Annotated in this window: 87 protein-coding genes and 1 tRNA gene (2 of these 88 only partly in view); 43 read left to right on the top strand and 45 right to left on the bottom strand. The window is 53.9% G+C overall.

What is annotated here, in order from left to right; all coding sequences use genetic code 11:
* From QTO31_RS05440 to QTO31_RS05430, 3 genes are all read left to right on the top strand, one after another.
* Positions 1–244 carry the final stretch of a 2-keto-4-pentenoate hydratase gene (locus tag QTO31_RS05440; RefSeq protein ID WP_031461450.1) on the top strand. It extends 578 nt beyond the left edge of the window, so 244 of the gene's 822 nt are visible here — the last part of the coding sequence; its start codon lies off the left edge, out of view; its stop codon occupies positions 242–244.
* 13 nt (positions 245–257) lie between these two features.
* Positions 258–476 carry a hypothetical protein gene (locus QTO31_RS05435; protein ID WP_035420244.1) on the top strand — a complete coding sequence of 73 codons (219 nt, stop codon included), beginning with the start codon at positions 258–260 and terminating at the stop codon, positions 474–476.
* A 653-nt stretch (positions 477–1,129) separates the two neighbouring features.
* Entirely contained in the window at positions 1,130–3,367 is a 2,238-nt protein-coding gene (locus QTO31_RS05430) for an ATP-dependent helicase (protein WP_031460118.1), read from the top strand.
* Here the strand turns inward: QTO31_RS05430 and QTO31_RS05425 are convergent.
* A complete protein-coding gene (locus tag QTO31_RS05425; protein ID WP_031460117.1) occupies positions 3,354–4,259 on the bottom strand; it encodes a LysR family transcriptional regulator in 906 nt (301 codons plus the stop codon). The genes QTO31_RS05430 and QTO31_RS05425 overlap by 14 nt on opposite strands.
* Before the next feature lie 318 nt (positions 4,260–4,577).
* Here QTO31_RS05425 and QTO31_RS05420 point away from each other — a divergent pair, with 318 nt between their 5' ends.
* From QTO31_RS05420 to QTO31_RS05405, 4 genes are all read left to right on the top strand, one after another.
* Positions 4,578–5,639 carry a sensor histidine kinase gene (locus tag QTO31_RS05420; RefSeq protein WP_031460116.1) on the top strand — a complete coding sequence of 354 codons (1,062 nt, stop codon included), beginning with the start codon at positions 4,578–4,580 and terminating at the stop codon, positions 5,637–5,639.
* 27 nt (positions 5,640–5,666) lie between these two features.
* Complete coding sequence (locus tag QTO31_RS05415) at positions 5,667–6,848, top strand: glycosyltransferase 87 family protein (RefSeq protein ID WP_031460115.1); 1,182 nt, start codon at positions 5,667–5,669, stop codon at positions 6,846–6,848.
* 21 nt (positions 6,849–6,869) lie between these two features.
* Positions 6,870–8,381, top strand: a complete 1,512-nt coding sequence (locus QTO31_RS05410) for a hypothetical protein (protein ID WP_031460114.1) — start codon at positions 6,870–6,872, stop codon at positions 8,379–8,381.
* A 416-nt stretch (positions 8,382–8,797) separates the two neighbouring features.
* Positions 8,798–8,953, top strand: a complete 156-nt coding sequence (locus QTO31_RS05405; protein ID WP_031460113.1) for a Flp family type IVb pilin — start codon at positions 8,798–8,800, stop codon at positions 8,951–8,953.
* Between the two features lie 165 nt (positions 8,954–9,118).
* Here QTO31_RS05405 and QTO31_RS05400 read toward each other — a convergent pair whose 3' ends face one another.
* The 8 genes from QTO31_RS05400 to lspA (QTO31_RS05365) all read right to left on the bottom strand — a co-directional run bounded on the left by QTO31_RS05400 (position 9,119) and on the right by lspA (QTO31_RS05365) (position 17,167).
* A complete protein-coding gene (locus QTO31_RS05400; RefSeq protein WP_031460112.1) occupies positions 9,119–10,090 on the bottom strand; it encodes a hypothetical protein in 972 nt (323 codons plus the stop codon).
* A gap of 383 nt (positions 10,091–10,473) precedes the next feature.
* On the bottom strand, positions 10,474–10,878 hold the full coding sequence (locus tag QTO31_RS05395) for a PPOX class F420-dependent oxidoreductase (RefSeq protein WP_031460111.1): 405 nt from the start codon (positions 10,876–10,878) through the stop codon (positions 10,474–10,476).
* 503 nt (positions 10,879–11,381) lie between these two features.
* Complete coding sequence (rsmA, locus tag QTO31_RS05390; protein ID WP_031460109.1) at positions 11,382–12,260, bottom strand: 16S rRNA (adenine(1518)-N(6)/adenine(1519)-N(6))-dimethyltransferase RsmA; 879 nt, start codon at positions 12,258–12,260, stop codon at positions 11,382–11,384.
* The gene (locus QTO31_RS05385; protein WP_031460108.1) at positions 12,257–14,047 is read right to left on the bottom strand and encodes a GAF domain-containing sensor histidine kinase; all 1,791 of its coding nucleotides are present in this window, start codon (positions 14,045–14,047) and stop codon (positions 12,257–12,259) included. Before QTO31_RS05385 ends, rsmA begins: the two co-directional genes overlap by 4 nt.
* 66 nt (positions 14,048–14,113) lie before the next feature.
* Entirely contained in the window at positions 14,114–15,043 is a 930-nt protein-coding gene (gene mdh / locus QTO31_RS05380) for a malate dehydrogenase (RefSeq protein ID WP_031460107.1), read from the bottom strand.
* 89 nt (positions 15,044–15,132) lie between these two features.
* Positions 15,133–16,083 carry an RluA family pseudouridine synthase gene (locus tag QTO31_RS05375; protein WP_031460106.1) on the bottom strand — a complete coding sequence of 317 codons (951 nt, stop codon included), beginning with the start codon at positions 16,081–16,083 and terminating at the stop codon, positions 15,133–15,135.
* Entirely contained in the window at positions 16,080–16,655 is a 576-nt protein-coding gene (gene lspA, locus QTO31_RS05370) for a signal peptidase II (protein ID WP_031460105.1), read from the bottom strand. The genes QTO31_RS05375 and lspA (QTO31_RS05370) overlap by 4 nt, the downstream gene beginning before the upstream one ends.
* Positions 16,656–16,657: 2 nt before the next feature.
* The gene (gene lspA, locus QTO31_RS05365) at positions 16,658–17,167 is read right to left on the bottom strand and encodes a signal peptidase II (RefSeq protein ID WP_031460104.1); all 510 of its coding nucleotides are present in this window, start codon (positions 17,165–17,167) and stop codon (positions 16,658–16,660) included.
* A gap of 128 nt (positions 17,168–17,295) precedes the next feature.
* Here lspA (QTO31_RS05365) and QTO31_RS05360 point away from each other — a divergent pair, with 128 nt between their 5' ends.
* Entirely contained in the window at positions 17,296–18,402 is a 1,107-nt protein-coding gene (locus QTO31_RS05360; protein ID WP_051871151.1) for a DUF2034 domain-containing protein, read from the top strand.
* A gap of 585 nt (positions 18,403–18,987) precedes the next feature.
* On the opposite strand, the gene QTO31_RS05355 is transcribed toward QTO31_RS05360, so the two are convergent.
* The 13 genes from QTO31_RS05355 to QTO31_RS05295 form a co-directional block, all read right to left on the bottom strand.
* Positions 18,988–19,737: a hypothetical protein gene (locus QTO31_RS05355; protein ID WP_301428375.1), complete on the bottom strand. Its 750-nt coding sequence runs from the start codon at positions 19,735–19,737 to the stop codon at positions 18,988–18,990.
* Between the two features lie 80 nt (positions 19,738–19,817).
* Positions 19,818–20,744 carry a hypothetical protein gene (locus QTO31_RS05350; RefSeq protein ID WP_301428374.1) on the bottom strand — a complete coding sequence of 309 codons (927 nt, stop codon included), beginning with the start codon at positions 20,742–20,744 and terminating at the stop codon, positions 19,818–19,820.
* 212 nt (positions 20,745–20,956) lie between these two features.
* Positions 20,957–22,966, bottom strand: a complete 2,010-nt coding sequence (locus QTO31_RS05345; protein ID WP_236631231.1) for an ATPase, T2SS/T4P/T4SS family — start codon at positions 22,964–22,966, stop codon at positions 20,957–20,959.
* A 13-nt stretch (positions 22,967–22,979) separates the two neighbouring features.
* Positions 22,980–24,239 carry a ParA family protein gene (locus QTO31_RS05340; RefSeq protein ID WP_031460099.1) on the bottom strand — a complete coding sequence of 420 codons (1,260 nt, stop codon included), beginning with the start codon at positions 24,237–24,239 and terminating at the stop codon, positions 22,980–22,982.
* 73 nt (positions 24,240–24,312) lie between these two features.
* Positions 24,313–25,521 carry a CpaF/VirB11 family protein gene (locus QTO31_RS05335; RefSeq protein WP_031460098.1) on the bottom strand — a complete coding sequence of 403 codons (1,209 nt, stop codon included), beginning with the start codon at positions 25,519–25,521 and terminating at the stop codon, positions 24,313–24,315.
* Between the two features lie 115 nt (positions 25,522–25,636).
* The gene (locus tag QTO31_RS05330; protein ID WP_301428373.1) at positions 25,637–26,449 is read right to left on the bottom strand and encodes an SAF domain-containing protein; all 813 of its coding nucleotides are present in this window, start codon (positions 26,447–26,449) and stop codon (positions 25,637–25,639) included.
* A gap of 25 nt (positions 26,450–26,474) precedes the next feature.
* Positions 26,475–26,987 (bottom strand): hypothetical protein, encoded by a 513-nt coding sequence (locus QTO31_RS05325; RefSeq protein WP_301428372.1) that lies wholly within the window; start codon positions 26,985–26,987, stop codon positions 26,475–26,477.
* Between the two features lie 9 nt (positions 26,988–26,996).
* Positions 26,997–27,407, bottom strand: a complete 411-nt coding sequence (locus QTO31_RS05320) for a TadE/TadG family type IV pilus assembly protein (RefSeq protein WP_031460095.1) — start codon at positions 27,405–27,407, stop codon at positions 26,997–26,999.
* 301 nt (positions 27,408–27,708) lie between these two features.
* Complete coding sequence (locus tag QTO31_RS05315) at positions 27,709–32,259, bottom strand: SdrD B-like domain-containing protein (protein ID WP_301428371.1); 4,551 nt, start codon at positions 32,257–32,259, stop codon at positions 27,709–27,711.
* Between the two features lie 97 nt (positions 32,260–32,356).
* Positions 32,357–33,406, bottom strand: a complete 1,050-nt coding sequence (locus QTO31_RS05310; protein WP_301428370.1) for a hypothetical protein — start codon at positions 33,404–33,406, stop codon at positions 32,357–32,359.
* A 13-nt stretch (positions 33,407–33,419) separates the two neighbouring features.
* Positions 33,420–34,703, bottom strand: a complete 1,284-nt coding sequence (locus tag QTO31_RS05305) for a vanadium-dependent haloperoxidase (protein ID WP_031458289.1) — start codon at positions 34,701–34,703, stop codon at positions 33,420–33,422.
* A 752-nt stretch (positions 34,704–35,455) separates the two neighbouring features.
* Positions 35,456–37,297, bottom strand: coding sequence for a DNA mismatch repair endonuclease MutL (gene mutL, locus QTO31_RS05300; RefSeq protein ID WP_301428369.1), 1,842 nt, complete (start codon positions 37,295–37,297; stop codon positions 35,456–35,458).
* A 153-nt stretch (positions 37,298–37,450) separates the two neighbouring features.
* Positions 37,451–38,404, bottom strand: a complete 954-nt coding sequence (locus QTO31_RS05295; RefSeq protein ID WP_301428368.1) for a Stp1/IreP family PP2C-type Ser/Thr phosphatase — start codon at positions 38,402–38,404, stop codon at positions 37,451–37,453.
* A gap of 254 nt (positions 38,405–38,658) precedes the next feature.
* Between QTO31_RS05295 and QTO31_RS05290 the strand changes: the two genes are divergently transcribed.
* From QTO31_RS05290 to sucC, 8 genes are all read left to right on the top strand, one after another.
* Complete coding sequence (locus QTO31_RS05290) at positions 38,659–40,329, top strand: M14 family metallopeptidase (protein ID WP_301428367.1); 1,671 nt, start codon at positions 38,659–38,661, stop codon at positions 40,327–40,329.
* A gap of 264 nt (positions 40,330–40,593) precedes the next feature.
* On the top strand, positions 40,594–42,633 hold the full coding sequence (locus QTO31_RS05285; protein WP_301428366.1) for an alpha-1,4-glucan--maltose-1-phosphate maltosyltransferase: 2,040 nt from the start codon (positions 40,594–40,596) through the stop codon (positions 42,631–42,633).
* A 22-nt stretch (positions 42,634–42,655) separates the two neighbouring features.
* Positions 42,656–46,018 carry a maltose alpha-D-glucosyltransferase gene (gene treS / locus QTO31_RS05280; protein WP_301428365.1) on the top strand — a complete coding sequence of 1,121 codons (3,363 nt, stop codon included), beginning with the start codon at positions 42,656–42,658 and terminating at the stop codon, positions 46,016–46,018.
* Positions 46,019–46,080: 62 nt separating this feature from the next.
* Positions 46,081–48,114 (top strand): 1,4-alpha-glucan branching protein GlgB, encoded by a 2,034-nt coding sequence (gene glgB, locus QTO31_RS05275; protein WP_301428364.1) that lies wholly within the window; start codon positions 46,081–46,083, stop codon positions 48,112–48,114.
* A gap of 152 nt (positions 48,115–48,266) precedes the next feature.
* Positions 48,267–50,042, top strand: a complete 1,776-nt coding sequence (gene treZ / locus QTO31_RS05270) for a malto-oligosyltrehalose trehalohydrolase (protein ID WP_301428363.1) — start codon at positions 48,267–48,269, stop codon at positions 50,040–50,042.
* Positions 50,043–50,076: 34 nt separating this feature from the next.
* Positions 50,077–52,515 carry a DUF3536 domain-containing protein gene (locus QTO31_RS05265; RefSeq protein ID WP_301428362.1) on the top strand — a complete coding sequence of 813 codons (2,439 nt, stop codon included), beginning with the start codon at positions 50,077–50,079 and terminating at the stop codon, positions 52,513–52,515.
* The gene (locus QTO31_RS05260; RefSeq protein ID WP_301428361.1) at positions 52,512–55,469 is read left to right on the top strand and encodes a malto-oligosyltrehalose synthase; all 2,958 of its coding nucleotides are present in this window, start codon (positions 52,512–52,514) and stop codon (positions 55,467–55,469) included. The genes QTO31_RS05265 and QTO31_RS05260 overlap by 4 nt, the downstream gene beginning before the upstream one ends.
* 286 nt (positions 55,470–55,755) lie before the next feature.
* On the top strand, positions 55,756–56,898 hold the full coding sequence (gene sucC, locus QTO31_RS05255; protein WP_031458279.1) for an ADP-forming succinate--CoA ligase subunit beta: 1,143 nt from the start codon (positions 55,756–55,758) through the stop codon (positions 56,896–56,898).
* A gap of 1 nt (position 56,899) precedes the next feature.
* On the opposite strand, the gene QTO31_RS05250 is transcribed toward sucC, so the two are convergent.
* On the bottom strand, positions 56,900–57,220 hold the full coding sequence (locus tag QTO31_RS05250; RefSeq protein WP_301429462.1) for a hypothetical protein: 321 nt from the start codon (positions 57,218–57,220) through the stop codon (positions 56,900–56,902).
* Between the two features lie 252 nt (positions 57,221–57,472).
* On the opposite strand from QTO31_RS05250, the gene gmd reads away from it, so the two are divergent.
* Both gmd and QTO31_RS05240 read left to right on the top strand, forming a co-directional pair.
* Positions 57,473–58,447, top strand: a complete 975-nt coding sequence (gene gmd, locus QTO31_RS05245; protein WP_028458264.1) for a GDP-mannose 4,6-dehydratase — start codon at positions 57,473–57,475, stop codon at positions 58,445–58,447.
* Complete coding sequence (locus QTO31_RS05240) at positions 58,444–58,647, top strand: hypothetical protein (protein WP_028458263.1); 204 nt, start codon at positions 58,444–58,446, stop codon at positions 58,645–58,647. The genes gmd and QTO31_RS05240 overlap by 4 nt, the downstream gene beginning before the upstream one ends.
* A 213-nt stretch (positions 58,648–58,860) precedes the next feature.
* Here QTO31_RS05240 and QTO31_RS05235 read toward each other — a convergent pair whose 3' ends face one another.
* Genes QTO31_RS05235 through cmr1 form a run of 9 tightly spaced genes read right to left on the bottom strand, consistent with a single transcriptional unit; the run spans position 58,861 to position 67,710 of the window.
* Positions 58,861–59,784, bottom strand: coding sequence for a hypothetical protein (locus QTO31_RS05235; protein ID WP_301428360.1), 924 nt, complete (start codon positions 59,782–59,784; stop codon positions 58,861–58,863).
* A 51-nt stretch (positions 59,785–59,835) separates the two neighbouring features.
* The gene (locus QTO31_RS05230; RefSeq protein WP_301428359.1) at positions 59,836–60,702 is read right to left on the bottom strand and encodes an RAMP superfamily CRISPR-associated protein; all 867 of its coding nucleotides are present in this window, start codon (positions 60,700–60,702) and stop codon (positions 59,836–59,838) included.
* 1 nt (position 60,703) lies between these two features.
* A complete protein-coding gene (locus QTO31_RS05225) occupies positions 60,704–61,084 on the bottom strand; it encodes a hypothetical protein (RefSeq protein WP_301428358.1) in 381 nt (126 codons plus the stop codon).
* A complete protein-coding gene (gene cmr4 / locus QTO31_RS05220; protein WP_301428357.1) occupies positions 61,081–61,983 on the bottom strand; it encodes a type III-B CRISPR module RAMP protein Cmr4 in 903 nt (300 codons plus the stop codon). Before cmr4 ends, QTO31_RS05225 begins: the two co-directional genes overlap by 4 nt.
* Before the next feature lies 1 nt (position 61,984).
* Positions 61,985–64,564, bottom strand: coding sequence for a CRISPR-associated protein Csx11 (locus tag QTO31_RS05215; RefSeq protein ID WP_301428356.1), 2,580 nt, complete (start codon positions 64,562–64,564; stop codon positions 61,985–61,987).
* 11 nt (positions 64,565–64,575) lie between these two features.
* Positions 64,576–64,992, bottom strand: coding sequence for a HEPN domain-containing protein (locus QTO31_RS05210; protein ID WP_301428355.1), 417 nt, complete (start codon positions 64,990–64,992; stop codon positions 64,576–64,578).
* Positions 64,989–65,471 carry a nucleotidyltransferase domain-containing protein gene (locus tag QTO31_RS05205; RefSeq protein WP_301428354.1) on the bottom strand — a complete coding sequence of 161 codons (483 nt, stop codon included), beginning with the start codon at positions 65,469–65,471 and terminating at the stop codon, positions 64,989–64,991. Before QTO31_RS05205 ends, QTO31_RS05210 begins: the two co-directional genes overlap by 4 nt.
* The gene (locus QTO31_RS05200; RefSeq protein WP_301428352.1) at positions 65,468–66,772 is read right to left on the bottom strand and encodes an RAMP superfamily CRISPR-associated protein; all 1,305 of its coding nucleotides are present in this window, start codon (positions 66,770–66,772) and stop codon (positions 65,468–65,470) included. Before QTO31_RS05200 ends, QTO31_RS05205 begins: the two co-directional genes overlap by 4 nt.
* Positions 66,773–66,783: 11 nt before the next feature.
* Positions 66,784–67,710 (bottom strand): type III-B CRISPR module RAMP protein Cmr1, encoded by a 927-nt coding sequence (gene cmr1, locus QTO31_RS05195; RefSeq protein WP_301428351.1) that lies wholly within the window; start codon positions 67,708–67,710, stop codon positions 66,784–66,786.
* Positions 67,711–68,308: 598 nt separating this feature from the next.
* Between cmr1 and QTO31_RS05190 the strand changes: the two genes are divergently transcribed.
* Both QTO31_RS05190 and QTO31_RS05185 read left to right on the top strand, forming a co-directional pair.
* The gene (locus tag QTO31_RS05190) at positions 68,309–70,351 is read left to right on the top strand and encodes a histidine kinase (protein WP_301428350.1); all 2,043 of its coding nucleotides are present in this window, start codon (positions 68,309–68,311) and stop codon (positions 70,349–70,351) included.
* Positions 70,348–71,019 carry a response regulator gene (locus tag QTO31_RS05185; RefSeq protein ID WP_031458269.1) on the top strand — a complete coding sequence of 224 codons (672 nt, stop codon included), beginning with the start codon at positions 70,348–70,350 and terminating at the stop codon, positions 71,017–71,019. The genes QTO31_RS05190 and QTO31_RS05185 overlap by 4 nt, the downstream gene beginning before the upstream one ends.
* A 413-nt stretch (positions 71,020–71,432) precedes the next feature.
* Here the strand turns inward: QTO31_RS05185 and QTO31_RS05180 are convergent, their stop codons facing one another.
* Together QTO31_RS05180 and QTO31_RS05175 are read right to left on the bottom strand one after the other, a co-directional pair.
* A complete protein-coding gene (locus tag QTO31_RS05180) occupies positions 71,433–74,957 on the bottom strand; it encodes a peptidase (RefSeq protein ID WP_301428349.1) in 3,525 nt (1,174 codons plus the stop codon).
* A 32-nt stretch (positions 74,958–74,989) separates the two neighbouring features.
* Positions 74,990–79,204: an adenylate/guanylate cyclase domain-containing protein gene (locus QTO31_RS05175; protein WP_301428348.1), complete on the bottom strand. Its 4,215-nt coding sequence runs from the start codon at positions 79,202–79,204 to the stop codon at positions 74,990–74,992.
* Between the two features lie 365 nt (positions 79,205–79,569).
* Here QTO31_RS05175 and nadA point away from each other — a divergent pair, with 365 nt between their 5' ends.
* From nadA to QTO31_RS05150, 5 genes are all read left to right on the top strand, one after another.
* The gene (nadA, locus tag QTO31_RS05170) at positions 79,570–80,541 is read left to right on the top strand and encodes a quinolinate synthase NadA (protein WP_301428347.1); all 972 of its coding nucleotides are present in this window, start codon (positions 79,570–79,572) and stop codon (positions 80,539–80,541) included.
* 74 nt (positions 80,542–80,615) lie between these two features.
* Complete coding sequence (nadB, locus tag QTO31_RS05165) at positions 80,616–82,253, top strand: L-aspartate oxidase (RefSeq protein WP_301428346.1); 1,638 nt, start codon at positions 80,616–80,618, stop codon at positions 82,251–82,253.
* A gap of 327 nt (positions 82,254–82,580) precedes the next feature.
* Positions 82,581–83,804: an alpha/beta hydrolase family protein gene (locus QTO31_RS05160; protein ID WP_301428345.1), complete on the top strand. Its 1,224-nt coding sequence runs from the start codon at positions 82,581–82,583 to the stop codon at positions 83,802–83,804.
* 471 nt (positions 83,805–84,275) lie between these two features.
* On the top strand, positions 84,276–84,473 hold the full coding sequence (locus QTO31_RS05155; protein ID WP_236631111.1) for a hypothetical protein: 198 nt from the start codon (positions 84,276–84,278) through the stop codon (positions 84,471–84,473).
* Between the two features lie 54 nt (positions 84,474–84,527).
* Positions 84,528–85,049 (top strand): CPBP family intramembrane glutamic endopeptidase, encoded by a 522-nt coding sequence (locus QTO31_RS05150; protein WP_301428344.1) that lies wholly within the window; start codon positions 84,528–84,530, stop codon positions 85,047–85,049.
* 271 nt (positions 85,050–85,320) lie between these two features.
* Here QTO31_RS05150 and QTO31_RS05145 read toward each other — a convergent pair whose 3' ends face one another.
* Entirely contained in the window at positions 85,321–86,109 is a 789-nt protein-coding gene (locus QTO31_RS05145) for a DUF4397 domain-containing protein (RefSeq protein WP_301428343.1), read from the bottom strand.
* Positions 86,110–86,775: 666 nt separating this feature from the next.
* Here QTO31_RS05145 and QTO31_RS05140 point away from each other — a divergent pair.
* A tRNA-Arg gene (locus tag QTO31_RS05140) sits at positions 86,776–86,852 on the top strand.
* A gap of 29 nt (positions 86,853–86,881) precedes the next feature.
* Here the strand turns inward: QTO31_RS05140 and QTO31_RS05135 are convergent.
* The 3 genes from QTO31_RS05135 to trpS form a co-directional block, all read right to left on the bottom strand.
* Entirely contained in the window at positions 86,882–87,445 is a 564-nt protein-coding gene (locus tag QTO31_RS05135) for a methylated-DNA--[protein]-cysteine S-methyltransferase (RefSeq protein WP_301428342.1), read from the bottom strand.
* A 160-nt stretch (positions 87,446–87,605) separates the two neighbouring features.
* On the bottom strand, positions 87,606–89,117 hold the full coding sequence (trpE, locus tag QTO31_RS05130) for an anthranilate synthase component I (RefSeq protein WP_301428341.1): 1,512 nt from the start codon (positions 89,115–89,117) through the stop codon (positions 87,606–87,608).
* A gap of 8 nt (positions 89,118–89,125) precedes the next feature.
* The gene (gene trpS, locus QTO31_RS05125) at positions 89,126–90,136 is read right to left on the bottom strand and encodes a tryptophan--tRNA ligase (RefSeq protein ID WP_301428340.1); all 1,011 of its coding nucleotides are present in this window, start codon (positions 90,134–90,136) and stop codon (positions 89,126–89,128) included.
* Positions 90,137–90,215: 79 nt separating this feature from the next.
* Between trpS and QTO31_RS05120 the strand changes: the two genes are divergently transcribed.
* Entirely contained in the window at positions 90,216–92,159 is a 1,944-nt protein-coding gene (locus QTO31_RS05120) for a hypothetical protein (protein ID WP_301428339.1), read from the top strand.
* Between the two features lie 48 nt (positions 92,160–92,207).
* Here QTO31_RS05120 and QTO31_RS05115 read toward each other — a convergent pair whose 3' ends face one another.
* Positions 92,208–93,569 (bottom strand): TrpB-like pyridoxal phosphate-dependent enzyme, encoded by a 1,362-nt coding sequence (locus QTO31_RS05115; protein ID WP_301428338.1) that lies wholly within the window; start codon positions 93,567–93,569, stop codon positions 92,208–92,210.
* A gap of 1,842 nt (positions 93,570–95,411) precedes the next feature.
* Between QTO31_RS05115 and QTO31_RS05110 the strand changes: the two genes are divergently transcribed.
* A complete protein-coding gene (locus QTO31_RS05110; RefSeq protein ID WP_301428337.1) occupies positions 95,412–96,926 on the top strand; it encodes a phytoene desaturase family protein in 1,515 nt (504 codons plus the stop codon).
* Between the two features lie 203 nt (positions 96,927–97,129).
* On the opposite strand, the gene QTO31_RS05105 is transcribed toward QTO31_RS05110, so the two are convergent.
* Complete coding sequence (locus tag QTO31_RS05105; RefSeq protein ID WP_031461257.1) at positions 97,130–97,582, bottom strand: chemotaxis protein CheW; 453 nt, start codon at positions 97,580–97,582, stop codon at positions 97,130–97,132.
* 92 nt (positions 97,583–97,674) lie between these two features.
* Here QTO31_RS05105 and QTO31_RS05100 point away from each other — a divergent pair, with 92 nt between their 5' ends.
* On the top strand, positions 97,675–98,457 hold the full coding sequence (locus QTO31_RS05100) for a DUF429 domain-containing protein (protein ID WP_236631311.1): 783 nt from the start codon (positions 97,675–97,677) through the stop codon (positions 98,455–98,457).
* A 24-nt stretch (positions 98,458–98,481) separates the two neighbouring features.
* On the top strand, positions 98,482–99,753 hold the full coding sequence (locus QTO31_RS05095; protein ID WP_301428336.1) for an MgtC/SapB family protein: 1,272 nt from the start codon (positions 98,482–98,484) through the stop codon (positions 99,751–99,753).
* A gap of 19 nt (positions 99,754–99,772) precedes the next feature.
* On the opposite strand, the gene QTO31_RS05090 is transcribed toward QTO31_RS05095, so the two are convergent.
* The gene (locus tag QTO31_RS05090) at positions 99,773–100,219 is read right to left on the bottom strand and encodes a methyltransferase family protein (RefSeq protein WP_031461255.1); all 447 of its coding nucleotides are present in this window, start codon (positions 100,217–100,219) and stop codon (positions 99,773–99,775) included.
* Positions 100,220–100,265: 46 nt separating this feature from the next.
* Here QTO31_RS05090 and ruvA point away from each other — a divergent pair, with 46 nt between their 5' ends.
* Positions 100,266–100,853: a Holliday junction branch migration protein RuvA gene (gene ruvA, locus QTO31_RS05085; protein WP_301428335.1), complete on the top strand. Its 588-nt coding sequence runs from the start codon at positions 100,266–100,268 to the stop codon at positions 100,851–100,853.
* Between the two features lie 76 nt (positions 100,854–100,929).
* On the opposite strand, the gene QTO31_RS05080 is transcribed toward ruvA, so the two are convergent.
* A complete protein-coding gene (locus tag QTO31_RS05080) occupies positions 100,930–101,547 on the bottom strand; it encodes a phosphoribosyltransferase family protein (RefSeq protein ID WP_301428334.1) in 618 nt (205 codons plus the stop codon).
* Positions 101,548–102,036: 489 nt separating this feature from the next.
* On the bottom strand, positions 102,037–102,612 hold the full coding sequence (locus QTO31_RS05075) for a bifunctional nuclease family protein (protein ID WP_301429442.1): 576 nt from the start codon (positions 102,610–102,612) through the stop codon (positions 102,037–102,039).
* A gap of 166 nt (positions 102,613–102,778) precedes the next feature.
* On the opposite strand from QTO31_RS05075, the gene QTO31_RS05070 reads away from it, so the two are divergent.
* The 7 genes from QTO31_RS05070 (at position 102,779) to QTO31_RS05040 (ending at position 108,569) form a co-directional block, all read left to right on the top strand.
* On the top strand, positions 102,779–104,173 hold the full coding sequence (locus tag QTO31_RS05070) for a LysM peptidoglycan-binding domain-containing M23 family metallopeptidase (protein ID WP_301428333.1): 1,395 nt from the start codon (positions 102,779–102,781) through the stop codon (positions 104,171–104,173).
* 50 nt (positions 104,174–104,223) lie between these two features.
* Positions 104,224–105,030, top strand: a complete 807-nt coding sequence (locus QTO31_RS05065) for a ParA family protein (protein ID WP_301428332.1) — start codon at positions 104,224–104,226, stop codon at positions 105,028–105,030.
* Positions 105,027–106,130, top strand: coding sequence for a ParB/RepB/Spo0J family partition protein (locus QTO31_RS05060; protein WP_301428331.1), 1,104 nt, complete (start codon positions 105,027–105,029; stop codon positions 106,128–106,130). Before QTO31_RS05065 ends, QTO31_RS05060 begins: the two co-directional genes overlap by 4 nt.
* 11 nt (positions 106,131–106,141) lie before the next feature.
* Positions 106,142–107,044, top strand: coding sequence for a PfkB family carbohydrate kinase (locus tag QTO31_RS05055; protein WP_301428330.1), 903 nt, complete (start codon positions 106,142–106,144; stop codon positions 107,042–107,044).
* 57 nt (positions 107,045–107,101) lie between these two features.
* Positions 107,102–107,740 (top strand): CDP-alcohol phosphatidyltransferase family protein, encoded by a 639-nt coding sequence (locus tag QTO31_RS05050; RefSeq protein ID WP_301428329.1) that lies wholly within the window; start codon positions 107,102–107,104, stop codon positions 107,738–107,740.
* Between the two features lie 21 nt (positions 107,741–107,761).
* The gene (gene gatC, locus QTO31_RS05045; RefSeq protein ID WP_028458223.1) at positions 107,762–108,052 is read left to right on the top strand and encodes an Asp-tRNA(Asn)/Glu-tRNA(Gln) amidotransferase subunit GatC; all 291 of its coding nucleotides are present in this window, start codon (positions 107,762–107,764) and stop codon (positions 108,050–108,052) included.
* Between the two features lie 76 nt (positions 108,053–108,128).
* Positions 108,129–108,569: a hypothetical protein gene (locus QTO31_RS05040; protein ID WP_301428328.1), complete on the top strand. Its 441-nt coding sequence runs from the start codon at positions 108,129–108,131 to the stop codon at positions 108,567–108,569.
* A gap of 52 nt (positions 108,570–108,621) precedes the next feature.
* Here QTO31_RS05040 and asnS read toward each other — a convergent pair whose 3' ends face one another.
* The gene (gene asnS, locus QTO31_RS05035; protein WP_031458901.1) at positions 108,622–109,944 is read right to left on the bottom strand and encodes an asparagine--tRNA ligase; all 1,323 of its coding nucleotides are present in this window, start codon (positions 109,942–109,944) and stop codon (positions 108,622–108,624) included.
* 364 nt (positions 109,945–110,308) lie between these two features.
* On the opposite strand from asnS, the gene QTO31_RS05030 reads away from it, so the two are divergent.
* The 5 genes from QTO31_RS05030 to fabZ all read left to right on the top strand — a co-directional run bounded on the left by QTO31_RS05030 (position 110,309) and on the right by fabZ (position 114,768).
* The gene (locus QTO31_RS05030; protein ID WP_301428327.1) at positions 110,309–111,478 is read left to right on the top strand and encodes a M20/M25/M40 family metallo-hydrolase; all 1,170 of its coding nucleotides are present in this window, start codon (positions 110,309–110,311) and stop codon (positions 111,476–111,478) included.
* 324 nt (positions 111,479–111,802) lie between these two features.
* The gene (locus tag QTO31_RS05025; protein WP_301428325.1) at positions 111,803–112,876 is read left to right on the top strand and encodes a sortase; all 1,074 of its coding nucleotides are present in this window, start codon (positions 111,803–111,805) and stop codon (positions 112,874–112,876) included.
* A gap of 13 nt (positions 112,877–112,889) precedes the next feature.
* Complete coding sequence (locus QTO31_RS05020; protein ID WP_031458904.1) at positions 112,890–113,354, top strand: hypothetical protein; 465 nt, start codon at positions 112,890–112,892, stop codon at positions 113,352–113,354.
* Between the two features lie 197 nt (positions 113,355–113,551).
* Positions 113,552–114,313 carry a class I SAM-dependent methyltransferase gene (locus QTO31_RS05015; RefSeq protein WP_301428323.1) on the top strand — a complete coding sequence of 254 codons (762 nt, stop codon included), beginning with the start codon at positions 113,552–113,554 and terminating at the stop codon, positions 114,311–114,313.
* Positions 114,314–114,333: 20 nt separating this feature from the next.
* A complete protein-coding gene (fabZ, locus tag QTO31_RS05010) occupies positions 114,334–114,768 on the top strand; it encodes a 3-hydroxyacyl-ACP dehydratase FabZ (RefSeq protein ID WP_031458906.1) in 435 nt (144 codons plus the stop codon).
* 333 nt (positions 114,769–115,101) lie between these two features.
* Here fabZ and rnhA read toward each other — a convergent pair whose 3' ends face one another.
* Positions 115,102–115,343, bottom strand: partial view of a ribonuclease HI gene (gene rnhA, locus QTO31_RS05005; protein ID WP_301428321.1) — the end only. It continues 499 nt past the right edge of the window; only the last 242 of its 741 coding nucleotides appear in the window; the start codon falls outside the window, past its right edge — the gene reads right to left on this strand; it ends in the stop codon at positions 115,102–115,104.

The raw sequence follows: 115,343 nt of genomic DNA, 5'->3' as shown, positions 1-115,343 counted from the left end.
TGTTGGAATGATAATGAGTCACAATGGTCAGCCAACTGTGTTTGGAACAGGCGCAGCCGCATTGGGCCATCCCGCACTGGCAGTCGCATGGTTAGCGAACAAATTACGCGAGTTTGCGATCCCATTACGGGCTGGTGATATTGTCATCTCTGGAGCATTAGCTGCCACAATCCCAGCTCAACGCGGTGATATCTTTGTGCTTGAAATGCATGGTCAACCACCAATTAGTTTACGGTTTGTGTGAGAGAGGTATTTCTATGCCGATGCTCGAGGTTTTCTACTGCGGCGACCAACCGCCAGATTATGCTCACAAGCGATTATTTGCTGCTGAGGCCAGTGCTATCTTTCAACAGATTATTGGTACACCACCAGGACGGTTGCAATTAATCGTGCGCGTATTAGCGCCTGAAGATACGCTGGCGGTGCTCGACAGTGATCCTTCTGATCTTGCAGAAGCGCACAATCACCAAAAGTAGCTTATGTACAATTCGCAACGGAGGAATGCTCACGTATCAACTCAGTGACCGATACCACTTCCCAGTGCACGCGAACAACCCGCTTACATTTGCAGTAGCAGTGGTGAAAGGTGTACCTCTCTCATAACTCAATCCTGTTAAAAGCCTGTCTGAATGCCTGTCTCACGGTATAACGAATCCAACCCATCGATGGGGCGCAGCGGCGCTGCGCCCCGACTAATTCTGCGACAGGGTATTCCGGATAGGCACTAAGCCGTGGCGAGTGGATTAAGAGCCTGATCAAAAACCCAGCTTTCTCATTGGGCATGTCCCGTACCCGTGCGACCATTTCGTGAGGTGGTCGCCCTCACCCCCGGCCCCTCTCCCGCGCTGCGGGAGAGGGGTGGTGCATGAACGCGGTATGGTTGACAGTCACAGGATCGCCCCTGCTCCGCTCATTCCCCCCCTTCCTCGCCTCGTGTGGAAGAGGAAGGGGGGGCCAGGGGGGAAGGTGAGGGCGGCCAGTTGCTCGCCACCGTCCCCCGAACTATTCTGGAGATGCTAGTGACAACAGTGAAAAGCCTGAAACCGAGCCAGACCTACTCGGGAGCAGAGGGAGAATATGCTATACTGTCATAAGAATTGAACAAAACCTGCACGAGCAACTACTGTCAATGACCGCTGACCTGCTGACGAATCTCAACCCACAACAACAACGCGCCGTTACGACCGTGACGGGACCGGTGTTGGTGTTGGCCGGGCCGGGGAGCGGCAAAACGCGAGTACTGACGCATCGGATCGCCTATCTGATCACTGAGATCGGCATTGATCCGCTCCGGATTCTGGCAGTAACCTTCACCAATAAGGCCGCGCGTGAGATGCGTGAACGGCTGGCTATGCTCGTGGGTGAAGCGGTAAACGATTTGACCGTTGGCACCTTCCACGCCATTTGTGCCCGCTGGCTGCGTCGTGATATTGTGCATTTGGGTCGCGAACGCGATTTTGTGATCTACGATAGTGATGACCAGGAGCGGCTGATGAAGCGGGTACTGCGTGAACTGAATGTGAACGAGAAGCAGTACCCACCGCGTGCGATCTTGAGTGCGATCTCGCACGCGAAGAATGAGTTGATCGATCCTCAGACCTTTGCCCGCTCGATCCGCAGCTATTTCGACGAGATGGTGGCTCGCTGCTATGCTCGTTATCAGGAGCTGCTCGTCGAGAGCAATGCACTCGACTTTGATGATCTGCTCGTTGAAACGGTGCGCTTATTCCTCAAGCACCCCAATGTGCTCGATTACTATCATCAGCGTTTCCACTTCTTGCTGGTGGATGAGTATCAAGATACGAATCGCGCTCAGTACCTACTTGTACGGGCATTGGCAGAACGCCATCGGAACCTCTTCGTCGTCGGTGACGAGGCGCAAAGTATTTATGCCTGGCGTGGCGCCGATATTCGCAACATCTTACAGTTCGAGCAGGATTATCCAGAAGCAACCGTTATCGCACTCGAACAAAACTACCGCAGCACCCAAGCCATTCTCGATGCTGCACAAGCGCTCATTAATGCCAGCCCATTGCAGAAATATCCCAAACGGCTCTGGACGACCAACGGGAAGGGCGAAGCCGTAACGTTGTACGAGGCAAGAGACGATCAAGATGAGGCGCAATTTGTGGTGAATGAGATTCTCCACCTCATCGCCCAGGGTATCGCCCGTCCCGGTGATTGTGCGATTATGTACCGTACTAACGCTCAGTCACGTCTGATCGAAGAGACGTTGGTTGCAGCGCATGTGCCCTATCAGGTCGTTGGCGGGGTTCGCTTCTACGAACGCAAAGAGATCAAGGACGTTCTCGCCTATCTGCGCCTGGTAGCCAATCCGTATGATAGCGTAAGCCTGCAACGCATTATCAACTGGCCAGGACGAGGCATCGGCGAACGGACAGTCAACGAGTTGATTGTCTGGGCACGTCAGATGGGCGTGCCGCTCTATCAAGCATTACGTGAACTGGTGGAAAACGATACCATTGCGCATCCGTTTGGAAGCCGGGCCTGCACTGCGCTGAGAGAGTTCTACACGCTTATTAACGACCTGCACCGGCTCCATACTATGATGTCCCTTGGCGATCTGATCGATCTGCTGCTGAGCCGTCTGGAAGTCCTGGCAACCCTCAGACGCGAATACGAAGATGAAGAGGCCGCCGATCGCTGGCAGAACGTCCAGGAGTTGCGCAATGCAGCACTGGCCTATATGAATATGCCGCTTGAGAATCAATTGAATGCGTTTCTGGAAGACGTTGCGCTGATCGCCGATGTTGATAACTTGAATCGGAACAACGAGGTGGTGACCTGTATTACATTGCACCAGGCAAAAGGGTTAGAGTTTCCCCACGTCTTCCTGGTGGGAATTGAAGAAGGTCTGATCCCCCATAGCCGGGCAACGAATGATCGCAACTCCATCGAAGAAGAACGTCGTCTGCTCTACGTCGGAATGACGCGCGCCCAACAGCGATTATACCTCTGCTACACAACGCAGCGTGCTCTGTACGGGCGTGTCACCACCAGTGTGCGCTCGCGGTTTCTTGCCGACATCCCTGCTCCCCTTGTTAAACAGATTCGCTATCGTGGGTATCGGGCTACACCGGCACCGCAGACCACCATGTTCAGCAATCGTTCATTCACGCAACGCAAGGACACCCAACGGAACTCACGGCAAAATACCCCTCTGCCAACACCGATGAAGGCAGCATTCTTCCCCGGTCAGCACGTGCGTCACCCGACCTTTGGCGAGGGGATCGTGGTGAGCAGCCGTCTGATTGAAGGCGACGAAGAAGTAACTGTTCGTTTCTCAGATCGCGAACGGCGCTTACTGGCCAGTTTTGCCCGTCTGGAAGCACTTACGGACGAATAAACGCTTCTATCGGGCGCTGACTCACTTCATTGACCAAAAACTCACGCAGCGCACGGGCCGCCGGTGAAGCCGTTCGATCGCGGCGCCAGACTAGACCGAGCGAACGGGTCAGGGTTTGATCGCGTACACTCAGGCTGACCACACCACTGAAACCAGATACCGCCAGCGCCGGTACCAGAGCGATGCCCAGACCGGCGGCAACGAAGCGAACCAGCGTCTCGGTCTCGCCACCTTCCAATACCGTCTGTGGCGTAAAGCCAGCCTCACGACAGGCTTTTAACGTTGCCTCACGCAACTCATAATTCGCCGGTGACAAAATCCAACGTTCGTTACGTAGTTCGCTCATCGAGACGTCACTTCGTTTCGCCAGCGGATGTAGGGGACCGACGATTAACACCAACGGTTCGTTCAGTAACGGCGCCACCGCCAGTTGCTCATCTTCGACCGGCAACGCCAACACAGCCAGATCGGTCAAGCCTGACTCCAGCAGATCGAGGAGAGATTGAATACCGGCTTCGTGCAAACGTAACGTAATTCCCGGATACCGCTGGTGAAAAACTGTCAACAACGGTGGAAGCAGATGTGCTCCTACCGTCGGTGGTGCACCGATTGACACGCGCCCGGCTTTCAGACCAACTCGTTCTGCCATTGCCGCTCGCGCCTCTTCAACCTGCGCCAACACCGCACGCGCATAGGGCAACAGCGCCTCACCGGCCTCGGTCAGCCGCAGACTACGCCCCACGCGATCGAATAAAGCAATACCTAGCTCGCGTTCAAGCTGACTGATCTGCTTGCTTAGTGCCGGCTGCGCAATGTGTAATTCAGCAGCAGCACGAGTGACGTGAGAATGACGGGCGACAGCTTCAAAATAGCGTAGATGACGAAGTTCCATACCTGTAACCTTCTATCTGGCGCGATACTCTGCATGGTATGATACCAAATCCTGATCGTTATATGCGTTAGAAGCTGACAATTGACGTAGAGATACGGAATCGCACAAGATATGGATGATAGATCGATAACTGCACGATGCGGGCGAGCGGCTCGTGCGCCATCGCTGCATCCTGATGTACGGGCGCAGCAGCGCTACGCCCCGATTGCTGCACCCTATTTCGGATAGGCTCTCAACCCTGCGTTGCATCCTGCCGCCGAACCGTCTATAATCTGAACAGCAGCGATACAAGGCATACTGGCAACTCAGGAGAAAGCCGTGTCAGGCGAAGCATTACACCAGCGGATCACCGCCACCATTCAATCATACCGCGAAGAGATTGAACGTACCCGCCGCGAAATCAACGAGGTCGAGTCGTTGCTACGCCAGAATATGGCTGAGGTTGATCGGCTGGCAATGCGCGAAACTGCCATTGCCAATCGGGTACGCGACCTCGATGTAAACCTGGAACGCTACGAAAAGACCGACATCAAGACCTTCTACACGACGTTTATCGAACTTCAGATGCGCTTGCAAACGATGCGCGCACAAGTCGAACAATTGCAGAATCGTCGCGAAGCCCTACGCAACCGGCAGAATCTGCTCAGCGATGTCGTTGAACTGCTCGAACAGGCCGCAGGCGAATTAGAGCGTAGCGCAAAAGTAGCCGATTTGCCATTCGATCCACAGACCATGATCGCCAACATCATCCAATCGCAAGAGAGCGAACGACTGCGTATTTCGCTTCAGATGCACGACGGCCCGGCTCAGGCGATGAGCAATCTGGTCTTACGGGCCGAAATCTGCCAGCGACTGCTTGATCGCGACCTGGATCAGGCCCGAGCCGAACTGGTTGCCCTCAAAAACGCTGTAAACAATACCCTTCAGGAGACACGCAAATTCATCTTTGATCTCCGTCCGATGACCCTCGATGATCTTGGATTGGTACCGACTCTGCGCCGGTACGTGGCTCAGGTTTCAGAAAAACACAAAATTGATATTAACTTGATGGTGCAAAACCTCGATCAGCGCCTCCCTAGTCACTACGAAGTCACCATTTTCCGGTTCATTCAAGAAGCGATCAACAACATCGTGCGGCATTCTGGCGCCACGCAGGCGCGGGTTATGCTTGAGCAGAGTGACAACACCCTACAAATTTTGATTGAAGATAACGGCAGCGGCTTTGCGGTCAAAGAAGCGATTGCCAGTTCGGGAACGCGCAAGAACATGGGACTAGCAAATATGCGCCAGCAGATCGAGGTCTTGTTACAGGGCGAATTTGGGATTGAGAGCACCATTGGGCGTGGAACACGGGTCGCGGCGACGATTCCGGTGCCGTGAGAAAGGAATAAGACAAGAATCTTTCCAATGAACAGAAGAATAACATCCTCAGCCAACATCATTCTAGGGATCGTTGTACTCATCCTTGCTATCGCGGCACTGGCGCTTATTCCATTGCCTATTCCAATCGTGACAGATTTCTGGATGTTGTACAACACCGCGTATGGACTTGTACGAGGGGTTTACATCTACGATTACACGGCTCAGTCATCAATAGCATATCAAGTTTTCGGTGATTTACTACAGGATATTACCCTACCGTATTATGTATACCCACCCTGGTTTGTCTACAGTTTCTTCTTCCTAGGACTCTTTCCCCCCGATTATGCTGCCCGATTCTGGTTTTGGTGTAACATAGCTATTATTGGAACAGCACTATATTTTATCACAAATAGTTGGAGCTTTAAATCAAAAGTATACGCTATCCTTTTCACACTATCTTGGTCGAGTATTTGGATGCTTCTCATCGTGGGTCAGTTTATTGCTCCCCTTATGCTAGGAATAGCCCTTATCATGTTTGCGATTACTCACAGTCAAATTTCACTTCTTGTTGTAGGTATGTTCCTTCTCACGTATAAACCACATCTTGGTGGATTTATCTTTTTATTTGTTGTGGGATGGTTACTTTTCAAGCGCTATTATAAACCGCTAAAGGTCATAATATTTACTCATATCAGTATAGGTATAATTTGTCTCATTATAAATCCACTTTGGTTATCAGACTACATACGAACGCTGATTGGATTTCGTGAGCAAACGACATTCACTACCTGTGACGACTGCTCGAGTGGTGCAACATTGCTCGTATCAGCTATGACCGGCAAAGCTGATACCGCAACCGCGCTATATGTTGGGATAGGAATAGCACTTGTTGGCAGCTTCATCTGGTGGCTTATCTTCCAATCGCGTCTTGATACAACAATTGAAGTAACAGTATACTGGTCATCAGTTCTTGCACTGCTGTCAATTCCTTACGTTAATAACTACGATTACGCTATGCTGTTACTTCCCTTTCTCTGGCTCACGAACACGGCGAAACATACCGTAACCAAGATTTTTCTCACGATATCACTTGTCGTGCCTTGGATTGGCGTCGTACTCGGCGACCGACCCATAGTAGCAGTTTTGCTGGCATCAAGTGCATGTTCGATGGCATTCGCCCTACTGTTTGAGGTATATTTGAATCGGCTCAAAGCTCATTCCATGTAACACTGCATAATGGAAACTCGTATGAAGGAATTACCAGATATTCACCAATTCCGCTGGACACGCTGGCACGTTGGGATTGTTGCTTGTGTATTTGCTGTTGTTTTTATCATTAGCTTACGTTCTTACACCGATCCCGACCTCTGGGGGCATTTGCGGTTTGGCCTCGATGCCATTGAGCAGCGCCGTATTGTACAGGTTGATCCATACTCGTACCTCACTGAAGGATACCGATGGATCAATCACGAATGGTTGATGGAAGTCCTGATGGGAATGGCCTGGCTGATCGGGCGCGATACGGGGCTGATCTTGCTGCGGGTTATTGTCACATGGCTTACCCTTGGTCTCGTATTCTGGCGATTGGTTCATTCAGTAAAACTGCCATTCATACCGGCCCTGCTCGTCTGGTTATGTGTTGTCCTGACGACCATCTGGTTTAGTCTTGTTGTTCGTCCACAAGTGTTCACGTTTCTCTTCTTTACCTGTACCCTGATCATCATTGATGAAGCCGAACGGGGCAGGTATCGGCTGCTCTGGCTGATGCCGGTTATCGTCGCGCTCTGGGTGAATCTACACGGCGGATTCCTCGCCGGATGTGGCGTGTTAGGGGTATGGACGATTGTCCATTTGTTCTTTAACCCGCAACAGTGGCGAAGTGTGGCGCCACCAGTTGCAGTAACTGCTCTGGCTACGCTTGTTAATCCGTATGGCTATGAATTGTTACACTTTCTGCTTGAAACTGCGACCGGCGACCGGCCAGAGATTGCCGACTGGCAGCCGCTACCTATTCGCAGTCCATTGGGATTGATATATCTGGCCGTGATGAGCCTTGCCATTTGGGCAGGATACGTATCACCATTACCCCGTAACATCGTTTTGATGGGATTGTTTGGGCTGGTCGGGATGATGCCGTTGGTTGCTATCCGTCATCTCCCGCTGATGGGGATCGCCTTTGCCATCTTCATTGCACCACACGTTGGCGCAGCGTGGCAGGCATCGATCGGCCGGCAAAGCCGTGATGTACCAATCCCACGCTGGCTGCAACCACTGCCATTGGTTGGATCAGGATTAATCCTGCTCTTCGGCATGGGAATGAATCAATGGAGCTTTATCAGTGCGACCAGTGTCCCGTACAATGCAACAACCTTACTTCGGGAGAGTGGATTTCGCGGTCGGCTCATGTGTGATTTTGGTTGGGGTCAGTATCTGATCTGGCACCTTGGCCCACAGGTACAGGTGGGAATGGATGGACGACGAGAAACGGTGTATCCACCGGACATATATGAAGAGTATGTTGACTTTCACTTCGGTGTGGGCAACTGGGATGCCATTCTGCGCCGTCAGCAACCCGATGCTGTGTTAGTAGGCAGAGGATCGGCGCCTGCTAATCTCCTGGCATTACATTCAGCCTGGCGACAGGTATTTGCTGATGATGAAAGCGTCCTGTTCATCAGGATCGACTCGACAGCCGCGATGGTGATTGATCAAACGGCGCGTTCGTTTGTTCCATCAGAAGTTGGATCCGTATTTCCATAGTGTTTCTCGATGTCTATCATTCCGAACATACAACACACAGCGCACGCCGGTGACAATCTGGCATCTCCTTTGCCTCGCATTTCGGAAGGTATCACGATACCGAAGGGGTGAATGGGGAACTCACCTTTCAGATATATATTGTGACATGTTCATTCAGCTTGACAATCTTATTCATTTGTGAAATAATTTCCTTTGACAGAATGTAGTAATCTCTCAGCTAACCGACTAAAACATAAAAAATTTTTCATCCACACATAGTACAAAGGTACGTTTAAGGACCAATATTCCTGTGCGATGGTACTATTCAAAATTAGTACTTTCAGACTATTGGCAATCGTTCATGAACGATCTATACTGTGAAGCGTGGAGATGTTCCACAGTATAGTTTAACAGCACTAGTATTCAGGAGGAACACAATGCTTCGCAGCTTTTTCGCCAAGGAAGAGGGCCAGGGTCTAGTCGAGTACGCACTCATCCTCGTTCTGATCGCAGTGGTTGTTATCGGTGCTTTGACGCTGCTTGGTGGGAATATCGCCAACCTCTTCAACAGACTGGCTAACACTATCAAGTAATTTGCTACGAAACTGTGCTCATCACGCCTGGCCGATATAGCCAGGCGTGATACTTTTTGTTACACTCGCCTATACAGGCATCGTCTGTGTAGAAGAGCACAAGCAGCTTTGGGGTAACTCCCTTAGAGAGCGATGGCATGCACATTGTGGATATAGCGGCCAGATTTAGCGCAGGGTAGTGTACCACTCAGTGTAAAGCTCTTGAAAACTCTTGCCGTAGATGCCACGATAATCAGCCGAACCAGGCGCTCGTCCCCGTCCGTTCACATACAGTTCGTTGAACTTATCCCAACTGTAGGTGCGGGCCAGGTAATCGACAAAGCCGGCCCACATTTCGTAGGCAGCCATAGAATTGGCGCTGTTGGCGAGTGCTGCCAGATTACCCCGATAGCCAGCCTGGTACAACTCACGGGCACGAGCCTGGAACGATGAGGACTCCGAGAGGCTCAGCCAGTATTCACCAGAAATCCAGGTAGCCAACCCTTCGAGCAACACCAGATCAGCTCGCGCCTGTGCTTCACGGCCGTATGCCTCAGCCTGCAAGGCGTGCGCTAATTCATGCGTCAAAATCACTAACGCATGGTAAGGATCTTCGTCAGATCGATAGAAGATACGAATATTTGTCCGGTCGTGGGTATACGCAATGCCGCGAGTATCATGGGTTGGCGCCAACACCGGATTGTAGAAGCCGACCGAGACCCGCTCGGTGAGTTGCACATCAAACCGGCGCTGCAAATATCCCAGCGCATATTCAGCTTTCACGGCGATGTCGAGCACCTGATCGGCGCTGAATGTGCCACGCCCCACGTAAAAATCAAGACGCCGACCAGCGTAGACAAACTCACCCGGCAAGACCGGCCCACGTCCGGGTAAGAAACTGGTGGGCGCAACTTTCACTTCATACGACTCAATAAATTCACGGCGAGCTAAGGTTGGGGTGAGGGTTGGTGACGGCTGGGGTGATGGGGTCGGCGTTGCAGAAGCGGTAGGTACTGCCGTAGCAGTTTCTAATGGCGATAGTGCCACCGCCCTTAATGTTGGTGGCGGAGCAGGCGGTGTGGCTGCCATTAATGCTACCAACAGTAATAGTGCCAGCACGGGCATCAGCGCAAACAAAGCGCGTTGCGGATGTTTCACACTCTTCTCTCCTGGGAAGCGCAACCGGGCGCCAAGTCTGGTTTAGAATAATGCTCACTACGCTTATACCACCCCATGGCGCTGTGTGTCAAGTGAATAGAGGTGCGTATGGCCGCCGACACCTTCACTTGACACATGTTCGCTCCGCATGTAGAAGAGGATTGAGGTAGATTTCCAACAACCCTCGATTGCGTGCTGATGCGCTAAGCGATGGCATCCAGTCATACATCGCGAGTGCTGACCAGACACCCCTGATCCTGCCCGCGCTCTCAGGCAACTGGCGACGCGGGTTTAGAACCCGCCATGATAATGGACTAAGCACGGACCAGACGTCCTCAATCCTGCCCGTGCTCCAAGTTCACAACTACCACTGCCCAGAATTATCAGGACGTGATAGTTTCATCAACTGGCGCGATCTCGATCCAGGCTCGTTCAGTACCGCGAATGTTCATGAAAAAATCGAACATCGCCTTCATCAAGCCATATTTGGCATCGAGAGCCTCGCGGGCAATCTTAGCTTCGTCGGGACCGAGAATACGAGCCCGCGCCGGTACGGTAGGACCTAGGGGCTTACCGGCCCGATCAGATGGCCCGATCTCAACCCGTGGATTGTTACGGATACGCTTGACCTTACCGGCATTAGCGGTCGTCATAACATAAATCTTGCCGTCCCGTTCAGCAAACCAGACCGGTGTTACGACTGGTTGACCATTTTTGCGGAAGGTGATCAAATTTGCAAATTCTTGTCGATAAAGATTCGCAAAATAAGGTGTTGTTTGCTCTGCCACACATTCCTCCAGCGTGATAAAAAAGTTCCTCTTTAGTAATATAACCCAGATCACTCTAAAAAGGGGAAAGATTTTAAGGTGCGGCAGGAAAGACGGAGCTGGCGCCCTCACCTTCCCCCCTGGCCACCTTCCGCTTCCACACCCGGCGAGGCAGGGGGATGAGCGAAGCAGGGACGATCCCGTAACTGTCAACCATACCGCGTTCATACACCACCCCTCTCCCGCAGCGCGGGAGAGGGGCCGGGGGTGAGGGCACCCCCTCACGCAATGGTCACACGGGCACGGGACGTGCCCCATGAGAAAGCTGGGTTTTTGATCAAGCTTTCAGGAGAACACCAGTTGGGCGGAGGACGAACCAGCCGTTACACTTGGAGGCGCGGGCAGGGATACGGGGATAGTACGGCTAAAGACAGATTGGGCATCCGTCTCAACCGATGCAGGAACGGACAGGGGAACAAAATACAATTCTACCGAAGGGCGGAGTGAGAAGCCACCCTTACCGCTCACTGCTGCATTCTCACTTCAGGCAAACTGGCAAGAAGCGTTGCCCACTCGGCCAGTGTCACCGTTTCGGCACGGCGCTGCGGATCGATACCGGCTTTCTGGAGCGCTTGCAGGACTCGTTCGCGGGGTACATGGACACCGAACGCTGCCAGCCCACCGACGAGTGCATTCCCCAGTTGTTTACGAGCATGCAGAAACCCGGCTTTGATCAGCCGAAAAAGATCGTTCACATCGGCTTCGGCAATCGGTAGTTGGGCACGCCGATCCAACCGGAGAACTGCTGAGTCGACAGCCGGTTCAGGAAAGAAACTCGAAGCGGGCACGCGCGTGACGATAGTCGGTTCGGCATACAACTGAACTGCGTGGGCCAGGACACTGTAATCACCGGGGCCAGCACAGATCCGCTGCGCTACTTCCCACTGTACCAGCAGTACACTGCGGTCAGGGGGGATGGTTGCCTCGAGAAAATGGCGCAGTAGCGGCGCCGTGATCGCGTATGGAATATTCGCGACCAGCTTGTAAGGCGGAGCGGCTTCAGCGCGGCGTAACAGATCGGCTGGCGCAAACTTCAGGATATCGCCCTGCACTAAATAGAAATGTGGCCGATCACGAAACTCAGCGGCCAGACGGTCGGCCAGACGGCGATCAAGTTCAACACAGATCACCCTGCCGGCGCGGAGCAGGAGTTCCCAGGTAAGCACACCCAGCCCTGGCCCCACTTCAATGACCGTATCTGATGCGGTCAGGGAAGCCTCAGCTACGATAGTATTCAGAATATCGCCAGCGAGCAAAAAATTCTGGCCCATCCCGCGAGTTGGACGCAGGTGAAGCGCTCGCAAAGCAGCCCGAACTCGTTGTGGATTGAGATAAGGATTCATGACTCAACCGGTACAAAAACAGTAATCCGAGTACCCTGGCCAGGAGCAGAGTCTATTTCTGCCCGACCACCTACCAGCCGGGCACGCTCATCGATATTGAGCAAGCCAAGGCTGCCACGCCGCTCGTAAGACTTCAGGACAGCGGCCTTGTCAAAACCAACGCCATCGTCTTGAACAACTACTTCGAGCATCTGATTCGGTAAGCGGCGCAGCCGTACCCAAATGTGTCTGGCTTTGGCATGCTTAATCGCGTTCGTGACCGATTCCTGGATGATATTGAAGAGCGCCCCTTCAACCTTTGAACCAAGCCGAACCTGTTCAATATCTTTTTCTTCTAGGATAATCGCCGTATCACCAGCCTTCGCCCGTAATCGCTCGAGATACTGCTCAAGGGTAACTTTCAACCCTTGGGTCTCGAGCATCAACGGTCGCAGTTCAAACAGCATCGTGCGTACTTCGTAATTGGTACGCTTGGCAATCGTACTCAACTCGTCGAGTTCAGCCAACGCCTGTGCCGGATCGCGGTCAAGCAGCCGCTTGATAAACTCAGCTTTCATTGTAATAACAGCCATCGCCTGCGCTGGGCCATCGTGCAGATCACGTGCCAGTTGCCGACGAACCTCTTCTTCACGGGAAAGTAATTTCTCACGTTCCTCCTTCAGATCATAAATCAGTTGGGCATTGTGCAGGGCCACGATGGCATAATTGGCAAGTGCCATGAGCATTTCAACCTGATCGGTATTGAGCACCTGATCGGTAGCCACCACAAAGAGACCGTACACACGCATACCGGCTTGCAGCGGGAGCAGCGTGGCCGCTTTGCAATTGCGCAGTGTGTTTATTTCTTGCAAAGAAGGAAATTGGGCCAACGAGGTAATCACCTGAGCAGTATTTGCACGCAGTGCAGCCGCTAATCCGGCATCCATGGTCAATGAACGGTTGAGATCACCCGGCGCCAGATTCGAGCCAAAGGCAACATAGAGTTCGTTAGGCTGACCAGAAGCGAATAACACAATACCAGCCCGGTAAGGCACAATTTTTTGGCTTTCGCGCAGCAGTGTGTCAAGTACTTGACGATAATCAGCAGTACTTCCCAGAGCCAGTGCAACATGATAGAGCGAACGCATCTGATCGCGATAGGTATGTGCTTCAGAGAGTGCCTGCTCTGTCTCTTGTTGAGCAAGTAACACCCGCTGGCGATTGGTCTCACTCTGACGCTCGACCAGATTCCCAGTAACCCATGGCACAATAGCCAGTGTGAAACAACGCACGGCCAACGCAACATAATCAAGCAGAGTCATTAAGGTATCAGGTGCAATCAGGCGTCGCCAACCAATAAACGCTGCACCATAAGTAACGGCAGCTAGTAACCCGGAAAGAATACTAATTGAGAGCGGCTGACGAATGGCAGCGTAGGTCAATGGTACGAGGTAGAGTGGGAAAAAGATTACAATCCGCTCACCGCCGAAAAACGTCATCAGCGAAATAAACCCAATATCGAACAAATACGACAGACTCACCAGATTGGCGGCGAATGGCAGAAACGTGAGAATAGTAACAATAACGGTAAAACCAGCGTACAACCAGAAAATACCTTCAAGTGTTGTTACGTCAGCGGTCACCGGCCAGAGTCCACCATTCGTAAGAAATTGGGTTACAACGCCAAGCAAAACGATCAAAATCCAGCGCGCAATGGCGTAGAAACGCTCACCACCCAAGGGACTCCAGGCCGATAGCGATCGTTGCGATGATGAAGTTGAAGTTGACGATTTCGCCGAACTGGCCATATCTCCTACCTGTGTAGAGCAGATCAGGGCGATGGTACCGGTTGGTACTCATCGCCCACCATACGCTTACAATGCCTTCAGGGTATCTAACGTTGCCCGCACTGCCTTCGCCGAGGCGTTAAGGAGGGCCATCTCTTCTTCGTTGAGGGGTAGCTCGATAATCTTCTCGACCCCACCGGCGCCGAGAATGACCGGCACTCCAAAGTAGATGTCGTTCAAGCCATACTGGCCGGTCAGATACGCTGATACCGGCATCACGCGCTTCTTATCTTTGAGCACTGCTTCGACCATCTGCGCCGTAGCGGCTGCCGGTGCGTAGTAGGCACTACCCGTCTTGAGCAGATTTACAATCTCTCCGCCACCCTTGCGAGTACGCTCAACGATCTGTGCCATACGATCAGGTGCGATAAACTCACTCACCGGAATACCGCTGATCGTCGAGAAACGAGGGAGAGGTACCATCTCGTCGCCATGACCACCCATCAACATGGCCTGAACATCTTCAACGGAAACACCGACCTCCATTGCGATAAAGGTGCGGTAGCGCGCTGCATCAAGCACACCAGCCTGCCCGATCACCCGTTCTTTGGGAAAACCACTGACTTCGGCAGCGAGGTAGGTCATAGCATCAAGCGGATTGTTGACCATAATAATCACGGCGTTCGGTGAGAGTGGCGCTGCCTGGCTGATACAGGCACGGGTAATATCGGCATTCACTTTAATCAAATCTTCCCGACTCATACCGGGCTTGCGCGGTGCACCTGAAGTAACGACAATAACATCAGACTGAGCGGTATCGGCGTAGTTGTTCGTGCCGGTCACCCGCACATCAAAACCTTCAATCGGCGATGCTTCATAGAGATCGAGAGCTTTTCCCTGCGGTATACCTTCAACAATATCGAGCAAAACGATGTCGCCCAGCTCTTTGGCAGCCAGCCAGTGTGCCGTTGTTGACCCGACAAACCCTGCCCCAATAATACTAATTTTCTTACGCATACTGATCTCCTACCTACGTATGACACCGGAACACGGAAAACAACGGAGTACATCGTCGCTGTACTCACGCATTGTAGCATATCGCGGTTTCAACGGCGCGAAGCCTTCTCCGACAGTTGGCGTAATACTGTTGCGAGGTCGGTCGGCAAAGGTGCAGTATATTCCCGCCACTGCCCATCACGGGGATGAAACAAACCTAATTTACTGGCATGCAAAAATTGGCGAGACAAGTGCCCGTGTGAACGCCGAGGACCATAAACCGGATCGCCAACGATTGGATAACCGAGATAGCGCATATGTACCCGAATTTGATGGGTACGACCGGTTTCGAGTTGTACTTCCAGCAAGCTATAATCGCCAAAGGTAGCCAATAGCCGGTAATGAGTACGAGCTGGGCGACCATCAGGCACAACAGCCATCCGCAGCCGATCATGAGGATCACGACCAATCGGTGCATCAATCGTACCAGACTCTGGCGGTCGCCCGACAACCAACGCCAGGTACAGTTTGCGCATACGACGAGCCTGCTGTTGGGCGATCAGGTCGCGCATAGCATTGTCATGGCGAGCGATGACCAATAGCCCAGATGTATCACGATCCAGGCGATGAACGATACCGGGGCGAACCTCACCACCAATCGCCAGATCAGGATAGCGCGCTAGCAACGCATTCACCAGCGTGCCACGTGCATGACCGGGCGCCGGATGCACTACCATTCCTGCCGGCTTGTTGATCACCGCAATATCGGCATCTTCATACACGACATCGAGTGGGATAGGTTCGGGCACAAGTTCGGTAGGAATCGGTGGTGGAATCGTGACTTGAATGGCGATCCCCGGTCGGATCGATTGACTGGCGCGTGTAAGCCGACCATCGTAGAGCACCAATCCTTGCTCGATCAGACGTTGTACCTGTGCCCGTGACAGATCGGGGAACACATTGGCAAGAAAGCGATCAATTCGCTCGCCGGCCGAAGTTGATGGCACCACAATCACTCGCTCATCAGCTTCGAGCCATGTTACATCACCGATTGCATTCATGACGATGACTCCGAGTTGCGATGACGTGATGAAGTCGTCGACGTCGGCTCCGGATCGCGACTCAACAGCTCGCTGAGCAAACCATCATCGACCGGTTCTGGTTCAGGTGGCACCGGTTCATCACCGATAAAGATAATGTGGAATGCCAGTGCCGCTATACCCAGCGTAATCGCGCCGTCGGCCAGATTAAACACCGGCCACCAACCAAATTGAATAAAGTCAACAACGTAGCCCTGCCGAATCCGATCAAGCAGATTTGACAATCCGCCACCAAAGATCATTCCTACCGCTATCGTCACCCAGGTTGATTCGGCAGGGAGCAGGTATTGATACGTAAAAGCAAGCAATAACAACACCAGGCCGGCTCCTACCGACAGCCAACCACCTTGATCGGGAAAGAGGCCGAAGGCGACACCGGTATTCTCGTGATACGCCAGTTGCACCCAATCGAACAGCAAAGGAATTGGTTGATTATTCCGCAACAGAATGTCGGTGATCCAAACCTTACTCAATTGGTCAAGGGCAAAGACTGGCGCGGCAACTAGAGCTATCAGCATCCAGCGTGAGTGCATACCTATTGTGAAATCATTGCCTGCCGGGTTCGCCGCCACGCAATTTCATCGAGCGCGTACTGCAACATTAACAGCGCAGCACCAACGGTAATCGAACTATCGGCCAGGTTGAAAATCGGAAACCAGCCGACCTGGATAAAATCGACCACAAAACCGAGACGAACGCGATCAACGACGTTCCCCAACGCCCCACCGAGGATCAGACCAATTGCAATCTGTACCAGACGACGCCGATGAGGTAGTTGCGTAACGTAGAGATACACAGCACCGGCGATGATGATGAGCGCTACAATCGTTAAGACATCAGATTGGCCCTGGAACAGGCTAAAAGCGATACCGGTATTTTGTGAATATGCCAATCGAATGTTGTCACCGACCAGCGGAATGAAACGGGTCATTGGCTCAGGGCCAAGTTGGACGACAATCCAGTGCTTTGATAGTTGATCAAGCACTAATGCAGCGGTAGCAACCAGTAATGGTGTTATCCAGCGGGCCTGTATCAGCGACTTCACAGTGATTTTCCTCCTGGGCAAGATATGTGTATGCAAACTATTATAACGCAGACGACGTGGAAACGGACGTGTAATACCGATCTGGTACTATGCGCTGTGGTGAAGTGTTCATAACAGGAGACCTCAACATGGCGCGACGTTCCAGGCAACGTTCTTCCTACAACAGCTCAAATCTGCATGCAACGATTGTCATGCCGACATTTTTGGCTATTTTGGGTAGTCTTACCCTTGTACAACCTCTTCTCTGGCAGATTGTATTCATCATCGGGAGCCTTTCCGTCATCTTCTTGATCAACCAGTGGCTTATCGACCTTCGGATTTTACGCTTGCGCCGGCGGCAACTGCTAGAACTCTCGCCGAGCGAATTTGAACAGCGCGTTGCCCTCCTTCTTGAAGATTTAGGCTGGAAAAATGTGGTGATACGTGGCGGAAGCGGTGATCGTGGCGTCGATATTACTGCTGAGCGTGATGGTTTACGCTATCTGGTTCAATGTAAACGGTACAGTAAATCGGTAGGTCCCAATTATGTGCGCGATCTGGTCGGTGCACTCCACATTCAGGGTGCCGACCGGGCCATCCTTGTCGCTACCAGTTCATTTACGCCGCAGTCGCGACTTGAAGCACGCGGACAGGCGGTTGAACTGTGGGATGATAAGATTCTGTTGCAACGGTTAAGCGATGCGGAACGAATCCATAATGCCCAACAGGTACAACGGAATCAGGATCGGATGCTGTTGGCTCTCGGTACATTTGGGTTGAACCTTGTACTGGCCGGTATCGCTCTCCTGTTCGCCGGGATACCGCAGATTACTCTCAATGGGCAAGGTACGCTCGTGCAATCAGGTGGTGCTCCTCTACGCACAGCCAATACCGCTTCGTCAAGTAATCTTCAATCACAAGGTTCATCATCCGCAGGGATCGGTGTTGTTAAACCGACTTCGCAAGCAACGCCAACGCCAGCACCAACATCAACGCCTACTCCGGCACCAACACCAACGCCGATCCGACCAACGGCTATAGTATTTAACGGTGGTAATGTACGGGCCGAACCCTCCCTGAAAGGCGCTGTTCTCGATCAAATTCACGCTAATGAGACGGTGGTGTTGCTCGGACGAACCGCTGACGGGGTCTGGTTGCGGATCATTAACCCACGCCAGCAAGAAGGTTGGGTTCATCGTTCCCTCTTGACGATTGAGCCGACGGTTGAAGCAACATTACCGGTGATAGCGCCATAGAGAGGCCTGGGTGCGCGGGCCTCCGGTATGCCTGTGCACCAGGCCGTTGGCACCTCTTAAACCATTGATTACCGTCATCGAGGCGGTTGATGAAGGCCAGAGGCCTGCCTGGGTGCGCGGGCCTCCGGTATGCCTGGGTTCGCGGGCCTCCGACCCGCCTGTGCAACAGGCCGTTGGCACCTCTTAAACCATTGATTACCGTCATCGAGGTGGTTGATGAAGGCCAGAGGCCTGCCTGGGTGCGCGGGCCTCCGGCCCGCCTGTACACCAGGCCGTTGGCACCTCTTAAACCATTGATTACCGTCATCGAGGCGGTTGATGAAGGCCAGAGGCCTGCCTGGGTGCGCGGGCCTCCGACCCGCCTGTGCAGCAGGCCGTTGGCATAGCAGCACATCATCGTCTTCAAGCCCTCCCGCAAACCTCATCCCCCAGGCCTCGCAGACCTCAACCTCTCCAGGTCCTCGCAAACGGGGAAGGGGCGGGGGGTTAGCCCGCTCTTATCCCTCTTTCCTAATCCTCACCTCACCTCGCCACTGCTGGGCAGGAACATAATCTTACGAAGCCCTATCATTCACAATGCCGTTCTCAAAAGGACAACACATTACTCCCGACAACCATAACGAACAGTAGGTTAAGTAAAATCCCCACCACCAGACTGATAGCTGCCAGCAAGAGCAGATACACGGTGCGCCGACGAATGAGACGGCGAAACTCGCCTTGCAGCAACGCTTCGAGCGTCTGTTGTTGAGCGGCCAACACCATCTCAACCGGTGTCCCTTCGGCTTCGGCCTGAGCCAAAGCCGCAGTAGCGTCGATCAGCTCGCGACAGCGATAGCGACGTGCGATCTCGGCCAGGGCTGCAAAAGGACGCATCCGTTGCTCTTCGCTCAGGGTCAGGGCCGCAGCTACGACTTCACGCATTGACACCTGCCGTGGTGTTGCCTGCGTACAGTAGCGTCGCAAGAGCATACTTGGCGCCTCGAAGCTCCCTAATGCGACCCGAATAAATCCGATTAAACCCGGTGTAAGTTGACGCAGCTCACGCTCGGTGCGTGCACGCCTGCGTTGGGGCTGGCGCGCCCATACCATCCCAAATGCTATATACGCTGCCAGGCCGAGTGCGATCCAGAAGATACCACCACTGAGAGAAGCACCTAAACAGAGCAGTGCAAGAACGATCCCCCCACTCTGCCCGATGAGCAGACGTTGCCGTTCATTAAGAGGTTTGGTTGCGACCGGTTGATGACGAAGCACCACACCAAGGGCGGCTAACAGTGCACCACTCAAAGCGGCCAGGAGTGCCGGAGCGGTAGAAATTGATAGGATATGTGACATACAGCCTCCTCCCAGAAACGATAACGGCTGACGCGCGTCCACAGGTTGCACGCCCGTCATAAGCCAACAACAAGATCACCTCAGTAATCAACATCCTCGACACGCGAGAGCCAGAAACCGCCAATGATTGGTGCCAGCAAAGCCAGAGCGACAATAATCGCAAAGAACATACCCAGCGGTGAACTGTATGCCACCCACACCCGTTCCCATTGAGTTGTAATGAGGTAGAACGCCATTAAGCAGCCTGCTCCACCAACAGCCAAACCGCTGTAGCGCATTTGGGCGAGTTCAGTCAACGCTTCTTCGCGTCGTCGTTCAGATGCCTGCAATGCAGCATAAGCAGCCGCACAACGCCGTGCTTGCAGGTCTTGCGGTTGATCGGCAACGACTACCAGATGGTTAAGCAGTGTCTCGTGGCGTGGATTCGAGGTTTGCGCAGCCAGTGCAGCAATGACCTGACGGAGCGTGGCAATACTGCCATCGGCCAGTGGCGTACCCTGTTGCTGGATGAGCCATATCCATTCGTTACGCAGTGGACCGTTTGGCATATCAGCCAGAATACGTTCTAAGGCAGTACGTAACCCTAGACCGCCGCTCAACAGTGCGCTGAGTCGACCAATGGCTGGCGTTAATTCACGTTCCAGTTGCTGATTGTAACGGTATGTAGCGAAGGTAAAGCCGAGCCGGACTACCAGTGCGGCTACAGCCGGCGCAGCAGCCAGCGCAAGCCAGACGGAACCGATCCATCCAAGCACAACACTGCTAAGGGTTGCCGCACTCCCTGCTAGCAGCAATGCTATTCGCGTTTCCAAGAGCTGCGGTCGCCAGGTCAATGCCGGATCGAAACCAGCCACCAGACGAGACCGGTGGAGACGGTTCAGGAATTGAGCCAACGGTTGACGGAACATAAATGTCGCCGTCATAGTGATCAAGGCAGCCAACAGAGCTGGTGCAGCCCGTAGCAACCAGGCCGTTTCTGGATGGGTGAGGGTATCGAGAGCAGGCATTCTTTACTCCTTCATTGCTTTTCTGTTATTGACCTTAATCACCCAATGGCGTGCACAAACCTGCGGGAAACGTGCAGCTTCATCGGACAAGATAAAGAAAACCCCGCATCACCATGAAATTAGCGAAACGCACCGCAGCGCACATCTGCACAACACGGCTGATGATCCTTACCTTCCCCTTCCTCGTTTAGAAAGGGGAAGGTGGGAAACAACTAACCGGCAGGGACTGATCCGCTCTCTTGCCTGTTCAATACAGCCTCGCGCATCCGCAGCGCCGCAGCAACCGGCATCAAGGCCGCCGGGCTAACCTCACCGGTTGCTATCAGGGCATTGAGCGCAGCGTAGCGAGTACGCAGCAACGCCAGCGCCGTTTCATCACTGAGTCGGCCTGGATCAAGATTGGTCAGGAGATCAAGCGCATCACGGGCACGGCCCTGATGTAACGCTTGATCGGCACGTTCAACGATAGCCCGCGCATCACGGTCAGTTTGTTGAGCAACTGCGATAGTGTCGGCTAGCACCGACCACCCACCGGGAGGAGAAAACGCTGCGTACCGTTCGAGGTCAGCGTGAAGCCCGGTATACAATGCGGCTGCACGATCCCAATGGCGGCTGTGCAACGCACCTGTAATCTGTTCATACGTTTCACGAGCAGCCGTCGTCGCCTGATGTGCCTGTACAGGCATCATCAATAGCGCCTGCCGGGCAGCCTGAGCCAGACGCTCATCACTGCGCTCGGTCCAGGCTCGTCGTAAGATTGCCAGCGCTCGTTCGGGGGCACCGGTTTGACGAGCGAGGGCAGCCTGAGTCAGAGCATCTTCGACAATTGCCCGACTACTAGCAACTGCCCGAGGACGTTCACTCAGCTTGAGCAGAGCCAGACGTTGCTTGAGAATGTCCGGTGTTCGATCTTCACCATTCCAGATCAATTCATCATGCTGTGCTTGTGCCAGGCAATACCAGCGGATACCGGTCCGCTCTGGTTCGGCCCATGCTAGCGGAACGATCCGTGGCCGTAACCCAGTAGCCGTCTCCTCACAACCATCGAGCAGCGCAACCTCATTGATATAGCGACGCCCGACGCTACGCGACAGATGAATCACAACATGGAAATTGTCGCAAATGTCTTCGAGCGCGTTATTCCGCCGACCTTCGTAGAGGTACGCACCAGGCATCGCTGCACAATCGGCTAGCCGACTGACGGCACGTAACGCATTGCGAGCGTGGATGGTGGTAACGACAGCGTGACCACTCACAGCTACGGCGAGTATCGCACCAGCTTCGGCAGCACGGGTTTCACCCGGCGCAACCAGTGATGGCGTCTGCCGCAATACCTCACGTGCGGCGCGACCAAAAGCGTGCGGTTCGAGGCTGGTCTGAACCAATTCGCGTGTCCAGGCTGCATGACGAACGTTTATCTCCAATGTGTTGTCTTCAATGGTGATCACGTGGGGTTCGCCTGGCCATGAATTGACAATCGCCTCAAGCAGCGCTGTTTTGCCACAACCGGTTTCGCCTGCGATCAGAAACGAACAACGAGCACGTACCAGCAATTGCAAGAGAGAAAAGAGAGTGTCATCACAGGCGTCACGATGCAGGATGTCTTCGAGCGTCCAGGCTGTACGTCGGCCGCGCCGGATACAGATCAAGGCAGTATCATCAGGAGTACAGGGTGGGATCGTCACGTGCATCCGGGTACCATGCGCCAGCGGCAAGGTATCTTGCGGTCGGCTACGATCAAGTGGTACAGCCAGACGTGAGGCCAACACCAGTGCCCGATCAAGCGCCTGACGTGGTGAGCTGAAGCGTTCGGGGGCGAGGGTAAAATCCGAGCCCTCTTCTTGAACCATGATACGGTCACCGATAATCTTAACCTCTTGAATCCGTTCATCATCGAGGTATGGTTGGGCCGGTCCCCAGCCAATCGTGTCGTGAAAGAGACGGAGCAGACTGGCATCATCGGTAGATAATCCGGCCAAAGGCCCACCAGACTCAGTTTGTTTGCCGATTGCCGCCCGTAGCACGCGCAGTACTTCTGGATCACGCTCAGTTGCAGGCGCAACCGGATCGAGTAGAGCGGGACTTAGCTCGCGGAGCAGGAGATCACGGGCCGCCTGCAAGACGGCGCCCTTTAGATCAGTAGCAGTCTGTTGCTGTGGCATCAAATCGGCCAATCCACCCTCTTCAATCACCGTTAATGGTCGGTATGCAGGATGCATCATCGCCTCCAGAGACTTATGAAATTGCGGGTGCTAACGTTCGTTGACCAGGGAGCCGCTCACGCAAGCGCGCCCACCATCCGACCTGCGGCATCGGCAATCTTGGTTGCAGGCCGGCATGAGCACACAATGCCTCGACCACCTGATGTGCAGCACGGGTGAAACGGCTCTGCGGACCAAGGTCGAGCATCGATATGTAACCGTCGTGCTCATCAGCAAGACTGGCCAATCGCGGTTCACGCGGTAGCGTACCGAGATTCCCGATCCGTGGATAACGACGAGCGAAAAGCTCAGCGACCATACCGACAGTGACGGTCACACCACGTTCTGGCTCCATAAAGAGGAGCGTACAGCGTTCGAGTCGCTCAGGAGCCAGTTCGGTAAAGTGTTCGAGCATATGACCGACCCCCATTCGTTCACGGGCCCCAGGAGGTGTTGGTAAAATGACACTTCCCCCTGCCTGTAAGACATGGGTAGCGTAAGGTCGGCGCAGGTAATCGGGCGGAGTATCGATCAATACAACATCATAGCCTTCCAACGCGATAATCCCCTGATACAGCCCTTGCCAGTCGGGTAAGCGGATATCATTTTCGGCACGGGCAACCGCATGCGAACCAATGAGAAGGTCGATCCGCCCCCAACCTTGTTGATCGGCACGAGTGTGTTCAGGTTGGAAAATAAACGGTTTAATACTGGTCGGATTCCAATGTGATGGACCGCGCTGCACCAGATGCAGATACGATGGCGCACTGGCCGGAATACGAAATGCAGGCACCAGACCGGGGTTCGAGATGTCGCTATCCCATACCAGCACATCAAGACCGCGCCGCCGCAGACCTTCCGCCAGAACACAGGTCGCAAAGGTCTTCCCGATACCACCTTTAGCCGCACCGATAGCAATGACCGGCAAGCGTTGGACACCGCTACCGCGACGACGCCCAATTTGTGCGCCAATCCAGTCGGCCAGCACCGCCGGGTTGCGTTCACCGGTTGCCGGTATACCGGCGGCTAGCGCATCAGGCAACGCCGAACGAGCCGGACCGGCCAGACCTAGCATCACTCGCGCACCGACCTGCTGGGCGCGAGCGGTTACCTCCCACAGCTCGGCTATGGGAGTACCGCGACTGTCATCAATATAGATAGCATCTGGTGGTCGGGAGCCGGTCAGTAAGCGCTGAACCTGATCAATACGCGATGGCGCCAGCACGGCTACGTCTCGTAACTGCTCGACCTCTGCCTGTAATCCTTCAATGGCGCTAAAGATAATAAGTTCCATTATGCTCCTCCGGTGATGTCGGATCATTGCCGTATCTACGTTCAGTGCCAACGATTCACTGTCTACGTTCAGCTCACATCCGCCCAAGCCCCCAGGCTGCGTTCACATAACCGGCACGCACCAGGCGATCACTTGCACGGTCATAGCGGAAGAGAGGATTTGTAGGAAACGGATCACCGCTCTGCCCTTGCGCACCTTGGGGCAACACCTCTTCAACAGCCAACACTCCACGCTTGCCGTTTGGCGTCCGTCCGATTTGCACAACCAGCAAATTGACCGCATCGGACGTAATCAGACCGCGCACAATCTGGGCCGCAGCCTGACCGGCGCCGGTTGTTTCATTCGCCAACCCAATCAGTGCCATTCGTTCAAGATTGCGTAGAGCACCCTGTACCGTAGCGGCATGGATCGTCCCTAACCCCGGATGACCGGTGGCAGCAGCCTGTAACAGCGCCATGGCTTCGCCACCGCGCACCTCACCGACGATAATGTAGTTAGGCTTCTGGCGCAAAGCAAAGGTAACCGCCCGACTAAACCCACCGGTGTCGGTTGGCGCTTCAATATGCAAGCTATTTGCACTGCGCGGAAGTTCACCACCATCTTCAATAATGACCAAGCGCATATGTTTCCCGATGGCTTGCGTCAGTGCAGCGGCCAGCGTTGTCTTACCACTTCCGGTTGGGCCGGCGATCAGCAGCGAAGCACCACCGTTGAGCGCAGCCAGCAACAGATCACTCGCTTCGCGTGAAATCACCGCACTCTGCACCAGATCATCAATGGTCGTCCACCGTTCGGGCAGTAACCGAATGGCAAGGCTGGGGCCAGCGGGTGAGGCGTGCCGATCCGTTATTGCATAGCGCAAACCATCGACCACTCCCTGCATAAATGATGAGAATGGTTGATCCGGAGGAATATCGTGGCTCCGCCAGACAAGCTGGCGCTGCGTCCAATCGATCCACGCCGGATGAACCATGACTCCGGTGTTGACCATCATACCGCGTTGGACAACGAAAAAGGGTGAATCGGCCGGACCGTTGAACAGGATGTCAGAGACGCCATGCTCTGGATCGCGCCAGATTTCAAGGGGGCCGTACCAGGCCACGTCGCGCCAACGAATGGTACTGCTAAAACCGAGACGGGCAAACGCCTCTGTTGGCGGCAGATACCAACCATCGCGGAAACGCCCACTGCGCACTAACATGCGCAACTCCTCGGTGATAGCATGACCATCTTCCGCTACTGGCGCTGGTGAATGAATGAGTGTATCCCAGTTCGAGGACATACAACCTCCTTGATAGGTATGGTGTGGAACGCATAGTGACCAGATCGTTATTCGCATACAATCCATTGAGCGATGAGCGAGAGCGATCATAAATCGCTCTCGCCGTCGCTTGCGGTTACGGTTGCGCTTTATCGGATAATGAGGTCGTTGGCATTGCCAATTCCTCAACCGTGATCTGCCCAATATCGAGCCGGTCAAGAGCCGGTAAGACTGGCGAATCACTCCCGTAACGCTCACCCCACAACGTGAGACCGGCTGCCTGCAACGCCCAAAGCGTATGCGACTGATAAGGAGTCAGTTCAAGATAAGCGGTACCTACTTCAGTATCGACGTAGAGCACACGCACACCGCTGAGCAGGCGACAGGCGTAAGGGCGTGGTTGCAATGGCGAGGATGGTGGCACGACCGTGGGCTGACGACCTTCTGCCGCACGCTGGGCCTGATCGCACACATCAGGAGAGCCATTTGGATCGTTGAAACCGATATTAATGCGGTCGCGATGCGTTAACGGCCCAATTGTCTCTGTGCTGAATGGCATTGCGACCATTCCCGGCGTCAATGCTTCACCGTTGGGATAGACCGGCCGTGTTGGCGCGTGTTCCATCAACATCGATGGTTGTAACAGATCGTTGACTGCCAGATGTCGGGCGGCATATTGCCCGATAGCCAGCGTTGGCGAACTGATGCCGGTAAGCTGGACCGGTCGATGCCGTGGGAGCAATACGACCGTAAGGTCATCGGCACTGATGGGTTGCCCATAAGGCACATCACGCGCCAGAATAACGACCGGCTCGGTACGACTAGCTTCCAGGAAAGCAAGCACTGTAAAAACAGCAGTAATGATGACACCGAGACCAATCAAGATTGCCGGCAGAGGATTGCTTCGACGACGGGAAAGCGCCTGATGAAGGGTGCCAATGGCTGACATACGAATACTCCTTACTCTTGCAGTATTACGGTTGACCTAAGCGATCAATCGTGTCGGCAGCACGAATCCGTGGCGTAATGGTTCCCAAACCGAACAACCCACGCAGCGTTGGTTGTAATTCGGCGCAGAGGAGTGGCGAAGCGGTTGTTACATTGGCACAGGTTCCTCCTCTAGGTAAGACAGTCCAACGCACAGCAGTAGCTAAAGTGACCGGATCGCGATCGACCAGAGAGGCATTTCGCAAGTTGGTCAGCAGGAATTGATGGGCCACATTGACAAGCGCTGCACACTGACTGGGTTGTTGCACTGTAACCGACCGACACGTTCGGCTACCGCGTAACGTCTGGTCATTGCGGGCCAGCGCGGCGTAATCGATTTGCTGAACAGCCGAGCGGGTTGCCTGCTGCAAGGCGTCTTCGAGCAGCGCCACTTCCAGCCAGAGGTTGGTGACTTCAATCACGACCAGGGTAAACAGCGTTAAGGCCGGTAGCATCAGCGCTAGTAGTGGCAGGGCCTGACCAGGATAGCGACGAGACATAGCTTTCTCCTACTGTTGATCACGCTCGGCAGCACGTGTGGCACTGGCCCGTACCACGATCTCATCACCGAAGGGCAGGAGGGCAGTCGGCGTCCACAGGGCAACGCGGTAGCGTATCTCGACCGTGATCGGGTCGTAACGCCGACAAGGCCGATTCGGACACGAGATCAAAACTTCGCCAGTCTTCGGGTCAATACCCAGACTGCCATTCAATTCTCGATAAGCAGCTGTCTCGGTCGCCGTCCGGTTACCACCTGTTAGCGCTGCCTGATGCACCGCGGCACGAACAGCCTTATTGACGGCATAGTGGGTCAGGATGATCTGACCGACGGTAAACAGCCCAATCACTAGTGTCAACAGGATCGGTAATGCCAGTGCCATTTCGATCAGGGTCTGGCCAGAAGACCGGTGATGGTGCATAACACCCCCTTTCAAGACAAAGCTACATCATCCTGGAACACCGCAGATGCCTCACTCTGTGCGGAGTTAGTGTGTCATCATCTGGTGCGCACCTGATGGCATCTGCGCGCTCAGGCAGGATCACGACACACCAATTCGAGTATCGGGTCTATCGCGACGAATGCATGGTAGCTCTTGTACCTTCTACACACGCACTCAGGCTCGTGAGCGGTTTAACCTGCTCGTCCCATGTACAGCGGCGGTGGTGAACGATTACATTGCATAGCTATGAACCTGCTCGCTTCTCTCAAACACTCGCCCCTCAACTGCCTGGTGCCACCAGAGATCGCGGGGCAAGCAACGTCACATGAATCTGACCAGAAATGATCTGGCGGGCGGGATCGGGCAACGGTGCAACTGGTATCGGTGGTAACGGAACGCCACCAATACTGCCCGGCGCCTGATTAACAATCTGAACTTCAAGCTCCACCTGAATGTGCAGTCGCACCTTTTCAAGAACCTCGGTCGCATAGAGGTAGACATCGGATCGCATTGACGGTAGCGGTGGACGGCTCCAGTAGAGATGCACCTGATCGTCGAGATCACGTTCACGCAGAGCACCAGCACTGAGTTGATCACGGTTTTGACCACCGAGATAGCGGTAGACACAGCCACTGAGGAGCTGCGGTGTTAACGACGGGCGTGCTCCCGGTCGGCAACCACCCACACCACGACTATCGCTCGTTCGTGGATCGAAACGCTGACCGCCTACCTCAACCGCGACCAGACTCCAGCCAACAACCCGCATCTGATAGGCGTAGGGCCACGGTAGCGGTTCATCGGCGAATGTCAACGAACCGATTTGTGGTGTCAGATCAAGCACCTCACCACTCGGCCAGGCAATGTGTGAACCATCAGAGAGATAGACACCGTTGGTTTGACTGGCATCACGAGTAGCCGGATCGAGGGTCGAACGAATGGCCACCCGCAGATCACCGGTCGCCGTACCAATCGTGGTTGGCGGAGGAACGACCTGAATAGAGAGGGAGGCAACATTATCAACCGGATCATCGCCGGGTGTTGTAGTGGTAATGCGAGTCAGAGCGGGTAAAACTGTTCCGGCAGGCACCTTTGTCTGAACCACTACCTCAATCCGCGCCGCAGTTTGCGGTGCCAGCGTAGCCAAATCCCAGCGCAAACGCTGCCCATGCTGAGTAGAGGGCGGTAGGCTAGCTCCCACTAGTTGCACGTCTGCCGGCAATTCAAGTTCGAGAACCGTATTCTCAGCAGCCCGTGTCTGCGCCGGACGACGGCGGTAAAGGTTGCCGTACTCAATGGTGTAGGCAAAGACACTCCCCTGACCGATAATGCTGCTGGGCGCGTACAGTTGCACGAACGGATTTGGACGCACGATCGCCACTGTCGCACTGGCCTGATTATCCTGCTGATAGATAGGGATTTCGGGAGTCGTTGTTGTGATAGTAGCAGTAGCACTCAATTGATCGGCATTGATAGGCGCCGGTACCGCCAGCTCTAGCCGTAGTTGATTATCGGTAGCTGGCGCCAGATCGCCCAGTGCGCAAACAAGCTGACTGCCATGACGCTGACAGAATGCCGGATAGTTCGTAAGCGTGGTATTAGTCGGTAGTTCTACGGTGAGGGTTGCATTACGTGCAATGCCATTTCCGTGATTCCGATAAGAAACCTGCAACGTGCTCAGCTCGCCAGCCGCTGCCGGAGCCGGGACAAAGGCCAGCGTGACTGCCGGATTGGGGTGCAGGTAGAGTGTCCTGACGGTTGCGACATTATCGGACGGTTCATCGCCAGCAGTTGTTGTGGTAACGGTCACCCGATTATCAAAGCGGTCGATCACACCGATACGTGGTCTGGTTTGAAGACCGATCGTAACCTCCTGACCAGGCGCCAAACTACCGAGATTGCAACGAAGGGTACGATCTGCACCTTCGTAACGACAGGCTCCTCCAGGCGCACGCAGGATACTGACAAAATCGAGCTCGGGCGGTAATGAATCGCTGACAACAACATTGGCGGCGGTTGCACTCCCCCGATTAACAACCTGTAGCGTGTAGAGCAGGTGATCGCCACTGAGGACAGTTGCTGGCGCTGATTTGCTGACACTCAACTCAGCCCGTGTCAAACGAGTAAATTGCGTAGTGCTGTTATTCGTCTGGTTCGTATCTGGAGGATTGGCGCTGATCGTCGCCGTCGTATCGACCATCCGGCTCAGGGAACGACCAATCGTCGTTGGCGCACGCACACGCACATCAATCGTGCCGGTACTATTTGGATGGACACGGCCAAGCTGCCAGGTCAGTACCGATCCCTGTTGAGTAACTGGCCGACTGGAATCTAACAAACGCATTTCGGTCGGTAATATCATGTGTATGACAACATTGGTCGCCAAAACCAGACCGGTATGACGATAGCTGATGGTGTAACGCAACTCATCGCCAACCACCACCTCAGTCGGCGCACGTAGTTCAATACTCAGATCCATCTGTGGCTGTAGAGATGTCAAACCAACATCAATGTCTGATCGGATCATGCCGCGATCAATCGCCAACGGTGGACTAAAACCGCTCTGTTCATCAATATCGCTATCGCGTTGGGCGTCGCCACCACGGCCAGATGGTGCGAAGGCATAACCTTCCGGCAAACTAACAACAACCCGATACTGACCGGGTTCGAGGTTGGTAAAGCTGTAGCGACCCTGAGCATCGCTCACTGTTGTGCGTGGATACACATGCACAGGAGGCGCCGAGCCAGAAACTCGCTCTATACGTATTGGAACACCGGCAATACCCGGCTCATGAGGGTCTTGCACGCCGTTGCGATTGACATCGTGCCAGACCAGATCACCGATTGTCGCCGGTTGAAACTGACGAGTCAGCCCAATATCGACATGCTGTACCCGTTCTGAACGGAGTGGCAATGGCAGCGCACGCCCCGTCACCCCGTTACCGGTATGACGACCGGCAAACTCCACGACACCGAAGATCGGATGCGCATCGCTATCGCGGGTATCATCGGCGCCAGCGTTGAGTGGTGCATAGACCATACCGGCTAATGGCCGACCGGCCAGAAATTCGGATGGTGCAACACGCAGATACAAGGCCCGGTTCGGGGGCACTGCAACTGTGTAGCTCCCATCAGTGGCGGTAATGACACTTCCCAACGGAACTGTACGCTCCGGCTCCAGAATCTCAACTTTTACCCCCGCCAACGGTGGTTCACCAGTCTCGCGTACACCATTACCGTTGACATCGTGCCAGAGTTGACCGCTCACGAACGCATAGGTACAAAGAAGTTCGAGATCGCCAAGGGAAGTCGACTTGTTACTCTCAGGTGGAATGAGGGTAATCGCTCTAAATGGATGCGGCTGATTCGAGGTGTAGAGCATCAGTCCAGAAGCACTGTCACCGAGCAACGAAGTAGCGACGATTGTTTCTGTGCCGTTTTGATTAGGAATAGCCAGCAGGCTACCCATGTGATTTTCAACATGAGCTGCTCTATCCCCAGGAAAGCCATGCAGATGATCATTCAACCAGTCGCTAGGATTAGCTTTCATCTTGTAAGTGGGATTGCGGATATGCACTTGATCGAACCGGTACGTAGAAAAAACTTCCAGTATCCACTGACCATCACTGTTTCGCCGATAGTTCAGCGAGTCTCCTTGCGCAGTAGCGTTGTAATGACCCACCGGCGGTTCGCCAAAAAAGGTCAAATCACCAATTCGATCACGTAAACCGAGGCGGAGAAATTGACCATCAGCACTAAACTCAATGTCTGTCAGGAATGGTTGTGCATCGAGAATTGTTTGAAATTTACGATAAATGGGAAGCTTCGCCAGATTCTCGTTCCAAGGATTCCATCCGGTAATTTTATTCTCTGGTTTCAACTGTTTCAGCGTATCAAGATAGGTCGAGACTGCAAACCGCTCATTGAAAAAGTAGGTAATAAGGGGCTGATGCAGGACAACTTGCCAGCTATTCTGCAACATGTGCCACTCTAGCACGAACACTTGTGGTTTACCATCAGACGGCACTGTGTCTGTAACTCCTACCATCAACCTGGGGCTACGGGTTATTGGATCAAGGCCTGGCGCAAACTCGAGCGCAAATGGTCGCAGATTCGCCACCGTTTGTTGATTGGCGCTAATATGCTGAAAGGGAATTGGTATCGGTGATAGACGTTGTGGAGTTTCGCCAGTAATGTCGTACCGTTCAAGCTGACGGGTGTTGAGATTGACGATAAACAGCGTAGTACCATCCGGGCTAATTTCCATATCACCGAGGCCACTCTTACCTACTGCGGCTAGAATGTGGGTATCGTCACGATCATTTGTTGGGCGATCTAAGCCGGCATTAGGGACAGTGAACGATGGACGCCATTGACCGTCGTTGAAGCGGTATTCGTAGACACCACCAGGGCCGAGTGGACCATAACTGGTAAAGCGACGGGTAAAGGCAGCGGCAAACAGACGGCGAATCCCACTGATCGCACCATCGTCATACGCCAAACCGTATACCGAGCCAATGCCACTATTGTTCGCAATTCGTCGATTGTAGCCACCGTTAGTCGTACCGATCGGCGCCAGCATCTGTTTGACACCGCCCACAGTAACCCGCACAAGCGCCGGATCGTTAGCTACAACTGGGGTGTAAATCGTATCGGCAAAGCAGGTGGTTGCCAGATCAAGATCACTGTTCAGGCACGGTACCGCACTGGCAAAGCCACCGGTGCCGGTCTGCGCTCTAGCTGGTGATGACGGTAACGATGGCAGCAATAGGAGCATTATCAGCATCATCAAGATAGAGATCCGACCGCTGCGCAAGAAGCGGGGCAATGTCATTGCAATGTCTCCTTCATCGATTTCAAGCACGCCCTCACTCAGAGCGCCACCAGTAGTAGCACCCAGCGAGGGACTTCTCAGTTGCTAAGGAAAGTACTTACCGTCCGATGAAAGGGATATGTACGATATGAGGAACCGAGGTACTATTCAGTTGAATCGGTGTAATGGGTTGGCCGTTACCGGCTCGATCAAACACCCTAACCTGGAGGGTATGCGCATGGTTGGGTACTGCCCCCAACGCAACTGCCAATTGATAGGGAGTGCCATCACTGACAAGGGCGGCTGTTGTTACGGCCTGTACTTCATCATCGGTCAGAATGTGGAAAACCGGGGCGCCGATGGTTGTTCCATCACGGGCCAAAAATTGCCATTCGACAGCCCTCGGCAAGGGTGCATACGCATCGGCAAACTGCCCGCTCATGATCAGCCGGGTAGACTGACCGGTCGTCTCTACTGTGGCATTGGTATTGGTAAGTACAGGTGGCGTCACATCACGGGTGACAACGAAATCAATCTGCCGGGAGTTTGTTATACGTTCACCATTGACCACAACCGTAGTCACGATTTCCCCCTCACGTTCGGGTAACGGAAAGTCTCGCTGAAACTCCTCTTGTGGGCTAAGCGAGAAATCGTGAAATACAATACCGGGTTCGTACCAGATCGCTATATACCCATCGTGTCCACCTGAATGGTTTATCACGCGCAGAGTAACGTGATCACGGTTAGTATAATAGTTCATAGCCCGTTCGGGCGACACAATTTCAATCGTGACCTGAATCGGTGGAGCTTTAATAAACGGTGCACTGAGCGAAATAATTGTTCCATCAAGATCGCGTAGCTGAACATAGACGATCGGCGGATCCTGACTCAGATCTTCATCAGTAATCGTCAGACAACGTGTGGCTGTGCCATCCTGAACCGTGAACCACAGCCAACGCTGATCGTCGGTTGGTTCTTGATTCCAGCGCCAGCGCACCGCGTCAATGGTTGAGGGAAGATTGGTAAAGAAGCCATCAACACACCAGTCTACATCAATATAGTTGTCTAACTCCAAATGTGGTTGCCCCGACTGTGCAGCGAGTGGTTGCGTGCACAACAAGAGAATCCATACCAGCCACAATGAGCGGAATCGATTATGCAGACGCATGATGTATCTCCTGTTAATGTGTAAGAATGTATTGCGCAACGTCGCGACCGAGTGCCATGCCTTGCATACCATCCATCACCCAATGCACACCACCAATGATGCGCGAGCGGGTCGCATCGGCAGCCTGCGCAACCAACAGATCCTTATGCTTTGGAAAGGCTATCATCAGCACATTCGCAGCCGCCGAGCTAAATGCAGCATGGCCTGATGGATACGATGGGTGTGGCGGTGTCGGCAACGTCGGCTGCCAATCCGGTTCAACCAGAGCCATCCATTGTTCTGGGCGAACAAAACCGTAGAGATACTTGTTGTGCCAGCAGACAACCGCCGTGTCATGCATCGTCACACCGAGATACGCGAGGAGGGAAGCGGTCTGTAGCTCATCAAGATTACCGACCACAGCCATCGTGATGGCGGTTTCAAACCACAAACCGGGGACAGTGACCGTACCAACGTCGGCATGCCATTTCCACGCCAGTTCCCGATGCTCATCGGTAAGCACTTGTTGCGCGGCAAGAAATGTCATTCGCTCTTGTTCCATGCTGTCACTCGCCCAGTCAGGAGGTGGTGGCAGAATGATCGCATCGCCAGAAGGGATCAGCACCGTTTTAACATCTCCCCAGTGTGGATCAAGCGGTAACTTCTCGGTATACCAGGCCCCCACTGCGGGTAGGGTTACTTCCCGCACGGCATCACTGCCATCAGCTTGTGCCCATGTCACAACCTGCTCACCAACCGCACGCCCGATTTGAAAGCTGCGTTCAAGCTGCACGGCTGGTACCGGCTCTCTGCGCCATAATCCCTGCCAGCGCGCTTCGTAAACAGACCGATCAATATTTTCGCTATGCTGCGGATGCAGGTAGCGCAGTACCGGCCAGACAGCACCGGCCAACAACGCCACGTGATCAACCTTTTCTTTCGCCTCAGACCCGACCACAAGTGCATCATTTAGCGCCACCGAAACCAACATCAGCTCACGGGCCGCTCGCGTTGGCGGCAGCCCATCACGGGCAATGTAGCGCAGAGCAGTTTTGATCCAGTCGGTCGTGAATCGGTGCACAATACCGGTGGATGGTGATGAGGGAAGATTTTCAGGCACAGGATCACTGGCTACCGTTGCCAACACCTCCGCCGTATCGCCGATAAGCCAGAGGCGCGGCTTGAGGAGGTTGTTGAAACCGCCCATCGGCACCTGAATATCGGCAGATGTGCGCTGGTTAGAGGTAGGAACAGTTGCCGGTGAGACAGCACAGGCGGTCAGGAGGACGAACAGCATGACCAGTTGAACGATTCGCATAAGCACCTCATTGCTAGAAACGTGTTCAATAATAAAAGCGCATGAGATGCCAAAAAGATACGCAGAAATTTTGACGAATTTTGCAAAGTGAGGGACCGAGTACTAGTGAGAGGTAGGGGTTGGTGAAGTTTTCGGCTCCGGCTTGCCTTCGCTAACCAAATAGCTCAAAAACGAAGCGCCACCGACGAACATCACGCACCTGCTAACAGTGTGCTAACGACAACCCCTGAACTGTGCGGTTTCCTTGGGATCCCAGTGCTCAGCAGGAGCATCAGTTGAAGTGGCACCCCCTCACCTTCCCCCCCTGCCCCCTTCCTCTCCCACGCTGCGGGAGAGGAAGGGGGGAGGACGGCGCGGGGGCGATCCTGCGGCAGTCAACGATACCGCGTTCACCAACCTCCCCTCTCCCACGCTGCGGGAGAGGGGCCGGGGGTGTGGGCCGCCCGCACCTTCCCCCCTGCCCTCTTCCCCTTCCACCAGCGACGAGGAAGGGGGAACGTGGGGTGACTGGAGAAAGGTTGGCGCCTCCTCACGCAATGGTTGCGCAGGCACGGTACGTTCCCAATAAGAATTTCGGGTTTTTGATCAAGCTCTTAGTTGTGCAGGCCAGCGGCTCGCGTTGTGCGATGTGCAACTGGAACCCATCGTCTGCGTATCCCCCGCAAGCGCGAGCAGAGGGGTGGAACCCTTCTCTCGCGCCTACCCTGCTTTCCGTCGCCACTGTCGGCCAGGATCAAGAACGTTGAAAACCCCTACACCCGACGCCCAAACTGCCGTTCCAGTTGGGCAGGCGTCATGAGGATCATCGTCGGACGACCGTGCGGACAGGTGCGCGGACTGACACACTGTTCAAGCTGCTGCAACAATTGACGCATCTCATCGTGAGAAAGGGGTTGGCCGGCGCGCACTGACGTGTGGCACGCCAGCGTAATCAACATTGCTTCGTGCCAATCGCGAGGACTACTGCCACCGCGCCCGGCAAGATACTCGACAATCTCATGAATTGCCTGCGCTAACTCATCGACCGGCAGCGTCGCCGGTATTGCCCGAACCAGGACGCCAGTTCCCCATGGTTCGAGCACAAACCCCCATTCTGCTAATCGATCAGCATTCCCCAGCAGCAGCGCACTCGCTTCCGGACTAACCTCAACGGCCTGGGGAATGAGCAACTGTTGCGACTCGACGGCACGCTGAGCATATTGGTTCATTAACTTTTCGTAGGTGATGCGTTCGTGCGCAGCATGCTGGTCGATCAGGTACATCCCTTCAGGTGCTTCAGCCACAATATAGGTTAAGCCCACCTGCCCAACGACCCGCAACGGTGGCAGAGCAGCAGTAGTGGTTGAGGTTGAGGTTGAAGGCGACAGCGGAGGGTTTGTGTCATCGGGCACAGGATCAGCCGCTGGCGTCGGTAACGGCGTATCGAGCGTAACCGCCGGCGATCCCGCATCCCAACGTGATCGATCACGATCCCAGACAGAAGCACCAACTCCCCACGCCGATGGTGTTGTGCTCGCTTCCTGACCCAGCCGACGCAACTCAAAGCGTCGCTGTACTGTCGCTGGATCAGGTGCTTCCCAAGTCGGAACACCGGCACCGCTGATTAAGGCATCACGAATAGCTCGGCCCAATACACTGTAGACATGGGCAGCATAACGGAACTTCACCTCACTCTTCGTTGGGTGTACATTCACATCAATGGCCGACGGATGCACTCGCAGATCGAGAATAGCGATCGGGAAACGCCCCTTCATCAACATTGTATGGTAGGCATTTTCGATCACTGCCGCCAACGCTCCGCGCGGTTGCAAGACGCGCCGGTTAGCGAAGAGTGACAGATAGTTGCGTGAGCTGCGCGTCAGTTCTGGTGGTGAAATGAGACCATTTACAGACACCCAGGTCTCATCGGCGCCAGCCTCTGCCTGTACCGACAACAACGCCTTACCCACTTCCAGCCCGTATAGCTCGACGGCCACTGCGCGAAGATCACCATCGCCACTTGTTTGCAATGCTATGCGCCCATCAATCAGCAGTGTAAAACTGACTTCAGGATACGCCAGCGCGTATTGCTGCACAATCGCACTGATAGCACCAGTTTCAGTCGCTTCAGAACGGAGATACTCGCGACGGACAGGCGTATTGTAGAAGAGGTTCCGTACCGTGATCGTCGTCCCCACCGGACATCCACACGGCAGACGCGATTGCACTTCACCACCGGCAATCCGCAGCTCGACTCCAAGCTCGGCATCGGCAACCCGCGTCACACAAATGACCTGCGCAACACTGGCAATACTCGGCAATGCCTCACCGCGAAAACCTAACGTCCGAATCGCCCATAAATCATCAGCCGAGCTGAGTTTGCTGGTTGCATGACGGGCGAAGGCCAGTTCAACCTCATTGGCCGGAATACCACATCCGTCGTCTTGAACTCGAATCTCGCGCAGCCCACCACCCCGTACTTCGATCAGAATCCGCCTCGCCCCCGCATCGAGTGCATTTTCCAGCAGCTCCTTTACGACCGAGGCCGGCCGTTCGACGACTTCGCCGGCGGCGATCTGTGCGGCAATGGTTTCATCAAGCAGACGAATGGGCATACAGCATTATCCGGTGTCTTATAAGCCAGATGCGATTGTGTAATAAGAGCGAGACAACGTTCACGTTGCGATGATCAGATAATCAAACAAACGTTCGATTATTATTCTACCACGTTTTATCGCTGTCTATTTACACCGGCAGCAAATACCCGATCAGCGAGTCTCGGTTGGGATGACGGTTGCCGGAACGGTGATCGTTGGGATAGGTGTAGCAGTGACAACAATCGTTGGTGAACTGAGAAAGGGGGCGGGTGAAGGCGTATCGTTTAACAGAATTGAAATGGCCAGACCTATCAGCAACACAAACACCAGAACAGCGCCTCCCAAACCGATCGGTGAAAGTGGTCGTGCCATCGGCGGCGTTGTCGGCGCTGATGCAGCGGCTCCCGTCCTAGACGCCACATCGCTGCTATCAACCTGAGCCACAACAACTGTAATATTGTCAGGCCCACCGCGTGAGTTTGCTTCATCTACCAACCGCCGGGTAGCAACATCGAGAGGATGCAAACTAACAATCGCCGCAATCTCATCATCAGTCAACAAACCGTGCATCCCATCGGTTGAGAGCACAATGGTGTCACCCGACAAAAGAGGTTCGCGAAAGAGATCAACCTCCACGTGGGATTGATGACCGATAGCACGGGTAATGATATTGCGGATCGTTGACGTGCGGGCTTGCTCGGCAGTGATAAGACCAGCAGCTACCTGATCGCCTATCAGCGAATGGTCATTGGTTAGTTGACGGATCTGACCTTCACGTACCAGATACGCCCGGCTGTCACCAACATTCGCAACATAGAGTGTGTTATGCCAGAAGAATGCCGCCACAGCCGTGGTGCCCATCGTGCCACGACCTTCTTGATATACCCGCTGGTTGGCAGCGATAAAGGCCTGACGCAACCCTTCAGCCGGATCGCTCTGTGGGCGAAAAGAATTAATAATTGTCTCAACTGCTAACTTGCTGGCAACTTCACCAGCGAGATGACCTCCCATCCCGTCGCAGACAACGAGCAGCGTCCCCTGGTCGATCTCGGTACTCCCGAAAGCGTCTTGATTAACTTCACGCCGCTGACCAACATCAGTTCGGCCATTATATCGCACACGCATTGGCGACTCCATTGCCTCAATGCTTGTAGTCATTACAAACGTCGCTCACAGACGCTCTCAGCGTATGACACCTCACCATCACCCTCGATCCCTTCCGTGTCCCATGGTGCGGGAGGAAGCAAATATCGAATAGTAGATACAACGCGGATTGTCATTATTGACAGCAGTATACCATACTCTGTCGGTTGTGCATGGGATAGCCATTTCATGGTACTATTAGGGTGAAGAATGTTTGATCAAGCAAGGATTCGTCTATGCCCAACATTGATTTCACCCGCTACTACCGTCCACACGAAGTTGAAGCCGCGTTGAAAGCCTGGGCCGAGGAGTATCCTAATCTGTGTTCATTACAAAGCATTGGCACCAGCTATGAAGGCCGCCCGATCTGGTTGATGACCCTGACCAATTGGGCAACCGGACCCGATGACGAGAAACCGGCATTCTGGTTTGACGCCAACATTCACGCCACCGAAGTGACCGGCTGCATGGGCGCACTCCACGTAATCCAAACCGTCCTGACGGGATATGGGCATGATCCCAACCTTACCGCCTTGCTCGACGAACGTGCCCTGTACATTGTCCCTTGTCTCAATCCTGACGGTATGGAACAGGCACTGACTTCACCGGTCTACGTTCGTTCGGGAACCCGTCGCTACCCATTCACCGACGAGCGTGATGGTCTGTATCCAGCCGACATCGATGGTGACGGTTTAATTTTACAGATGCGGGTTGTTGATCCTGACGGCGGATGGAAGGTAAGCGAGCGTGATCCGCGGCTGCTGCGCCGTCGTGCTCCCGATGAACGTGGTGGAACCTATTATCGCGTATACACTGAGGGATTGATCCGCAATTTCGATGGCTACGAGGTCAAGATTGCACCACCGGCGCAAGGATTGGACTTCAACCGCAATTTTCCCTACATCTGGGCGCCTGAGGGTATTCAACCGGGGGCCGGTCCTTTCCCGACCTCAGAACCCGAAATTCGCGCTGCTGTTGCATTTCTCACCTCACATGTGAACGTCAGTGGCGCTATCTCGTATCACACCTACTCTGGCGCTATTCTACGCCCTTATTCTGACAAGCCTGACGATCAGATGCCTATTGACGATCTGTGGACATACAAAGAGTTGGGGAATCGTGGTCAGGAGATCACCGGCTACAAACACGTTTCCGTCTATCACGGATTTCGCTATCACCCGCGTGAAGTGATGCGCGGTGCATTTGATGATTGGGCCTATGAACAGCTCGGTATCTTTGCCTTTACGGTCGAACTCTGGGATATGATCGGCGAGGCAGGGATCAAAGATCGCGACTTCATTGAGTGGTTCCGCGATCATCCAGAAGAGGATGATTTGAAATTGCTGCGTTGGAACGATGAGCAACTCGGTGGAGCTGGTTTTGTCAATTGGCGTCCGTTTAATCATCCACAACTAGGACCGGTTGAGATTGGCGGATGGATCGAACGGCGAACCTTTGGCAATCCGCCAGAGCAGTTCTTGCTGCGAACCCTAGAGCCGAATACACGTTTTGTCCTCGCCTTCGCCCAAACCGGGCCACGCCTCGAATTACGCCACGTGCAAGCCGAAGCGCTCGGTGGCGATCTCTACCGTTTACAGGCAGTTGTGGTAAACAGTGGCTACCTCCCGACCTACGGTAGCCGCAAGGCGTTGGAAGTGAAAGCCGTCCGGCCTATCGAGGTGGAAGTGTCACTCTCAGCAGGTGGCGAGATCGTAAGTGGCGAACGTCGCCAGGAGATCGGTCAACTTGAAGGACGGGCCAATAAACGCGCTTTGTGGGGCGGAAGTTTCCCGACCGACCATTTGCGACGCTTGACCTGGACTATACGCGCCCCTGCCGGGAGCAGCGTTACGGTCATTGCGCGTTCGCAACGGGCCGGTACCGCACGTGCCACTGTGAATCTGTGATGAACACGATATGGCAAGGGCGCAGCGGTGCTGCGCCCGTTCCTGGTGATAGACACCCACCACCCGCTCCACCATCAGTACCGCATGCAACCAGTTTGACACATCCGGTTGAGCAACGTACAATCAAGATTGCGGAATCTACTGAACATTGTCATATACACCGGATGCACCGTCATCGGTTGTGCACTGGTGTGGATTGATTTGTTGTGTCAAACGCCTGATTACTCTCGAACAGTGCTTATCAGGTTGAGGAGGATGCCTTTCATGACCGTCAAAGAGTCACGCACGCGCACTCGCCGCACGGCCACGAAAACCAGGCTCGATCTAGCTGCCATCGGTGAAGGACGGCGCCGGGTTATTATCGAGGCGGTTGAACCAATTATTGATGGTGGACGTTATCCGGTGAAGCGGATTATTGGTGATACTCTTACCGTGAGTTGCGATCTCTTTGCCGACGGTCATGATGAAGTAGCAGCAGTTGTCCGCCATCGCCCGGTAGGTTCTAAAAGCTGGCACGAAGCACCGATGCGTATGCTGGTCAATGATCGCTGGGAGGGTCAGTTTACTCTGACCAGCATTGGTCGGCATGAGTTTCAAATTGTGGCCTGGATTGACCGGTTTGCAACCTGGGTTCACCAACTAGAAAAACGACTGGCTGCCGGTCAGGATGTGCGGGTTGATTTGCAAATTGGTGCAATGCTAGTCGATGAAGCAGCGCGGCATGCGAGCGGTGCTGATGCGGCCGTCTTGCACGTGGCCGAAGCCGCCTTGATGGCCGGTGACATTGATACAGCATTTGCCGGTGAGATTCACTCGCTCATGGCCGTTCATTTACCACGCCGTTTCGCGACCGAATCGGAAATCTACCCGATAACGGTAGAGCGTGAGCGAGCACGCTTTTCGGCCTGGTACGAGCTATTCCCGCGTTCGACAGCCGATGAACCGGGGCGGCATGGTACGTTCCGTGATGTCATCAAGCGGTTGCCGTATATTGCTGAACTCGGTTTTGATGTGCTCTACTTGCCGCCGATTCATCCAATTGGTTATACCTTCCGCAAGGGGAAGAACAATAGCCTCACCGCCGGGCCGAATGATCCGGGCAGCCCCTGGGCCATTGGCAATGCTGATGGCGGCCATATGAGCGTCCATCCTGAATTGGGAACCCTGGAAGATTTTCGCACGCTGGTAACTGAAGCGCAGAAATATGGGATTGAGGTCGCACTCGATATTGCATTTCAGTGCTCGCCTGATCACCCGTATGTACGTGAACATCCAGAATGGTTCCGCGCCCGGCCAGACGGTACGATCCAGTACGCCGAGAATCCACCAAAAAAGTACCAGGACATCTACCCTTTCGATTTTGAATCGGATGACTGGCAGGGGTTGTGGCAAGAGTTACGCCGCATCTTTGAATTTTGGATTGAGCAAGGGGTACGCATCTTCCGCGTAGACAACCCACATACCAAGAATTTCCGCTTCTGGGATTGGTGCCTCAATTCGTTGAAGAGCAACTATCCCGATCTGATCTTTCTCTCGGAAGCGTTTACCCGCCCGAAAGTGATGTACCATCTGGCAAAGATTGGCTTTACTCAGAGTTATACCTATTACACGTGGCGCACCACCAAACACGAGCTCACTAGTTATCTGCTGGAACTCAATTCGCGCCCGGTCAGCGATTTCTTCATCCCGAATTTCTGGCCGAATACGCCTGACATCCTAACCCCTCAATTCTATGCCGGTCAACGGTCGGTGTTTATGACCCGCGCCGCGATGGCAGCTACCCTCACCGCAAGCTGGGGAATGTATGGCCCAGCATACGAGCTGATGGAACACGTGCCGGTAGCCGGACGGGAAGAGTATATCGACAACGAAAAGTACGAAATTCGGCATTGGAACCTCAATGCCCCCCATAGCCTGCGATACTACATTGCACAACTCAATCGCATCCGCCGCGAGCATCCGGCGTTACAACGTAATGATACACTACGCTTCCATCGGGTTGATATTGATTTTCACGAACACGAGTGGCTCCTGGCGTATAGTAAGACCTCGGCTGACGGGCAGGACATTATTCTGGTGGTGGTCAACCTCGATCCTGAACGCACTCATCGCGGTTGGGTGCAGGTACCATTGGCCGAATGGAACCTTAACGGCGTTTTCCAGGCCCACGACTTGTTGTCCGATGCGCGGTATCCCTGGTCGGGTGAATTTAACTATGTGGAATTAAGTCCGGCTGCACCGGTGCATATCTTTTGCATTCGTCGGTTGCGCCGCGACGAGCGTGGCTTCGAGTATTTCGCCTGATGATGTTGGATGAGGGAGTAGCATGAACCGTGTTCGTCCGGCCAAGACGCCGACCCTGTTGGCTGATGATCCGCTTTGGTACAAAGATGCTATCATCTACGAGTTGCATGTGCGTGCTTTTTGCGATAGCAACGGTGATGGCATCGGAGACTTTCCCGGTCTGACCAGCAAGCTCGATTATCTACAAGACCTCGGCGTAACGGCAATTTGGCTGCTGCCGTTCTACCCCTCGCCACTCCGCGATGATGGTTATGATATTGCCGATTACACCAACATCCATCCTAACTACGGCACGCTGTCTGACTTCAAAGTGTTTATCCGCGAAGCACACCGTCGTGGACTACGAGTGATCACCGAGCTGGTCTGCAACCACACCTCAGACCAACATCCCTGGTTCCAACGTGCTCGCCGGGCAAAACCCGGTTCGTCAGCGCGCAACTTTTACGTCTGGTCGGATACACCTGACCGGTATAAAGATGCGCGGATTATTTTCAAAGATTTTGAGACCAGCAACTGGACATGGGACCCAGTCGCTCAGGCATACTACTGGCACCGTTTTTACAGTCACCAGCCCGATCTTAATTTTGAAAATCCGGCAGTGCAACGTGCTGTTTTTAAGGCGATGGAGTTCTGGCTCGATTTGGGTGTCGATGGCATGCGGCTCGACGCGATCCCATATCTCTATGAGGCCGAGGGTACGAACTGTGAAAACCTGCCAGCGACCCACGCCTTCCTCAAGCGGTTACGCCGTCACATGGACGAAAAGTATCACGGGCGCATGTTTCTGGCCGAAGCTAACCAGTGGCCGGAAGATGCAGTAGCCTATTTTGGCGATGGCGATGAATGCCATATGGCCTTCCACTTTCCGGTGATGCCACGTCTTTTTATGTCGGTACATCTTGAGGATCGCTATCCAATCATCGATATTATGCGGCAGACGCCACCCATTCCCGATAATTGCCAGTGGGCAATCTTCCTCCGCAATCATGATGAGTTAACCCTCGAAATGGTCACCGATGAAGAACGCGACTATATGTACCGTGTGTACGCCCGTGATCCGCAGGCCCGGATCAACCTCGGTATTCGACGACGGTTGGCGCCGTTACTCGGTAATCATCGCCGAAAAATTGAACTGATGAACGGGTTGCTCTTTTCGCTCCCCGGTACACCGGTGATCTATTATGGCGACGAAATCGGGATGGGCGATAACATTTATCTCGGTGACCGCAACGGTGTCCGCACGCCAATGCAGTGGAGTGGCGACCGCAATGCCGGTTTTTCACGGGCTAATCCTCAGCAATTGTACTTGCCGGTTATTACCGACCCAGAGTACCACTATGAAACGGTGAATGTCGAAACTCAAAGTGCTAATCAGCATTCGCTGTTGTGGTGGACGAAGCGCTTGATAGCATTGCGAAAACGTTACGCCGCATTCGGACGCGGTACCCTCGAATTTCTCTATCCCGACAACCGCAAAGTGCTCTGTTTCTTGCGCAAAACGACCGACCAGATTTTACTGGCCGTCTTTAATCTCTCGCGATTTGTGCAGGGGGTCGAGCTTGATCTCTCGCCGTACCGTGGTCTGATGCCAGTCGAGTTGTTTGGTCAGGTCGAGTTTCCTCCAATTGGCGATCAGCCCTATTTCCTGACCCTCGGCCCACATAGTTTCTACTGGTTTACCCTCGTGCCACAGCGCGTCGAAGGGGTACGAATAGTACAGCCGCAGCCTGAAACTGAACTGGTAGAAATTCCAGTTGATGCTATCGAGTGGGATGCCATCTTTTACGATGGTCGGCAGACTCGACTTGAGCAGGTTTTACCCGATTATCTCCGCTATCGTCGCTGGTTTGGTGCGAAAACGCGCAAGATCAAACAGGTCAATATCGCTGAGTTTGTCCGTCTCGACTATGCCGGCGGCCCGGCATATCTGACCCTCTTGCAGGTACAGTATGTCGAAGGTGGGCCGGAAACCTACATGTTGCCGATGGCTTATGCTGAGGGTGAGCGAGCCGATCAGATTCTGGCCGATCAACGACACATGGTGATCGCCCGTTTGCGTGTTGGCCGCCGTGTCGAGGCCGGTATTCTCTACGATCCGTTGGGTGAACGACGCTTTGCGTCTGCGCTGCTAGAATTGACCATCGGACGGCGCCGATTGCACGGTGAACGGGGCGGGGAGGTGGTCGGTGGCACGACACGCGCCCTGCGGAAGTTGTTAAGTGGCAGCGATGGTCTTGAACCGAATATAGTACGCGGTGAGCAGAGCAATTCATCGATCAATTTCGGCAATCGATTGATAATGAAGCTCTTCCGCAAAATTGAGCCAGGACGTAATCCTGATTTAGAGTTAGGTCGTTTTTTGACCGAAGAGGTGGGCTTCCCGCACACGCCACCGGTAGCCGGATTTATCGAATACCTGCGTGGAAAAGATGAACCTCTGACGCTGGCGATCGTGCAAGGGTATGTGCAGAATGAGGGTGACGCCTTCGATTATGCGCTCGATGTGGTACGTCGCTACTACGATACCGTTCTGACCCGGCCAGATATAACGCCTCCGCTGCTCAAGACAGGAGTTGCCAGTTTATTGACTGCCGCTCGCCAGCAACCTCCGGCGCTGGCCGAAGAGCTGATCGGTGGTTATCTCGAATCGGCACGGTTGCTCGGTCAGCGCACGGCTGAAATGCACCAGGCATTGGCAAAAGGAAGCGGCCCGGCAATGGCGCCCGAACCATTCTCTACCCTGTATCAACGGTCGATCTATCAAAGCGTGCGCAGCTTGATCGGACGCACCTTTCAAGACTTGCGTAAACTACTGCCGTCACTCCCAGCTTCGGTACGACCAGCGGCTGAGCGGATTATCCAGAGCGAAGAACTGCTACTGACCAGGCTCCAACGTATCACTGGCGACAAAATAGAGACGATCCGGACACGAATACACGGCGACTACCATCTCGAACAGGTGCTCTTCACCGGCAAAGATTATATGATTATCGATTTTGAAGGTGAGCCGTTACGTCCGATCAGTGAACGACGGATCAAGCGCTCGCCGTTACGCGATGTCGCCGGTATGTTGCGCTCATACCAGTACGCGGCGTATGCTGCGCTCTACACCCGCGATGGTACACTTAACAACCCTGACGAAATTGAACGTCTACAGCGTTGGGCCGATTTCTGGAGCTTTTGGGTTTGTGTCGCTTTTCTCGATGGATATTTGACAACTGCCGCTCACGAAGCTTTTATTCCAAACGATCCAGGCGATCTCGAAATCCTGCTTGAGACGTTTGTAGTCGAAAAAGCTATCTACGAACTGAACTATGAAATGAACAATCGTCCCGACTGGCTACCGATCCCGATCAACGGTATCTTACGCCAGATTGAAGAATAACCGTGGACAGTACGTACTACTAAGCCAACGGTGAACTACCGAACATCTACAAGGAGCTTGCGATGAGTGATACCGAACAACCAAAACGACCCCGTCGTAAACAGCGGGTACCAGGTGAGGATACAGTGCCGACAACGGTTGCAACCGCATCAGACTCACCGATGGCCGGCGGTGAAGAACCCTCAGCAGCAACACGAGCGATGATGACCAGCATTCTCAGTGAAGATGACATCTACCTGTTCAATCAGGGAACCCATTACCGACTGTACGATAAGTTTGGCGCTCAACCGGTAACGATTGACGGCGTTGCAGGTACCTATTTTGCGGTGTGGGCGCCCAATGCGGAATACGTGGCCGTGATTGGCGATTGGAATAACTGGGATGCCGGCGCCAATCCGCTGCGCCAGCGTGGATTTTCGGGTGTATGGGAAGGTTTTATCCCGCACGTCAGCAAAGGAATGCGCTATAAGTTCCATATCGCTTCACGCTACTACGGCTACCGTGAAGACAAGACCGATCCCTTCGGAAGTTACTTTGAAGTAGCCCCGCAGACGGCGGCTATCGTCTGGGATCGCAACTACACCTGGTCGGATCAGCAGTGGATGAGTGAACGCGGTCGGCGTCATCGGTTTGACGCCCCGATTTCTATCTACGAGGTGCACCTCGGTTCGTGGCGGCGCAAGCCAGAAGAGGACAACCGTCCACTCAATTATCGCGAACTGGCCCACGAGCTGGCTGAGCATGTGAAGGAATGTGGGTTTACCCACGTCGAATTGTTGCCGGTTACCGAACATCCCTTCTACGGATCGTGGGGGTATCAATCAACCGGTATGTTTGCGCCAACCAGCCGTTACGGAACACCGCAAGATTTTATGTACTTTGTAGATTACCTGCATCAACACGGGATCGGTATCATCCTCGACTGGGTACCCAGCCATTTTCCCACCGATGGTCACGGCCTGGCATATTTCGATGGCACCCATCTGTACGAACATGCCGATCCACGCAAGGGGTATCATCCCGATTGGGGGAGCTACATTTACAACTACGGTCGGAACGAAGTACGCAGCTTCCTGATCAGTTCGGCCATTTGCTGGCTCGATAAGTTTCACATCGATGGGCTGCGGGTTGATGCCGTAGCAAGTATGCTCTACCTTGACTACTCACGTCGCCCCGGCGAGTGGATTCCGAACGAATATGGTGGAAATGAAAATCTAGAGGCCATTAGCTTCCTGCGCGAGTTGAACACCCAAATCTACAAATATTATCCTGATGTGCAGACATTTGCCGAAGAGAGCACTGCCTGGCCGATGGTTTCACGTCCGGTCTATGTCGGTGGGTTAGGGTTCGGTTTCAAGTGGGATATGGGCTGGATGCACGATACGCTTCAGTATTTCCGCCGCGATCCGATTTATCGTCGCTTTCACCACAACGAGCTAACCTTCCGTGGTCTCTATATGTTCAGCGAAAACTACGTGCTGCCCCTTTCACACGACGAGGTGGTGCACGGCAAGGGATCGCTCCTTGATAAAATGGCGGGTGATGTCTGGCAAAAGTTTGCCAATTTGCGCTTGCTATACAGTTACATGTTCGCTCAGCCTGGCAAAAAATTGCTCTTTATGGGTGGTGAGTTCGGACAATGGCGGGAATGGTCGCACGATACTAGTCTCGACTGGCATTTACTGATGTTCCCTTCGCATCAGGGAGTGCAGCGTTTGATCAGCGATCTCAACCGCCTTTACCGCACCGAGCCGGCACTGCACGAGCTAGATTGTGATCCACGCGGTTTTGAATGGGTCGATGCCAATGATGCCGACTCCAGTGTTTACAGCTTCTTGCGCAAGAGCCGTTCGGGTGAACACATTCTGATCGTTCTCAACGCTACACCAGTCGTTCGTGAAGATTATCGGATTGGGGTGCCGTTCGGTGGTTGGTGGCGTGAACTCCTGAACAGCGACTCTGAGTACTATTGGGGGAGTGGTCAGGGGAATGCCGGCGGCGTGATGGCCGAAGCGGTTCCAAGCCATGGACGGGAATTTTCGTTACGGTTGCGTTTGCCGCCGCTGGGAGCATTGTTCTTAAAATACAGTGGATAGAGAACCGCGCAAAGGGGTCTCGTAACCACACACAGAGCGTGTCTCTTACCGGTGCAACGTTGGTTTAAGTAGTATCCGGGGTGGGTTGGCCCCGCCCCTTTACTACGGAGTAGCGCAATGCACCGTCAACAGATCGACAAAGGGAGACGCCAATGTTTCATCTTCCCTTACCCGGTGCGATCTACCGTGCCGATGGTACAACGGCTTTTACCTTGTGGGCGCCATCGGCGCATCGAGTAGAACTGGTGCTCCTCGATCCGATGCTCCAGACGATCCCAATGCAGCCGATTGGCTATGACTGCTGGCACGCCGTCACAACCGCTCCACCAGGAACTCGGTATCGCTACCGGATCGATGGGAGCCGCGAGCGGCCCGATCCGGCCTCGCGCTGTCAGCCCGAAGGCGTCCATGGCCCGTCGGCAGTGATCGATCATCACTTCGTCTGGCACGATGAAGGGTGGCAAGGCGTTGCGCTTGCCGATCTGGTCATTTACGAACTTCATGTCGGTACCTTCACCCCAGAAGGAACCTTTGAGGCGATCATCCCCTACCTGCCATTACTGCGCGATCTAGGGATTACAGCGATTGAACTAATGCCGGTCGCACACTTTCCCGGCGTGCGTAATTGGGGATACGATGGGGTGTATCTGTACGCGCCACACACTGCCTACGGCGGCGTCAACGGGCTAAAGCGCCTGGTTGATGCTGCGCACGCACACGGGCTGGCCGTTTTGCTCGATGTGGTCTACAACCATTTTGGCCCGGAAGGGAACTATCTGTGGGATATTGCACCCCCGGCGTTTACCGACCGCTACCGGACACCGTGGGGAGCGGCGATAAATTACGACGGCCCTGAGAGTGATCTGGTACGCTGGTTGATCATCGAAAACGCACTCGAATGGCTCCGTGAATACCACATTGATGGCTTGCGTCTCGATGCCACACACGCCATTTTTGATGTATCACCCTACCATGTGCTCGAAGAGCTAGCCGATCAGGTTCAGGCGCAGGCCCAACGGTTGGGGCGTCCGGCGTATCTCTTTGCCGAGCACCCATTGAACGATCCACGTTTCGCTCGTCCAAAGGCGCTCGGGGGGTATGGCCTAACCGGCATTTGGTCAGACGATTTTCACCACGCACTCCATACACTGTTGACCGGAGAACAGAGTGGTTATTACAAAGGTTTCGGAAGCATCGAGCAGATGGCGACTGCACTTGAGCGGAGTTTCGTCTTTGCCGGCGAATATTCGCCCCATGCCCGCCGTCGGTTTGGCCGCGATCCTGGCGATCTGGCGGTTGAACAGTTTGTTGTCTTCGCGCAAAATCACGATCAGGTCGGGAATCGAGCACTCGGTGACCGCCTGGGAGCGACGTTAACCGAAGCGCAACTACGCTTGGCAGCGGCAACTGTGCTACTTAGTCCATATACACCGTTAATCTTCATGGGCGAAGAGTACAACGAGCCGGCGCCATTCCAATATTTCACCGATCACAGTGATCCGGCGCTGATCGCTAGTGTACGTGAAGGCAGGAAACGTGAATTTGCCGGTTTCCTGACACCAGGCCAGGAAGTACCCGACCCGCAAGACCCGGCAACATTTGCGCGCTCGAAATTGAATCAGGCCTTACGTACTAGTGGGCGACATGCAGCCCATCAAGCCTTCTACCGCGAACTGTTAACACTGCGACGGGCACTACCCGGCTTGCGGCAACGGCCGCGTACCAGGATACAGAGTCGGGTAATCGTGGTAGAATGGCCTGCGATCTGTCTGGTACTCAATTTTGGCCCTGATCCAGATCAGATTGATCTTCCTGCCAACTCATGGCACATCCGGCTCGATAGTGCCGATCCGGCGTTTGCAACCCTTAACGGAACGACCGTCGCCTGTGCTGGCTATAGTGCAGTACTGTTAACAGCGACATCATAAGCAATAGTCGTCTGTACAAATATGGAGTTGTTATATGGCCGAGCGGCTGATTTGCATTCACGGCCATTTTTACCAACCACCGCGAGAAAATCCGTGGTTAGAAGCGATTGAACAGCAAGACTCGGCATACCCCTATCACGATTGGAACGAGCGCATTACCGCCGAGTGCTACGAACAAAATGCAGCTTCGCGCATCCTGGATAGTCAGAACCAGATTGTGCGGATTGTAAATAACTACAGTCGGATCAGCTTCAATTTTGGCCCAACGTTACTAACGTGGCTGGCAGAGCATGCACCGGAGGTGTATCAGGCAATCTTAACTGCCGACCGCGAGAGTCAGCACTATTTCGGAGCTGGTTCGGCGATGGCTCAGTGTTACAACCATATCATTATGCCGCTGGCCTCACGGCGTGACAAGGTAACGCAAGTCGTCTGGGGGATTCAAGACTTCAAGTATCGGTTTGGCCGTTATCCCGAAGGAATGTGGCTCCCCGAAACGGCTGTTGATCTGGAAACCCTCGACATTATGGCCGCTCACGGCATTCGCTTTACGATTCTGGCGCCAACTCAGGCCAGTCACGTGCGCAAAATTGGGGAAATGATCTGGCATGACGTGAGTGGGGGGCGGATCGACCCGACTCAGCCGTATCTGGTGAAGTTACCGGAAGGGAGATCGATTACGGTCTTCTTCTACGATGGCCCGGTGGCGCGTGCCGTCGCATTCGAGCGCCTGTTGAGCAGCGGGGTTGGTTTTGCCAATCGCCTGGCCGGTATCTTCAATGATCAGCGACCATGGCCACAACTGGCGCATATCGCAACCGATGGCGAAACCTACGGTCATCACCATCGTCACGGTGATATGGCGCTGGCGTATGCGCTGCATTATATCGAAGAGACCAAGCTGGCGAAACTGACCAATTATGCCGCATATTTACAGCAGTATCGACCAACGCATGAAGTACAGATTATTGAACGGACCTCGTGGAGTTGCGCGCACGGTGTTGGACGCTGGATGAGCGATTGTGGCTGTAATACCGGCGGTAATCCGGGTTGGAACCAGGCCTGGCGTGCTCCGCTACGACAAGCCCTCGACTGGTTACGTGATACGCTTGCACCACGCTTCGAGGGCTTTGCCCGCCGCCTCCTCCTCGATCCGTGGGCAGCGCGCGACGACTACATCAACGTGATCCTGGATCGCTCGCCAGAGAATGTGGCCGCATTTATCGGGCGTCACGGACGTGGCCGGCTCGATGAAGACCAGCGTATTGCCGTATTGAAGTTGATGGAATTGCAGCGTCACCTGATGCTGATGTATACCTCCTGTGGCTGGTTTTTTGACGATCTGAGTGGAATCGAAACGATCCAGATTATGATGTACGCCGGTCGTGCCATCCAACTGGCGCACGAGTTATTTGGTGAAGATGTTGAGCCGGCATTTCTCGACCGACTCGCGCAGGCCCGTAGTAACATACCGGCCCGTGGCAATGGCCGTGATCTCTACGAACGTCACGTGCGTCCGGCGATGGTTAATCTTCGCAAAGTAGGTGCACACTACGCCATGAAAACACTCTTCAACGGCGTCAGCGAACGCGAACAGATCTACGCCTATACGGTTGATCGCGAAGATTATCACCTGTTGTTAGCCGGAAAATCACGGCTGGCCCTGGGTCGAATTCGTATCCAGTCAACAATCACCGGCGATTCAACACGGCTCAGTTTCGGCGTCTTACATCTGGGCGATCACAACATTTCGGGCGGTGTCCGAGAATATCAAGGTGAAGCATCGTATCGCCAATTAGTTGAAGAGCTGAGCGAACTCTTTCTGCGCGCTGATATTCCCGGCGTGATCCGAATGGTTGATCGGAATTTTGGTCAGGAACAGTATTCGCTCAAGCTATTGTTCGGTGATGAGCAGCGTCAAATCCTGCAACGCATCCTCACGTCGAGTCTGGCGGAAGCCGAGGCAGCCTATCGCCAGATTTATGAAAACCATGCGCCGCTGATGCGCTTTCTGGCCAGCATGGGGATGCCAGTACCGCGTGAGTTTCAAATCGCTGCTGAATTTGCCATCAACACCGAACTTCGTCGCCTCTTCGAGAGCGAACCGCTCGATTTCGATCGGATCAACAGTCTGCTTCGCGAAGCACAACGTTCGGGAGTAACGCTCGATAGTGCTGGCTTGAGCTATGCCCTCTCGCGTACTATCCGCTCGATTGGTGAACGATTCCAGCGCACACCCGGCGACCGGAATCTCTTAAGTCAGCTTGATGCTGCTGTTGGTCTGGCACGGACATTACCTTTTGAGGTTGATGTCTGGCACGCTCAAAATACGTACTACGCACTATTACAAACAGTGTATCCGCAGATGAACGCAGAGGCAGGTGAAGGGTATGCTGATGCCCATACATGGCTACGCCTGTTCCGGGCGTTGGGCGTCAAATTACGATTTCGCCTGCCACCAGGAGCACCATGAGAGATACAGACCCACACATTCCACGCGCTACGTACCGATTACAGCTTAACGCCGATTTCACTTTTGCGGACGTTGCTACATTCGTGCCCTATTTTGCCGATCTCGGCATAAGCGATCTCTACTTTTCACCCATTCTCACACCACGTACCGGTAGCCGTCACGGCTACGATATAACCGATCACTCTCAACTCAATCCTGAATTAGGTGGGCAGGAAGCGTTTGACCGTCTTGTCGCTGCGCTACGTGCCCATCAGTTGGGCCTGATCCTCGATATTGTTCCCAACCACATGGGAATCGGCGATCCACGAAATGTCTGGTGGCGCGATGTCCTGGAAAATGGGCCAAGCTCGATCTATGCTCCTTACTTCGATATTGACTGGGAACCGGTACCACCTGAATTGCACGGGAAAGTCTTGCTACCGGTACTCGGCGATCAGTACGGCGTGATTCTCGAACGCGGCGAGTTACGGTTATACTACGACGATGATGGTGGCTTTAGTCTCGGTTACTGGGAACATCGCTTCCCCCTTAATCCACGGAGCTACGCTGACATTCTTGCCCATCGCCTCGATGATCTGTTGAATGAGCTGGGAACGGATCATCCCGACGCAATCGAGTTACAGAGCATCATCACCGCCATCGGTTACTTACCGTCGCGTCACGAAACGACACCTGAGCGCGTGATCGAGCGTAATCGCGAAAAAGAAGTTGTGAAACGTCGTATCGCAACGCTGATGTCTACCAGCGAGCCGGTACGACGTATGATTGAGCGCGCACTGGCCGATTACAACGGAAATCCTTCTGATCCCCACAGCTTCGACCTCCTCGATGCCCTGATCGCTCGTCAATCGTATCGGCTGGCATTCTGGCGGGTAGCCACTGAGGAGATCAACTACCGACGCTTCTTCGACATCAACGATCTGGCTGCAATTCGAGTCGAATTGCCCGAAGTGCTGCAAACCACTCACGATCTATCTCTCCGCTTACTGGCAGAAGGCATTGCTACCGGTGCTCGGATCGATCACCCCGATGGTTTGTGGCAACCCGCAGCGTACTTTCGCCAATTGCAAGAGAGCTATCTACGCTACGTCGCCGCAATTCGCTTTGGTGGTAGTGCGCCACCCGATTTAGATGAACAAATTCGGCAACGCCTCGCACAAGCTGAACGGGGAGAGCGTCGCTGGCCGCTCTACGTGGTAGCCGAGAAAATCCTGAGCCATGGCGAACAACTGCCGTCTGATTGGGCAGTCGCCGGCACGACCGGTTATGATTTTCTCAATCAGATCGGTGGCGTATTGATTGATCGCAGCAGTCAGCGCGCATTTAATCGCCTCTATACCCAGTTTGTTGGACCACAGCCAACCTTCGCCAACCTGGTCAACAGCAAGAAGAAAGAGATCATGCTGGTCTCGCTGGCCAGTGAAGTTAACACCCTTAGCCATTTACTAGATCGGCTCTGCGAACACACACGTCGTTATCGCGATTTCACGCTCAACAGCCTAACCTTTGCCATCCGTGAAGTGATTGCGGCGATGCCGGTTTATCGAACGTACATCAGCACGGATGGCGTTGTCAGAGAGCGCGATGAACAGGCAATTCGCCATGCGGTGCACGAGGCCAAACGGCGAAATCCGCGCACTGCAGCGCAGCTCTTCGATTTTCTTGAAGAGACATTGCTCTTGCGGAATCTGCATCACTTTGCCCCTGAAGCCCATGCCGAGGTCCTACGGTTCGTTATGAAGTTTCAGCAGCTCAGCGGGCCGGTGATGGCAAAAGGAGTGGAGGATACCGCATTTTATGTCTACAACCGTCTGGTAGCCCTCAATGAGGTGGGCGGGCATCCAGAACTCTTTGGTTGTGATGTCGCCGAACTACACCAGGCAGCCCAGGAACGCCTGCAACGCTGGCCGCACAGTATGGTAACTACCTCGACTCACGATACCAAACGGAGTGAAGATGTCCGTGCGCGCATCAGCGTACTGAGCGAGCTACCTGACGAGTGGCGACGGCATATCATCCGTTGGAGCCGCCTCAACAATGCCAAACGAAGCACAATTGAGGGAGGCACTGCACCGAGTCGGAACGATGAATATCTCCTTTATCAGACACTGGTTGGCACTTGGGAGGGCATGGAACATCTAACCGACTTTACCAAACGGATAGCGACGTACATGGAAAAAGCCACCCGTGAGGCGAAAGTCAACACAAGCTGGATCAATCCAAACGTCGAGTACGATGCTGCTGTTCAACGGTTTGTCACCGGCATTCTTGATCCCCGTCGTTCGCGGCGCTTCCTTGAAAGCCTCGACGCATTTGCTAATCGAATCGCCTTTTTTGGCAGGTTTAACAGCCTGACCCAAACACTGGTGCGGATGACCACCCCCGGCGTGCCCGATTTATACCAGGGCTGTGAGTTATGGGATTTCAGCCTGGTCGATCCTGATAATCGGCGACCGGTTGATTTCCGGCAACGGGCACAGCTCCTGAAAGAGTTACGTCAGCGGCGGGCAATGTGTGATACCACTGCATTAGCGGCCGAGCTACTGACCACAGCCGCTGACGGGCGGATCAAGCTCTACACAATAGCAACGACGCTTGAGTTCCGCCGTGAACGCCCCGAACTCTTCATGTCTGGTGCATACCTGCCATTGTACGCCAATGGCATAGCCGCTGCACACGTGATCGCCTTTGCCCGCCGGCATCCAACAGCCGGGGAAGTCGTAGTCGTCGCTCCTCGGCTGACTGCTCGCCTCAGCGGTGGTCGTGAAATCCCACCAGTCGGTGATCTATGGGGCGAAACGTGGCTACCACTACCGGAGGTTGCTCCCGGCACCCGTTACTACAATCTGTTTACCGGCGAACATCTGAACCCTGCCAATCATCCGACCGGCCCAGGGCTGGCATTAGCCGATATTCTGTGCCGCTGGCCGCTCGCATTACTAGTCCGTGAGTAATTCATTTAATGGTTCCGCTGCAAACCGGCATAGAGGCCTGTGACCGGCCAACAATGCTCGGTCGGAATCATGGTAGTGTCAAACATTTCGTTGCACTCTTTGAAGCCTCAACAACCCATGGAATACAGCAAAGATCAATCTCATGCACAGGCTTTGCACAGGAAAAATGTTTGACAGCTCGACGATCCCTGTGCTACTATGCGCACAGTTATCTTGCAAAGATCGGTGCAGTATGAATATTCCTGACTAAGGAACCGCATCCGAATTCGGGCAGTGGAGACGTTGCATGAAGTTGCATGAATATCAGGCTCGTGACCTGCTGGCACGCTACGGTATTCCGGTAACCGGCGGTGGAGTCGCCGTTACGCCGACAGAAGCTCGTGCGATTGCCGAACAGATCGGGGGACCGGTCGTCGTTAAAGCCCAGGTCCACGTTGGTGGACGAGGCAAAGCAGGTGGGGTCAAACTGGCCCAAACCCCAGCCGAAGCAGAGCAGGTAGCTGGGCAAATCCTTGGCATGAACATTAAAGGGTTAACGGTCGAAAAAGTGCTTGTTGCAGAAGCGGTTAGCTACGAACGCGAAATCTATCTTTCAGCGATCCTGGATCGCGGCAGCAAACGAGTGATGATGATCGCCTCGGCTGAAGGTGGGGTTGAGATTGAAGAAGTTGCCAAAACCAAGCCTGAAGCGATTGTAAAGATTCCCGCTCACCCGACAATGGGCCTGCTCGACTTCCAGGCCCGCGAGCTGGCATTTCGCATTGGTCTGCGCGATGGCAGGCAGGCTCGGCAATTCGCTCAGATCGCCAGTGCTCTGTATCGAGCATTTGTTGAGTCTGACGCATCACTGGCCGAAATCAATCCGCTAGTCGTAAAGGCAGACGGTAGCCTGCTCGCACTTGACTCAAAGGTCTTGCTCGATGAGAGTGGTCTCTTCCGCCACCCCGATCTGGCAGCATTGCACGATCCCTCGGCCGAACCCGAAGCTGAACGTCGTGCTCGCGAAGCAAATATCACGTACATTAAACTTGATGGCAACATTGGTTGTATGGTCAACGGTGCCGGCCTGGCGATGGCAACGATGGATGTCATCAAGTTATCAGGTGGCGAGCCGGCCAACTTTCTGGATATTGGTGGCGGTGCCAGCAAAGAGAAAGTCAAGACGGCCTTACAGATCATTCTCTCTGACCCGAATGTCAAGGCAGTGTTATTCAATATCTTCGGTGGCATCACCAGAGTTGATGAAGTCGCCCGCGGCATTATTGCTGCGCTGGAAGAGGTACCAACGAATGTCCCAATGGTAGCGCGGTTGGTAGGAACGAATGAAGAGGCAGGACGGGCATTATTAGCCGAATCGAAGCTCATTCCAGCAGCAACGTTGGCCGAAGGTGCACAGAAAGCAGTCGCCGCTGCGCGCGGTGAATTGTAAATCAGCGATCCAGGCTGCGACGAGCAGCGGCGATCAACGCCAGTTCGCGTTGGTCGAGCGTTTCCTGGGCGAGGCGTTCAAGCCGGACGCGCCACTCGTCAAGAATGACGGCTGCTCGAGCGGCGGCAACTTGCCCTCGTTGCGCGATCCATTCTTGATCGCACGTCAACAGGGCAAGTTGCAGTTCAACTTCAGTGTAGCGACATACAACAAACGGTAATCGTTCGGCACGCGCCGGTGGATAATCGGTACCGGCAACGAGTTGTAGCGGCTCGCGCTTGAACAAACCGGCCAATAGCGTAATGGTACGCTCTTCAGGCATCGATAGCCCCAATTCGACATGAGACACTGCAACCCGAGAAATGGCGAGCCGCTCAGCCAGCTCTTGCTGAGTCTAACCGAGTTCGCTGCGCAAACGGGCGATCCGTTGACCAATTGGTTCGTTCATACAGGCAATGGTAACTCACTTAGCAGACACACAACCGATTTCATTGTATAGTAGCACCGTTTGCCCAACCGTGAGTGACGGCACTCAGCGGTGTTTTATACTGCTAATGTGAGAGGAATGTGAACAATGGCTCCAAGACGTGCGTTAATCACCGGTATTACCGGCCAAGATGGAAGCTACCTTGCTGAATTTCTACTCGGAAAAGGGTATGAAGTGATCGGCATGGTACGCCGTTCCAGTACTGTCAATTTCGAGCGTATCAAACATATTCAAGACAAAATTACGCTTGTCAGTGGCGATTTGCTCGATGAAGTATCGCTGATTCACATCTTGCGCGAGCATCGCCCGCACGAAGTCTACAACCTGGCCGCCCAGTCCTTCGTTCAGACATCCTGGCCCCAACCGGTCTTTACCGGTGAAACCACCGCCCTTGGCGTCACACGGTTACTGGATGCGGTACGGATCGTTGATCCCGAAATCCGGTTTTATCAGGCGTCGAGCAGTGAAATGTTCGGCAAAGTGGTGGAGGTGCCGCAGAAGGAAACGACCCCATTTTACCCCCGCAGCCCGTATGGGGTTGCCAAGGTATACGGTCACTGGATTACGGTTAATTACCGTGAAAGCTACGGCATGCATGCAACATCAGGCATTCTGTTTAACCACGAGAGTCCACGACGCGGGCTTGAGTTTGTCACTCGCAAGATTTCGCACGGCGTCGCGCGGATCAAACTAGGGCTCGATGAAGAGCTACGGTTGGGCAACCTCGAAGCCCGCCGTGATTGGGGGTTTGCCGGTGACTACGTTGAAGCAATGTGGCTGATGCTCCAACAAGATCAGCCCGACGATTATGTGATTGCAACCGGTGAAACTCATTCGGTACGAGAGTTCTGCGAGTTGGCGTTTAGTTATGTTGGTCTTGACTATCGCGATTATGTGGTCATCGATCAGCGTTTTATGCGTCCGGCTGAAGTAGACCTGCTGATCGGTGATGCTAGTAAAGCGCGCAAAAAGCTTGGCTGGCAACCACGCACCTCGTTTACCGAACTGGTGCAGATGATGGTCGAGGCCGACCTACAATTAGTTAAGGAGCAGATGCGATGAATCAATCTGAGACTCGGTTGATCGAGGAAGGATGGGCAGCGTTGGTTGAACGTCTTGGCTTAGCAAATGCGAGTCGCTTTATTATGCTGCTGGATCGGCGCACCGATGGTGCACGTCAGTATCTCCAATCGTTGTGGGGGACACGACCGCATCCATCACCGCGTCCACAACCGCCGGTCGTCAATCACTCTGACACGTAACCCCCTCTCGCCTCCGGTCTCAATCTGCTGCCCTACCCGAACAGTGGGTAGGGCAGTTTTGTCACTGTTGATAAGTAGTAGGAGCGGTTTCTAATCCCATCCTCTGCTTGCAAGGGGAGATGCGGGCTAGAGGCTCACACTCTCAGGGTGGTTCAAAATACTATTCCCTGTCATATCAAGACACGGACCAGAAGCTCGCACTCCTAGGTTTGTCTATTGGCATCCGATAGTCTGCGCAATCGTGTCAGCCAATTGCTGCTGATCATTCGCAGACAGGTTCTGACCATCAAAACTCTTCAACACTATCACCTGCGTGCGCGTTGCTCCATAAACCGCCTGATGGTCAGGATTCGGTTCGTTACTCAGAGCGATGAACTTTCGCGTATACACGCCGAGCAGCTCGCTCACCAGGTTCAATTGCTTCGCCGCGTCCAGCGTGGTTGTCTTTCCTTGTGATTTGCACTCAATACGGGCAAATTGATTACCACAGCGCACAACAATATCCAGATCTACCTGTGGTCGCCCATTACTTCCCAGGAACTTGATCCCTTGTTTTACCTCAGCCTGCGACAGTCTGGCCCGTATCGCATCGGCAACCGTCTGTTCAAAGGCACCGCCAATATCTTTCGAGGGACCTGCCTCCTGCCATTGCCCCTTGCCGATGTGGGCATCAAGAAATTGTTTAATGTTAATGAGTTTTGGTAATGTAGTCTTTCCTTGCAAACGCAACGTTTGCTGGTTATCGTAACGGTACTCGTAGAGGACGTTCTGGGTGCGCTCACTCTCGAGATAAACAACCGGTGCACCACGCTTCATTGCTACCTGATTTGTCGCCAGTACCATCGCTTTGGTGCCGCCAGTAAGGTTAAAAATAAGGTCAGTGCCCTGCTGATTTGCCAGCTCTTCATCAAGCGCCTTGACCAGACTCTCAATATCGTAGGCATCACAACTGATTGAACGACACTGGCCAATAACTGACTCAATGCGCTGTCTGACCTGATCGGTTTGTGGTATGCAGATCAGAATCGTCTGGGGGGTTTTGAGATGCAAGGAGAGGAGGGCGAATTCGATGAAATCATAACCGGCCAACAGATCGGCAATCTGCCCGATGTTGATGGGAGACGGTCTATTCGGCATGGTTTTTCTTTACCGCCTACACTCACCACGACAGCGCGTTTTTCTTGTTGGTCAAAGAACAACCCAATAACCTTCTTGTTCAAACTGAACTTGTACGTCATCCATTGGTATCGATCCAGGAGTCCAGCAAAAGATGGCCGACGTCAAACTCGACCCAAAAGCGTGACTTTGAGATGTCACTCGACCAACCAGCGGCTCGATCTGCCCACGTATCTGGACCTTTGTTGTCACACTGACATGGGCCAGGAAGGAAGTATTTTTGGAAACGGATTGACATGGACGTGTGCATGTGATCGGATCACCTTCCAACTTCATGTCTACCAATCGAAGCGTCCCAAAGCCATAGCGTCGCTCTCCGCCGACCTGGAGATTGCTCAACCAGTATTCCCAATTCAGTATCTTTTTCGCTTTATCGTCCAGGAATACCAGACCGCTTACCTGTGTTCGTGCACCATTTTGTCGGCTATACGGTGCGATGAATTCGACTTCATGCAGACTTCCATGTTGGGCTGAATTCGTCTTCGAGTCTAACGCAGTAGTGACGTGGGAGTCTAGGTAACGGCGTTCAAACTCAGTGACACTCAAATTGCCGTATTTTAGACCATCTCCACAATAGCAGGGTGTCAGAAGTTGTGAGTTTTCTTGTGAGTTCTTTTGTGAGTTCTTTTGTGAGTTCTCATAGACAAACCAGTAGCCAAAGGCACAATGGGTCTTGACCCATTCGCCGACCTGCTGATAGTCGCCTGACGAAACACCGTGGGTTGAAAAGCCCCGGCGCGTCAAGGCTTCGGTCACCGCACCCCAGAGGTTACGTGCGGGAATGTAGTAGCGCGTGCGCTGCACATTGCCCACTTTATGGTAGCCAATGTGCAATGGGCTGTGGAGTTCGTAGATAACACGAAACTTCTGCCAGGACATCTCATCCCTCCAGAGCCTTGGCGTGGTAGCGAGCGTAGATCAGGGCCTGTTCCAGCAGGCGCTTGGCGAGGAGAAGTTGATCAAGATTGCCTGCCAGGTGGTCACGCACAGCCGCTAGAGGATCGCTGGTATTCGCAAATCCATAGATACCAGCCTGCTTCAGAAGTTCTTTAGCTTGATATTGCAACCTGTCGGCGCCTGGCTTTTCTCGCTGCCCTCGAGAAGCCTGATACAGGAAAAAGGCGTAGACGCCATCCTCCTGCAAGATGCCCAGCGATTTGGTGATGTGGTTTTCGGCATTCTTGTCAATCGCTTTGTGAACTTCATCGGCGATCTTCCAGCCAAACTGAGCGCAAAGTTGATCCAGATTCTGCCCGCTCATTGCTTGCCTCCTGCGTTGAGATTCAGCACACGCAGCCGCCCCATGCCACGGGTGTTCATGCCGCCCACGCCGAGGAATTCGAAAAGAGTGAGACCCTTCCGAACAGTATCAATCACCTGTTGTTTACCACCAGTGTTGAGTGGTTGCTGGCCGTTGATCTGATAAAACTTCGGGTCACTGACGACCACTTCAAAATAGAGCACACAGGCGCGAGGCAGAGCCTCGTAGGTGAAAAGGGCACCTTCTGCAGCCGCACCGGTCTGCGGGTCAATGCTCACCGAAGTTCGCACCTCCAGGTTGTCGTTGACGATGTGGCCGAACATCTTGCTGGAGACGAGTACAGCGCGATTTTTGATGTCGTCTGGAATAGCGCTCAGTTTGCCGTCTAAGGAAAAAGCGTTCCCTGCCACCTCAAGCATCAACCAGCCCAGGTTGAGTTTGCCGCTGTGTTTGACGCCGCCAGCGACGCGCACCTGCTCATCCGACGGCTCGGCTTCAGTGATTTCTAGCGCTTTGAGCATCTCTGGACAGGTGATCCAGACCGGCCCAGCCAGAGAATGGACAGGGAAGAAGATCAACCGCGCATCCGAGAACTGCGCCAGGCCCTGGAAACTGGCCCCGCTCCCTTTAGCGAAACCGAAGGTAACGCATATGGAGCAGTCATGCAGGCCGCAGTGGCCGCCCTGGCCAGCACATCCAGGAAACTTGCCGTTGACCTGCATAGCGGCATAGGCGCGCGCGGCGCCGGCAAGACTGGTGCCAGGAATCTTGGGCAGATTGGTGCCCGGCTCGCGCACGATGGAGAGGTCGACGCGCCCCAGACGCATCCCGCCTGTCCCAACATGGATCGGATCGAGAGCGAGCGCATAATATTTGCGTACATCCGGTTGATACGCCATCTTACGACTCCTTGATCTTCAGTTTGAGGATGTACAAATGAAGCTCCAGGCAGCGGGCAAAGCGTCCGCTGACTACATCTTGCGGTGTGACGACATCAGGCAAAGAATTGCCATTCTGGTCCTTTCGTTTAAACAAACCAGCTTCTTTGAGCGTCGTGTGGGCAAGATGCTCAAACTCTTTGCTCTTCCTGCCCCAGGTCTCGCCCTTGCGTTCCAGCAACGCCTGCACATTGCGCAGGCCGGTATCGGTGATGCCACTTCCCTTCAGGTCATCCCACATTTTCATCAGTCGGGGAAGTTCGTCCAGCAGCATAACATCGCGTTCAGGGTCAAAACGGAAACGGCGGGCGGTGGTTTCCAGAAAGAGGTACGTAAAGCGGGAGGGAATGACCTTAACTTCATTGCCTTGCTTCAGGTCGTTCACGTGCACGAGCCAACTACCATTGTGTTGAAAGTAATGCTGGGCACAACCCGGTGTGCCACTAAAGAAGAAGTAGGGATACCAGTTATCCGGCGTGGTTCCATCACCCATCACGGTTGGGATGTTCCATTCAACATCATTCATGAACTTGACTTGACCACTTGTCACGTCCTGTCCCACCTTCCACAGTTCGTCTTTGAGAGGGGCTGCCAGCATCCGCAGGGCAGTATCCATCACCGCAGTCAGCGAGATCTTGCGCTGGAAGAAGACCAGGCCAAGGAAGAGAGGCAGGCGGTTCTGAACTTTGCCGAATTGTTTCTGGTACTCTTGACGGATGTTTTTTGCAATCTCCAGTGCCGCAGCAGCAGGGACGAGAGCCAGAAACTGGTCGGGGGAGGCCAGGAGTCGCAGACAGGGGGTGTACGCCCCCATCTTCCCAGTCGCCTGTGCTTTACTCTGAACAACGAAAGAGATTTGTTGAGGTCTATCCGGTTCGCTGACAAAAATGGTTTGACCCGGCTGAATATCGCCCGCCAGTTCCAGATTGCTGATGGTAATAAACTGCTGACCATCCTTACGCCACAGTAAACTAATCGCCCCACCATTCACCACACCATCATACGGCACATTTTCTCGCCAGCCACTCGTCTTGTCCGGCGTCAGCAGCAGTCGCGCACAGCGCAGGCTGGGATTCTGTGCGCCATAGCAATGATGTCTGGCAAGGATTTCCCTTTCCACCGTCTCCGTCCAGAAACGCTGGCAGGTCTCCCACACGCGGCGCAGGCGGGCAGGAGAGGGGTTTTTGGGAACACAGTCTTTCGGATTATTTTGTACAGCCTTGACCAGCATCGTCTGCACCAGATCGCCGGAGAGCCAGTCATCCAGCCCGAACCTGCCGACAATGAGCGCCACGCGGTCGTTGTGGTCGGCGATCTCGTCTATCCAGATCGTTTGCGCGGGATCGCTCTCCCAGGTTTTGATACGCGACATACGCCGTTGCATGCAGGTCTCGCATGCCTCTTTTCCCTCCCTCATCGGGCGCAGGCGGCAGACCGGGCAGACTTCCCATTGCCCTGCTCCTACTGTTGTCCACTGCTGCTGCCAGCAGGCACTCAACTGTTGACTATCGAAAGGCTGCGCCAACGCTTCAAGGGCTTCCTTGCGCGCTTTGCCCAAAATGCTCTTGAGTTGGTCGGTGGCAGTGGTTCCATCCCCCACCGTCACAGCGATGCGCGGGGCGAGTTCCATCTCCACGCTTTCCACGCGATGGCGAATCTCCTGTGCCAGGTCGGCAGGCAAATCAAGATCAGGGAAGGTGAAGTAGATGCCGGTGCTATCACGGTAGATTTCGTTGCCGAGGGGGTATTCTTCCTCAACGAGTTGCTTGACCGTTTCACAGGCTTTGTCCACAACGCGCTGATAGCCGAGCAGGTCGGCGACTTTAATCGCTTTGGCGTAGAGGGCGAGCACATCGAAGTTGATGCGGAGGAGACGCCAGCGGGAGGTACCTGCCTGAATCAGTTTGGCTGCAAGCACCGATTTGTACAGTGCTGATACAGCATATCCCCAATCCCATAAAGTGACTTCGTTGATAGGCCGTCGAGTGTCTCCCCAAGCATTCGAGAACACTTCTCGAATTTTCGATAATAGATTTGTCCTATTAGAGTAGGATACCCGATTCAGCAAAGGGCGAACTTTATCCAGTAGTGGCTGAAGCAGCTCCACTGGCTGCACATCCTCAAAGCCAAAGGCTGTGCTGATCCAGTCACAGGCTTCCTCAATTTGTTCTTGTTCGCCCAATTCTTTATCTACGTGTGCCTGTGCATGACACGCCCCTAAGAGAGAAACCAGCGGATTGGAATGGCTTTTTGCAGACGAAGGGTTTCTTCCCTCTTCACACAAAGTCTTCAGATCAATTGACGAATTCGAATCAAGCTGTAAGGAGATAGACGAAAGAGCCAGAGCAAATTCCCCAGGTCGTAAGTACGAACCGCGCCTTTGCCATTCACTGGGTTTGGACGTTGAAGCCAGACGCCGATTTTTGGACCATTGTGAGGCTACCGCCATGTCTATACACTTTTGCCAATCATGCAGCAGCGCCGCCACCTCCGCCAGGAGCAGGGCGTCGCGGTTGTTCTTCAAAACTTCAAGGCTCATCATGATGATTCACCTTACTGGATGATTTGCACCGCAAGGGTGACGGCCTCTTCGGCCAGGGCAAGCGCCTGGCGAGCGTCGTTCTCATCGAAAAGTTCCCACGGCGTCAGGCCGCCGACCTCATCGCCGTAATCGGTTTGGATGTGGACATCGGGACCGAGCAACTCGGCTTTTTCTGCGAGCGCCTGCACAGCAGGCGCCTGTGCCGGATCAAAGCGGCCCTTTGCCAGCGCCTCCCGCAGATGGACAGCCGGGTTGTGGGTACGTCCGACCGGCCCGAGCAGAGCCAACACGGCCTTTGCAGCATGTTCCACCGCCAGTTGGCTGTTATCCAGCGCCGAGCGCCAGCGACCAAGCGATACATCCTGACGGGCCTCTTCGAGGAAGCCCCTGGCAAGGCGTAACCGATAGCGTGATTCGGAGTTGCTCATGCGAATCCCTCCCAGCCGAGCTTTGAAAGGGGGGATGGCCCATACCACATCAGGTCGCGGTCGAGGCGGAGACGTTGCAGGTGGTGACGTTGGATTTGCTGGCGGATCCATTCCAGGCGTCGGGTCATGTATTCCTCACGGTCGAACAGGACAATGCCATCCAGGGCAATATCCAGATAGAGTGACGGAAAGCGCGATTCGAACTCTTGCGGCGTTTTGGCCAGGAGGCTAATGCACGCTCGCCAGTCTGCTGGGAGCATGCTCTTGAGATAAAAATGACGCGCCAGGGCTTTGGGCGGCAGATTGCAAGCGATCACCAACAAGTCCCAATCGCTTTGCGAATCTGCCTCGCCCCGAGCCTGGGAACCAAACAGCACCACCGCTACCAGATCATCACCCATGCCGTGGCGCAGGGCATCAAGCACAGGGGACAGGGCATTGAGTTTTTCCGCGACCTTAGAGAAAGTCTGATCGCTCATTGCGCACCTGCTTGTTTTTCGAGCAATTCTTTCGCGACCTTATTCAGTTTATCGAATGAGTCAAACTCACTCTTCGGCCAGGTAGGTTTTTGAGTTTCAGGTTTTTCAGGCTCAATTTCAGCAGGTGATTGGCTGGACAGAGCCTTCCCCTCGCGTTCCCACCACTTCCTGGCTTTCTCGTATTCCTGACGGTCAGATTTACTCATACCTTTCAGCTCTGCGTCACTGCGTTCGCGGAAGGTACCATCGGGGTTGAGATATTCGTCTTTCAGTTTGCCGGGGGCTTGAAGATATTTGGGCAGGTTCGGCGTCGCAGCGGATGGCACGGGCAAAGGCGGTGACTGCGTTTCTTCAATGCGGATTTGAACAAAGCCATTGCTGACGGTCTCTTTGGCCACCCCGTACCCACTGGTACGCTTGGCGGAAAAGCCGTAGGTGAGGAACATGGCTTGCAGCCCTTCGGCAACCAACTTCAGGTCTGCTAACGCCTGCATCTTGGTTTGGGCTTCGTCTTTGCTGATCAGGTCGAAGGGAACGTAGAGCAAACTGAAAGTGCCTTCTGCTCCAATAGGGACGCACTCAAGGTAAATCGGGTGCGTACCGGCTCTAGTCTTGCGCGAGTGCGGGTTGATGACCTCCACGTCGATCAGATTGAAGAATGTGGGGTAGAACATCAGCCGACCGCTGTGGTGGGGGAGAGGATCATCGGAACTCAGTTTGTAATGGTCGCGCAAGAGACGCTCATAGTCCTGACGGGCTTCCGGCTTGAGTGCATCGAGGTAGGCGGCAAAATCTTTCGTTTGCCCTGGTTCTTCACCTTTCTCATCGCCAAAGAGCAAGGTCTGAACAAAGCGTTCCTTGGCAAACTCGTCAGCAGCAAGTTTGTCCTTTTGCAACACCAGGCGGGTGTGCATCGCCGTCCAGCGCAGCAGTCCTTTCCAACTCGCCGCCGACATCGTTGGAACTTTGAAGACCTTATCCTTGCGCACCGGATTGACGCTCTCGGCCACGTAGAAGGGGTCATCGTCCTTGCTGATCCAGGGTCTGGCGAGGGTGAAGGTGAATTGCAGGAACCAGGAGCCGGGAGGGAGCAAGGCCATATCAGGCGGGGTAGGAAGTAAGCCTAAAGATTTCAGATGCTTACATTTCTGGTCAATAAAATTGTTAAATTGTGACGCCTTCCCGTGCACAAATTGGACAAACCGTTTGGCGGCCTTTGCACTATCCGGCTTGGTAACCAGCAAACGCAATTGGGTAGGAATATCGCCTTGGGGTTGGGCGACGTACAGGTCATAACTCATGCATCACCTCATCATGTGAAAATTTTTCTTAGTACTTCTTCGCCCGTCATAAATTCTCTGTCAGGGTTAAAATCTGACCAAACCTGTCTAAGACGGCTCTTTATTTCGTCAAAATCCACTGTACCCGGCTTTACAAAGCCAAATGTCCGACCTTTGTCAGGAGACTTGAAACTGGATACCTTCTTACTCTCCTGCTGACTTCCTGCAAGCCAACGAGAGGGTTCGCTTTGGTCTTCGAGAGATTGTCCTTGTCCTTTTGGCTGTTTTCTACCCAACACCTGATTGAAAGTGCTAGTCTTATCATCTTGTCTTGCCAGATACCGCCCATTTACACACCAGAAATGTTGCAAAGAAGCCCAGGAATAATCTTTATGGTTCCCCGAGCGCCATTTTCTGTCGGTCACATATCTTTTGATCGTCTCTGAATCTAAATTTTGACACTGGCTTTCCTTAGAGAATTCGACCGTGACTAACCCAAAATCCAGGTGATGAAATTTGTTCTGTCGCTTCGGTTCATCGGACGGTTTAAAAATCGTTTTACCGCCAATAGCGCCATATTCAGAAATCAGACGAAAGGTGGCATTGAGCAAACACCATTCTTCGGCTTCAATATTTCGTAGTGGGATGACTGCGATTTCAAGTGACTGTCCTGCTGCGATAGCTTTGTTTTCAATATGCGGTGTTGTACGCATCGCCAACCGAAACTTGCGCGCCCAACCGGTGCAGCCGAACAACTCGCATGCCACGCAACGATTACTATCTTTATCGGGGCAACGATCTTCACCCGTCGGGTCGCACGCATACCCGCCCAAGCCGCGCACCAGTGCCTCATACCACCAGCGTAGCGAACCGATTAGCCCCGTCTCGTGCAGGCGGTCGCAGGTCTGATCCACACCGCCGGTCCATAAGGGTGTTAATATCTTTAGTGTGATGTTCATAGAGTTTTTCATCCCGTATAGATACGACAATATCTTCTTCTGTAGCTACTTCACGAACTTCAGAACGCTGATTCAAACAGTCACATCAAATACCGCTAGCGGCGCAAAACCACCTGCGCAATCGCGGCCAAGAGTCGGCAGTTCGTCTGACCGTAGTCTTGCCCCAACATTCGCTATTCGCTCAAAATCGTCTCCGCCACATCATAGACGACCAAAAGCCTATGGCTCTATGGTTTTCCTTCAGCATGAGGTTATTGGCATTTTAGCATAGGAGCCAGCACCAAGCCATTTCTACTTATTGAAATCATTCATCTTGTCGTCACTGTACCGGGTTGAATCATCCTGAACTGCACGTTCATTCTGGTTGAATCATAGGTCGCTCGTCTGTCTGAGAACAACTTGCCTCCACTCCGCGTTGCAGAAATAACATCATTCGCCTCAAAACGACTTCCGTCCCTCCCTTCAGTAATGGGCCGCTCAGGAACCCACCCCTACCGGCACCGGGCAGCCCTTCCCGACCATACACGCATCCAGGTCGTTAATTATCCCCCATCACCGCTCTGCATAGCTGGTTCGCATAATGTGATACACTTTTAGTATGAAACACCATCAATCACCATTCATCGAAACTATGGTTTCACGGTATCAGCGAGCGGCACTGGTCTTTCTGGTCTTGCTCTCGCTGGTGACGGTGGTTGTTGCTTTGAGCGCCGTGGGTGATGCGATGCTACGCGCAGCATGGCCACGGTTGGTAGGGATGCTGGCCTGTTTGATCGGGATGCTGGGGCTAGCGTGGCTCACGCCGCTGCGTGTTCTGAAGGTTTGGGGACAGATTACATTGATCGGTCTTGAGCTGGCTGCCGCAGTTGGTGCGCAGGTGCTGTACCCAACATCGCTGATCGACTATATCTATCTCATTCTTATTTTGCAGGGAATTGTGTTGTTCCGCCCATGGCTGTGGTCGATCATTGCTGTTGCAGCATGGGTGGTGTGGACGCTTGTGCGCTATCAACTCTCAAATGATGTGATAGCGTGGTTGCAGAGTAATCTGGTGCTGGCGTTTCCGGCTATCTGTGCCATCATTGCTGCGTTTATCTATGCCCGCCACCTCCGGCGGCGTGAGCAAATTCAGCAGATGTTGCACCAGCTCCAACAACGCTCGGCAGCGTTTTCGACCTTTTTGCGTGAAGCGCAACAGCGGGTAGTGCTCGAAGAACGGCAACGGCTGATGAATCTGTTAGCCAGCGAGGTACAGCAGACGCTGGCTTATGCCGAACGGAGTATAACGACGGCCTTGAGCGCGGCACAGTCGAACCTGCAACGCCTGCAAACAACTCTCGATACCCCTCGTGCTGCCGCTGCCACTGCAATGTATCGCCTTCGTGAGACTCTTAACATCCTGCGTGCTCAGCCTGAACTTGATGAACAACCGGCCAGAATGGCGCTCAACAATCAGCTCGATGAGACGTTGATTGCGCCACGTCCATCTTATGTGCTGTCCTGGCTCTTACCTGCCCTCTTTGTCAGTCTGTCACTGGGTCTGGCCCTTCTCCAGCCGCGTCCACTTTCGCTCACGGCTATGCTCTGGTTGGTTGTGCTGGGTGGATTACTCATTATCGCCAGTGCCTTTACCCAATATGTTCGTCAGGGTGCTTTCGTACAGATTGGCCTGGCAACGCAAGCGCTGACCATTACCCTCATGGCGGCAATGACCAACTTGCTCCCGTTGCTGTGGGGATTGTTGCTGGTTGCCTGGCAGATGGCCAGTCGCCTCTCGGCGCTACAGGTGCTGATCTTCGGCGCACTATTACCACTGTTGCTGTTCCTGATCAGTTTCTGGCAATCGCTGAATCTCGATGTGCTCACCGTCGTGAGTCTTACGATTGCAGTGATCCTGGTTGGTACACCCCTCCTTCTGGCTCGTTATCAACTCCGTCGTCGCCAACAGGCCGAGCAACAGGTGCACTTACTGACGACCGAAATGCAGCAACAGGCGAAGGAGATACAGGCGATCACGATTGCGGCTGAACGCGCCCGGCTGGCTCGTGAAATACACGATGATCTCGGCTCGAAACTGGTATTGATGAATCTCGAATTGCAGTTAGCTACTGAATTGGCCGAAGAAGATCCGCTGGCCGCACGTGACCATCTCGCACATAGTCGAGAAATATTGCGGAGTGCATGGCAGAGTCTGCTGACAGTGGTTGATGCCGATTTGCCCTTTCCGAGCACTGGCCTGACCCAGAGCGTGCAACAGTTGGTACACCAGTGTGCGCAAAGCACGCGGGCAACGGTTGAGCTGACGATCCAGGGTGAGATTGACGATGTGCCGCCTGCGGTTGCTCACTGCATATATCGTGCTGTGCAAGAGGGTTTGACGAACGCCTGCAAGCATGCCAGGGCTGATACGATGGTGATCGACATCAAAGCCGATGACGGATATGTGGTTGTGACAATCACGAATAACGACCGCTCAGATCGGATGTCGCCAAAGGTTGACCTGGGCAGTGGTAGTTTCGGATTAATCGGTTTGCGAGAACGGGTTGAACTGCTTGGCGGTGGTATGGATGCCGGACCGTTGCCAGACGGGGGTTGGCGGTTACGACTGGTGATCCCGTTTGAAGCTGAGGATAAATCATGACGATTCGCGTATTGATTGTTGATGATCAGGCGCTGATTCGCACCGGTATCGCAACACTACTGGCGCGCAAGGCCGATATTGAGGTCGTTGGTCAGGCGGCCAATGGTCGTGAGGCGCTTGATCTGGTTGCTGCACTCGATCCCGATGTGGTACTGATGGACGTGATGATGCCAATTATGGACGGCGTCGAGGCCACCCGTCAGCTTACGCAACGCGGGCCACGTCCGGCAGTGATTATGCTGACGACGTTTCATGACGATGAACGGGTCTTGCAATCGATTGCAGCCGGTGCACGCGGTTATCTGCTGAAAGATGTCGATCATCGGGTGCTTGCAGATAGCATTCGTACCGTGGCCGGTGGCGGTGCGCTGATCCATCCTCAGATTACAGCGCAGCTTCTTCCCCGAATCGCGCAGATGGCTTCCGCCACTCCACCACAAACGACTGCTCCACCCGACGTTGCAATGCTCCTGACCCCTCGTGAACGCGAGATTTTACGCCTGTTGGCGCAAGGGTTCACGAATCAGGAAATCGGTGAGCACCTTGCCTTGAGTATAGGTACGGTGAAAAACCATCTGAGCGTCATCTTCGCCAAGCTGGCAGTACGCGACCGAACGCAGGCCGCGCTTTGGGCGCGGGAGCACCTGCAATCATCATCAGAGGGGTAGAACCTCGTCCTACCCCCGGGTTCGGCCTTGTAGTTATTCAGAAGACGTAACTTGTCATGTCCTGCGGCAAGAACAGCGCATCCGCAAGAGGTGATCCTGGCAAAAAGTTCGATGGAAACCTGAAATAATCTCTTTCTGGCGGCTACTGTCTGTCACATTTCCCTTCCTCTCCCATTTTGGGAGAGGAAGGGGCCAGGGCAAGGTGAGGGCGCCAGCCGTGCTCTGCATAACAAGCATTGAGGAACTTGGTTAGAAAACTGCGCAGCAAGGCTTCAACTCACCATCAGCGTATGAAGCATGACCGAAAACTCGGACACCTTGAAAACCACTACCCTCCGCTCACTCCTCTTTCAGCTATCTCCCCATCACTACCGCCAGGCAGAAAAAGACGTTGAAAAGCCCTGCCGATAGCCCTACTCATACACAAGCCGCGACGCATCCCGCGAAAGTAACGGAAGATACAACCGTTGCCATGCTGGACTCCCACTGGAAAGAGGCGCGTTCTGGCGCTGGATCACCGGTAGGAAGAGCTGATACGTTGGCGGAGCAAATAGACCTTTCGCCGTATACATCACCGAATTGCCCGCCTGGTCAATCGCCGTGATGATGATCCGCACATCGGGCCAATTACGTGGGACAGTGGCAACCCAGCGTCGTGGATTTTGATCGTCTTGTGTAAAGGTGAGCGGTGTCCAGGTGACATCATCTGCGGCAAGGTAGACACCGGTGACGGTGACCTGGGGATTTGTCGGGTGATCTGGATCGCTAATCAACACTTCTATCGGCGTAGAAACACTCTGAGGACTCGCATCCTGACCGGCAATCCGCACCCGCTCGATCACCGGTGGCGTCTGATCGTTGAGCGCGATATTAGCATTCGTGGCCGCCGGATCGGTATAGATGACCTGGAAGACGAGCTGCGTATAAGTGCGCAGTGTTCCGGTGACCCCATCAGTCGCTCGGAATTGGGCAGCCGTGCTGATCAGCGTATCACGCGGCCCGTTGTTGCCTTCAGTACGACTATGACCGAAGAAACGATCAGGAACCCAGAAACCAACCCCGGCACTGAAATCGGGTTCGACAGTCGTACTGATCAGCGGTGTGAACGTTTCGGTGACAATTTGGGTGACGGTGGGGTTGAAATTGTTGACCGTATTGTACTGACCACCGATGAAAATGACATCACGTACTACCAGTGGTGGCCGATCATCATCGTCGTCACTACCCGACAACGCAGTGATGTCGTAGGCAAAAGCCGGTAAACCCGGCATGCCGATCAGGTTGTTGTTAAAGACTGTGACCGTCGGCGTAACATTAAAGGTGCTGGTCAGCAAGAACGTATCGGTAATCGTAAAGTTCTCGGCACTCAGTTGCACCAATTGCCCACTGCGGGTTGGCTGGAGATAGTTGGCATCGTAGCTAATGGTAAAGGTAATAGTACGGGTCAACTGGCTGCCGGCAACTGGTATAGGTGCTGTGCGATCACCGGGCGGCAATTCCGCGTTCAGGTCTTCGATAGCAGCCGTGAGCGGGTTATCGACAAAGATCCGCTTCCATGGCAAGCCATAAAGAGTTGTAATCGACAACACTTTGTAGTCATACGCATTGAGGCCAAGCGCAGTGCGCAGATAGCGTAGTTTCGCGTTCACCAGCGCATCGCCAATACTACGCCCGACGTATGTCTCACCGTTGGTAGCGCTCGTGTCGGGACGCACCTCATTCCGCACCAGCTCTTGGGTTAACAGCGCCGCCAGTCGTTCGCTGTAGTCTACCCCATCGAGCGTACCATAACCGTAGCCGGTATTGCCGATCCAGTTCCCGGCGTGGCGGTTGAAGGCTTGGGCGAAGTCAGCAGCGTAGAAAGGAGTGGGTATATCGAGTAACTGATCGATAGCCTGATATGGCACATTGTAGCCACTATGACAACCGACAGAATAGTAGAGTGTGTTGGAGAAGAATCCTGGGCATATCGAAGGATAGAAATCACATGATGTAGCGAGGTCACCAAAACCTGAACTGTACGCTACTGATAGAATACGCTCGGCTGGAAAGTTCCCGCCATCGGTAACCGCCGGGATCAGTTGCCAGTGATCGAAATGCGCATTCAGTGAACTAACCAGGGTCTGCGTTCGCGAATAAAACTCCAGGGTTGAAGTGAAAAAGCCAGGAGTGTCGAGCGGTTGCTCAAGCCATTGGTTTTCAAACGCATTGCGATTCCACGTATTGTTGTTCAAGACCCGTTTGGTCACACTAACGCTGGTTGCCTGCTGCAAGGTGCGTGAAATTGCATTGGCGCCATCGATCAAGAAGTCGTAGCCGGTCAATGACAAGCTGGAGTTGGAAGTTTTCAGATCTTCCCTCAACTCGATATTATTATCACTCCACCAGGGCGCATTACGGCGTAGAAAATCGGCAATCTCGCCGGGACGTTCAACAATACGCCCGACCGCTAATTCCGGCACAAAGAGGGGGAAGCCGTAGAAACGGTAGGGCCGGTCGGTACCGTAGGGGTTATCGCTCAGCAACATTCGATTGCGCAGCGCTGCACCAAGCGGGTTGCTGGGCGAGATCAGGCTGGCGCCATTAGACCGTGAGTCAACAGTCTTCAGATACTCCAGATAATCGGCCTCGTTGGCAATCGTCGTTAAATCAGGCAAACGGAAGAATGGTATGACCTCATCGCTCCCGATCAACACAATATGGCGCACATTTGGATATGGCGTACCTGCGTTGTTTTCGTTGCCTAAGTTAGAGTCGTTATTCGCCCGTATCCGGTATCGTATACGCACATCACCCGAACGTCCGCTGCCATCAGGGCTAATTGCCGCCTCGATCACGTGATCGATAATCTGGGCCAAGAAGTTCGCATAGAGTGGATTGGCTTGATTGACGACTGGCTGGCCCCAGTCTTCAAGCAATTGATTGAATGGCTGGGCGCCGCTACCGGCAATGACTTCTAGATTTGCCAGATCAATCACTGCCCCCTTCTCTACAATCAGATCATTGTACGAAGCCCCATAGACTAACGTCTGGGTCTGCGAGTATGATCCCTGAAGCGTTGTTGTAATTGCACTGATGGCAGTTAGCTCACTCGGATACAGCGCTTGCATCCGCGCTGAATTAATGATGTAGAGCGTTGAGACATCAGGATCAGGGGTATCGATGAGAAACTGCACATGCGGCGCTGGCCCCAGTGATTGCAGCGTGCTACGTTCGAGCGTAATGGTCAGACGGTAAGGCAATGGACTGGTCTGACCAGCACTTGCCGGGGCAACGGCCACAAAATAGCGGCCCGCCTGCCAGACGATGGTTTCAATCCGTTCATCTCGATTGCCAGGATTGACGCTGATAGACGTAATCTGCCCACCGATCGAGGTAATCTGACCGCCGATAGACGTAATTTGCCCACCGATTGAGGTAATCTGACCGCCAATAGACGTAATTTGCCCACCGATTGAGGTAATCTGACCGCCAATAGACGTAATCTGCCCTCCTATCTGGGTAACATCCTCCAGACCTGGCCGACCAGGATCAAACTCGAAACTATCAGTTGCCCCACCCTGCCCGGTAGCCGGATCAACTCCACCGCCGAAGACCAGATCGTAATCGGCGTTCAGATTAGTCAGTTCGATGGTCACTAGCGATCCGGGCGCAGTGATGTCGAAGGAAAAGTAGTCAATATCATCGGACGCAGAAATGACCCCGCTAATCGGCTGGCGCCAACTATCGGTACGACCGGTCGCGATTGCCTGGGCCGTAACGCTGGGTGGTGTAATCCGATTGTTAGGTTCTACTTCTCCTATTGCCGGTAATTCAGTAATCGTTGTCAGCCGAACCGGCTCAGTTGCAGCCGCCGTTACCGCCTGCGGACGAGAACTCAACGCCATTGGCGCCAAAAAGAGCGAAAAGATCACCAGTGTGAACAAAAAGCGTTGCATAGTGGTCTCCTTTACGGCAGGGAAAAGGTTCCTCACGCCAGCAATTGATCGGTCAGCGCCAGATCGCGTTGAGCATTCAGTTCGGTAAAGATGGCACGTGCTTCAGCGCGAGCCGCTACTGCTGCTACACTATCGTTGCGGGCAAGCGCCAGGCGGGCCTGTTGATAACGTACTTTGCCGAGTTCATACCGATTCGCCAGTTGCAATAGGAGGGTACTGCTCCGTTCAAACAATTCCGCAGCCGTGTTTAGCTCGCCAGCAGCCAGGGCAATTTCACCCAATACCCGATACGCAATGGCCGAATCATCGGCCTGACCCAATTCTTCAGCCGTAGCCAGTGAGCGCTGAGCATAAGTACGGGCTTGATCCAGCCGACCCAGCGCGATTTCGGCCAGAGCTGCCAGCCGAAAGACTTCAGGCAAGAAACTGCGGGCGTTGATCGCTTCCAGATCAGCGATAGCTGCCGTAAACAGAGCAAGTGCTTCAGCAGCATAACCCTGGTTGAGCAACACTTCGCCCCGGTTGTAGCTGGTAACGGCCACGCCTAAGCGTGAACCGATGCGGGCGAAGAGTTCACTGGCACGCTGATACAACGCACCAGCACGGTCTAGTTCATTACGCCCAACCAGCACCACCGCCAGATTATTCGCAGTACGGGCCGTTGCCAGCACATCGCCAATCGCCTCCGAGATAGCCATCGACTGCTCGAACACCGCAATCGTTTCGTCCCAACGCCCGGCTTGCGTATACACTCGTCCAAGGTCATTGAGTACATCACACAGCCCGGCCAGCATATTTGCCTGTTCGTAGAGAGCACGCGCCCGGTTAAGCGTTTCAATTGCCTGATTTCTGTCACCTTGAAAGCTGGCAATATTGCCAATAATCTTGAAAGCCCGCGCCTGATCGGTCACACTATTGCTCTGTTCAGCCAGCTTGTAGCCGATATTGGCCCACTCCATTGCATACTTATAATCGCCGGTACGATACGCAATCCCGGCGCCCAGCAGATAACAGCGGGCCGTCTCGGCCTGCAAATCTTTGTGGGCGTGCGCCATCCCATCCGTCAACAGCGCAAAAGCACGCTCATAATTTGAGCGCCGTTCTTCGACCGCAGCCAACATGCGATGCATGCGCAGCCAGCGTTCACTGACCTCCTGGTTTGCAAGTGGCATACTCAATTGGAGTGCTTCCCGAAAGTGGTACTCAGCTTCGTCATATTCGCCCAGCGTTAAATGAATTTCACCAATGGCTTCATGAATTTCCGCCACCTGATCAATCAAGCGATCTGGAGCAAGTACCGTTGCCAATCGTGGCGCAATGTTAAGCGCAGTTGTATACAGGGCCAGGGCATCGCGGTTGGCAAAGCGACGGTAGGCCTGCGCCGCCGCCAGCAGATGGTAGTGCATTGCCGGCTGCCACTCTTCGGCTTGCAAAAAGTGCCACGCCAGCACGGCGTACTGTTCTTCAAGTTTATGCGCAGCAATCTGCTCAATCCGACGAGCAACTCGTGCGTGCAACATACGCCGTCGAGCGTAGAGAATGCCTTCATACGCCACATCACGGAGCAGGGCATGCCGAAACATGTATGACAGAATCTGCTCTTGCTGATCGGCCTGGAACAATTCATTGCTAATCAATTGTTGTAAGCTCTCATCAAGCACCGGTGGATTCGAGTACACCCCTTCAACCACCGGACGTTGGAAACGGCGTCCGATTACCGATGCCACCTGAACCAACTCTTGGCGTGGTTCATCGAGCCGATCAAGACGTGCTATCAGCAAGCCTTCAATACTCTGCGGGATTTCGATCTTTTCAATTGGTCGCGTCAGTTGCCATGGCCCTCCTGGCTGCTCACGTACCAGTAATCGATCACGGATCAGCGTCCGCACCAGTTCTTCGATGAAAAATGGGTTGCCCTGCGTGCGATCTAACAGCGGCCATATCTCATCTGGCGGTGAACCGCCGAGGAAAGCGGCCAACAACGACCGACTATCTTCTGGCTTTAGCTCACCCAACACGAGACGCACCGTGCCGGGCAGATCATCCCATGGCGCCGGTGAAATCATTTCAGGTCGGTAGGTGAGCAGTAACGCTAACTTTCGACCTACCGCCGCTTTACTCAACCGTTCCAACACCTCGAGAGATGGCACATCAGCCCAGTGACAATCTTCAAGCAACACGAGCAATGATTCACGGTCGGCCAGCGCCAGAAAGATGGCAACGATCAATTCCTGTAGACGATCATGACGTTGCTGTGCTGAAATGCCGGCTGTCAACGGGGTATCGGTAATCGGTACCCCAAGTGCATCGGCCAGTAACGGTGCAAAGCGCCCGACTTCCGGTACCAGGTATTCGACACGCGCCACAACACTGGCAGCAATACGATCCGGTGTATCCCGTAGATCAACGCCTAGCGCGCTCAGCAAAGGCATCCGAATGGCTGCATACGGAGTTCGCTGTTCATAACTCTGACAATCCCCGAATAGAATGGTGAACGGCGGCACCCCTTCAGCAGGACCGTGAGACACCGTCGAATCAATGACCAGGCGCTGAATGGTCTCCTCGGCCAGGCGGGATTTACCGGCGCCAGCCTCACCGACCAGCACAATGGTTGCTCCCTGACCTTTTAATGCAGCGCGGGCCGTCTTCAACACCTGATGCAATTCAGCATCACGTCCGATCAACGGTGCTATCAACAGGTGTTCGCTATCATGGCGTGTGGTTACACTCGTTGTATGATGCAGCACCTGCGCTGGCGTCACCGGTTCACTCAGCCCTTTCAGGGTCAGAGGAGGGTCCATTTTGAGCGCAAAATAATCACGTACCGCAACCTGCGTGCTCGGTGAGAGATAGATGGCCCCTTCGGGAGCTGCCGCCATCAACCGCGCCGCCAGATTCACTGCCGACCCCATCACCGTGTATTCATAACGAGTCGATCCACCAACGCGCCCGGCAAAGACGGTACCGGTGTTGATACCAATTTTCTGCCTCAGTGGTATCACATCCGTCCCTACTCGTTCGCCGATCTCGCGATTCACATCCCGCATGAGGTTTCGTAGTTCGAGTGCACAATGGACAGCACGAACAGGATCATCTTCATGGGCTGTGGGTGCTCCAAACAACACCATCAGCTTATCGCCGTGGGTGTACATATCTACTTTATTTACAATCCCTTCATAGTGATGTACAACCGCCTGGGCGCGCCGATAATACGCATTGAAGATCGTAGCTGCCAACGCCGGATCGTTCTCTAAGCGGTTCAGATACGCTGAAAAGTCATAAATATTGACAAAGAGCACCGTCACCGGGCGAAATTCACCCAATTCGCCGGCCGCAGGATCAAGGAAACGACGCGGTAAACGATAGACGAGGTACGGTTGCAGAGCCGCCAGTTGGCGTGCCAGCCGATTGAGTGTCGCCAGATCATCTGGACCGCTGAGCGGCAATGTCAACGACGATACTGATGGCAGCGATGTCATCGACAGATCAAGCAGATGGTAAAATCCAGCCCGTCGCTGTTCGACACGATAGAAAGCTAAACGATGCAACGTCTGCTCAGTAACGACAACTTCACCAGGCGCGGCAATCTCCTGGGCCAGCGCCACCCGATTCACCTCCGGGCCGGTCACCAGCAATTCAATATGACTCTGATCACCTACTTCAGCCGCAAATACGCGCCCGACATGCACGCCAACCCGTAAACGCAGGGTAAATTCGCCGGCGCGCGTCGACAGATTGGCGAACTCGGTCATCCGCTTCTGCATCGCCAGTGCCGCCGCGCAGGCAGCCATCGCGTGGTGCTCACCCAGGATTGCGGCATCGAAGAAGACCGTCAGCGCATCGCCACCAAACTTCAGTAAAGACCCACCGTGAACCTGTACTTCGTGCAGGAGATTTGCAAATAGCCGGTTTACCACTGCCGAAACCTCTTCGGCGCCCTGTCGGCCCAACACCGATAGTCGTTCGGACAGTGCGGTAAAACCGGAGAGATCGGCGAAGAGGAGTGCTCCCTCCCAAAAAGCACCACTGATACGACCGGGCTGCGGATTGGTCAGTTGATGGTGTACCAGTTGCGGCGGAATATAGGCCGCATGGGCAGCCAACCGGGATCGCAAATCACGCCCCAGACGCAACCGTGTCTCGGCAGGTAGATCACCCGTCATCATCAGTTCCGTGAGCTGGTGCGGCTCAAGGTAGCCTTCCAGATCACGCCATTCCGTTACCTGACCGGTCATGAGTGTTTCCATACATCCCTTCGGCGGTGGTATATATGTTTACATACCTAAACGATCCATCGCCGAAGATTGTTTCAGGGTTACGCCCGGCAAATCTCTAGCATAACCGGTACCAGATGGCCGTCTATAGCTACGATTTGCGGCTGTGTCCTTATTGTGCAACCAAGAGCACCAAAAGAGAAGAGGGGAAAAAGGCCTATTGGATGAAAAATTTTTTAGTAGCCTCTTGAGAATATTCCTTTGCACAATAGCACTCTTTAGGAACGCGATGACATTGGATAGATTTTTAGTGACCTCTTGACAATATCTCACCCGCAGTGTATACTCTTCACAATTCTTAAAAGTGTAATAATAACACTAAATTGGAGCACTCACTTATGGTTGCCCAGCTCTACGAAACGACCGGTGAAACCGCAGCAACACTCATTGCCGAGATCAATGAATTGCGTCGCCAACGCAACGCGATCATTCTGGCCCACAATTACGAATACGGCGAAATTCAAGAGATCGCTGACTACGTTGGTGACTCGCTTGGTATGGCACAGGCAGCAGCACGTACTGATGCCGACGTTATTGTGGTCTGTGGTGTCTACTTCATGGCCGAAACGGCGGCCATTCTCAATCCACAGCGTACTGTGCTGATCCCCGACGCCAATGCCGGCTGCTCGCTGGCCGATTCGATTACAGTCGAACAACTGCGTCAATGGAAAGCAGCCCATCCAGATGCAGTAGTAGTTAGTTATGTCAATACTAGTGCAGCCGTCAAGGCCGAGAGTGATTATTGCTGTACTTCAGGCAATGCCGAACGGGTAATCAACGCCATCCCTGCCGATAAAACTATTCTGTTCTTACCCGATATGTTTCTAGGCAGTTATCTCCGCCAGAAGACAGGTCGCCCGATCAAGATTTGGGCCGGTGAGTGTCACGTACACGCTGCCATTCGGCCAACAATGATCGAACAAAAGCGATCAGCTATGCCCGATGCCGAGTTTCTGATTCACCCTGAATGTGGCTGCGTCACTAGCACTATGGACTATTTGGCCCGCGGAGTGATTGATGGGCGGGGAACCCATATTCTCTCGACCGAAGGCATGATTGCGCATGTCAATCGCTCACCGGCCAGCCGCTTTGTTGTTGCTACTGAGATTGGTGTGCTGCATCGGATGCGCAAAGCCAATCCTGACAAACAGTTTGTACCGATTGATGAGTCGATCAGTTGCCGGTATATGAAGCTCATTACGCTTGAGAAGGTGCGTAACAGTCTTCGTGATCTACGCGAGCAGGTGACCGTTCCACCAGAGATTGCCAACCGCGCACGGCTGGCGATTGATCGCATGTTGGCTCTGTAAGTATCTCTCAGCCTGATCGCCTTCCGTGCTGACCGGTAAGGAAGGTTCAGGTCTTTATCGTAAAGGAACCACGTATGGCAACTATTCCTGCCTCACGCAGTATCCTCAGCCGACTCCCTCCCATGCGTGACCGCCAGGTGGATGTGTTGGTGATTGGCGCCGGTGCAGCCGGCCTAACCGCAGCGCTGGCCGCCGCAGCTCGCGGCGCATGGGTGTTGGTACTGGCGCGTGGATCGTTACCTGAAAGCAATTCAGCCTGGGCACAGGGAGGAATTGCCGCTGCCCTCGACCCAGCCGACTCGCCCGGTATTCACGTAGCTGACACCTTGATCGCCGGAGCAGGGCTGTGTGATCCGGCTGCCGTGGCAGTACTGGCCAACGAAGCCCCGGCCCTGATGCGCGAATTGGCTTCGTTGGGTGTTCCCTTCGAGCGCGACGCCGACCAGTTCGCATTAGGACTGGAAGGTGGACATTCCCGCCGCCGCATCGTTCACGTCGGTGATGCGACCGGACGGGCAGTGACGCAGGTGCTGATCGAGCGTGTCCGGGCAACACCGCTGATCGCTATCCGCGAGCAGGCCCAGGCGGTTGAACTGCTAACCGCCGGAGAGCGAGTGGTTGGCGCGCTGGTACGCATGGTTGATGGGACATGGTGGCGGGTACTGGCCAAAGCAACTGTGCTGGCCAGCGGCGGCGCCGGTGCATTATACGGCCTGACTAGCAATCAACCAACGGCACTCGGCGAAGGGATTGCGCTGGCCTATCGGGCCGGTGCAGAAGTGGCCGATATGGAGTTCGTACAATTCCACCCTACCGTCTATCGGACTCGGGCCGGGCATGGCTTCCTGATCACCGAAGCAGCACGCGGTGAAGGTGGTCTGCTCTTCACGCCCGGCGGGCGCCGCTTTATGCCCGACTACGACCCGCGTGCCGAATTAGCGCCACGTGATGTCGTGACGCGCGGAATCGTTGCGGCGATGCAGGCCGAAGGATGTGACCATGTCTTGCTCGATCTGACTCACCTACCGGCCCATCTGATCGAGCACCACTTCCCGACGATCTGTACCCATCTTCGTGCCGATGGCATTGATCCCACCCGGACTCCGATACCCGTCACACCGGCGGCTCATTATCTGATGGGTGGTGTGCGTACTGATTTGAGCGGTGCAACCAGCTTACCCGGTCTTTTTGCGGCCGGTGAAGTGGCATGCACCGGTGTTCATGGCGCCAATCGCCTGGCCAGCAACTCGCTTCTTGAGTGTCTGGTGTTTGGGCGGCGGGCCGGAGAAGCAGCAGCGGCCCTTCGCGATCAGGAGGTACCGCTCCCCGATCCGCTACCACCTGCACCTATTTCAGCGCCACCCGATGCCAACTGGCGGACGATCCTGGCCGATATTATGCGTGCTGCTGGGCCAATCCGTCACGGTGACACCCTTAGTGCAGCATTAATCAGACTGGCAACCTGGCCGGTCAGTGCCGATCCTGATGAAGCCGATCACCTTACTGCCGTTAATGCAGCGCTTACCGCACAATTAATTGTTGCCGCAGCACTGCTGCGCACTGAGAGTCGTGGTGGTCATTTCCGTCAAGATTATCCACACAGCGAGGAATCCTGGCGTAAACATATCGTTCTGTGTCGCCAAGCCGAACCGTGGGTTGTGCCAACGATTGCGCCAGTAGCAGAGAGAGAAAAGGTAGGAGAGAGAAGGTAGGAGAGAGAAGAGAGTATCGGGAACGTTCACTCAAACCCTTCCCTCTAGGTCAAAATGTATGCTTAATCAGAACCGTAGGGGTGGGTGCAAACCTGCCCCTACGGTGTGTGCAGTTATCAACCGTATCTCGGCGCTATCTCGCAACCGCATCGCAGTCCAGACGATTCCTGGAACTGTGATAGCTACAATAAACTTAGCCTGAATGATACAGCCACGTGCAAGCTTAATACAGGCTTACACCTAGCCTCACTCCACCACCTTCGCCATTCAAGGGCAGCACAATCCGTTAGTCCGCGAAAGATTCTTCCAATTCAAGGATAAACAGTTATGAATAAAGAGAAACTATGGCAGCGAAGCAAACAGCGAATCCGGTTTCGGAATGACGATATGGATTTCTATTTTGCCTGGATTCTTGCTCACCAAAACGAAGGTGGTTCGGCACTTGGCGAGTGCTTCTACACTGCTTCCCAAATTAAAGATGGTGATCCCGAAAGCTGGTACAAGGCCTGGTCAGAAATGGCCCGTCGCGTCGAATCGCAGGCGACACAGGCACTGGCAAACGGGCATCGGGTTAGTGCACGTGAAGCCTACCTGCGCGCCTTTACCTATCATCAGATGGCAAGCATCTTTATTCGCCCGCGAGATCCACGACTACGTGAGATATGGCAAAAGGCACAATGGTGCTTCCGACAAGCAACTACTCAATGTAAGCCATCTGCCGAACCCATTGAGATCACGTTCGAAGGTAAATTTCTACCAGGGTATTTTTTGCGGGGTAACGACGAGAGCCGGAAAGCACCAACGTTGATCATGATAGGCGGTGGCGAAACATGCGCAGAAGAACTCTACTTCTGGATAGGCCCGGCAGGAATACGCCGGAAGTATCACATCCTCCTGGTAGACTTGCCCGGTCAGGGAAGAACCCCCTTCGATGGTTTATTTTTCCGAACCAATACTGAAGTGCCGATCAAAGCCGTCGTCGATTATACACTTACTCGACCAGAGGTCGACGCTGAACGGTTGGCTTTGTTTGGAATCAGTGGTGGGGGCTACATGGTATCACGCGCTCTTCCATTTGAGAAACGTATCAAAGCCTGCATAGCCAGTGCTCCCATCATAGATATTTACCAACTTGTCATGGCCGAAATTCCGTCGGTACTCCTCAAAACTCCCGGTTTTTTCAGGAACACCCTTACCAGGCTGGCAGGTCTTAGAAACCCCCTGCCCGGTATTGCATTAGAGAAGTTCTGCTGGCAAGCCGGAGTAAGCACAATTTCTGAAGCGTTAGAAATGGCGCGACAAGCACGAGTTGAAAGGATAGAAGAGATTACATGTCCGGTATTGTGTATGGTTGGCGAAGGAGAGTCAGAAGCACAAATGATGCAGGCTCGCGAGTTTTACAACGCTCTCCGATGCCCTAAAGCCTTTCGCGTCTTCGTTGCCGCCGACGGTGCAGATGCTCACTGCCAGATCAATAATCTGGGCCTGATGCAGCAAGTAGTCTTTGATTGGCTGGATGAGGTTTTTGGGTATCGGGCAGAGAATCTCTAAGAGCCTATCCGAAACATCCTGGTGTGGAAGATGAAGGTCAGCGAATCTCGTCTCTTCCCCGTGCGGTGATTGGAACGAAGCGATGCTGGGGGTAACGACGACCGAATAACCACCGTGGTGCCCATTGCCCCCAACGGTGATCACTGATCAAGACTATGCATGGGTGGCTTGACGACGCAACGCACCCATATCTGCCGATAGCGGAGGGGCGGTTCGCGCACTGCCCTACCCGATGATACGACGAGCACGGGATGCATCGATGGACAATGGGGGTTGTTGATCATGCGCCCATCCCATTCACCACTCGTCGGGGTGCACCCGTCGGGGCACGACGGTGCCGTGCCTCGACTCCATCGGCTTGCATGCGGTGATGGATTTCATCCGTCGTGACGTGACGACGAGGTATTCGGATAGGCTCTAAGCTGTGATAATACACAGAGGTACTCAGGTAACAAGAAGAAGGAAGTGTCGATGAAACATCATCCCGTCCTCTGGTTTTATGTATTGACGTTTGCGTTCTTGTGGTTCGGCTGGTTACCAATGGTGGCAGGCTCGCAGGGTATAACGCCGTTTAAGCCTCCACTTTTTCAGGTTTTACTCTTGCTGCCAGCAGTGGCGCCTGCTGTAGCAGCAGTTATTGTGACTGCGGTAAACGAAGGTACGGTGTGAGTTGACCGCCTATTTCGGACATTTGGAAACTGGTGTTTAGGCTCAAGCTGGTTAATGATTGCCGCCATTGCACCAGCGATCTTCCTGCTAAGCGGCAAAACTATAACTCAGGTATTAGGATTGCTAGCAAACTCCATAGCAGTGGACGGCAACATCGTCGGTGTTTCGATTGCAACCTTTGTGATGTCACTGCTCTCGAATACATGGGAAGAGGTCGGATGGCGAGGATTTGCCCTACCAAGATTACAGAAAAACCACAGTGCCCTTACGGCAACGCTCGTAGTAGGTGTGTTGTGGGGAATGTGGCATGTACCGCTGTTCCTTTGGCAGGGCCATCCAATGTCTAACTATCCCTTTCTGACGTGGTTTATCGGCACCATGGCGGTATCATTCATCTACACCTGGCTCTACAACAGCACGCGAGGCAGTCTGTTCGTTGTAACAATCTTCCACGTCCTCACGAATACGTATGGAGTCCTTGTTTCAGGGGTATCTGTTGCTGCGCTAGCGATGGTATACAGCTTCGTGGCACTATGCCTTGTGGCAATTTTTGGCAAGAACCATCTCGCCCGATAAGACTGCCACGACCGGTAGCGGCAGATTGAGAACCCACTTGTCATAGCGTACCGATGCTGCCCCAGACGGGGTGGGACAACAAAGATCATGCGTTGCAATCGCACGCGATTCGGTATGCCACGTTTGCGCAAGGGATATAAGTTCAGCCTATGAACCGCAAACATAGCTAAATCGTTCCGTATGCACCCCCTGCCTCTTCGCATTGTGGAAGAGGCAGGGGGTAAAGGATATTATCACACTTATTCAGGTATCGCCCTGATGGGCAAGAGTTCTACCGCATGCTGCGACGGACAACCATTCCACCAGCCACGGTGAGCGCCAGCGCCATCAATACCAATGCAACCAATGGCAGGGTTTCGCCACCTGTTGTAGGCAGCGCCGCTGGTGCAGCAGTTGCAACCGGAGCCGTAACGGCAAGTTGGGGTGTGATGCTGGCAACAAAGTTCGTCGCGAAGACGCTGTAAATTTGACCAGCATCGACCTTTGTTCCGGGCAAGTTGATCACCACTGCGCTTCCACCTGCTGGGGTTACTTGTAAGTCGTAGGTACCTGCTGGCACCTCCAGATAATTGCTCGCATCGGGGAAGGCCAAATTACTGATCAGCGTTGTTCCATCCGCCAGCTTAACATCAACTGCGGGCGCATCAGGCGAGAAGTGGTATACCCGCACCTTGGCCTGACCGGCAGCCGGGGCACTCAGGTTATCTGCAATGATCTGTGGCCTGATGTTGGCCACCGGTCCAACCGCAGCAATCGTATAGGCTTTCCCAGCCTCAATCGTCACATTTGCATCAATGACCGCCGAACCTGCACCGGCACCGGTCGGTGCGACCTGCACCCGATAAGTGCCTGCCGCGAGATCAAGGTATGGACTGGCGGCAAAAAAGCCGACGTTAGTCAATACTGCATTCCCATTAACGAACACATCAACAGCCGGCGCATCGGGCGAAGCATGAATGACCCGTACTTTAGCTGTACTACCCTGTGCAAATGCAGCCGGTACCACCAACAGAGCGAACAACAACGCCGTCGTCACCACGATAGATAGCTTGCGAATCACGGGACACTCCTCCTTACAAAACCATGGTTTCCATTACACCGGAATTGCCAATACTTTGTCAATTGTCTGCACAATTTCCGGCTTCACTCTTCTTTACGTAGCAGAACAACAAGTGGATGTGTCGCTTGAAGATGTCTTTGGATGTATTTGAACGTTCGCTGCCCGCCGGTAACAATGGATGCGATAGTATGAGGAGAGAGATAGGAGCAGGTTTGGAACCTACCATTGCCTGCGCTGACAGGTACAAAAAGAGGATGCAGAGCAGGTCGGGGAAATGGTGTGTGCAGGGTTTGGTCGTGTTCGCTCGCCAATGTCGTTCATCCCGCATGACGATCCCCTACACGCAATCACCTGGATGCGTCATTGGAAGCTATCGTTTGGCGCATCGGCACTCTATCGCACCGCATCGCTTGCAGGGGATCAGGGTGAGCACCCACCCTTACTCTGCGCTGACGGGCATCAACGGCGAAACGATAGGGAGTGGACGCAAACGACCGTTGGAACGAGAGGCTAAACATATCCTGACGTCCTATGGATAGATTGGGAGCCGCCGTTGCTACGCTCTTCTCACCTGGGCAGAGTGAAAACGTCGAAAAGCCATACGCACCCTTACAGCATTTGCATAATTGCCTGAACTATGCTATAATTCATAGGCAAGCTGAATACGACCCCGTAGCTCAGTGGATTAGAGCGTTTCCCTGCGGAGGAAAAGGTCGTGCGTTCGAATCGCACCGGGGTCGCCAGTACATCCGCCAACTTTGGCGGATTTTTTTCATTCCAGGTACGGCAAGAACACCCCTTCACCCATCAACAACGCCTGCTTCCTTGCAATCCCCCAACGAAAACCAGCGATCCTGCCATCAGCACCAATGGCGCGATGACAGGGGATTACTATGGCCAGCGAGTTGGCTGCGCAGGCCTGACCAACAGCCCGCGCAGCACTAGCAGGTAAGCTTAGCTCTCCGGCTAATTGACGATAGGTGCGGGTCTCGCCATACGGAATGCGACAGAGCGCCTGCCAGACTAAGCGTTGAAACGATGTCCCAACCGGATCAAGCGACAATACCGGCAGCGGAGTTTGATCGCACAGATAGGCAGCTATCGCAGTAGCCGCCACCTTCGGAGTAGGGCCTGAACCAATATGTGCTGCCGGAAATTCGGCGTGGAGAGTCTGAAGCAGGGCTGTATCATCATCACCCAGATAGACTGCACAAAGTCCGGTATCGGTAGTCGCCACTAACACTCGCCCAAGCGGGCTATCGGTACACGTAACGCCAATCGGTCGCCCGGCATGCGCGTAGCGTCTGGCATTTGACGATGGTCGGTGAAGACCCATCGGTAGCACCTTTCTCCTGGTAAACGGAACCGAACAAAGCACCCGCTCGCATCGAAATCAGCAATAGAGGGTCACGGTATGCTATGCCCCTCCCCTTATCTTCTTACCAGTGATTAGCAAGCCAGTTCGATGTGCCCTCCGCACCCGGTTATGCAGGCGTTCACCCTCCAGCCTGCAACTCTTCGGCCAAATCAATTGCACGTAATGAGGCAGCCGCTTTATTGCAGCTCTCGTTGAACTCGTACTCAGGTGTGCTATCGGCAACCACCCCAGCCGCCGCCTGCGCGTATGCAATGCCGTCTTTCACGATCAGTGTACGTAAAGCGATACAGGTATCGAGATCACCGTTAAAACCCAGATGCCCAACAGCGCCGGCATAAATCCCACGTTGTTCACCTTCCAGCTCGGCGATGATTTCCATCGAGCGAATCTTGGGTGCACCGGTGACCGTACCAGCCGGGAAACAAGCCCGTAAGGCATCAATCGGCTTCAGATCGGCGCGTAACCGACCGGTAACCTCTGAGACGATATGCTGAACGTGACTATATTTTTCAATCGTCATAAAGACCGGTACCTGCACCGTTCCAGGCTCACTGATGCGACCCAGATCGTTGCGCCCCAGATCGACCAGCATCAGATGTTCGGCCCGCTCTTTTTCGTCAGCCAGGAGTTCGGCGGCCAGCCGATCATCTTCGGCAGCATCACGCCCACGCCAGCGTGTACCGGCAATCGGGCGTGTAGTCACCTTACCATCACGTACCTGTACCAGCATTTCAGGTGATGCCCCGACCAGATCACCTTCGCCCGTCCGAATGTAAAACATGTACGGTGATGGGTTGATGGTACGTAGAGCACGATAAATAGTGAAGCTGTCGGCATCGGTCGCTTTACTGAAACGCTGCGAAATCTGTACCTGAAAGATGTCACCAGCCATGATGTATTCTTTGGCACGCAATACCGCTGCTTTGAATTCAGCCTCAGTACGATTCGAGGCTACCGGGTTAGTTGTGATCCGCGTTGGCGTGTTGTGCGGCTCATAGTTGCGCAAACTTAGCCTAATGCCCGGTGGCAACGGTCGTTGCAGCCGAGCAATCAGTGTTTCGATCCGGTTGATAGCACGCTGATACTCGGCAGCCAGATCTTCGACATCAAGATGCACGTGCGAGATAACAATAATCTTGTGACGCACGTGATCGAAGGCCAGGATCGTGTCAACGAACATCCACCAACTTTCAGGCATATCGTAGGGGCGCACCGGTGGAATCGGTAATCGCTCGAAATAGCGTGCCGATTCGTAGCTGAGATAACCGACTGCGCCGCCGACGAAGATGGGTAAGTTGGGGAGTCGGATCGGGCGGTAGGCACTGAGATAGCTTTCTAAGACGATCAGTGGATCGGTGTAGTGCAGCGTTTGCTTGTATCCGCCGTGAGTGGCTTGCGCAACACCATCGTGCATGCGCAGCACCATGTAGGGATCGCTACCGATAAATGAATAGCGACCGATATTCTGACCACCGGTTACACTCTCTAACAAGAAACCAATCCCGCCCTGAGCAATTTTGAGATAGGCCGAAACTGGAGTTTCCAGATCGGCCATGATCTCGCGGTAGATCGGGCAGAGATTGCCCTGGCGGCGTAATTCCCGTAACTGGTCGATGGTTGGGTAGTACATACTCTTCCTTATCTGCGATCTTTGGGCAAGACAAAGCCAACTCGCTCAAGAATGAGCGTCATCTTTGGCTCGGCAACTGCGCGCGCCTGCTCGGCGCCGATAGCCAGGATGCGATCAAGCTCAGCCGGATCGTCCATCAGTTGATAGTAGCGTTCACGGATCGGACGCAACGCCTCAATCACGACTTCTGCCAGCTCGCGCTTGAGCGCACCATAGCCCTTGCCGGCGAAGTGGGCTTCGATTTCAGGCCGACTGCGACCGGTCAATAATTCGTAGATTTGTAAGAGATTGTTGACACCGGCACGCTCCGGATCATCGCTAAAGCGAATTTCATTGAAGGAATCGGTTACCGCCCGTTTAATCGCCCAGCGAATCTCGTCGGGATCATCAATGATCCGAATGGCGTGACCACGGGTTGTCTCGGACTTACTCATCTTCACCGTTGGGTCGTCGAGACCCATGATCCGGGCGCCACTCTCGCGAATCACCGGCTTGGGAATCACGAACGTTTCCCCGAAGAGATAGTTAAAGCGCTGTGCCAGATCGCGCGTCAGTTCGATGTGCTGCTTCTGATCTTCGCCAACCGGCACCTCATCGGCATCGTAGAGCAGAATATCGGCAGCCATTAACACCGGATAAGTGAGCAAGCCGGTCATCACACTCTCTTGCTTTTGCGCCTTGGCTTTGTACTGCGTCATGCGCTCAAGCCAGCCAAGGGGCGTAATACAACTGAATACCCACGAGCATTCAGCGTGGGCACGCACATGGCTCTGCACGAACAGAGTTGTCTGCTGCGGATCAATACCACAGGCAAGCAGGAGCGCAGCCAGCTCGCGAGTCTGTCGGCGCAGATCAGCCGGATTCTGCGGTACCGTGATGGCGTGCAGATCAACGATGCAGATGAAATTCGTCTTTTGACCCTGGCCGGCAACCCATTGCTGGATCGCACCCAGATAGTTGCCGATGTGAAGATTACCTGAAGGTTGAATCCCGGAAAAGACACGTGGTTTGCGAGTCATAGGTTCCCTCTTGTAGCACGAGTGAAAATAAGGCGTGATATACTAAGTGACGTCAGGTATTGTTCGTATCAGGTAAGCAATGAAGCATCTTATCCTCTTCCTATTAATTGGCGTGCTTGGCAGTGCATGGCTGCCAGCAATACCGGCACACGCCGCAGCTCACGCCAGCTTTACCAGTCAACAACCGGTTGCCCAACCTTTGGTTCCGGTTACTATCGCCGTACACATTCCCGGCTATAACGGGTCGGCGACGCTCGTCATCTTTGACGGCCAACAGCGCTTTGCCGGGAGCTTCCCGCTGACCATCGCCAATGGTCAGGGCCTGGTCGAAGTCATACCACGCGGTGCGTTGGGCAGTCATTGGGCTGCTCTGTTCACAGCCGACGGGCAGATGGTCGCAAACGGGCCAATCTATCGACTTGATGCCGAGACAACCCTGCACAGCGGCGTAGCTGCTTACGACCAATTGTATCCGACTGTCCGCCGATTTATGGCAGCCGACCGACTGAGTTATATCCTTGATGGACAATTGGTTACCGGCTACCGTTCGCCGGACAGCCCGTTGCTGTGGCTGCGCGATCACTATTATCAAAACCGCGCCTTCCGCTACTTCGAGACCGACCTTCGCTCGTTGCCGGAAGCATTTGCTCGTATTCAGGCTGCGGACGGCAGTCTGCCGGATTTTCTTGCACGCCTGGAATGGGAAATTCCTGCCTTCCGCACCCCGGTTGAGGCAGACGTTGAATTCCTCTTTGTCCAATTGATTTTCGAGACGTGGCAGGTAACCGGCGATACGGCCTGGATGCTGCGGATGTTGCCGGCAGCCCAACGGGCGATTGACTATACCATGCGTGATCCGCTGCGTTGGGAACCGACCCTGGGCCTGGTTAAGCGTCCGTTTACCATCGACACCTGGGATTTCGAGTACGGCCCGCCGATGTTCAACCCGAATACCGGAGAACTTGGTCCCCGGCATTGGATTGATGAGCAGACTAAATGGGGTATCTTTCACGGCGACAATACCGGTCTGGCCGCAGCCCTCAATGCACTGGCGTTGATGGAAGAGGCGGCCGGTCAGTCTAATCTGGCAGCGGTACGTCGTACGATAACCGCCGATCTGATGACGCGCCTCAATGCGCTGAGCTGGAATGGCCGTTTTTACACCCATCATGTCAAACTTATCCCTTACAATGTTCCCGGTGTTGATGAAGCCGAGCAGTTGAGCCTCTCGAATGCGATTGCGCTCAATCGCGGTGTCTTAAGCGAAACGCAGGGGCGAGCGATTGTTGCCGAGTATCTACGTCGGTTGAATGATCCCCAACGTATCGCTTTCGCCGAATGGTATAGCATTGATCCACCTTTTCCATCAGGCACTTTTGGGATGAACGGGCGTCTCGGTGAACGTCCTGGTGAATATGTCAACGGCGGCATTATGCCTCTCGTTGGTGGTGAGCTGGCACGTGGCGCATTTCGCTATGGCTACGAGTCGTATGGCTTCAACATCCTGCAACGCTACATCGACCTGATCGAACGTACCGGTGCAACCTATCTCTGGTACTACCCAACCGGTGGAATTGCGCCGGTACACGAATTTTTACCAACTGACGGCTGGGGCGCCAGCGCAATGCTAGGAGCAATGATCGAGGGCGCCGCTGGCATCGAAGACAGCGCCATCGGTTTTCAGAACGTTACCATCTCCCCGCGCTGGTCAGCCGATCCGATACACGATATTCGAGATGTCTATGCCGTAGCCCGCTATGCCGCCAGTGATGCCTACACCGCTTACCGTTGGCACATTACGCCGCCAACCGCAAATCGTCCTGGGCAACTGGTATTAACGGCAACCGGTAGCGGTGAAATGTTTCGCCTGCGCCTGCTCTTACCTCCCAGTATGACCCCGCAAACGGTTACATTGAACGGAACCACACTACCACTTCAGATTGAACAGATCGGGTTTAGTCGTTACCTGATACTCGACGTCAAAGGCCCGATCATCACGGTAAACGTTACCTTAACCCTCTAAGCAGCCTGCACGAGCGAGACGCAGATTCCCGCGTCTCGCTTGTTCTTACTACGCACCCACTGCGGGCAGCCCGGCCAATGCCATTGCCACTTCGGCATCAGAATACTCGTAATCACGCAACTTGCCGGCCTGGTAATCCATATAGGCTTGCAGATCAAAATGACCGTGACCGCAAAGGTTGAAGAGGATCACGTCACTCTTGCCCTCTTCTTTGCAGCGCAGAGCTTCACGGATCACGCCGGCGATAGCGTGGTTCGCTTCCGGCGCTGGCAGGATTCCTTCGGTGCGGGCGAACTGTACGCCAGCAGCGAAGGTTTCAAGTTGCTGAATAGCAATCGCCTCAATGACCCCTATCTCAAGCAAGTGACTAACCAGCGGTGCCATTCCGTGGTAACGCAGCCCACCAGCGTGAATACCAGGCGGTACAAAGCTACTACCGAGCGTGTGCATCTTAACCAACGGCGTCAGATGGGCAGTATCGCCGTAGTCGTAGGCATATTTCCCCTTGGTTAGCGATGGACAAGCGGCAGGCTCAACAGCGACCACACGCAACGGGCGTTCACCGCGCAATTTCGCACCGATAAAGGGGAAGGCGATACCGGCAAAATTTGATCCGCCACCGGTGCAACCAACAACGACATCTGGATAATCACCGGCCATCTCCATTTGGATCATCGCTTCCTGACCGATGACCGTCTGATGAAGGAGTACGTGATTGAGCACACTGCCAAGCGCATAGCGTGTATCATCGCGCTGCACAGCAACCTCAACCGCTTCAGAGATTGCAATCCCCAGACTACCGGTACTCTCCGGATTCTGGGCCAGAATCGCACGACCGGCAGCCGTCTCCATACTGGGGCTGGCAATTACCCGTGCACCGTAGGTCTCCATCAGAGCACGGCGGTATGGCTTCTGCTCATAGCTCACCTTCACCATAAACACTTCCACTTCAAGCCCAAAGAGCGCACCGGCAAATGCCAATGAGGACCCCCACTGACCGGCGCCCGTCTCGGTGACCAATCGGCGTACACCTTCTTGCTTGTTGTAGTACGCCTGCGCCACTGCCGTATTGGGCTTATGGCTACCCGCCGGACTGACGCCTTCGTACTTGTAGTAAATGCGAGCCGGCGTATCTAAGGCCCGCTCGAGCCGACGGGCGCGGAAGAGTGGAGTCGGTCGCCATTGCCGGTAAATAGATCGTACCTCGTCGGGAATAGGAATGGCCCGCTCGGTACTGACTTCCTGCCTGATCAGCTCCATCGGGAAGAGCGGTGCCAGATCGGCAGGGCCAATCGGCTGACCGGTAGCCGGATGTAGAGGTGGCGGCGGCAGCGATGGGAGGTCGGCGGCAATGTTGTACCAGGTCTCCGGCAAGCGATCTTCACTGAGCAGATACTTGATAGTCTCCACAGATCCCACTCCTCACTACAAAACACGAATAAAAAATCTCTCGACCAAGCTGGTCGAGAGACGGGAAAACCGCGGTGCCACTCTCGTTCGCCGCTGTTCACACAGACGGCGCACTCTGCAGGTGCTGTCGGCGAAGCCGCTTCACACCTAGCGCCCTGATAACGGTGGCGTCTCCGGCAACGACTACTGCGGGTAAACCCCGGTTCGCCGTGCGACTCCCAGGCCCATTCACGAGCGCCGAACGTGCCGATCTCACACCATCATCGGCTCGCTGGATTGTCGCCACACTCGCTACTCTTCCTGTTCAACGTCGGCTATTGATTTGTGTAGCGGAAGTATACCATTCATACCGAGACATGTCAACGGGAAGATAAAGGCTGTAGGGATTTTCAGAGTGCTCAGCGTCGGTTCACCTTCAATGACCGGATGACGCAACAGCAGAGTGACACTGACGAACAGCACGCATCTGCAACCGATAACTCCCAGCTCACGCAATCACAGGGTGCGTGGGCCTCCGGCCCGCGTTATACGGTGAGTGACAGGAAGGCTTCGGCCAGTACGTGAGCACACCATCGTCTTCTCCCCTGCAATCAGTTGACGGAAGGTGCCACTCTACAACACGCTGACTGGCATCAGTAGCGAAAGAACCTGCAAGAAAGACACAACTCTCTGTCGGCGCACCAACCTACAAGCTACAAGACGTTGACCGGTATCGGCAGCGCGAGCACGGAAGGCCCGACCACAGACCACTATCGGCTGCACACTCTACGGAGAGGTCAGTTTCTACAATCGTTTCCACCTTACCACTGCCAGGGAAGTGAAACGTTGAAAAGCCTGTGAGGAATGCGAGGACAACGCTCTTTCGCGCCGATAGTGATAATAAAAGAGAGAGTGGAGATAAGTGCGAGGGAGGGACAGGTCTCAACCCGTCTACAACGTGTGCATGGGCACGGCGATCCTCGTTCCAACACGATTGACAGTCAAGACCAGCGTTGAGGTACCGATGAATGCCGACTCAGCGTTAGTAGGGTCAGGTTTGAAACTCGCCCCAGAAATGTTCTTGTCTACGATTACTGCACGATACGAGCCAGAGGGCTGCAATGAGGCGAACGGAGCAAGGGAGAAAGAGCAGATAAACTTCAGGAAAAACATCTCCAGATACATTTCTCAGCAGTGAATCTGGTGCTGGATAGAATAAATACCACGGATGCACCCTGTCAGGAGGGAGGAGGCAACTCTTTGCCCCTACCAGCACCTGCCACCCGGCGCAGCGATCGTGCCCACGCTGCCCACCCCGCAGCGCCGTCATCAGGCGCATCCCGTGTTTATCATCCCGGCGGATTGCTGTCTAAAACCGGTACGGTCCATACTTTTGTATACCCTCGCAAGAAAAAACAGACATTCCCCGCATTGCCAAAAGAAGAGAAGCGTGGATCGTGATAATCATGACGAATATCACACTCACATGAATCAACAACGGCCACCTCTGGAGTGGTGGCCGGAGAGAGGGGAGAGGAGCGGTGTGTGGATTCGAAGCTTTTTGTCTGGCCTTGACCACCGCAAATCAACTTGCCTGACGCTATTGATGATAGCCTGGATAGATTAGCTCTCGATTAACAGAGTATTAGACTAGTATTAACATACAAGGCACCATAGATCACACATCAAGTTATCCACAGATTCCACCATTTATCCACAATTTGAATCACATGGACAGCAGCGTGCACGCATCCACAACCTACGGTGCTCCTGAACTCGCAGGTACCGTGACCGTGGCGGAAAAGTGATGTATACTCAAAAGGGAGTACCACAATCGATCCGTACAGGACAGAGGAGCAGGACGTGTCACAGCGTATTATTATTGTCGGTGCAGGCCCTGGAGGGTTAGCCACAGCTATCCGGCTGGCCGGGCGCGGCTATCAGGTTGAAATCTTTGAGGCAGTTGATCGACCGGGTGGGCGAATGCGAGGCTTCTCACTCGGCAATTACCATTTTGATACAGGGCCAACTATCTTGCAAGTACCACGGGTATACGACGATCTCTTTCAGAGTGTTGGCCTGCGTTTTAGCGATTATGTGACGCTGGTGCGTCTCGATCCAAACACTCGTATCCGGTTTTGGGACGGTGAGTATCTTGATTTGACGTCGAACATTTCTGCCTTTAAAGCCCAATTAGCACGCTTCGATCCGAATCTACCAACTGAATTTGAACGCTGGTACATCGAACATATCCGTAAAAATGTGGTCGGTTATGAACCGTACCTCGGCACACCGGTGCGTAGTCCGTTGGGGTACCTGAAACTACGTGAAATCGCAGCCGCCCTGGCATTCCGGCCATGGGAAAGTCTTTACGATCACTTCAAGCGCTTCTTCCGTGATGAACGAGTTGTTTATGCACTGTCGTACCAGGCCAAATACTTGGGGATGCATCCAACGGCCTGCTCGAGTATCTTTAGTCTGGTAACTTTCCTCGAATTTGCCGAAGGTATTTGGCACCCCCTAGGTGGATTTCGCGCTCTGGCTGCCGGACTAGCGAAAGCGGCTACCGATGTAGGAGTGATGATCCACTATAACTGCCCTGTTAAACAAGTTATTGTCGAGGAGGGACGAGCCTGCGGCGTTGAGCTAAGCGACGGTAAGCGTGTCAGTGCCGATGCAGTGGTGGTTAATGCTGATTTCGGGCATGCGCTGACCCACATTATTCCGCCACATGCCCGTGGAACGTACACCGACCAAAAACTGAACAAGATGGAGTTTTCGTGTTCGACTTTTATGCTCTATCTGGGCGTCAATCGACGATGGGATGATCTCCCTCACCATCAACTGTATTTGTCAGCCAACATTCGTCGCAACGATCCGCTGTGGGCAAAGAGCGCAGTGCTCGATGAAGACGATCCGTCGTTCTATGTCTGCAATCCAACCATTGTTGATCCATCGAATGCCCCTCCCGGTCATAGTACACTCTTCGTATTGGTACCGGTACCCAATTTACGCTACCCGGTGAATTGGGCAGCAGTTGAACAGCGATACCGCGATCTGATCCTTCGTCAGATGGCAAAACTCGGCTTTGAAGATGTTGAACGCCATATCGTAGTAGAGAGACAGTATACCGCAGAAACCTGGCGTGACGAGCACCACACCTATCTTGGCGCTGTTTTTAACCTGATTCATAGTTGGAGTCAGCTTGGGCCGTTCCGCCCGCATATCCGTCATAATGGAGCACGCAATCTCTACTGGATAGGTGGAGCGGTGCATCCAGGGAGTGGATTGATGACGATCCTGGAAGCGGCTAAGAGTGCGGTTCATTTCATAAGCGAAGATTTGCCGCAGCCAACCGAGGTGAGGAGTGTAAGGTAAGAAATAGGGAAGAGAAAAGAGTAGAGGGCGCACCGTTACGCACGTCAGCAGACAGGTTGGAAATTCCACTTGTTCGTCTACTGGCAACTTCCGGGTAGAAAAGCGCCAATACGTTTAGCGGTATCGCTCGCAAGGCCCTTCCCACAAGGTAACACTGTTCGGCAAGATAGACGACGGCGTCGCCTGGCTTGCCGAACTCCGCATCAGTCACGGGTACTGCCATGCGCTATCGCAAACAGCTCATCAACGTCGAGCAGAAGCGCAGGTTGAGGCAGATCGTTCACCACTCCACACGAGAAGCCATCAATGTGAGTGAGTGGCGCCAACCCATCAGCATCGACGCGATGCAGGCTGATCACCTCATCGACCAGTAAGCCGATTTCTGGCGACTGATCATCATCGGTTGTCACCAGCAGAATATGACTGTCAAGATCATAGGCAGGTGGTTCACCGAGCAGCGAGCGCCCATCAATGACTGGTACTGTTGTCCCCTGGAGTGAGACAATCCCACAAACGACCGCTGGTGCATCGCCGGGAGGTGTCAGTTCACCGAGGCGAGCAGTGTGCACTACGGTATGCAATGGTAAAGCAACGAATCGGCTACCGATCCGACACACAATAACCATTGCTGTTGGCGGTGGCTTGAGCAGACTCATACAGACCTCCCTGTCGCACTTGTTTAGGTACACTGTACAGCACACAGGTCGCGATCAGCGTTATATTCACGCAACCGGTGATGAATGTATCTATGCATCAACAGACGGTATATCTCGGTTTAGACCTTGCGTGGTCAGAACGCAATCTCAGCGGTTTAGCAGCGTGTTGTGGGAGTTCTCAGGGAGCACAGCTCTGTTATCATCCACGCCGACTACAAACAACCGATGAAATTGTGCAGACGATCCGGCACATCTGCGGCGACAAACCGGCAATCCTAGCGATTGACGCACCATTACTCGTGCCAAATGAAACCGGGCGGCGGCGCGCAGAAGCTGAGCTGGCGGCGGCGTTTCAGCGATACGATGCAGGGCCGCATCCGGCAAACCGTCGGTTGTTACGGCGGTATGGCGGAATACGGGGCGAAACCATTGTTACGGCCTTGGCCAACGATGGGTTTCGTTATGTACCGATGATAGAGGCGGATGCAGGTGGACGACTGATTGTTGAGGTCTTTCCCCATCCGGCAACTGTCGTCCTCTTCCGTCTCCACCGCATCCTGAAATACAAAGCACGTCCTGGCCGTTCACTGACCGAACGACGGCAAGAACTTCGACGGTATCTTGAGCTGCTCACGACGCTCCAGTGGTCAGACCCACCATTGTTAGGAGTACAGAACCTCTGGACGGACCTTGAGCTTGAGCGATTTGGCCCATCGGCACTCAAAGCTATCGAAGATGAAGCGGACGCTTTGCTCTGCGCGTATATCGCGCTTTACGGTCATCGCTGGGGGGCGGCCCGTTGTCGGAGTTTCGGTACCGTAGAGGGGGGTGCCATTTTTACGCCGTACTGGTATGATAGAGAAACTACTGAATAGTGAGGAACGGGTAGGGGCAGCATCGTGTTTGACGGCAATCCACACACTGAACTTTTTTACCAATTTGGCCTGGCCCTACTCATCGGTGCGCTCATCGGCCTGCAACGCGAGCATGCTCATAGCGGAGTTGGCGAATTGTTTGCCGGGGTGCGCACCTACGCCATTGTTGGCGTGATTGGTTGTGCCGGTGGGCTGGTCGCGACCACATTGCAAGCGCCGGAGATTTTTGCTGCATTGATAGTAGTTATCGGAGGATTACTGATCGCTGCTTACGTGTTGGGAAGCAAGCAAGAGGGGCTGGGACTAACCAGCGAGATGGCACTCGTCACGACCCTCCTCTGCGGAGGAATGGTAGCCTGGGGATATGGCACGTTGGCCGCAGCGGTCGGTGTAGCAACCGCAGGCTTACTGGCAATGAAGGCCCGACTACATACATTCGCTCATCAACTCAGCTCGCAAGATATGCAGGCAGCATTAACCCTGGCAGCGATCAGCCTGATAATTCTGCCGGTTTTACCCAATACAGCAATAGGCCCACCACCATTCGATGTTATTAATCCACAGAAGATATGGTTTTTAGTAGTACTCATCTCAGCGTTCAACTTCATTGGGTATGTCTTACACCAGATCATCGGCGCGACTCGCGGTATCGCGTTAACCGGCCTGATCGGCGGTATCGTCTCTTCAACTGCGGTCACGTTGAGTAACACACAGCGCAGTCGGAGTGACCCTCAATTAAGTCGGGCGTATGCGTTGGCAATTCTCCTGGCCTGGAATGTTATGTTCGTGCGAGTACTCGTTCTTACAGGTGTTATAGCACCACACGTTCTCAGCAGACTATGGCCGATCATCATCGCAGGTGGTGGGAGTTGTCTCCTTGGTAGTATCTGGCAAGCCAAGCAAGCACAGCACAACGAAGTCACCTCTCTCGTCTTGAGTAACCCACTGGAGCTGGGCGCAGCTATCAGTTTCAGCTTGTTCTACACTGCTATTTTGATCGGCGCAAATCTCGCTCGCAGTCTGTTCGGAGATGCCGGCCTCTACCTTTCGAGCATCTTTGGCGGATTGCTCGACGTAGATGCAATCACCCTTTCACTTAGTGAACTGGCAAACACAGGCGATGGGATTAGCGAAGTCACTGCTGCGCGAGCAATCGGGATTGCAACTCTGACCAACACGTTAGTCAAAGGCGGAATAGTCATCGTTGGCGGATCGCCGCTCTTGCGACGAACTATCGTACCGGTGCTTATCTTGATCAGCAGTACCATGTTGGCCGCTCTTTTATGGCCATGGTAATATGACGAACAAATCGTCCTTACCAGACGAACGGAACCAATCGCCATGTATGTTTTCGATAAGCGTCATATCCAGGAAGCCGACGTTGCAGTAATTGTTCTTCGTAACGTAGTTTGACAACCAGTACGACCAGTAAGCAAAACCACAATCCCCAGCGCCACCATGTTGGCGCAGCCAGCATCCAGGCAAGGGATGCGATCAGCAGACTGGTATACATCGGATGACGTATCAGGCGGTAGGGGCCAGTATTGACCAACTCGACGTGCGGTAACGGATCAGGTAAGACAGAAAGACGATGCAAGCGCATCGTGAGGAGTGCCCACACCCCTAAGCCAACACCAACCAGTAAAAGACCCAGCAAGGGCAGCGATGGCGGGATCAAAGGCCCACTCAACACAATTGCACCGAGGCACGTAAACTGGCCACATACCAGCCCAAACGAACGTAGTGGAGAATAGACTCTCATCGGTATACTCCCCTTATAAGTGGATAACAGGTAAGGGCTTCGTTCTATGATTGCATCAATCCGAGGCATCATCCAGAGCATTGGCATCGATCATCTTATCATCGAAACAGGTGGCATAGGATTTCTCATTTATGCGCCTCGTCCAACTTTAAACACCATCGGCGAGGTTGGCAGGGAAGTTGTGCTACATACCCTGTTGATTGTACGAGAAGATGCACTGACTCTCTACGGCTTCAGCGATCCCACTCAACGAAATCTCTTCGAGCAGTTGATTGGGGTGAGCGGGATCGGCCCCAAGATCGCACTGAATCTTCTATCGAGCGGAACACCTGACGAAGTGCGAAACAGTATCGCCAGTGGCGATGTAGCTCGACTGGCACGGGTACCAGGAATTGGCAAAAAAACAGCCGAACGGATCGTGCTTGAGTTGCGTGGCAAGCTAGATCTGCGCCAGGTCGCTAATGCTAGCAGTGTGAATCTGCATACTATAGATCGCGAATTGAGCGATATATTGATAAGCCTAGGCTACAGTGCAGCAGAAGCGGCAGCAGCCATTGCAGCCTTACCGGTTGATGCCCCGCCAACGTTAGAAGAGCGTTTACGTCTCGCTCTCCGTTACTTCGGTAGCGCCTGATCGCCAACTGGTTTACCGGTTGGCAGACTCAGGGTGCTACGCTACCATTACCTATGGTACATCACCTGCGGCAGGATCAGACAGGTAGTGGCCAACCGGTGATTTCAGGGCGACCATCAACAAACCGTGCAATCTGCGCCAGAGCAATAACCGGAATCCCCTGTTCCTGGAGCAGTCTACGTCCCGGTTGAAATTGCTTTTCCACGACAAATGCTGCGGCAACGACATCGGCTCCAGCCTCGCGCACCATCTCGGATAACGCCAGAGCAGTACGTCCATTCGCCAGAAAATCATCGATAATTGCCACGCGACTACCGGCAGGAATGAAGCGGGCCGTGATTGCCAGTTGCACCTCACGACCACGGGTTGGTGAAGGAATCCGCCGGTGGAGTGCCGGTGTTGGCACATCAGGATCATATTTCTTGGCGTATACAAGGGGAAGACGTGCTACCAAGGCCGTGGCTAGTGCCGGCGGAATCCCACTCGCTTCAGCAGTCACGATGAGGTCGATAGAAAACGGTTCCAGGCGAGCAGTTAGTTCTGTGCCGATAGCGGCCATCAGATCTGTTTCAATCCGATGGTTGAGAAAATGATCAATTTTGAGGATGTGGTTATGTACCACAATCCCTTCACGCTCTATGCGTTGCACAAGCGGCGGAAACGGTGCGCACAATGATAGATGTGATGGTTCCATAGGATCATCCACAGCACTATAGATATTCCACACCATGAGTATCATAAAGCAATGTAGGAAAACCGTCATGGTCGTAGTCATGTGGAAGATGTGGACAACAAGCGATTCTCCTCATTCCAGTGGGCTATTTTGGGAGTGGACAACATGTGAACAGCTATCCACATCACACTGGGTCATAGCAAATAACAGGCGTGCTTCCGCATATCGTCCACGAGTTATCAAGGTGATTTTCCGCACGTTATCCACAAATGGTCAAAGTTTTCCACATAATATCGCCAGTTATCCACAAGGCAGCAGACAGCAATGCGGATAATGCAGGTGTTCCCACGTCGCCGGTGCGAGGAGTGTCATCGGTCAGTCGTTAAAAGGGAGCAGCACGCCGCAAGACGCTCGGCGTGCTGCTTCCGAATCAATACTGTAGCGAAGTGAGACAAGGCGAATCTTGCGCGACTCACCTACTGTATTCGCTCATACCGGTAACAAAATGACTTACGACTTCTCGCCAGGTCGATCACGGTCATCGAGATCGAGCGTATTAATGAAATTACGAAAGATCGAGAGAGAGTCTTCGTTAAGTTCTGGCTCGTTTTCAGTGCTGGTTTCTTCGGTTACTGGTTCACCTGATGGTGGTGGAGATGTCGCCGTCTCACCAGCTTGTTCTTCTTCGTCAAACAGAACACCGGCCTGCTCCAAGACGTGGTCGGCAACAAAGATCGGAGCCTGTACGCGCTCAGCGAGCGCGATAGCGTCGCTTGGCCGCGCATCCAGTTCAATCGTTCGTCCAGCCTGATCGATCAGGATGCGTGCGAAGAAGGTATTATCGCGAATATCATTGATATAGATTTGACGGACAAATCCGTCAAGCTCACCGATGGCAGCCTTGAGCAGATCGTGGGTCATTGGTCGTTGTGGTTCGTGACCCTGAATAGCCATCGCAATGGCATCGGCTTCAAACTGGCCGATCCAGATTGGCAGATAGCGATTCCCTTCAGTTTCGCGGAGGACGACGACCCGGCTCTGCGTCAATAGGCTGACACGGATACTATCGACGACGACTCGTATCATTAGCCGGCCTTTCATAGAACGCCCAGCACCGGTGATACAAGAGAGATACCGGATTGGGCAACGGAAAATTCTGCTACTATATCTTAGCATGCAATGAAAGATGCCGTCAAGATTGACAAAGCACCATATTGCGTGTATCCTCTGACCGAAAGGTGAGAGAAAAATCATGTACGGTGTCTTTGATCGTTCTCCATGGATCGAGCAATGGTGGCGACGGCAGCGACGACTGGCGTCCGCGCAGGAGACAGTGCGCTGTCTGCGCGATGGTCGGTATCGCCGCCGGAACAGTTCTCTGATGGGTAACGTCCGACAGCGATGGTTCCACCGCCGCTTTCGTTTTTCACGACACATTGCTCATTTGCTCCTGATCGTCGGCGCTCTCTTCATTCTCTTTGTTGATCGTACTCTTCCGCTTCAATCATTCGTTGCTGCTTCGTCGTCTCCCTTACCGGTGGTAACTGCGTCAGTAGCGCCGGTTGGTCAGGCAATAGCGATTGCACCGGCAGTACGTCGCACTTCTGCACCTGTGCAGGTAGAACCGATTGCGCCTGCCCTTCAGGCGCCGGTGATGGTGACAACTGCCTTTCAGGCAACCCATATTCTGGCCGAGAATGAGACACTGGCCGAGATCGCAGCACGTTACCGGATACCATTAAGGACGCTGGTCTGGACGAATCAGCTTGATCGTGGTGATGCCTTGCGGGTTGGCCAACCGTTACGGATTGCACGTCTAGCAGGGGTGACGCACACAGTTACGGCAGGTGAGACGCTTATCGAGCTAGCAGAGCGCTACGGTGTAGCCCCAGAAGCCATTGCAACCTTTGCGCCAAATCGTTTGACCAATGGTCAGCTTGTTGTCGGTCGTGAGATATTCATTCCCGGTGGCCAACTACCGTGGACGAGTGAACAGGAAGCGGCCTTTGCGCAACGGAAAGCCGAGCCGGTCGGGATCGTGTTGAATGATGAAACAAATGTTCGGTCTGGCCCGAGTACGGATCATCCTCGACAGGCGCAGTTGTCAGCCGGTCGGCAGGTAGCGCTACGTGGTCGTTATCAAGATTGGGTGAAGATTGAAATTGGGGACATTTCTGGTTGGATTCGGGTTGATTTGCTATCAGTTGATGCTCGTCAAGTACAGTCCTTGCCAGAAGTACGCGATTTCCCGCCACCACCACCGCGTTGGGTCTGGCCAGCACAGGGGGTATTGACGTCCAATTTCGGTCCTCGGTGGGGCGGTTTCCACAATGGGATCGATATTGCCAATGTTGCCTGGACACCGATTGTAGCTGCGAGCAGTGGTTGGGTTCGTGAAGCCGGTTGGTGTAGTGGGTACGGCTATTGTGTGAAGATCCGCCATCCTGATGGTATTGAAACGATCTATGGCCACCTTATTACGCAGCCAGTCGTGCGAGTCGGTCAGGAAGTAAGAGCCGGTCAGTTGATTGGCCATATGGGAAGCACGTATGATCGGACCGGTGGTGGTTATTCGACCGGTGTTCACTTACACTTTACGATTCTGGTTAATGGTCGTGCGGTGAACCCTCTGCGATACCTTCCCTGATGTATTCTTTTCCTCGCCTATGGTACAATAGCATTGAGAGTAGCTGCGCGATGCAGGTGTTTCACGTGAAACAGCAATCAACACAACCTCACATTATGGCGGTTGCCAACCAGAAAGGTGGGGTTGGCAAAACAACGACTGCTGTTAATGTTGCCGGTGAGCTTGCACGTCGCGGGCGACGGGTCTTGCTGGTAGATATCGATCCGCAGGGGAATGCCACAACCAGTCTTGGTATCGCGAAAGCTTCGTTGACCGTTACCAGCTACGATCTGCTGCTCGGTGGGGCGCCGCCAGAAACAATCCCGCAACCGAGTGGCCGGGATCGCCTTGACATCATTCCGGCCGATCAGGAACTGGCCGGTGCGTCGATTGAACTGGTTGATGTAGCGCGGCGTGAGTGGCGATTACGCGATGGGCTGGTGAACCTGTTGCCTCGATACGACTGGATCATTATCGATTGTCCACCCTCGCTAGGTCTACTCACCCTCAATGCTCTCTGTGCTGCTAACGCCGTTCTCATTCCGTTGCAGTGTGAATATCTCGCACTGGAAGGATTGGCACAGCTCAAACAGACATTAGAGCGGGTGCGGGAAAGCCTGAACCCGACCCTCCGTATTATCGGCGTTGTCATGACTATGTACGATGGGCGGACCAATCTGGCGCAACAGGTGGTTGATGAGGTTCAACGTTACTTTCCTCGCCTGATCTGCCGAACCCTGATCCCACGCAGTGTGCGATTGAGCGAAGCCCCTAGTCATGGCCGCATGGCTTATGAGTATGAACCAAACGGTCGGGGCACCCAAGCCTACGCCCTGTTGACTGAAGAACTGATCGGACGAGAGGAGCGCATCTTATGAGAAAACGGGGATTGGGAAGTGGTCTGGATGCACTGATTCCACCCGCTTCGGCTGAACAGCTACCGGTGCGCGAAGTGCCGGTTGCTGCTATCAGAGCCAATCGTGCCCAGCCCCGCACGTCGTTCGATGAGACGGCACTCGCTGAACTGGTGACTTCCATCCAGACCCATGGCATTCTCCAACCGTTGATCGTGAGTGAAGACCCGGAAGGGGGCTACGAGCTAATCGCCGGGGAACGGAGATTACGGGCCGCACGTATTGCTGGCTTAACCACCGTGCCAGCGATTGTCAAACATGCAACACCGCAACAGTTTCTTGAGCTGGCTTTGGTGGAAAATGTTCAACGCGCCGATCTTAATCCGATCGAAGAAGCACAGGCCTACGAAACATTACGCCAGGAGTTTGGCTTGAGCGATGAAGAAATTGCCCGCCGAGTGGGAAAGAGCCGGGTTGCGATTGTGAATAGCCGACGCCTCCTTCGCCTTACGCCACAAGTGCGGCAGGCGTTACTCGATGGCGCGATCAGCGCTGGCCACGGACGAGCATTGCTCCGCATCGAGGACCCTATTGACCAACAAGCCGCGTTAGAGCTGATTAAAGAGCACGAATTGAATGTACGGGAGGTCGAACGTCTCACTGAGATTGCTGCGCATCCCGGCTTGACAGCTCCCGTGCGCCACGCTCTCTGCACTGGTCAGATTGATCCGACACGTGCGCTCGCTCTCATACAAATATCTGATCCGCATACTCAGGCCGCTGCCTGCGAGGCTGTGGTGAAACACCACCTCGATTCGTTGGCGACCGAACAAATGTGTACTGCACTCGTGGCCGGGGCCGATCTATCAACTGCCCTTGCTCGAGTGTTGTCCTCTACAGAGAAAACAGGAGCTGAATCAGCCATTTCACGCTCGGTTTCAGATCGAAAACAGAGCGGCGGGAATCGCTCCGCTGAAGATCAAATGGCGCAGCAGATGTTTGAAGAGTTGTTGCAAACACCGGTTCAGATTACACGCAGTGGTCAGACCATCAGAGTAACCATTACCCTCTATGATGAAGAACAGTTACAGGGATTGTATGATCGCTTGTCTGGAAAGTATTAATTGGTGATCGCATGACAACAATTGTGGCTTTTGGAAATCCAGTATACGACGAGATCATTACGCCGGTGGTACGTACTGATGGACGTGTTCTCTCCGGCTGCTCAACCAACGCATGTCTTGCTCTTAGCCGGTTGGGCCGAACGACGGCTCTTGTTGGACGGGTTGGGCCTGATTATGCAGACCGGTTTCAGTCTGATCTGGTTCGGTATGGTATTACCCCATTTGTGACCCTCTCAGGCCAGACCGGTGGCTTTAAGCTGGTGTACGATGCCAGAGGCGATCGCACGCTCGATATCCTCGGTGTTGCTGAACCGATCCAGATCGTCCCTGATATTGTCGAGTCGGCTGTCGCTGTTATCGTTGGACCCATTCTCCAAGAGACACCGCTTGACCTGATCCGCACCATTCGGGATCGTACCGACGCTCCAATTTTCCTTGATCCCCAAGGACTCCTACGCCGCTTCGGTGCTGATGGACGCATCGAACATTTTTTGCCGGCGGAGTTCGCGTCCATTGCTCCTCTCTGCCATGTCATTAAAGCGAACGAAGTTGAAACCAAAGTGATAACCGGCATCGATCCGCGGATCGATCCGGTTATGGCCGCACGACGCTTGCACGAGACCGGTTGCGCAATTGCGATTGTTACGATTGCCGAAGCTGGTTCTCATATTGATGATGGGAAACGATCAATCTCGGTACCAGCGTATGCAACTGAAGCGCGTGATCCGACCGGCGCCGGTGATACCTACATGGCCGGCTTTCTCCATGCGTATCTGACCGATCCAGACGACCTTTTCCGTGCCGGTTGCACCGGCGCAGCTACAGCCTCGATCTGGATCGAGTATACTGGTCCCGATGCACCGATTACCCTGCAAGAAGTTGAACGACGGGTGAAGGTCTTATTACAGCAATAAGATAACGTGATACTTCTGTCGCTCGTGTCAGTGCAATTACGAGAAGGATGAACGTCAATGATGCCATTGCTTGCTCGTTTTCGTCAGCTTTATGAACAGGCCTCACTTCCGCTCGGTCATGTTTGCTCGCGGCTGGGCATCCATCCTAACGCTTTGACCTACCTGAGCCTGTTTTTTAGCCTCTTAGCCGGTTACCTGTTGTCTCAACGGGCGTTTCTGTGGGGGGTTGTTTTTATATTACTTATGGGTTTTGCTGATGTATTAGACGGCGCTACCGCACGTGCCAGTGGTACGGCCAGTGAATATGGTACTGTGCTTGACCACGTTACCGATCGGTATGCAGAAGCCTTCGTTATTGGCGGAGTGATGCTTTCGGGGGCAGTAGCACCGATCTGGTCACTCTTCGCCATCTTCGGGATGGTGATGGCCAGTTATGTCCGTGCCAGGGCCGAGGCCACCGGTAAACTGGCGTCTTGCAACGTTGGTTTCGCCGGCCGACAGGAGAAACTTGGCTTGCTGCTGATTGGTTTGTTGCTGATGCCACTCTTGCCGGAATTGCCCATTCTCGAATGGGCTGTTATTGCCGTCGGCATTGCATCTCATATTACCGCTGTACAGCGACTTTTGTACACCCGCCAGATACTGATTGGTGCGACCCGCAGTTCAAAGTTTCGTAAGGGATCAGAAATTATTTAATCATTGACAGGAGCGATTCCCATGGCAATCTCAGAAGCTGAAGTTCGCCATGTTGCCCGTCTCGCTCGCCTTGCCCTCTCCGATGAGGAGATCGCGGTGATGCAGGCACAGCTTTCGGCAATCCTTGACTATATCGCTATGTTGCAGGAAGTTGATGTCAGTAATGTTCCGCCAACGGCTCAAGTAACCGGTTTAACGACGGTCTGGCGCCCCGATGTGGTGGGCGAAATGCTGACCCAGGAGCAAGCACTGGCCAATGCTCCTGATCAGCAGGATGGTATGTTCCGAGTACGTGCCGTATTTGATGAATGAGGGTGCAACTTTTATCGATACGTAAACGTCGTACCGATAGCGGAAATGGTTATGACAACTGCGAAAGGATACGACGATGTACGGGAACTACAACAATGGCTCGCGCCGCTCGTATGTACTGATTGGCGGTTACCCGGTTAAGCCAATATACCTGGTCATTGCCGGAGTGATCATTTTTGGATTACTGGTCTACTTGCTCCTGCGATTTTTTAACATTGGTCTGACAATGCATTTTGGCGCTTTCGCCGGTATCCTGCTCTTGATCGCCAATCTGCGGGAACTGTTGGGCTATGGCTATACACAGCGTGGTAGCACTGCCCTGCTCAACACGCTCGTTGGTGCTGGGTTGATCTGCGCCTGGCTGGCTCAGTTCTTCGTTCTCTTCTGGGTGCCGGCCTTGCTGGCAGTTGGAATTGCAACGCCCCTTGCTTTCAATCGGGCTGGTGTGTACGCCGCATATCTGACCACCGCCCAACGTGCAGCCGAACAAGTGCGGCGGATGGTCGTGCGGCAGTAATATCTAAACAAGTGCGGCGTGGGATAGCCCCACGCCGCAATCACTACTACCCCTATGGATATATCCGGTACAACTGACGTGGGAACGGAATCGTCTCGCGGATATGCCGCGTACCAGTGATCCAGGCCACTACCCGTTCAATTCCCATTCCGAAACCGCTGTGAGGAACAGTGCCATAACGACGAAGATCAAGGTACCATTCGTAGTCTTCGACCCGTAAGCCGTGCTCGCGGATCCGTTGCTCGAGCAAGACTGGATCATGAATCCGTTGTGAACCGCCGATGATCTCGCCGTATCCCTCAGGTGCTAACAAATCGGCACACAACGCTACTTCGGGGCGGTTGGGATCAGGCTGCATGTAGAAGGCTTTTACCGCTGATGGGAAGCGTTCAACGAACACCGGACGATCAAACTTCGAGGCAATTAACGTTTCGTGCGGTGCGCCAAAGTCCTCTCCCCACGGCAGTGGATCGGCCCCCTCGACCTCTCCCTGGTGAGCGGCGATGAGTTCGATGGCCTGATCGTAGGTGATGCGCGGGAACGGCGGGGTGACCCGTTCGAGCAGCGTTGTATCTCGTTCAAGCGTCTGTAAGTCGTCACGCCGACGTTCGAGCACGCGAGCGACAATCGCGCTGACAAATTGCTCTTGAAGTCGCATGTTGTCTTCATGATCGGCAAAGGCAACTTCTGGTTCGATCATCCAGAATTCGGTAAGGTGACGACGGGTTTTACTCTTCTCAGCTCGGAATGTTGGCCCAAAGCAATACACGCGCCCAAAGGCCATCATCCCGGCTTCAACATAGAGTTGTCCGGTTTGCGCAAGGTACGCCTTCCCTAGATCGAAATAATCGGTTGCGAACAGATTTGTTGTCCCTTCTGCCGCCGTTGCAGTCAGGATCGGCGTGTCGAACCGGACAAACCCCTGCGCATTAAGCCACTCCTGGGCAGCCGCTATCACCTCAGCCCGGATGCGCAAGATGGCGTGCTGTTTTGAGGATCGTACCCACAGGTGGCGATGGGCCATCAGAAATTCAATACCATGCTCTTTGGGCGTAATCGGATACTCGTGGCTAGGGCCAATGAGTTCGATCTCCTCGACATCGAGTTCGTAACCACCCGGTGCCCGCTCGTCAGCGCGCACGTTGCCCGTAATGCGACAAGAACTCTCTTGGGTAAGGGCCTGTGCTGTTGCAAAGGTTGCTTCGCTGACGTTCTTCTTGAACGTTACACACTGAATGATCCCGCTTCCATCACGCAAGAGAATGAAAATGAGTTTCCCTTTTTCCGTTTTGTGATATACCCAACCGGCCAGTGTAACACGCTGACCAACATGATGGGCAATGGTCGCAACAGTTGCAGTTGGCAACAGCGACATAAACGCTCCTTATTGCTATACACTTCTCTTTCTCAGGCGTCAGTATGCCACGACTTGATATGGCTGGCAAATGCTCTGACTGGCTTCGCCAATTGATAATGGGTCATTCCTTGCGGTTAATGGTCTTCCATGATAGACTTTTCGCTGAATAAAAATGTTGAACTACCGCTAGTTAGTCCTGTTCACAAACATGCGCCGCGGCGCGTAGTTAGGTAAATTTCTGTTTGCTCGTATCAATGTACGGGCTAGAGACTTGTACTCTGTGGCAATCGGGAGCGTGTTGTAGACACCCTCCATCGCATACAATTCACCGGACGCTATGCCGGCATTGGCGTCGGTTGCCACCAGACAGAAGGAACCGTCGATGAAAACTGTCGTTCAGCAATGGTATGCTCACCCCGCTGTGCGGGCTGCTCTGGCCGACCTTGCCGACTATCGACCGACCCTGGCTACGGCAATTGAAATTCAACAAGTACCGGCACCGACCTTTGCTGAACGGCCACGATCAGTATTAGTCAGTCAGCGAATGCAAGCACTCGGTCTGCACGACGTCGAGATCGACGAATTAGGGAATGTCTACGGTCGGCGTCCTGGTATTGCTGAACGTCCGGCTCTCCTCATTTCTGCCCATCTCGATACAGTTTTTCCGGCTGATACCGACCTTTCAATTCGTTATGAGGGAGAACGAGTGTACGGCCCCGGTATTGGCGACAATAGTGTGGGGGTTGCCGGTCTGCTGCGCCTGGCTGAAATATATCAACGCTGTGATCTCCCGACGCAGGGCGACATCTGGTTCGTTGCTAACGTGGGTGAAGAGGGTTTAGGCGATCTGCGAGGAATGCGGGCAGTTGTCGAACGTTTACGGACACGTATCGGCGGTGTTATTGTTATTGAAGGATGTGATTTTGGTTCTCTCCATCACCAGGCAATCGGTGTGCGTCGCTTCCGGATCGAAGCAAATGGCCCTGGTGGTCACTCTTGGGGGAACTTTGGGACACCGAGCGCTATTCACATTCTGGTACGTCTGGCCGCTCGTTTAACCGAACTCCAGGTACCGGTGTCACCCCGCACGACCTTCAATATCGGTATGATTAGTGGTGGTACATCGGTGAACACCATTGCCCACCATGCCAGCATGCTCCTTGACTTGCGATCGGTGTCCTCGGCAGTGCTGAGCGATCTGGTAAGCGAAGTGTACCGACTGGTTGAAGAAGCGACTCTTGATCAACCAGAAGTACATGTGCAGATTATCAAGGTAGGAGATCGTCCGTCAGGAGCTATTCCACGTGAGCATCCACTCGTGCAGGCGGCGGTTGCAGCCTATCAGATGGTTGGTGCGCAGATCTCTTTTCAGCAAAGTAGTACTGATGCCAATATTCCACTGAGTCTGGGTATTCCGGCGATATGCGTTGGTCTGACCGACGGTGGCAATGCGCATCGTACTGATGAGTATATTTTGCCGATGAACCTTGGTCGCGGGATGCAAGCACTCCTATTACTCTCACTGGCTGCCAATACCCTTGATATACCGTGAAATGAGTTCGGATGCGGTCGATGATCGTAGACGATCCGAATCAAGGTTGGATGCGGCCAGATCGGAGCCAGGTATGGAGAGAGCAAATAACGCCAACGAGTTCACTACAGTGGGAAGTCAAACAGATAGTGCGTCACAAACAAATACCACGCATCTTAGAGCGAATAACGCCAATGAGTTCACTACAGTGGGAAGGGCGGTTACTGAACCGCCCTTCAATGCCTTATGTCTGTAGTTGCGCTTTCGTGCGCTGTGATCTTTCATCCTACATCTGGTATGCTATCTGTGAACGTCGAGAAACAAACGAGACGCTGGATACAGTCTATGATGCGCTACAATACAATCATGCGGCAGTTATTGGTCTTTTTGCTGGTGGTACTAGCCCTTTCACCGCTATCAGTGGCAGCTAACACGATTGCCGGAACGCCGATCCTTTTCCGCGAAACCGGTCATACGTTGGCGTATGTGTTTCGTGAATTTTATGACCGGCAAGGTGGCTTACCGATTTTCGGCTATCCGTTGACTGAGGTATTCATCGAGGATGGCCGTCCGGTTCAGTACTTCGAGCGTGCTCGTTTTGAATGGCATGCGGAGTTGGCGTTAGTGCAGGTAGGTCATCTTGGCCGATGGGCGGCCACTGCCTGGGCCGACCATCCGGCGTTTGCACCGCTCGCTGCTCCGCCCGCCGATGCTGACTTTTTCCCTGAAACCGGCCATAGTCTGAGTAGTGCCTTTCGATCATTCTGGTGGGCGAACGGCGGTTTGCCAACCTTTGGTTTTCCACTCTCTGAACCGTTTGAATTTACCGACGAAAGCGGCCAGCAGCGTCTAGTTCAATTCTTTGAACGTGCCCGTTTTGAATGGCATCCACAAAATCCGCCGCGCTATCAGGTCTTACTCGGTCATTTGGGGCGCATCTGGCTGGCTGCTCATCCGGTACCTGAGTGGGCACTGCAAGCGGTGAACACACCTGACGCTGCGTGGGCCAGAATCCGCCCAACCCGCGTGCGGGTACCTCGCATCGAAGTTGATACCGAAGTCGTTAGTGCCGGATTTTCATTTGGCGCCTGGGATGTTCCGCGCTATACTGCGGTTCATTACTGGCCTATCAGTGGCTATCCCGGTACTGCTGGCAATATCGTCATTGCCGGTCATGTTGGCTACCGTGGTATTATCTTCAATCGGTTACCGGCAATTGCCGTTGGGGATGAGGTCTTAGTCACGGTCAACGGGGTTGATCGGCGCTATGAGGTTCGCGAAGTCCTCACCGTTCTCCCTGATGAAACCTGGGTGTTAGCACCAACCAGTCGTGAGACACTGACCTTGATAACGTGTGTTCCCATCGGTGTTTACTCTCATCGCCTGATTGTGCGTGCAGCGCCGGTTACCGGTTCGTGAGAAAGGGGAAGCTATGGAAGAGCGTCGTCGTGGTTCGGGCTGGGTAGGCTGGCTCGTATTTATGCTTTTCGTCCTCGCCCCATCTATTCTACCACCGCTGGCGCGTTGGTTGAGTCTGCAGATTGGAAGACCGATTGGCACCGCAGAATTGCTGATTGCCATTATCGTGCTTATCGTCGTTATTTCAATTGGTAGTAGTCTGTTTGGGGCGCTCCGGCGTTTTGGCGAGGCTCGTGACACATTGTCGGTGCCTAAGCCAGACGACCTGTCGCGTATACCGACGTTGACGCCAGAAGATGTCTTTCGGGTACCGCCGCCACCACCTGAGCCGCCCCGCATACCGCTGTCAAAGACGCAACTGCCCGGTGCTCCTCGCTTCGAGCCGATCATCGATCCACGCATCCTACTCGTTGGTATTCTGGGTTTGATACTGATGTTGTTTACCTTCGGTGTACTCTTCTTACTGTTGAACCCGTGAAGACTGTATCATTTTTGGCGCGATGCTCGTCTCTAATCTGGGATTGATGTTCGTTACCTTGTTCAGATCTTATTCAGCGTGCTATTCCACCGGTCGCTCGGCGTGAAATGGCCTACGCGAATGGTGAATTCCTGCGGCTGATGTACAGTCGCATGGGTCTGTGCGACACGTCTGTGATACACTTCAGGCTGAAGCTCATGCATCTCTATGATCCGTTTGCTCGCTACTACGATGCCGACTTTCGACATTTTCACGATGACATACCCTTCTACCGTGAATGGGCGCGCCGTACCGGTGATCCAATCCTGGAATTGATGTGTGGTACCGGTCGAGTCTTGCTCCCATTGGCCAGCGCCGGCCATCGTATAACCGGTGTCGATCTCTCGCCAGCAATGCTGGCCCTGGCTCGTGAACGGTTGGTTGCTGAGAATGTTATCGAACGGGTAACGCTGATTGAAGCTGATGTGCGCAGCGTTTCTTTACCCGAAAATCATTTTTCACTGGCGTTTGTGGCTGTCAATTCGTTTATGCACTTAACAACTGTCGAAGATCAACTGGCTACTCTAGCGGTTGTGCGGCGGGCGTTGACACGGCGGGGAACCTTGATTATCGACCTCTTCAACCCCGATCCGCTGGTGATTACCCGCGAAGATGGTCGCATGCAGCTTGAGCGTAGTTACGAACTCGATGGTCGCTATGTACAAAAGTTTGTGATGATCGAGAGTGACCCTGCCGAGCAAATCAGCCACGTTACGTTTATCTATGACGAAACAGCCGCCGACGGTTCACTTACTCGACGAACTATGCAATTTACAATGCGTTGGCTCTACCGCTTCGAGTTAGAGCATCTGCTGGCGCGGGCCGGGTTTACCCTACGCGCCGTTTATGGGAATTACGATCTCGAACCGTATACGTCTGCCAGTCCGCGCTTGATCGTAGTGGCCTCACCAAGACGCTGAGTTACAAACGAGGAGCATGTATGTTGTCGATTCAGGAAATTATGGCCCTCATTCCTCATCGTTACCCATTTCTGCTCGTTGATCGGATTGTCGAACTGGAGCCTGGTGTGCGTGCTGTAGGCGAAAAACTGGTTTCGGCCAACGAGCCGTATTTTCAAGGGCATTTTCCCGGTAATCCAATCATGCCTGGTGTGTTGATGCTCGAAGCGCTGGCGCAAACCGGTGCAGTTGCTGCGCTGAGTCTGCCTGAGCATGCCGGTAAGCTGGTTCTTTTTGCCGGTATTGATGGCGTGCGTTTTAAGCGGGTGGTGCGCCCCGGCGATACGCTGCGCCTCGAGGTACAACTTGAAAAGATGCGGCGAGGAATTGGTAAAGGTCAGGCTCGTGCCACAGTCGCCGATCAACTGGCTTGTGAGGCAGAATTGCTCTTTGCCCTCACCGATCCAGGACACTAGTGTCTGTGAACACAGATTGAGAGGGGTAGATGCCCAATCGCCTTACGCTCCCAACCGGGGGATAAAGCACGATGGGGAAAGCGGGGAAGCAATCCGCTTCCCCAAATGACCGTGTGAGGCGGGGCATATTGCTTGTCTGGATGACGTTCCTTGTTTCTACGAGTGCATCCTGATGGACGGACGCAGCAGCGCTGTACTCAGGCGGTATCCTGCTTTGCTGTAAAGGTGGTTCGCGAACGAACCTATCGGTCCTCCCCGGCAACAGGGTATTTCGGATAGGTTCTAAACAATGAAAACACTGAACATCCCTGCCTTGAACTCCCCTGAACGACATCACTCTACCAAACCACCCTCCTGGAGCTGCGCTTCAAATGCAACATCTGGCGGCAAATCCGGTTGTTGTGCTGCCGCAGTAGCCAATTCGTGGCAACGTTCGTTATCCGGCACGCCACTGTGACCGGGAACCCATACAAACTCGACCTGGTGACGTTCACAGAGCATCAACAGTTCTGCCCAGAGATCGACATTTTTTGCCGGCTCGGTTGTGCTGCGCATCCAGTTGTTGGCCTGCCAAC

The organism is Chloroflexus sp. MS-CIW-1 (assembly GCF_030444705.1).
Lineage (GTDB): Bacteria > Chloroflexota > Chloroflexia > Chloroflexales > Chloroflexaceae > Chloroflexus.
Note: the sequence above shows the minus strand (reverse complement) of the source record. Positions and strands in the feature narration are given on the sequence as shown.

Bases quoted from the DNA above. Each gene is read 5' to 3' on its own strand.
- QTO31_RS05435 (WP_035420244.1), top strand. From the start codon at position 258: ATGCCGATGCTCGAGGTTTTCTACTGCGGCGACCAACCGCCAGATTAT.
- QTO31_RS05070 (WP_301428333.1), top strand. From the start codon at position 102,779: ATGTACGGTGTCTTTGATCGTTCTCCATGGATCGAGCAATGGTGGCGA.
- gmd (WP_028458264.1), top strand. From the start codon at position 57,473: ATGGCTCCAAGACGTGCGTTAATCACCGGTATTACCGGCCAAGATGGA.
- QTO31_RS05050 (WP_301428329.1), top strand. From the start codon at position 107,102: ATGATGCCATTGCTTGCTCGTTTTCGTCAGCTTTATGAACAGGCCTCA.
- QTO31_RS05430 (WP_031460118.1), top strand. From the start codon at position 1,130: ATGACCGCTGACCTGCTGACGAATCTCAACCCACAACAACAACGCGCC.
- glgB (WP_301428364.1), top strand. From the start codon at position 46,081: ATGAGTGATACCGAACAACCAAAACGACCCCGTCGTAAACAGCGGGTA.
- lspA (WP_031460105.1), bottom strand. From the start codon at position 16,655: ATGCACTCACGCTGGATGCTGATAGCTCTAGTTGCCGCGCCAGTCTTT.
- QTO31_RS05065 (WP_301428332.1), top strand. From the start codon at position 104,224: ATGCAGGTGTTTCACGTGAAACAGCAATCAACACAACCTCACATTATG.
- QTO31_RS05385 (WP_031460108.1), bottom strand. From the start codon at position 14,047: ATGGCCAGTTCGGCGAAATCGTCAACTTCAACTTCATCATCGCAACGA.
- QTO31_RS05320 (WP_031460095.1), bottom strand. From the start codon at position 27,407: ATGCACCATCACCGGTCTTCTGGCCAGACCCTGATCGAAATGGCACTG.
- nadA (WP_301428347.1), top strand. From the start codon at position 79,570: ATGGTTGCCCAGCTCTACGAAACGACCGGTGAAACCGCAGCAACACTC.
- QTO31_RS05175 (WP_301428348.1), bottom strand. From the start codon at position 79,204: ATGGAAACACTCATGACCGGTCAGGTAACGGAATGGCGTGATCTGGAA.
- ruvA (WP_301428335.1), top strand. From the start codon at position 100,266: ATGATTGCATCAATCCGAGGCATCATCCAGAGCATTGGCATCGATCAT.
- QTO31_RS05210 (WP_301428355.1), bottom strand. From the start codon at position 64,992: ATGAGCAACTCCGAATCACGCTATCGGTTACGCCTTGCCAGGGGCTTC.
- QTO31_RS05025 (WP_301428325.1), top strand. From the start codon at position 111,803: ATGATGCGCTACAATACAATCATGCGGCAGTTATTGGTCTTTTTGCTG.
- QTO31_RS05180 (WP_301428349.1), bottom strand. From the start codon at position 74,957: ATGCAACGCTTTTTGTTCACACTGGTGATCTTTTCGCTCTTTTTGGCG.
- QTO31_RS05405 (WP_031460113.1), top strand. From the start codon at position 8,798: ATGCTTCGCAGCTTTTTCGCCAAGGAAGAGGGCCAGGGTCTAGTCGAG.
- QTO31_RS05290 (WP_301428367.1), top strand. From the start codon at position 38,659: ATGCCCAACATTGATTTCACCCGCTACTACCGTCCACACGAAGTTGAA.
- QTO31_RS05120 (WP_301428339.1), top strand. From the start codon at position 90,216: ATGAAGCATCTTATCCTCTTCCTATTAATTGGCGTGCTTGGCAGTGCA.
- rsmA (WP_031460109.1), bottom strand. From the start codon at position 12,260: ATGAATCCTTATCTCAATCCACAACGAGTTCGGGCTGCTTTGCGAGCG.
- QTO31_RS05215 (WP_301428356.1), bottom strand. From the start codon at position 64,564: ATGATGAGCCTTGAAGTTTTGAAGAACAACCGCGACGCCCTGCTCCTG.
- trpE (WP_301428341.1), bottom strand. From the start codon at position 89,117: ATGTACTACCCAACCATCGACCAGTTACGGGAATTACGCCGCCAGGGC.
- QTO31_RS05235 (WP_301428360.1), bottom strand. From the start codon at position 59,784: ATGCCGAATAGACCGTCTCCCATCAACATCGGGCAGATTGCCGATCTG.
- QTO31_RS05100 (WP_236631311.1), top strand. From the start codon at position 97,675: ATGCATCAACAGACGGTATATCTCGGTTTAGACCTTGCGTGGTCAGAA.
- QTO31_RS05350 (WP_301428374.1), bottom strand. From the start codon at position 20,744: ATGCCTGCTCTCGATACCCTCACCCATCCAGAAACGGCCTGGTTGCTA.
- QTO31_RS05055 (WP_301428330.1), top strand. From the start codon at position 106,142: ATGACAACAATTGTGGCTTTTGGAAATCCAGTATACGACGAGATCATT.
- treS (WP_301428365.1), top strand. From the start codon at position 42,656: ATGAACCGTGTTCGTCCGGCCAAGACGCCGACCCTGTTGGCTGATGAT.
- sucC (WP_031458279.1), top strand. From the start codon at position 55,756: ATGAAGTTGCATGAATATCAGGCTCGTGACCTGCTGGCACGCTACGGT.
- QTO31_RS05335 (WP_031460098.1), bottom strand. From the start codon at position 25,521: ATGTCCTCGAACTGGGATACACTCATTCATTCACCAGCGCCAGTAGCG.
- QTO31_RS05185 (WP_031458269.1), top strand. From the start codon at position 70,348: ATGACGATTCGCGTATTGATTGTTGATGATCAGGCGCTGATTCGCACC.
- QTO31_RS05305 (WP_031458289.1), bottom strand. From the start codon at position 34,703: ATGCGAATCGTTCAACTGGTCATGCTGTTCGTCCTCCTGACCGCCTGT.
- cmr1 (WP_301428351.1), bottom strand. From the start codon at position 67,710: ATGAACATCACACTAAAGATATTAACACCCTTATGGACCGGCGGTGTG.
- QTO31_RS05075 (WP_301429442.1), bottom strand. From the start codon at position 102,612: ATGATACGAGTCGTCGTCGATAGTATCCGTGTCAGCCTATTGACGCAG.
- QTO31_RS05200 (WP_301428352.1), bottom strand. From the start codon at position 66,772: ATGAGTTATGACCTGTACGTCGCCCAACCCCAAGGCGATATTCCTACC.
- mutL (WP_301428369.1), bottom strand. From the start codon at position 37,297: ATGCCCATTCGTCTGCTTGATGAAACCATTGCCGCACAGATCGCCGCC.
- QTO31_RS05240 (WP_028458263.1), top strand. From the start codon at position 58,444: ATGAATCAATCTGAGACTCGGTTGATCGAGGAAGGATGGGCAGCGTTG.
- QTO31_RS05260 (WP_301428361.1), top strand. From the start codon at position 52,512: ATGAGAGATACAGACCCACACATTCCACGCGCTACGTACCGATTACAG.
- QTO31_RS05285 (WP_301428366.1), top strand. From the start codon at position 40,594: ATGACCGTCAAAGAGTCACGCACGCGCACTCGCCGCACGGCCACGAAA.
- QTO31_RS05225 (WP_301428358.1), bottom strand. From the start codon at position 61,084: ATGAGCGGGCAGAATCTGGATCAACTTTGCGCTCAGTTTGGCTGGAAG.
- QTO31_RS05410 (WP_031460114.1), top strand. From the start codon at position 6,870: ATGAAGGAATTACCAGATATTCACCAATTCCGCTGGACACGCTGGCAC.
- QTO31_RS05345 (WP_236631231.1), bottom strand. From the start codon at position 22,966: ATGATGCATCCTGCATACCGACCATTAACGGTGATTGAAGAGGGTGGA.
- QTO31_RS05060 (WP_301428331.1), top strand. From the start codon at position 105,027: ATGAGAAAACGGGGATTGGGAAGTGGTCTGGATGCACTGATTCCACCC.
- QTO31_RS05355 (WP_301428375.1), bottom strand. From the start codon at position 19,737: ATGTCACATATCCTATCAATTTCTACCGCTCCGGCACTCCTGGCCGCT.
- QTO31_RS05325 (WP_301428372.1), bottom strand. From the start codon at position 26,987: ATGTCTCGTCGCTATCCTGGTCAGGCCCTGCCACTACTAGCGCTGATG.
- asnS (WP_031458901.1), bottom strand. From the start codon at position 109,944: ATGTCGCTGTTGCCAACTGCAACTGTTGCGACCATTGCCCATCATGTT.
- QTO31_RS05265 (WP_301428362.1), top strand. From the start codon at position 50,077: ATGGCCGAGCGGCTGATTTGCATTCACGGCCATTTTTACCAACCACCG.
- treZ (WP_301428363.1), top strand. From the start codon at position 48,267: ATGTTTCATCTTCCCTTACCCGGTGCGATCTACCGTGCCGATGGTACA.
- QTO31_RS05375 (WP_031460106.1), bottom strand. From the start codon at position 16,083: ATGAATGCAATCGGTGATGTAACATGGCTCGAAGCTGATGAGCGAGTG.
- QTO31_RS05020 (WP_031458904.1), top strand. From the start codon at position 112,890: ATGGAAGAGCGTCGTCGTGGTTCGGGCTGGGTAGGCTGGCTCGTATTT.
- QTO31_RS05310 (WP_301428370.1), bottom strand. From the start codon at position 33,406: ATGCGTCTGCATAATCGATTCCGCTCATTGTGGCTGGTATGGATTCTC.
- QTO31_RS05160 (WP_301428345.1), top strand. From the start codon at position 82,581: ATGAATAAAGAGAAACTATGGCAGCGAAGCAAACAGCGAATCCGGTTT.
- QTO31_RS05360 (WP_051871151.1), top strand. From the start codon at position 17,296: ATGGCGCGACGTTCCAGGCAACGTTCTTCCTACAACAGCTCAAATCTG.
- QTO31_RS05040 (WP_301428328.1), top strand. From the start codon at position 108,129: ATGTACGGGAACTACAACAATGGCTCGCGCCGCTCGTATGTACTGATT.
- QTO31_RS05230 (WP_301428359.1), bottom strand. From the start codon at position 60,702: ATGTCCTGGCAGAAGTTTCGTGTTATCTACGAACTCCACAGCCCATTG.
- cmr4 (WP_301428357.1), bottom strand. From the start codon at position 61,983: ATGGCGTATCAACCGGATGTACGCAAATATTATGCGCTCGCTCTCGAT.
- QTO31_RS05080 (WP_301428334.1), bottom strand. From the start codon at position 101,547: ATGGAACCATCACATCTATCATTGTGCGCACCGTTTCCGCCGCTTGTG.
- QTO31_RS05330 (WP_301428373.1), bottom strand. From the start codon at position 26,449: ATGTCAGCCATTGGCACCCTTCATCAGGCGCTTTCCCGTCGTCGAAGC.
- QTO31_RS05150 (WP_301428344.1), top strand. From the start codon at position 84,528: ATGATTGCCGCCATTGCACCAGCGATCTTCCTGCTAAGCGGCAAAACT.
- QTO31_RS05135 (WP_301428342.1), bottom strand. From the start codon at position 87,445: ATGGGTCTTCACCGACCATCGTCAAATGCCAGACGCTACGCGCATGCC.
- gatC (WP_028458223.1), top strand. From the start codon at position 107,762: ATGGCAATCTCAGAAGCTGAAGTTCGCCATGTTGCCCGTCTCGCTCGC.
- fabZ (WP_031458906.1), top strand. From the start codon at position 114,334: ATGTTGTCGATTCAGGAAATTATGGCCCTCATTCCTCATCGTTACCCA.
- QTO31_RS05205 (WP_301428354.1), bottom strand. From the start codon at position 65,471: ATGAGCGATCAGACTTTCTCTAAGGTCGCGGAAAAACTCAATGCCCTG.
- QTO31_RS05250 (WP_301429462.1), bottom strand. From the start codon at position 57,220: ATGCCTGAAGAGCGTACCATTACGCTATTGGCCGGTTTGTTCAAGCGC.
- QTO31_RS05340 (WP_031460099.1), bottom strand. From the start codon at position 24,239: ATGGAACTTATTATCTTTAGCGCCATTGAAGGATTACAGGCAGAGGTC.
- QTO31_RS05155 (WP_236631111.1), top strand. From the start codon at position 84,276: ATGAAACATCATCCCGTCCTCTGGTTTTATGTATTGACGTTTGCGTTC.
- QTO31_RS05295 (WP_301428368.1), bottom strand. From the start codon at position 38,404: ATGCGTGTGCGATATAATGGCCGAACTGATGTTGGTCAGCGGCGTGAA.
- mdh (WP_031460107.1), bottom strand. From the start codon at position 15,043: ATGCGTAAGAAAATTAGTATTATTGGGGCAGGGTTTGTCGGGTCAACA.
- QTO31_RS05315 (WP_301428371.1), bottom strand. From the start codon at position 32,259: ATGACATTGCCCCGCTTCTTGCGCAGCGGTCGGATCTCTATCTTGATG.
- QTO31_RS05090 (WP_031461255.1), bottom strand. From the start codon at position 100,219: ATGAGAGTCTATTCTCCACTACGTTCGTTTGGGCTGGTATGTGGCCAG.
- nadB (WP_301428346.1), top strand. From the start codon at position 80,616: ATGGCAACTATTCCTGCCTCACGCAGTATCCTCAGCCGACTCCCTCCC.
- QTO31_RS05030 (WP_301428327.1), top strand. From the start codon at position 110,309: ATGAAAACTGTCGTTCAGCAATGGTATGCTCACCCCGCTGTGCGGGCT.
- QTO31_RS05105 (WP_031461257.1), bottom strand. From the start codon at position 97,582: ATGAGTCTGCTCAAGCCACCGCCAACAGCAATGGTTATTGTGTGTCGG.
- QTO31_RS05015 (WP_301428323.1), top strand. From the start codon at position 113,552: ATGCATCTCTATGATCCGTTTGCTCGCTACTACGATGCCGACTTTCGA.
- QTO31_RS05415 (WP_031460115.1), top strand. From the start codon at position 5,667: ATGAACAGAAGAATAACATCCTCAGCCAACATCATTCTAGGGATCGTT.
- QTO31_RS05425 (WP_031460117.1), bottom strand. From the start codon at position 4,259: ATGGAACTTCGTCATCTACGCTATTTTGAAGCTGTCGCCCGTCATTCT.
- trpS (WP_301428340.1), bottom strand. From the start codon at position 90,136: ATGACTCGCAAACCACGTGTCTTTTCCGGGATTCAACCTTCAGGTAAT.
- QTO31_RS05190 (WP_301428350.1), top strand. From the start codon at position 68,309: ATGAAACACCATCAATCACCATTCATCGAAACTATGGTTTCACGGTAT.